This window comes from Nostoc sp. DedQUE05, from assembly GCF_034530955.1.
Classification (GTDB): Bacteria; Cyanobacteriota; Cyanobacteriia; order Cyanobacteriales; family Nostocaceae; genus Nostoc.
Window position 1 is genome coordinate 1 of sequence record NZ_JAVRCB010000029.1, and the last position, 112,512, is coordinate 112,512.

At 41.0% G+C, this 112,512-nt stretch carries 99 protein-coding genes; 42 read left to right on the top strand and 57 right to left on the bottom strand.

Annotated features, from left to right (window positions below):
- The first annotated feature begins 32 nt into the window (after positions 1-32).
- Positions 33-248, top strand: coding sequence for a DUF2839 domain-containing protein (locus RMZ42_RS21035; RefSeq protein WP_322673318.1), 216 nt, complete (start codon positions 33-35; stop codon positions 246-248).
- Between the two features lie 1,026 nt (positions 249-1,274).
- The gene (locus RMZ42_RS21040) at positions 1,275-1,619 is read left to right on the top strand and encodes a DUF1815 family protein (RefSeq protein WP_094350113.1); all 345 of its coding nucleotides are present in this window, start codon (positions 1,275-1,277) and stop codon (positions 1,617-1,619) included.
- 292 nt (positions 1,620-1,911) lie between these two features.
- Here RMZ42_RS21040 and RMZ42_RS21045 read toward each other — a convergent pair whose 3' ends face one another.
- Complete coding sequence (locus RMZ42_RS21045; protein WP_322673231.1) at positions 1,912-3,981, bottom strand: CHAT domain-containing protein; 2,070 nt, start codon at positions 3,979-3,981, stop codon at positions 1,912-1,914.
- A gap of 116 nt (positions 3,982-4,097) precedes the next feature.
- Between RMZ42_RS21045 and RMZ42_RS21050 the strand changes: the two genes are divergently transcribed.
- Entirely contained in the window at positions 4,098-4,598 is a 501-nt protein-coding gene (locus RMZ42_RS21050; RefSeq protein ID WP_322673232.1) for a thioesterase family protein, read from the top strand.
- 66 nt (positions 4,599-4,664) lie between these two features.
- Here RMZ42_RS21050 and RMZ42_RS21055 read toward each other — a convergent pair whose 3' ends face one another.
- The 3 genes from RMZ42_RS21055 to RMZ42_RS21065 all read right to left on the bottom strand — a co-directional run bounded on the left by RMZ42_RS21055 (position 4,665) and on the right by RMZ42_RS21065 (position 6,687).
- Positions 4,665-4,862 (bottom strand): hypothetical protein, encoded by a 198-nt coding sequence (locus RMZ42_RS21055; RefSeq protein WP_118162507.1) that lies wholly within the window; start codon positions 4,860-4,862, stop codon positions 4,665-4,667.
- Between the two features lie 455 nt (positions 4,863-5,317).
- Positions 5,318-6,514, bottom strand: a complete 1,197-nt coding sequence (locus tag RMZ42_RS21060) for a 1-deoxy-D-xylulose-5-phosphate reductoisomerase (protein ID WP_322673233.1) — start codon at positions 6,512-6,514, stop codon at positions 5,318-5,320.
- Positions 6,515-6,528: 14 nt separating this feature from the next.
- Positions 6,529-6,687 carry a hypothetical protein gene (locus RMZ42_RS21065; protein ID WP_322673234.1) on the bottom strand — a complete coding sequence of 53 codons (159 nt, stop codon included), beginning with the start codon at positions 6,685-6,687 and terminating at the stop codon, positions 6,529-6,531.
- A 294-nt stretch (positions 6,688-6,981) separates the two neighbouring features.
- Here RMZ42_RS21065 and RMZ42_RS21070 point away from each other — a divergent pair, with 294 nt between their 5' ends.
- Together RMZ42_RS21070 and RMZ42_RS21075 are read left to right on the top strand one after the other, a co-directional pair.
- Positions 6,982-8,289 carry a mannosyltransferase family protein gene (locus tag RMZ42_RS21070; RefSeq protein WP_322673235.1) on the top strand — a complete coding sequence of 436 codons (1,308 nt, stop codon included), beginning with the start codon at positions 6,982-6,984 and terminating at the stop codon, positions 8,287-8,289.
- Positions 8,290-8,334: 45 nt separating this feature from the next.
- Entirely contained in the window at positions 8,335-10,320 is a 1,986-nt protein-coding gene (locus tag RMZ42_RS21075) for a DMT family transporter (RefSeq protein ID WP_322673236.1), read from the top strand.
- 65 nt (positions 10,321-10,385) lie between these two features.
- Here RMZ42_RS21075 and RMZ42_RS21080 read toward each other — a convergent pair whose 3' ends face one another.
- The 12 genes from RMZ42_RS21080 to RMZ42_RS21140 form a co-directional block, all read right to left on the bottom strand.
- Complete coding sequence (locus tag RMZ42_RS21080; RefSeq protein ID WP_322673319.1) at positions 10,386-11,927, bottom strand: glycosyltransferase family 39 protein; 1,542 nt, start codon at positions 11,925-11,927, stop codon at positions 10,386-10,388.
- A 205-nt stretch (positions 11,928-12,132) separates the two neighbouring features.
- A complete protein-coding gene (locus tag RMZ42_RS21085; protein WP_322673237.1) occupies positions 12,133-12,783 on the bottom strand; it encodes a Uma2 family endonuclease in 651 nt (216 codons plus the stop codon).
- 147 nt (positions 12,784-12,930) lie between these two features.
- On the bottom strand, positions 12,931-13,230 hold the full coding sequence (locus tag RMZ42_RS21090) for a hypothetical protein (protein WP_322673238.1): 300 nt from the start codon (positions 13,228-13,230) through the stop codon (positions 12,931-12,933).
- A gap of 124 nt (positions 13,231-13,354) precedes the next feature.
- The gene (locus tag RMZ42_RS21095; protein WP_322673239.1) at positions 13,355-13,609 is read right to left on the bottom strand and encodes a hypothetical protein; all 255 of its coding nucleotides are present in this window, start codon (positions 13,607-13,609) and stop codon (positions 13,355-13,357) included.
- Between the two features lie 83 nt (positions 13,610-13,692).
- On the bottom strand, positions 13,693-17,739 hold the full coding sequence (locus RMZ42_RS21100) for a hypothetical protein (RefSeq protein ID WP_322673240.1): 4,047 nt from the start codon (positions 17,737-17,739) through the stop codon (positions 13,693-13,695).
- A 407-nt stretch (positions 17,740-18,146) separates the two neighbouring features.
- A complete protein-coding gene (locus RMZ42_RS21105; protein WP_322673241.1) occupies positions 18,147-18,620 on the bottom strand; it encodes a hypothetical protein in 474 nt (157 codons plus the stop codon).
- Positions 18,621-18,701: 81 nt separating this feature from the next.
- Entirely contained in the window at positions 18,702-20,987 is a 2,286-nt protein-coding gene (locus RMZ42_RS21110; RefSeq protein ID WP_322673242.1) for a PhoD-like phosphatase, read from the bottom strand.
- 315 nt (positions 20,988-21,302) lie between these two features.
- On the bottom strand, positions 21,303-22,694 hold the full coding sequence (locus RMZ42_RS21115) for a malic enzyme-like NAD(P)-binding protein (RefSeq protein ID WP_322673243.1): 1,392 nt from the start codon (positions 22,692-22,694) through the stop codon (positions 21,303-21,305).
- Positions 22,695-23,020: 326 nt separating this feature from the next.
- On the bottom strand, positions 23,021-24,124 hold the full coding sequence (gene psbA / locus RMZ42_RS21120) for a photosystem II q(b) protein (RefSeq protein ID WP_322673244.1): 1,104 nt from the start codon (positions 24,122-24,124) through the stop codon (positions 23,021-23,023).
- Positions 24,125-24,586: 462 nt separating this feature from the next.
- Positions 24,587-25,669: a photosystem II q(b) protein gene (gene psbA / locus RMZ42_RS21130; protein ID WP_322673245.1), complete on the bottom strand. Its 1,083-nt coding sequence runs from the start codon at positions 25,667-25,669 to the stop codon at positions 24,587-24,589.
- Between the two features lie 352 nt (positions 25,670-26,021).
- Positions 26,022-27,521 carry an MBOAT family protein gene (locus tag RMZ42_RS21135; RefSeq protein WP_322673246.1) on the bottom strand — a complete coding sequence of 500 codons (1,500 nt, stop codon included), beginning with the start codon at positions 27,519-27,521 and terminating at the stop codon, positions 26,022-26,024.
- 101 nt (positions 27,522-27,622) lie between these two features.
- Entirely contained in the window at positions 27,623-30,637 is a 3,015-nt protein-coding gene (locus tag RMZ42_RS21140; protein ID WP_322673247.1) for a DUF1574 family protein, read from the bottom strand.
- A gap of 466 nt (positions 30,638-31,103) precedes the next feature.
- Here RMZ42_RS21140 and RMZ42_RS21145 point away from each other — a divergent pair, with 466 nt between their 5' ends.
- The 6 genes from RMZ42_RS21145 to RMZ42_RS21170 all read left to right on the top strand — a co-directional run bounded on the left by RMZ42_RS21145 (position 31,104) and on the right by RMZ42_RS21170 (position 37,906).
- Positions 31,104-31,358, top strand: a complete 255-nt coding sequence (locus RMZ42_RS21145; protein WP_322673248.1) for a hypothetical protein — start codon at positions 31,104-31,106, stop codon at positions 31,356-31,358.
- 84 nt (positions 31,359-31,442) lie between these two features.
- Positions 31,443-34,556, top strand: coding sequence for a phosphoenolpyruvate carboxylase (locus RMZ42_RS21150; protein WP_322673249.1), 3,114 nt, complete (start codon positions 31,443-31,445; stop codon positions 34,554-34,556).
- A gap of 58 nt (positions 34,557-34,614) precedes the next feature.
- Positions 34,615-34,869 (top strand): hypothetical protein, encoded by a 255-nt coding sequence (locus RMZ42_RS21155; RefSeq protein ID WP_322673250.1) that lies wholly within the window; start codon positions 34,615-34,617, stop codon positions 34,867-34,869.
- Between the two features lie 154 nt (positions 34,870-35,023).
- Positions 35,024-35,329: a DUF4090 family protein gene (locus RMZ42_RS21160; RefSeq protein WP_322673251.1), complete on the top strand. Its 306-nt coding sequence runs from the start codon at positions 35,024-35,026 to the stop codon at positions 35,327-35,329.
- A gap of 245 nt (positions 35,330-35,574) precedes the next feature.
- Positions 35,575-36,546 (top strand): aldo/keto reductase, encoded by a 972-nt coding sequence (locus RMZ42_RS21165; RefSeq protein WP_322673252.1) that lies wholly within the window; start codon positions 35,575-35,577, stop codon positions 36,544-36,546.
- A gap of 565 nt (positions 36,547-37,111) precedes the next feature.
- Entirely contained in the window at positions 37,112-37,906 is a 795-nt protein-coding gene (locus RMZ42_RS21170) for a DUF2993 domain-containing protein (RefSeq protein ID WP_322673253.1), read from the top strand.
- Between the two features lie 141 nt (positions 37,907-38,047).
- On the opposite strand, the gene RMZ42_RS21175 is transcribed toward RMZ42_RS21170, so the two are convergent.
- The 8 genes from RMZ42_RS21175 to RMZ42_RS21210 all read right to left on the bottom strand — a co-directional run bounded on the left by RMZ42_RS21175 (position 38,048) and on the right by RMZ42_RS21210 (position 47,739).
- Positions 38,048-39,439, bottom strand: coding sequence for a UDP-glucose/GDP-mannose dehydrogenase family protein (locus RMZ42_RS21175; protein ID WP_322673254.1), 1,392 nt, complete (start codon positions 39,437-39,439; stop codon positions 38,048-38,050).
- A gap of 148 nt (positions 39,440-39,587) precedes the next feature.
- Complete coding sequence (locus tag RMZ42_RS21180; RefSeq protein WP_322673255.1) at positions 39,588-40,538, bottom strand: UDP-glucuronic acid decarboxylase family protein; 951 nt, start codon at positions 40,536-40,538, stop codon at positions 39,588-39,590.
- Between the two features lie 469 nt (positions 40,539-41,007).
- Positions 41,008-43,146 (bottom strand): cation:proton antiporter, encoded by a 2,139-nt coding sequence (locus tag RMZ42_RS21185; RefSeq protein ID WP_322673256.1) that lies wholly within the window; start codon positions 43,144-43,146, stop codon positions 41,008-41,010.
- A gap of 148 nt (positions 43,147-43,294) precedes the next feature.
- A complete protein-coding gene (locus RMZ42_RS21190; protein WP_094351696.1) occupies positions 43,295-43,951 on the bottom strand; it encodes an HAS-barrel domain-containing protein in 657 nt (218 codons plus the stop codon).
- A 79-nt stretch (positions 43,952-44,030) separates the two neighbouring features.
- The gene (locus RMZ42_RS21195; RefSeq protein ID WP_322673257.1) at positions 44,031-44,228 is read right to left on the bottom strand and encodes an NAD(P)H dehydrogenase subunit NdhS; all 198 of its coding nucleotides are present in this window, start codon (positions 44,226-44,228) and stop codon (positions 44,031-44,033) included.
- 95 nt (positions 44,229-44,323) lie between these two features.
- Positions 44,324-45,637 carry a rod shape-determining protein RodA gene (gene rodA / locus RMZ42_RS21200; RefSeq protein ID WP_322673258.1) on the bottom strand — a complete coding sequence of 438 codons (1,314 nt, stop codon included), beginning with the start codon at positions 45,635-45,637 and terminating at the stop codon, positions 44,324-44,326.
- A gap of 154 nt (positions 45,638-45,791) precedes the next feature.
- Positions 45,792-46,862, bottom strand: coding sequence for an Mrp/NBP35 family ATP-binding protein (locus RMZ42_RS21205; RefSeq protein ID WP_322673259.1), 1,071 nt, complete (start codon positions 46,860-46,862; stop codon positions 45,792-45,794).
- Positions 46,863-47,214: 352 nt separating this feature from the next.
- On the bottom strand, positions 47,215-47,739 hold the full coding sequence (locus tag RMZ42_RS21210; protein ID WP_322673260.1) for an SRPBCC family protein: 525 nt from the start codon (positions 47,737-47,739) through the stop codon (positions 47,215-47,217).
- Between the two features lie 447 nt (positions 47,740-48,186).
- On the opposite strand from RMZ42_RS21210, the gene hemF reads away from it, so the two are divergent.
- Both hemF and RMZ42_RS21220 read left to right on the top strand, forming a co-directional pair.
- A complete protein-coding gene (hemF, locus tag RMZ42_RS21215; protein WP_322673261.1) occupies positions 48,187-49,227 on the top strand; it encodes an oxygen-dependent coproporphyrinogen oxidase in 1,041 nt (346 codons plus the stop codon).
- Positions 49,228-49,488: 261 nt separating this feature from the next.
- Positions 49,489-49,857: an STAS domain-containing protein gene (locus tag RMZ42_RS21220; RefSeq protein WP_094351701.1), complete on the top strand. Its 369-nt coding sequence runs from the start codon at positions 49,489-49,491 to the stop codon at positions 49,855-49,857.
- 90 nt (positions 49,858-49,947) lie between these two features.
- Here RMZ42_RS21220 and RMZ42_RS21225 read toward each other — a convergent pair whose 3' ends face one another.
- Positions 49,948-50,553, bottom strand: coding sequence for a chromophore lyase CpcT/CpeT (locus RMZ42_RS21225; protein WP_322673262.1), 606 nt, complete (start codon positions 50,551-50,553; stop codon positions 49,948-49,950).
- Between the two features lie 209 nt (positions 50,554-50,762).
- Between RMZ42_RS21225 and psb29 the strand changes: the two genes are divergently transcribed.
- A complete protein-coding gene (gene psb29 / locus RMZ42_RS21230; protein ID WP_322673263.1) occupies positions 50,763-51,470 on the top strand; it encodes a photosystem II biogenesis protein Psp29 in 708 nt (235 codons plus the stop codon).
- Between the two features lie 75 nt (positions 51,471-51,545).
- On the opposite strand, the gene RMZ42_RS21235 is transcribed toward psb29, so the two are convergent.
- From RMZ42_RS21235 to RMZ42_RS21245, 3 genes are all read right to left on the bottom strand, one after another.
- Positions 51,546-51,908: a phage holin family protein gene (locus tag RMZ42_RS21235; RefSeq protein WP_289798955.1), complete on the bottom strand. Its 363-nt coding sequence runs from the start codon at positions 51,906-51,908 to the stop codon at positions 51,546-51,548.
- 446 nt (positions 51,909-52,354) lie between these two features.
- Complete coding sequence (locus RMZ42_RS21240; RefSeq protein WP_322673264.1) at positions 52,355-53,047, bottom strand: ExbD/TolR family protein; 693 nt, start codon at positions 53,045-53,047, stop codon at positions 52,355-52,357.
- Positions 53,048-53,089: 42 nt separating this feature from the next.
- Entirely contained in the window at positions 53,090-53,818 is a 729-nt protein-coding gene (locus RMZ42_RS21245) for a MotA/TolQ/ExbB proton channel family protein (protein WP_322673265.1), read from the bottom strand.
- Between the two features lie 397 nt (positions 53,819-54,215).
- Between RMZ42_RS21245 and trmB the strand changes: the two genes are divergently transcribed.
- The 3 genes from trmB to RMZ42_RS21260 all read left to right on the top strand — a co-directional run bounded on the left by trmB (position 54,216) and on the right by RMZ42_RS21260 (position 56,060).
- On the top strand, positions 54,216-54,863 hold the full coding sequence (gene trmB, locus RMZ42_RS21250) for a tRNA (guanosine(46)-N7)-methyltransferase TrmB (protein WP_322673266.1): 648 nt from the start codon (positions 54,216-54,218) through the stop codon (positions 54,861-54,863).
- A 397-nt stretch (positions 54,864-55,260) separates the two neighbouring features.
- On the top strand, positions 55,261-55,548 hold the full coding sequence (locus RMZ42_RS21255) for a hypothetical protein (protein ID WP_322673267.1): 288 nt from the start codon (positions 55,261-55,263) through the stop codon (positions 55,546-55,548).
- Between the two features lie 149 nt (positions 55,549-55,697).
- On the top strand, positions 55,698-56,060 hold the full coding sequence (locus tag RMZ42_RS21260) for a nitrogen fixation protein (protein ID WP_322673268.1): 363 nt from the start codon (positions 55,698-55,700) through the stop codon (positions 56,058-56,060).
- On the opposite strand, the gene RMZ42_RS21265 is transcribed toward RMZ42_RS21260, so the two are convergent.
- From RMZ42_RS21265 to ppsA, 11 genes are all read right to left on the bottom strand, one after another.
- Entirely contained in the window at positions 56,021-56,194 is a 174-nt protein-coding gene (locus RMZ42_RS21265) for a hypothetical protein (RefSeq protein ID WP_322673269.1), read from the bottom strand. The genes RMZ42_RS21260 and RMZ42_RS21265 overlap by 40 nt on opposite strands.
- Positions 56,195-56,210: 16 nt before the next feature.
- Positions 56,211-56,936, bottom strand: a complete 726-nt coding sequence (locus tag RMZ42_RS21270; protein ID WP_322673270.1) for a helix-turn-helix domain-containing protein — start codon at positions 56,934-56,936, stop codon at positions 56,211-56,213.
- 433 nt (positions 56,937-57,369) lie between these two features.
- Positions 57,370-58,533, bottom strand: a complete 1,164-nt coding sequence (locus RMZ42_RS21275; protein WP_322673271.1) for a hybrid sensor histidine kinase/response regulator — start codon at positions 58,531-58,533, stop codon at positions 57,370-57,372.
- A gap of 125 nt (positions 58,534-58,658) precedes the next feature.
- Positions 58,659-59,105, bottom strand: coding sequence for a response regulator (locus tag RMZ42_RS21280; protein WP_322673272.1), 447 nt, complete (start codon positions 59,103-59,105; stop codon positions 58,659-58,661).
- Positions 59,050-61,356, bottom strand: coding sequence for an ATP-binding protein (locus tag RMZ42_RS21285; RefSeq protein ID WP_322673273.1), 2,307 nt, complete (start codon positions 61,354-61,356; stop codon positions 59,050-59,052). Before RMZ42_RS21285 ends, RMZ42_RS21280 begins: the two co-directional genes overlap by 56 nt.
- Positions 61,357-61,741: 385 nt before the next feature.
- A complete protein-coding gene (locus RMZ42_RS21290; RefSeq protein WP_322673274.1) occupies positions 61,742-63,343 on the bottom strand; it encodes a dolichyl-phosphate-mannose--protein mannosyltransferase in 1,602 nt (533 codons plus the stop codon).
- Positions 63,344-63,622: 279 nt separating this feature from the next.
- On the bottom strand, positions 63,623-64,246 hold the full coding sequence (locus RMZ42_RS21295) for a GNAT family N-acetyltransferase (RefSeq protein ID WP_322673275.1): 624 nt from the start codon (positions 64,244-64,246) through the stop codon (positions 63,623-63,625).
- 146 nt (positions 64,247-64,392) lie between these two features.
- A complete protein-coding gene (locus RMZ42_RS21300) occupies positions 64,393-64,752 on the bottom strand; it encodes a XisI protein (protein ID WP_322673276.1) in 360 nt (119 codons plus the stop codon).
- Positions 64,722-65,048, bottom strand: coding sequence for an element excision factor XisH family protein (locus RMZ42_RS21305; RefSeq protein WP_322673277.1), 327 nt, complete (start codon positions 65,046-65,048; stop codon positions 64,722-64,724). The genes RMZ42_RS21300 and RMZ42_RS21305 overlap by 31 nt, the downstream gene beginning before the upstream one ends.
- Positions 65,018-65,164 carry an element excision factor XisH family protein gene (locus RMZ42_RS34780; RefSeq protein ID WP_416211829.1) on the bottom strand — a complete coding sequence of 49 codons (147 nt, stop codon included), beginning with the start codon at positions 65,162-65,164 and terminating at the stop codon, positions 65,018-65,020. The genes RMZ42_RS21305 and RMZ42_RS34780 overlap by 31 nt, the downstream gene beginning before the upstream one ends.
- A 76-nt stretch (positions 65,165-65,240) precedes the next feature.
- Positions 65,241-67,721: a phosphoenolpyruvate synthase gene (ppsA, locus tag RMZ42_RS21310; RefSeq protein ID WP_322673278.1), complete on the bottom strand. Its 2,481-nt coding sequence runs from the start codon at positions 67,719-67,721 to the stop codon at positions 65,241-65,243.
- A 196-nt stretch (positions 67,722-67,917) separates the two neighbouring features.
- Here ppsA and RMZ42_RS21315 point away from each other — a divergent pair, with 196 nt between their 5' ends.
- A complete protein-coding gene (locus RMZ42_RS21315; RefSeq protein ID WP_322673279.1) occupies positions 67,918-68,322 on the top strand; it encodes a hypothetical protein in 405 nt (134 codons plus the stop codon).
- A 530-nt stretch (positions 68,323-68,852) separates the two neighbouring features.
- Here the strand turns inward: RMZ42_RS21315 and RMZ42_RS21320 are convergent.
- The 5 genes from RMZ42_RS21320 to RMZ42_RS21340 all read right to left on the bottom strand — a co-directional run bounded on the left by RMZ42_RS21320 (position 68,853) and on the right by RMZ42_RS21340 (position 75,962).
- Complete coding sequence (locus RMZ42_RS21320) at positions 68,853-70,085, bottom strand: aspartate aminotransferase (protein ID WP_322673280.1); 1,233 nt, start codon at positions 70,083-70,085, stop codon at positions 68,853-68,855.
- Positions 70,082-71,272, bottom strand: coding sequence for an iron-containing alcohol dehydrogenase family protein (locus tag RMZ42_RS21325; protein WP_322673281.1), 1,191 nt, complete (start codon positions 71,270-71,272; stop codon positions 70,082-70,084). Before RMZ42_RS21325 ends, RMZ42_RS21320 begins: the two co-directional genes overlap by 4 nt.
- Before the next feature lie 733 nt (positions 71,273-72,005).
- A complete protein-coding gene (locus RMZ42_RS21330; protein WP_322673282.1) occupies positions 72,006-72,527 on the bottom strand; it encodes a Ycf51 family protein in 522 nt (173 codons plus the stop codon).
- Positions 72,528-73,749: 1,222 nt separating this feature from the next.
- Positions 73,750-75,138 carry an O-antigen ligase family protein gene (locus tag RMZ42_RS21335; RefSeq protein ID WP_322673283.1) on the bottom strand — a complete coding sequence of 463 codons (1,389 nt, stop codon included), beginning with the start codon at positions 75,136-75,138 and terminating at the stop codon, positions 73,750-73,752.
- Complete coding sequence (locus tag RMZ42_RS21340) at positions 75,120-75,962, bottom strand: YaaW family protein (protein ID WP_322673284.1); 843 nt, start codon at positions 75,960-75,962, stop codon at positions 75,120-75,122. The genes RMZ42_RS21335 and RMZ42_RS21340 overlap by 19 nt, the downstream gene beginning before the upstream one ends.
- A gap of 128 nt (positions 75,963-76,090) precedes the next feature.
- Between RMZ42_RS21340 and RMZ42_RS21345 the strand changes: the two genes are divergently transcribed.
- The 6 genes from RMZ42_RS21345 to RMZ42_RS21370 all read left to right on the top strand — a co-directional run bounded on the left by RMZ42_RS21345 (position 76,091) and on the right by RMZ42_RS21370 (position 83,521).
- A complete protein-coding gene (locus RMZ42_RS21345; protein WP_322673285.1) occupies positions 76,091-77,179 on the top strand; it encodes an NAD(P)/FAD-dependent oxidoreductase in 1,089 nt (362 codons plus the stop codon).
- 508 nt (positions 77,180-77,687) lie between these two features.
- Entirely contained in the window at positions 77,688-78,062 is a 375-nt protein-coding gene (locus tag RMZ42_RS21350) for a hypothetical protein (protein ID WP_322673286.1), read from the top strand.
- A gap of 178 nt (positions 78,063-78,240) precedes the next feature.
- Entirely contained in the window at positions 78,241-79,062 is an 822-nt protein-coding gene (locus tag RMZ42_RS21355) for an SIMPL domain-containing protein (protein ID WP_322673287.1), read from the top strand.
- 225 nt (positions 79,063-79,287) lie between these two features.
- Complete coding sequence (locus tag RMZ42_RS21360; protein WP_322673288.1) at positions 79,288-80,955, top strand: hypothetical protein; 1,668 nt, start codon at positions 79,288-79,290, stop codon at positions 80,953-80,955.
- Positions 80,956-81,744: 789 nt separating this feature from the next.
- On the top strand, positions 81,745-82,152 hold the full coding sequence (locus RMZ42_RS21365; protein WP_322673289.1) for a VOC family protein: 408 nt from the start codon (positions 81,745-81,747) through the stop codon (positions 82,150-82,152).
- A 454-nt stretch (positions 82,153-82,606) separates the two neighbouring features.
- Positions 82,607-83,521: a bestrophin family protein gene (locus tag RMZ42_RS21370; protein ID WP_322673290.1), complete on the top strand. Its 915-nt coding sequence runs from the start codon at positions 82,607-82,609 to the stop codon at positions 83,519-83,521.
- A gap of 86 nt (positions 83,522-83,607) precedes the next feature.
- On the opposite strand, the gene RMZ42_RS21375 is transcribed toward RMZ42_RS21370, so the two are convergent.
- Entirely contained in the window at positions 83,608-84,456 is an 849-nt protein-coding gene (locus tag RMZ42_RS21375) for a M28 family peptidase (protein WP_322673291.1), read from the bottom strand.
- A 318-nt stretch (positions 84,457-84,774) separates the two neighbouring features.
- Here RMZ42_RS21375 and dnaK point away from each other — a divergent pair, with 318 nt between their 5' ends.
- Together dnaK and RMZ42_RS21385 are read left to right on the top strand one after the other, a co-directional pair.
- Positions 84,775-86,844, top strand: a complete 2,070-nt coding sequence (dnaK, locus tag RMZ42_RS21380; RefSeq protein WP_322673292.1) for a molecular chaperone DnaK — start codon at positions 84,775-84,777, stop codon at positions 86,842-86,844.
- A 147-nt stretch (positions 86,845-86,991) separates the two neighbouring features.
- Positions 86,992-87,987: a J domain-containing protein gene (locus RMZ42_RS21385; RefSeq protein WP_322673293.1), complete on the top strand. Its 996-nt coding sequence runs from the start codon at positions 86,992-86,994 to the stop codon at positions 87,985-87,987.
- 41 nt (positions 87,988-88,028) lie between these two features.
- Here RMZ42_RS21385 and RMZ42_RS21390 read toward each other — a convergent pair whose 3' ends face one another.
- Positions 88,029-88,316, bottom strand: a complete 288-nt coding sequence (locus RMZ42_RS21390) for a type II toxin-antitoxin system Phd/YefM family antitoxin (protein ID WP_322673294.1) — start codon at positions 88,314-88,316, stop codon at positions 88,029-88,031.
- Between the two features lie 139 nt (positions 88,317-88,455).
- On the opposite strand from RMZ42_RS21390, the gene RMZ42_RS21395 reads away from it, so the two are divergent.
- Entirely contained in the window at positions 88,456-88,980 is a 525-nt protein-coding gene (locus RMZ42_RS21395; protein ID WP_322673320.1) for a J domain-containing protein, read from the top strand.
- 31 nt (positions 88,981-89,011) lie between these two features.
- Positions 89,012-89,284, top strand: coding sequence for a DUF3143 domain-containing protein (locus RMZ42_RS21400; protein ID WP_322668492.1), 273 nt, complete (start codon positions 89,012-89,014; stop codon positions 89,282-89,284).
- Between the two features lie 70 nt (positions 89,285-89,354).
- On the opposite strand, the gene RMZ42_RS21405 is transcribed toward RMZ42_RS21400, so the two are convergent.
- The 5 genes from RMZ42_RS21405 to RMZ42_RS21425 form a co-directional block, all read right to left on the bottom strand.
- Complete coding sequence (locus RMZ42_RS21405) at positions 89,355-90,473, bottom strand: glycosyltransferase (RefSeq protein WP_322673295.1); 1,119 nt, start codon at positions 90,471-90,473, stop codon at positions 89,355-89,357.
- Between the two features lie 306 nt (positions 90,474-90,779).
- On the bottom strand, positions 90,780-90,920 hold the full coding sequence (locus tag RMZ42_RS21410; RefSeq protein ID WP_322673296.1) for a hypothetical protein: 141 nt from the start codon (positions 90,918-90,920) through the stop codon (positions 90,780-90,782).
- Positions 90,921-91,109: 189 nt separating this feature from the next.
- Positions 91,110-91,667, bottom strand: coding sequence for a methylmalonic aciduria and homocystinuria type D protein (locus RMZ42_RS21415; RefSeq protein ID WP_322673297.1), 558 nt, complete (start codon positions 91,665-91,667; stop codon positions 91,110-91,112).
- Between the two features lie 382 nt (positions 91,668-92,049).
- On the bottom strand, positions 92,050-92,256 hold the full coding sequence (locus tag RMZ42_RS21420; protein ID WP_194046500.1) for a glycogen debranching protein: 207 nt from the start codon (positions 92,254-92,256) through the stop codon (positions 92,050-92,052).
- A 147-nt stretch (positions 92,257-92,403) separates the two neighbouring features.
- Positions 92,404-93,057, bottom strand: coding sequence for a MotA/TolQ/ExbB proton channel family protein (locus tag RMZ42_RS21425; RefSeq protein WP_322673298.1), 654 nt, complete (start codon positions 93,055-93,057; stop codon positions 92,404-92,406).
- Between the two features lie 299 nt (positions 93,058-93,356).
- On the opposite strand from RMZ42_RS21425, the gene RMZ42_RS21430 reads away from it, so the two are divergent.
- The 3 genes from RMZ42_RS21430 to RMZ42_RS21440 all read left to right on the top strand — a co-directional run bounded on the left by RMZ42_RS21430 (position 93,357) and on the right by RMZ42_RS21440 (position 94,504).
- Positions 93,357-93,710: a PadR family transcriptional regulator gene (locus RMZ42_RS21430; RefSeq protein WP_322673299.1), complete on the top strand. Its 354-nt coding sequence runs from the start codon at positions 93,357-93,359 to the stop codon at positions 93,708-93,710.
- Entirely contained in the window at positions 93,595-94,182 is a 588-nt protein-coding gene (locus RMZ42_RS21435) for a hypothetical protein (RefSeq protein ID WP_322673300.1), read from the top strand. Before RMZ42_RS21430 ends, RMZ42_RS21435 begins: the two co-directional genes overlap by 116 nt.
- A 97-nt stretch (positions 94,183-94,279) precedes the next feature.
- Positions 94,280-94,504 carry a DUF6887 family protein gene (locus RMZ42_RS21440; protein ID WP_322673301.1) on the top strand — a complete coding sequence of 75 codons (225 nt, stop codon included), beginning with the start codon at positions 94,280-94,282 and terminating at the stop codon, positions 94,502-94,504.
- A gap of 13 nt (positions 94,505-94,517) precedes the next feature.
- Here the strand turns inward: RMZ42_RS21440 and rsmH are convergent, their stop codons facing one another.
- Together rsmH and RMZ42_RS21450 are read right to left on the bottom strand one after the other, a co-directional pair.
- Complete coding sequence (gene rsmH / locus RMZ42_RS21445; RefSeq protein WP_322673302.1) at positions 94,518-95,402, bottom strand: 16S rRNA (cytosine(1402)-N(4))-methyltransferase RsmH; 885 nt, start codon at positions 95,400-95,402, stop codon at positions 94,518-94,520.
- 172 nt (positions 95,403-95,574) lie between these two features.
- Positions 95,575-97,491 (bottom strand): M48 family metallopeptidase, encoded by a 1,917-nt coding sequence (locus tag RMZ42_RS21450; protein ID WP_322673303.1) that lies wholly within the window; start codon positions 97,489-97,491, stop codon positions 95,575-95,577.
- 283 nt (positions 97,492-97,774) lie between these two features.
- Here RMZ42_RS21450 and RMZ42_RS21455 point away from each other — a divergent pair, with 283 nt between their 5' ends.
- Both RMZ42_RS21455 and mtnA read left to right on the top strand, forming a co-directional pair.
- Positions 97,775-98,959 (top strand): NAD(P)H-quinone oxidoreductase subunit H, encoded by a 1,185-nt coding sequence (locus RMZ42_RS21455; protein WP_194041009.1) that lies wholly within the window; start codon positions 97,775-97,777, stop codon positions 98,957-98,959.
- A gap of 386 nt (positions 98,960-99,345) precedes the next feature.
- Positions 99,346-100,425, top strand: a complete 1,080-nt coding sequence (mtnA, locus tag RMZ42_RS21460) for an S-methyl-5-thioribose-1-phosphate isomerase (RefSeq protein ID WP_322673304.1) — start codon at positions 99,346-99,348, stop codon at positions 100,423-100,425.
- Between the two features lie 863 nt (positions 100,426-101,288).
- Here the strand turns inward: mtnA and RMZ42_RS21465 are convergent.
- The gene (locus tag RMZ42_RS21465) at positions 101,289-102,710 is read right to left on the bottom strand and encodes an NADP-dependent isocitrate dehydrogenase (RefSeq protein ID WP_322673305.1); all 1,422 of its coding nucleotides are present in this window, start codon (positions 102,708-102,710) and stop codon (positions 101,289-101,291) included.
- Between the two features lie 274 nt (positions 102,711-102,984).
- Here RMZ42_RS21465 and RMZ42_RS21470 point away from each other — a divergent pair, with 274 nt between their 5' ends.
- Positions 102,985-103,704 carry a GUN4 domain-containing protein gene (locus RMZ42_RS21470; RefSeq protein WP_322673306.1) on the top strand — a complete coding sequence of 240 codons (720 nt, stop codon included), beginning with the start codon at positions 102,985-102,987 and terminating at the stop codon, positions 103,702-103,704.
- A gap of 121 nt (positions 103,705-103,825) precedes the next feature.
- Positions 103,826-104,929 (top strand): ABC transporter ATP-binding protein, encoded by a 1,104-nt coding sequence (locus tag RMZ42_RS21475; RefSeq protein WP_322673307.1) that lies wholly within the window; start codon positions 103,826-103,828, stop codon positions 104,927-104,929.
- On the opposite strand, the gene RMZ42_RS21480 is transcribed toward RMZ42_RS21475, so the two are convergent.
- A complete protein-coding gene (locus RMZ42_RS21480) occupies positions 104,884-105,081 on the bottom strand; it encodes a hypothetical protein (RefSeq protein ID WP_322673308.1) in 198 nt (65 codons plus the stop codon). The genes RMZ42_RS21475 and RMZ42_RS21480 overlap by 46 nt on opposite strands.
- Before the next feature lie 161 nt (positions 105,082-105,242).
- Here RMZ42_RS21480 and RMZ42_RS21485 point away from each other — a divergent pair, with 161 nt between their 5' ends.
- From RMZ42_RS21485 to RMZ42_RS21500, 4 genes are all read left to right on the top strand, one after another.
- Positions 105,243-105,866 carry a Uma2 family endonuclease gene (locus tag RMZ42_RS21485; protein WP_322673309.1) on the top strand — a complete coding sequence of 208 codons (624 nt, stop codon included), beginning with the start codon at positions 105,243-105,245 and terminating at the stop codon, positions 105,864-105,866.
- Positions 105,867-105,930: 64 nt separating this feature from the next.
- A complete protein-coding gene (locus tag RMZ42_RS21490) occupies positions 105,931-106,128 on the top strand; it encodes a hypothetical protein (protein ID WP_322673310.1) in 198 nt (65 codons plus the stop codon).
- A 465-nt stretch (positions 106,129-106,593) separates the two neighbouring features.
- Positions 106,594-107,373, top strand: a complete 780-nt coding sequence (locus tag RMZ42_RS21495) for a superoxide dismutase (protein ID WP_322673311.1) — start codon at positions 106,594-106,596, stop codon at positions 107,371-107,373.
- Positions 107,374-107,743: 370 nt separating this feature from the next.
- Positions 107,744-108,625, top strand: coding sequence for an FG-GAP-like repeat-containing protein (locus RMZ42_RS21500; protein ID WP_322673312.1), 882 nt, complete (start codon positions 107,744-107,746; stop codon positions 108,623-108,625).
- Positions 108,626-108,647: 22 nt separating this feature from the next.
- Here RMZ42_RS21500 and rsmG read toward each other — a convergent pair whose 3' ends face one another.
- Together rsmG and RMZ42_RS21510 are read right to left on the bottom strand one after the other, a co-directional pair.
- Positions 108,648-109,382, bottom strand: a complete 735-nt coding sequence (gene rsmG / locus RMZ42_RS21505; protein WP_322673313.1) for a 16S rRNA (guanine(527)-N(7))-methyltransferase RsmG — start codon at positions 109,380-109,382, stop codon at positions 108,648-108,650.
- Positions 109,383-109,494: 112 nt separating this feature from the next.
- Positions 109,495-110,169 carry an energy-coupling factor ABC transporter ATP-binding protein gene (locus RMZ42_RS21510; protein ID WP_322673314.1) on the bottom strand — a complete coding sequence of 225 codons (675 nt, stop codon included), beginning with the start codon at positions 110,167-110,169 and terminating at the stop codon, positions 109,495-109,497.
- A 308-nt stretch (positions 110,170-110,477) separates the two neighbouring features.
- On the opposite strand from RMZ42_RS21510, the gene RMZ42_RS21515 reads away from it, so the two are divergent.
- The 3 genes from RMZ42_RS21515 (at position 110,478) to RMZ42_RS21525 (ending at position 112,416) form a co-directional block, all read left to right on the top strand.
- Positions 110,478-111,410 (top strand): Sll0314/Alr1548 family TPR repeat-containing protein, encoded by a 933-nt coding sequence (locus RMZ42_RS21515; RefSeq protein WP_322673315.1) that lies wholly within the window; start codon positions 110,478-110,480, stop codon positions 111,408-111,410.
- Between the two features lie 113 nt (positions 111,411-111,523).
- Positions 111,524-111,976, top strand: coding sequence for a DUF3531 family protein (locus RMZ42_RS21520; protein ID WP_322673316.1), 453 nt, complete (start codon positions 111,524-111,526; stop codon positions 111,974-111,976).
- Positions 111,977-111,984: 8 nt separating this feature from the next.
- Positions 111,985-112,416 carry an NUDIX hydrolase gene (locus RMZ42_RS21525; protein ID WP_322673317.1) on the top strand — a complete coding sequence of 144 codons (432 nt, stop codon included), beginning with the start codon at positions 111,985-111,987 and terminating at the stop codon, positions 112,414-112,416.
- Positions 112,417-112,512 lie beyond the last annotated feature (96 nt).

Below are 112,512 nucleotides of genomic sequence, written 5' to 3' on the forward strand. Positions count from 1 at the left end.
CGCACGGATCTAACTGAGAGGTGCGGGGAATAATATCCCCCATCGACTCAACCAAAACCACACTAGGGGAAACATACGGTAAAGAGACTCGGATATTGTCTTGGATTCCGATCACAAAAACTCAAGGCGAACAATTTGTCACTTGGACTACTCGCGGTGCTTGGATAGGCATTGGTCTAATGGTTGTTGGATGGGTAACAATCCGTTTTATCGGCCCAGCTTTCGGTTGGTGGCAAGTAGTCTCTTAATTCATAATTGAATTAGTTGGAGTCTAGATATCCAACTAATTCAAGACTGCAAAAAAAGACAATAACTCGCAAGTGTCTTGCCAATAATTACAAATTACATTAGCGCAACGGTGGGCAGTTTGCGTACCCTATGGGAAAGCAAGCTAGGCGTAGCCTCTTGTAAAAAGCATGATGACGAATTACGAATTAGTTAACTGAGTTATTAATAAAAAATAATTACTCATTTTGGATAGATAATCGAAATATATTATATATGCATTAAATTTGGCAAAACCAAATTAAGATAAGAATCCTTCTAAATTCATCGTGCTTTGGTTTGTACAAGTTTTTGAAAATAATCTAAAAATACCTGAGAATATTGCCTAAATGGCAACATTGTTCTGCTGAGTTTAGGTATTGTCAGTGTTAAGTTTTCCCCTTGTGGATTCTACACTCACACTTAATCTACTAACATCACTAATTTGGTATAAATTGTTATTTCCCTGCTTTTGCAACTACTTAACCTATAATTCGCACTGTCATCTGCTTAACTTTATATATATAGGAGGAAGGAATTTGGTATAACTAATCATTTGTCTATACCAAAATCTACGTTAAAAACAGAACAGATTAAACATCTAAGCAAGAGACACTATAACGATGGAAAACTACATTATGGCGTTTAATAACAGTCTATTTGACTGCACATAGCCAATAAAAACTAAATATGTAGCTTTTCTGTAGTTGACTAGTGCTAAATTTAAGTTACTCTTAAAGCGGATCTCTTGCTCTAAGAATCTACCCTGACAGAAATGTATAAAGATATAGTTAAATTTAGCAATTCTGTCCGAGATTTTGAATTTACAAACTGAATAGTTTGATACGGCCTTCAAAATCCCGATCCACTACCCTAAACAAAGTAGTCAATTCACGACTCAATATCATCTGTCTGGTAATTGTAATGAATAGTTTACAATACCAATGGGTGAGAAAATCTAAAGAAAATATAAAAGAAACTCAAATTACTGTGGTGTCTGGAGGACAAAAGTGTTTCTGAGACTAGCACATCAACATCGACAATTCGTCCAAGACTTAGTAATGAACCTGCAAGCCTTGGCGATTGTATTAGAGCGGCGTGGGTATCCTGCATCTTGCTATACCTGTGGCGACCAAATGAATAGTGCATCATTTATGGTTAGCTTGGGTGATAATCATCTAATTCGATTTTTAGTGTCCGATTACGGCATTACTTGGACAGAAATGCGGGATGACCGCGAATTAATGAAGTTAGAGGGTGCAGAGGCAATAAGCCAATTAGATGAATTGGCCGATCTTGTCAAGCAATCTATGCAAAGTGATACAGGCTCTAAAACTCTTGCCAAGAAGTATTAAGATTTCAGAGGTCGAGAGCAAATTAGAAATTGATTATCGGTAACTGTTAATCGGTAACAGTGGCTTAGTTAAGCGATCGCTTACCTATTTCTCCATTATCATAAAGTGATTGGCTATGGCTGGCCCATCGCATATTTTTTGTATCAGCGAAAATCTGACGATCTTGATTTTCAGCCTCTAGCTAGAAGGTGTTAAAACACAGCAAAGTCAGAGGTTAGTTAGTTGAGCGCTCCTCTTTTGCGATAATTTCATCAAAACGCGATAACTTCTCTACGAGACACTGCGCGAATATCTAAAGTCCATTGCCAATTAAAATAAAGGGTGCCCAATAGTACGGGTGACTAAAGTCATTGACTGCTGCTACGGGTGCATTATGACTTATTTCCTTCCAGTTTCCAGTAATTAATGAGAGTTGAGCTTGGCGTAAAGCTTCAGTTTTAGTCAGCTTCTCAGTAGAAAGAATACCATAAAAAGCACTCATGAGTGCTTGTGTACCACCATCATCTACAGACCACAAAGAGGCGATCGCGGCTCTAGCGCCGGTTTGTTGCATCTGATAGCCAAAGCCCAAAATTTCTTCACCGTTACCTAACTTGCCTCCCAAGCCGGTTTCACAGGCGCTCAACACTACCAAATCTACATTCGGGAGTGACCAAGTGGCGACATTTCTAAAATTAACGCGATCGCCATTTCCAAATAAAATAAACGAATCTTCTGGTTTACCTACCACAAAGGCTGCATGAGTCGCTAAATGGACAATTGTATAATCATCCATTTGGGGTACAGCGACTTTAGGAGTAAAGGCATCGTCTAAAAGCTTCGTAGTTTCAGGAACCGCTGCTGCTAGACTTTCCACTTCCCGCACTGCAAAGGGTAAGCCAGCGAAAGCAACCTGTCGATTACCAACTTTGATTTGATAATTACCTTTAGTAAAAGCAGCCGCTAAAACCCGCAAAGTGGATTGTTTTGGGGTGTTTAAATTAGTCAGACTAGCAGATGTAATGTGATTCACGTTGAAACGCTGTACGAGCCATTGTTTGCCATCATACACAGCAGTTAAAGGAATGTAGCGTAATCGATCGTCTGGAGCGTAAATCAGAGTTTGCGTACCCGATAGCTTTAAGTCTTTCTCTATCGGTTTAATTAGCCAGTCATACAATTGGCGTGCAGGTGCTTTGATATTTCGACTGGGATTGATTAAAGCTTGACGGAAAGCATCAATTGTTTGATAAAGTTTTTCGCGCTTTACAGCAACGGTGCGATGGATTGGTGGGGATTCAGGAGTTACCAATACCAATTCCAAACTATCTTTTAAAATCAGTGGGTAGAGTAATGCCGATTTTTGCGGTAATCGCGCCAAATTATCTCGAAGTTCGTTGAGACTTTCCAAATCCAAATTTTGCCGCCTAGCTGTACGGCTAATTTGCTCTACCTGTGCTTTCACTGAAGGACTATTGATAAATTGGTTAAATCCATCTAGAAGTTGCTGTTGATTTAAGACTAATTGTTCGATGCGTTGTTTCTGTTCGAGCGATCGCTGTTCAGGGGAAATTTTCCGTAGTGTTGTTAATTCCTTACCCAGTACAACAGCATTATCCACACTTTGATCCAGCTTTTGTTTAATTGGTTTTTCTGTTGCCGCTATATTAATACCTTTGACAGTACGTTGATTACCTGGCACATTCTGGAGATATTCCTCTAGTTCTTCAACTTTGAGTAAATCCATTGTCCTTTGTGCTTCAGCAACACGTTCTTGTTTGAGCAATCGTTCACCCAAAATGCGATATGTCTGGCTAACAGTTATGTTGTAAGCATCTGGTTGTGGCGCACTCAATGCTGATGGATTCAAGCGAGCTTTCTCACGATTAATCAAACAATGCTTGTAGAAAAAAATTGCTAACTCTGGTTGGTTTTGGATATCGAATAAGTAACCTATGTTACTGTAGGTTTTGCCAAGTCGAACCAGATCCCCAAGTTCTTTGTTAATCAATAAGGCTTGCTGATAGGATTGAAGTGCTTCAGGATACTTTTTTTGACTTTGGTAAATTCTGCCAATATTGTTAAATGTTACCGCTTCCCAAGAGCGCTCTCCAAGGTCTCTAGTGATGGTTAATGCTTTCTGTAATTTCTGCAACGCTTCTTTTGATTGACCTTGACGAGATTCTTTGATAGCTTCTTGATTGAGCCTTGCAATTTCTGAGAGTTGATTATTCTTGGGTAAAGCTTGAGCTTTTTCTCCAGATTCGTACCTCAACCTTGCATTTGTATTTACCTGGTTATTGTCTGGATATACCATCCCAAAACCTAGTAAGCTAAGTAGAGATAAAGTAACAACACTCACATGCCGGAGATTAGGCTGCATAACAAAACACTCCCTATGCTCGGAAGGTAAATATTAAATCAAGAAGTCCGGCAACGCAATTAATTTTTATGCTATTCAATAATTTGGAAAATTTATAGGCGTTGAGAAATTTGAAGATGTCAGAAGAAAAACCCAGCCAACCAAAACTACCACCAACCAGCGCTCTTGACAATCCATCCAGTCACGAGTTTGGGAATTGGTTTGAATATCCTGTCAGAGTCCAACCCCACCACACTGACTATGCCGGTCTTGTCTGGCACGGTTCTTATATAGCTTGGATGGAAGAAGCGCGGATTGAATGCTTGCGATCTATAGGGATTGAATTTGCTGATTTAGTCGCTATAGGCTGCGATTTACCAGTTGTAGAATTGTCGGTGCGCTATCACCGTTCAATTCAATTGGGTATGGCAGTGCTGGTAAAAACCCGTATGGCTGAGGTGACTGGTGTCCGCATCAATTGGGATTACGCCATTATCTCAACTGATGGACAACAATTGTACGTTACTGCCAAGGTGACTTTAGTCGCTTTAGATCGCGAAAGAGGCAAGATTATGCGTCAGTTACCGCCGAGTTTTAAGGATGCATTAGCCAAGATTTCAGCATTAAATAACAATTGATCGGGCAAGGTTATCATTTCACCTTTTCTACTTCACCTTTTATTGGCAAAAGTGAAGTATAGATCGTTATTTTCCAGTTTGGATCTGCGACAAATTTTGAGCAAACTGCGTTACGTAATGCCAAATATCTTGGGGAGTAATGCCAAAACTAATATTTAATAAAACAAGGATTGCCGCAAGAGTTAATGCAGTGCTCACGGTTGCTTTCAGCAATTTCCATAATATTATGAAGACTATCCAAGCTATAATTAACGTAATAATCATATATATTCATTCCTTAATAATTGCCCTTGTCTGAAAGTGAGTTGACTCAGAAAGGATAAGCTTTTATTTTGGTACTAATTACTGGTATAAAAAATGCTAAACCCAGTTGTTAATATTTACTAAAATGGAGGTTTTTGTGATAATTAGCCTGGAGATATTTTACCTAAGAATCAGATAATTATTGATGTAATATACTGGGTTTATTTGCAAAGTTTTTGTAAAGCTTTATATTTTTTTGGAGATAAATTATAGATATACATAAAACTGACGACCGATCCGGAAGTCAAAAGTTATCTTCAATAAAGTTTTATTTGTTAACTTTTTTATAGTTCGGTGAGTACATCTTTGCGATCGAGTGAAATAATTTTCATATTAATTAAATTAGAGGCTGGGGATTAGAGATTGGGGACTAGGCATCAATTTCTAATCCTCAGTCCAAACTGAACTGAAGGTTTTTATCGCAGAGAGATTATCCGCGACTGAGTTTCTAACCTTTCACTTGCTATTAAAACTTCTTGTCTTGCCCATTGATCTGCTGCCAAAATGTCATCTAAAGAGGGATTAGTACGGTTATCATTTTGATGGCGATCGCACACCCATTCGATACACCGAGGAATATCTAAAAACCGAATTTTTTCTTCTAAAAATAAAGCTACAGCTTGTTCATTGGCAGCATTTAACACCGCTGGCATCGAACCGCCAGCTTTACCCACAGCATAAGCCAACTGCATACAAGGATATTTCTGGTGATCTGGTTCGCGGAAAGTTAAGTTTCCAGCTTTGACTAAATCTAGTCGTTCCCAGTCGGTGTAAATGCGATCGGGCCAAGATAAAGCATATAGCAAGGGTAAGCGCATATCTGGCCAGCCGAGTTGGGCTAAAACTGAAGTATCTTGTAGTTCAATCAGTGAGTGAATAATGCTCTGGGGATGAATGACAATTTCGATATTGTCATAATCCAAGCCAAACAGGAAGTGAGCCTCAATTACTTCCAGTCCTTTATTCATCAAAGTAGCAGAGTCTACCGTGATTTTCCGTCCCATCGACCAATTAGGATGCTTCAAGGCATCAGCAACGGTTACATCTGCTAACTTTTCTACATCCCAGTCGCGGAAAGCCCCACCAGATGCAGTCAGCAAAATTTTCCGTAAGCCATCTTTGGGAACACCTTGGAGGCATTGAAAGATTGCGGAATGTTCGGAATCGGCAGGGAGTAATTTTACACCATGTTTTTCCACTAGGGGTAGAACCACAGGGCCGCCAGCAATCAGAGTTTCTTTGTTTGCTAAGGCAATATCTTTACCAGCTTCAATCGCGGCGATCGTGGGTAGCAAACCAGCACAACCAACGATCCCAGTGACTACGGTTTGGGAATCGCCGTAACGGGCAACTTCTATCACTCCGGCCTCACCAGCCAGTAGAATCGGTTGGGGATTGAGGTCAATGATTGCTTCTTTGAGCGCTGGTAATTTATCTTCTGAGCAAATGGCTGCTATTTCCGGCTGAAACTGCCGAATTTGAGCAGCCAACATCTCTACATTGTTCCCAGCTGCCAATCCCACAATCCGAAACCGATCTGGGTACTGAGTAACAATATCTAAAGTCTGAGTACCAATAGAACCAGTAGAACCAACAAGAGTAATCGCTTTCACAATTGCTTAAGGATTTACAGACAACTCTCACTATAAATTGCTGGGGACTCTTTAATCACAGCGATCGCCATAATCGATACACTGACAAGGAGGAGAGACACAAAGAAAGAAAATATTCCCGTGTCTTCTTGTTCGCGTACCTGTTTGTGCCAGCCCCAATCCGTTAATTTCAACTCGATAGACTGCTAGCACGGCAAAAATTCTGCTACGATCTCAAACCAGACAAGGTTTAATTTTCATATAACTAGACAAAATTTGTATTTATAAATACTATATTTTAGAAGATAAATTCCGAGAGAATTGGCAAAAGTAACCAAATAGGAAATAATTTCAATTAATTATTCATCTGTCCAGTTTCTTAATTATGTTGGTGGAGGATTTAATATGCAAAATCTTACTCATAAATTGCTGGATTGCAGCCATAGGTAGAAAGATGCATAAAGGAGTTTGTTGAAGCACTCAACCCTATGGTCAAAGCTCAGATAGTTATAAAAAAAATTTTATGGAAAAATGATTTCCTGTTTCCAGCAGCAATGTGGCTTGCCAGTCGAATATTTATCTGGACAGCTATGTTGCTGGTTGCGCCAAAACTATCATTATCAGCAGAGGAATTTTTGCCCCGTTTTGGCTGGGGGGTTTTTGATGCTTGGGATAGTATCCATTACCGTGCGATCGCAACTTCTGGTTATGAATTTGTGAATGACGGCAAGCAACATAATCTGGCCTTCTTTCCCCTGTTTCCCTTAAGCATCTGGTTTTTGATGGAGTTGGGCTTACCGTTTGAATTGGCAGGCACGTTAGTCAACAACTTGGCATTTTTTGCAGCACTTTACTGTTTGTACTTTTGGGTCAAGGATTGTTATGGCATCAATGCAGCACACTGGGTAACTGCTGTGCTTTCTTTGTATCCAGCTTCGATGTTTACGGGAGTGATTTACACAGAGGGGCTGTATTTGTTTTTGAGTACGGCGACTTTGCAGGCGTTCGATCGAAAGCAATATGGCTGGACTGCTCTTTGGGGCGCGATGGCGACAGCAACACGTCCTACAGGTATGGCACTAATTCCAGCATTGGCGATCGCAGCCTGGAAAGAACGCCGACCACCTATTGCCTATATAGTCGCTTTGACTACTGCTATTGGCATACTTTTATTCAGTTTGTATTGTGCGATTTATTTTGGCAACCCCTTAGCTTTTATCGAAGCACAGCGAGGATGGCGACCAACTCTAGGATTTGATTGGCAAGGTTGGTTAAATATGTTCATGCAAATTGCCGTTGGCAGTAAAAATTGGCAATTTGGTTGGGTTCAAAACTCCTCTGGCGGGATTCAAGATCCCTGGTATCTGTTGTTATTTGGTGCGATTGTTATCAGTGGCTATCTTTTATGGCATTTCCGTCAACGTTTTAGTTCTGTAAAATTATTTTATAGCTTTTATGGTTTAGTCTTACTTTTGTTGATTCTGGCAAGCGAACAGTGGATCGATAACTTCCTCAACTTGTTCATGGTCTTGGGTGGTGGTTATGTGTTGTGGCGCTTCCACACGCAACTGACCCCAGTTACAGTTATTTATGGCTTTTGTGGTATTGGTTTACTGCTAGCCTCTGGAGGCACTATTTCCTTGAGCCGTCTCGCCTACGGTATTGTGCCTCTGAATATAGCCATTGGTGTGCTCCTATCTCGCCATCCTCGTCAAGGATATTTAATATTAGGCGCTTTTGTGACATTACTAGCCAAAATAGCTGTAGGATTTGCCCAAGAGCATTGGGTTGGTTAGAAGGTTCGATCCATTATTGCGAAGAAATTGAATTTAAATTTCCTAATGAATGTATTCAATCAAACGAAGATAGCGATCGCTTCATTATTTCTAGGTGTAGGTGCCATTTCTTTTGGCTCTATTTTTATGAAATTGAGCGAAATTGAACTTAGCCCCAGTGCAACTGTATTTAATCGCTTTTGGCTTGCTAGTGTAGTCTTCTTAATCTGGCATGGATACAAAGCAATACGGCAGCAATTTTCCGCAGACAAACCTGTAGAACAGCAGTCTTACACCAGTCAGGATATGTTGCTATTACTAGGTGCTGGTATTCTTTGGGCTGCCACTTTAGTTTTGTTGGCTTGGTCGCTGACTCAAACTAGTGTTGCGATTTCTAGTGTGTTGCATAATCTCGCTCCTATATTTACTAGTTTAGGGGTGTGGCTGCTATTTCGTAAGGGTTTTGAGAAGCAATTCCTGATTGGCATGGTCATCGCCCTTGGGGGAGCGATCGCCATTGAATTTGAGGAATTGCAAATTGCCACGGACGAGGTTCAAGGAGGCTTTGCTGCGATCGTTTCGGCGGTTTTATTGAGTGCATACCTGCTGATCGTAGAAAAATTACGAACTAAATTTTCTCCAGCTACAATTCAATTGTGGATCTGTGCGCTCGCCGCTCTAGCTATCTTCCCCATACTTTTGTTCACTCAAGATCGGCTTTTCCCCTCTACAGTCAGTGGGTGGGTGTGGGTAATTTGCTTGGCGCTGGTTTGCCAAGTTTTAGGTCATGGGCTTTTGACCTATAGCCTTGCTAAGTTTTCCTCTGTGGTTGTCTCCTTGGTGCATCTGTTAGAGCCAGTATTTAGCGGCATTTTCGCTCTGGTAATTTTTTCAGAAAAATTAACTTTCTCGAATTGGATAGGTTTCGCTGTAGTTTTAATGGGTTTATACTTAGCCATATCTAGCCAAGCTGCTATTAATTATCCGTTCCAGGCATCAGTCAACAATATAGTTAATACTTTCGTTAAAAGTATGACGATTAAACTGTCATTACTAAAGCAACAATTTTCAGAAACACCAGCTTTATTAGGAACTGTATCATTATTGTTTGCCTTAATTCCCATATCCTTAGCACCATCTTTAACTAAATTGTGTCAACAAGAAATTGGTGCAAATGCTGTAGTATTTCATCGCAGTTGGATTGCAACAGTTGTCTTTGGTTTGTGGAATGGACTTGAGGCTTTTCGCTACCAACAGTCTATTGAAGAAGGCAGGAGGCAGGGGGCAGAAGGCAATATTACTCCTGTCTTACTTGATAACCAATCTATAGAACAGAAGCCTTTTACAAGTCAAGAAGTGTGGCTATTGTTGGCAATGGGAACCTCTGCTGGAACCTATCTTCTATTATGGGCTTGGTCGCTGAGTCAAACTAGTGTTGCCAACGTGGCTTTACTGTCTAATTTGAACTCTTTATTTGTTGCTTTGGCTGGGTATTTATTATTCGGTCGGCGTTTTGATAATAGATTCGTGATTGGTCTGGTCGTCGCTTTGGGAGGAGCGATCGCCTTTGAACTCAATAAGGTACAATTTGCAACCGATCAAATATTAGGTGATGCATTAGCATTGCTAACTGCGGTTTTCATGGCTACGTGTATGCTGCTGATAGAAAGACTCCGAACCAGATTTAGCACTGCAACTATCATGCTGTGGCGATGTGGAGTAACGACAATGTTTCTATTACCAGTCCTCCCATTCCTCGAAGATAGACTATTGCCCTATTCCTGGATGGGTTGGTTTTTCATAATTTTTCAAGCTCTCTTCTGCCAAGTGTTGGGTCAGGGACTTTTAGCTTATAGCCTTAGCAGAATCTCTTCAGGCGTTGTTGCCGTCACGCTTCTTTTAGAACCAGTTCTAGCTTCCATTTTTGCTTGGTTTATTTTTGCAGAACAAGTAGCTTTGTTTGACTGGGCGACTTTTGCCGTAGTTTTAATGGGTATCTATCTAGCCCAATCTAGTCAATCCATTGTTCAAGTAACAAACGAAGGATTGTAGCAGCGCTATTTATCCAAAGTTCAATTTTAGAGAATATGTCTCTAAAGGATAAATTCATTCATAAATTATGGTGAAATCAGTGTAAATCCTTGAGCCGAACCGATAATTTTACTACCAGTTAAATTGATTTGCTGCAAAGCTTCATTGTCTAACAGCAAATAAGATTTATTAGATAACATTTGTTGTAAAGTTGGGACAGTTGCAGGAGTTACCTTACAATCGCAGTAAAAGTCTAAACTGGGACGCCCATAAGCAAAAGAAGTATAAATTTGTGTTCCTGTTGAAACATTTGCCCGAATTAATTCTGCTACTGGTTTAACCGGAAAAGCTTCCTTTAATTCCCAGATCCATGATTGCGAACTCATTAACAGTGCTAAAACTAAGTAGATCCCAGAAAATAGCACTGGAATAAAGTTGCGATCGCGTTGTTTAATTAGCCATGCTGCAATGCTCATACTGATTGCCAAAACAATGCTCATGACTATTAAACTAGGTTCTTTCTTTGCAAGAATAAAGTAAACAAAACCTCCTAAACCAGCAATAGCAATAATAGTCATAAATATTCTCAAACTTCGCACCTTAAAATGACCGTACTGCCAAATTTCGCTAAGTTTCGCACCAATTGCCAAAGCTAAAAATGGATATACAGGCATAACATACCAAGGCAGCTTAGTTTTCATTAAAGAAATAGTCCCTAAGTAAATAATTGTGCCAATAAGAATTAAGCGACCCCAGGTAGTATGACGTTTTTTCCAAGCTAGATAAAAACCTCCTGGTAAAAATAGTAGCCAAGGAAAACTATATTTAATTAACTCAATTAAATAATACCAAGGTGGCCCGCTATGACCTTCAACAGATTGTGTCAGACGATCAAAAGTTTGTGTTTGAAAGTTCACTTGGAAGAAAGTTTCGCCATAATGTTGCCATTGAGCGACAAACCAAGCGATCGCAGGTGCATTTCCTAAAAATATTCCTACTAATAAATAGGGACTTGTTAACAAAGCAAACTGCCGATCTGCAATCAGGAATAAAAAAGCGATCGCTCCTAGCGGTAAAACTATCATCCCTTTCGTGAGAGCAATTAACCCCAGACAAAATCCCACACCGAGAGCATATCGACGATTCTCTCGTGCTTTTAGCAAACAAAACAATAGCAGCAAGAAAAAGGTAATAGTTGTACCATCTAGCATTGCTAGCCTTCCGTGACGCACTACAGGCAACATCGTCAGGTAAACTAAAGCGCTAAACAGAGCTGGTAAACTTTGGTTAAAAAGCAAACATCCCACCAAGTAAAGCAAAGGCACGCCCAAGGCTGTTAATACTGCACCCGGTAGACGCGTTGTCCACTCATTCACACCTGCGATCGAGTAAGTCCAAGCAATTAATAAGTGCATCAGGGGTGGCTTATTATGATAGGGTTGCCCTCCCAATGTGGGATAAAGCCAATGCATTGAACCAAGCGGGGCACGCCAAATTTCACGGGCAACCTGTGCCACAGTACCTTCATCCCAATCTCTTAAAGCGGAGTTTCCCAAAAATATCAGCCATAGAAATAGAGATATTATCAGTAAGCTAAATAACCATTCTTTTTCTCGGAATAGACGCATATCTAAAATCGGGATAATCATCTCAAACCTCACTAATCGTTAGATGATTTCCATTAGAAATCATTGCTAAATTTTGTAAGTATCTTGGATGAAGATTTGAGATTTTCTTCTTCTAAAATAGATACTTAGGCTGATAATACTCGGAATCCAATCGTAAATCTGATGGAAGTTGTGAGTAATTAACAATGCTCCAAACTGCCAAAGTTCAACCCTCCTTTTGCTGAAACTGGCTCAATAACCAAGTTCCAACTTCAGATTGACTTATTTCACGACTTCGGCGTAAGGCTTCTTCTAAAATTGCAATTACCAATCCAGGCAATACCTGTGATTCTTGAATACGTTTACTGCCTCGATCTGCGATCGCATAAGCTATAATTTCGGCATTTTGGACATCTACTACCCGGTATTCAGCAATACCCAATTCTTCATAGAGCGCTCGCTTTGTACCCAAGTCATCCAGCAGAGATGTTTTCGCAATCTCAATAACTAAATCTGGTGCAGGATAGCGATCGAGACTCACAATTCCTGTTCCAGTTGGAATAGTTTGGGCGCGTTCTCTGAGGTAATATGCCACATCGGGCTGACAGTCCTGAATACCAGTTTTACGAAAAGTCGTGGTGTCTAAGCCTGTGGCTAAAATCTCTTTAATAGTCGCAAATAGAGTTACAGCAAAAATAATTATTACATGGTCTTTACCACGAGCAAAACTAACTGGTGGCATCTCCAGCCTCATGTGTCCTTTGTAGTAATAGCTTTTTCCCTTCTCGTTGAGCAAGTTAGCGACTATCTGCTCATACTCTTGCCAAGAAGCACAAATCCATATATCTGTCGGTAACTGGGTCTGAGTTTCACTCATTGTCTAACCCTTGTGCCAGTAATCTATATCTCTTGTAACTTAAATTCTAAACTCCTAGCTCGACTCTTTAACCTCTGAAGTGCAACCTTTGAGTTCTGAGGTTAGATGATGGGGGTTGAAAGGCGATCGCTTCGCTGCTAAACCATCTCATACTCGGCAATTTCGCATCAAAGCTGTATAACCTGCTTGCACAAAATGTCTGTCATAGGCAAGCGCTTCAGCAATAATTTGCTCCTCCATAATTTTGAATGACACGCAATCAGTTTGACTCCACTCCTTATCTGCCCTTTGCTCATAAAGCGTCAACGCCGCCTGAAACTGAATACTAGTTTGTGGAATGATGGTAGTGTTTGGATGGCGATAAAGACTCCTAATCAGATTGGCGGCTGCTTGTCGAAAGTACTCACCTCTAGATGAAAAATCATTCAGTACTTCAGTTAAGACCATTTCACTGGTGACAATATGAGCAGGCTGTAAAGCTCTTTTGAGAGGTTTACCGCTTTGTTATGTAAATCATCACGAGGATTAAGCAACGCCACCCAGTACCCTGTATCTGCAAACACAACCCGCATCAATCTTTTCCTTGTTTCTGTTTCTGGTAGTAATCAAATCTCCTAGCTAAGTCTGTGGGTAGTTTTTGCCATTCTTCATCAGGGACTTGGGCAGAGATTTCAGCTACTAATTCCCAAATAGGCACAGCGTTTAGGTCAAAGGAAAGTTCGCTTAATTTGGATATCTCGCTGAACTTGATGGTGGTTGACAGGTTTTCAGAACCATCTGACGGAGATATCGGCGTATGTTCCGGTTGAAAATTTTGTTTTACCATTCTATTATTTTTACCTGCTTCTTCCATATCTGAGTCTGGATGATGAGGCTTGGAAGGCGATCGCTTTATTTACTCAACTTAGTTTATTCTCCTTTCACCGCAGCCTCAATTGCTTTCACAAATGGAGCAACCCACCACTGATCTGAAGCTTTCTGAAGTGCTTCAAATATAAATGCTTTTCCTCCGACTTCCAAGCGCTTCCTCAAAGTTGGATTCTGCTTCACTTGCTCTACTGCTTCTGCCACAATAATTTGTTTCTCTACTTCAGTTGGAGCGGGATAATTTTGAGTGATCCGATTTACGATTTGCTGAATATCGTCAAAAGTCTCTATGAGATTTTGGTCTTGAGCATAATTATGCTGTGTTCCAATCTGATCTCCATTGACTGTGCTATTGAGATTGACTGCACCCACAGATCCACTAAAGTTTAGGTTTGGGTTGTTTGATCCTTGCATAATAAAGACTCCTGCTTGAATTTGTGTACTTTGATTTTTTGACTGATTGCTCACAATCTGGAGGATCTGCTCTGGTTGAGGTGGTTGCCAATTTTTTCGCCGTTTAACGCTGTGGGCTTTCAGCAGCGTTTTTTTAAGCCACGTTAATTCAGGAAACTCCTCAGCAATACGCTCAATCTCGATACACGCCTGAGATGTCCCAGTTTCCCTAAGTTGTGTTAAAACACTGTCTCTTAAGTTAGCAACACTTTCTCTAGCGCCCATATTGTGAGCAAGAACATCATTACTGTAATCAGGATCTTCAGCATGAGGATACTGACAAACTAGCCAGATGTATAAATCCGCTAACTGTTTTTCAGTCAGCTTTAAATACAAACCATGCGAGTAGCGGTAAGCGACTGCTTCAAATACTTCTCGCCCAAAGTCTGTATCTTGCTGAATAGCCGACCAAATAACCGCCCAGCTAGTAGGTTCTGCACATTCGACTAATACCCTACCTGCAACTACAGCTTTCTGGTGTGCTTCTTCTTCTAAAGGTAGAGGAATAGAAACAAGAGATTTAGCAAACTCTCTAGCTCCAATCGATTCACGCTTTAAAAGTTCTTCAAGTAACTGCCCCATACACTGAGGTTTAATTACTGTATCCCTAGCTTTTTCTAAAAGAACAGCTTTAAAACTTTCATCCCAGCATTTCTCAAATTTATTAAGAATAAAGATATAGCCATGTTCCTCATTCTCCTTATTAATAATACACAGCAGTGTATTTAGGGTTTCAGAGGGGGCATTTATGTATGCCCGCTTAACTAATTCGGTGTAGTAATATTCTTTTTGGGTGGTGCTGCTATGAGGAAAGGCAACAATAATAGATGCCCACCGTTGCCATATCTGAGATGATACAGTGTCTAAAAATTCTGGAGTTTCTTGTAAAAGCAATTGTAAAGCTTTACAGCCAGATAATGCTGGACGATCATACGTATTTGTCCCTATCCAGTCATAAGCTACCTGATTATATTCTTGAATATATTTTTTAGCGCCGTTGATAATTCTTTCACGAGTTTTTCTATCAGCTTCTCGCCATCCAGGAAGTTTTGTTAAATCTGATTCAAGCTCTTTTTCATAAGATTGACTATCTGGCTTAAGCAGCATCTCCATATTTATTTGCCACCAAGCTAATAAATTTCCTGACTCTAGCTGCTCTAAAAATAGAAGTACTCGTTCTTTAGGTGGTGGATCTAGAATAGGTTTTTGTCTACGAGCTATGCGTTCTTGCATCTCTTGATAGTCAGACCTCGACTTCTCAGCCTGCATTGAGTCCAAATCAATTATTGAAACATAATATGCAAATTCTTCACGCAAGATATTATTAGTCTGAGTAGCTGTAAGGATAGCATCTATCTGCTTCACATCTTGACGATTAAATTTCCACTGAATTAGCGCTGCCCAAATTCGCTCTTGCTGAGAATCAACATTTTGAAGTTTTCCGAGCATCCAAAAAACATCTTCTGTCGAAAGGATATTTTGTGTTAATGAATCCAATAAAAAATATATATTTTCTCCTGATTGGGAAACTGTTATGACTGCCTGCTCAACAAGCTTGCGCCGTCTTTCAAGATTATTAACAAGTGATAATTCAAATTGTGCTTGGATCTCGTTGTCGAAAGTTATGATTTTCTGATCTTCTCTCCACTGTATTAGAGCGATTTTAGTAAAACTTTCTGCTATATCAGGTAAATCGAGATGTTCCCAAGCTTTTAGCATTATCGCATCCGCAAGTCTTTCAAATGAGTGTCCAAAGCACCTAAGACCTTGCTTTTCAACCCACTTAAGAGCAACTAGCAAATCACATGGCTGTAGTTTTGGTACGAGTTCAAAGTCAAGAAATATTTGATACGCTCCTGTAAAGTTTCTCTTCTTAGGTGGAGTTAAGACATTAAACAATTCCTCTACTGTTAGATGATCTGACCAAATTGCTGCCAAAGCATATCCTTTAAGTCGGTCGTCCTCATCTTCTAGAAGCTGTTCACAAGTCAGTGGTTTAAATTGCAATCTTGCATTTACATTACCAATTGTACAGATTGCTTTTGCGGCATTAACTCTGAGGTAAATTGATTGAGATGAATCAAGTACTAGGTTTACCAACTCCTCCTGAAGTTCATCTACCTTACAAGCCTCAGCAATATCTATTGCTGCATCTCGTGCATCGATTGGCTTGCTTAAATCCTGAATATATGGAAGCAATTGTACAGCTAACCCGGAATGTTTAAACTTCTCGTATGTGGGATAATTATTTCTATGTGAATCAAATAGCTTTCCCTGCTCATACTGTTTTAATAAGTTATCAACTATTGCTGCTCGAAGATTTGCATCTGTAGGTATGTCGCTTCGCAACAATACATCAGGATCAGTTTTCATGATTTCCTGAAGTACGTCAGTCCTCATACTAGCTAGCCATGCTGCTGTCTCATGAAGTTGTGGGATTAACTTACGTTCAGGATCTTCAGGTGAAACAATCAGTTTCATTACCTGATTCAAAGGTGTTTCGTGCTGAACTAAGTACCATGCTGCAAGAAATTCAGCATAGGTTTGGTGTGCCCATCCCATACGGCTTAATTCACCACGAGATGAGAATAAACCAGTGTCTAAAACTTCTGCAACAGTTTTTTGAGTAATTTCAAACTCTCTACTGTCAAAGGTTTCTGTTCCTTGGCATATCTTCTCAATCAGCACGTCTTCATCTGGAACATCACCCCAATCTGTGCCACTCCAAATAGCAAATTTATTACCAAAAATTGTAATAGCTGCAATCCTAGCGGCAATAATTAAACGTTTTTGCCGCTCAATATTTCCTATTAATTTTGATGAAATGCGGCTTTGATTCCGTTCTTCACAAAGCCAGAGGCATCCTTCAGCATAAAGTTCATGTAGCCTTTGATTAGGAGGAAATTGACCACCGTGGCGATGATAAGTCTTGATAAGGAATTCTAATGTTATGGGCTTGATAGCCAAAGGTACAACATTTTTCTGGTTAATTTCTTCTAGAAATGCCTCAGCATCATTGATTCCTGCAATTCTTGCTGCCTGACTAACATCTATACGGCGAAGCGGAGCTAATTCATAAATTCCTACACTATCTTTACCCCAAATTTGCTTGAGTCCTTCTTCTAGGACTGGTTGCCAAACAGCTGTTCGGCAGGCAATACAAAGATGTAAACGCTGGATATGCTTCTGATAAATTTTGAACTCGTCAACTAAGAGCGTTGCTAATGTATCTATTCGTAGCAAGCATTCATCAAGACTATCCAGAAAAATATGTAACTGATGAGTTCCTTCTATCCATTGAGTAAATTCTGGGCTGTCAAATAATCTGCGAACTAATCTGTCTTCACTTCCATAGGAACGGATATCATCTAACGAATGTACCTCACCACCTTGCTGTTGAATTTTACTGATAATTTGTTTTTTCTCTGCTTTTAAAGCACAACTTTTACCAATTCCTGGCTCACCCAAGAGTGCTAAACATGAGAAGTGGGAGATAGCATCGAAGGTTACTAAATCTGGATTGTATATTTTGCCCCACTTTTCTTCTGGGTCGCATAGATAACCGCCATCAGCTAGATTAATGTGACCTGACCGAGGACACCAGAACCGCTTCCATTTGTAATCTGGACTTGGCATTTTCACCAACAAGAGGCTGAAAACATTTTTACTATGTTAACCTCACTAACCCTTAATGATGTCTTTTAAGAGACGAGTTTTCCAGATAAATATTTCCGCGATCGCTCTCAAAATCTCAACTTTCAACCTCTGAACTCGGAAGTTGCACCTTTTTACTCGAACATTGAGCCTCTGAACTCGGAAGTTGCACCTTTTTGCTCGAACGTTGCGCCTCTGAACTCGGAAGTTGCACCTTTTTACTCGAACGTTGCGCCTTTGAACTCGGAAGTTGCACCTTTTTGCTCGAACGTTGCGCCTTTGAACTCGAAAAATAAAGCTCAGAACTTGGAATGTCGTACTTTTAACTCCAACATCCAAATTCTGAGCTTTCATATTGCACGTTTTAAATGCAAGTACTGAGCTATTTTCTACAACGCTGCTTTTTGAGACTTGGATTTTGCAGGTTTACGAGCAAATCGTTGTCCCATTTCCACAACCACTGCATCTAAACCCGCCCCTTGTCCACTGGCTTTGGCGTAGTTATACACCTGTAAGGCGGCTGCATAAGCTTCACTACCGACTGCAAGAGATGTATCATCTACCAACTCTTGTAACTGCGTCAACGACAATAACACCGGATACAACGCTTCAAATAATTGCACATCCTTTCGCATTTCATCCAAGTCAAACGATCGCGGTAAAAACTCTGGATTCTGCGCCGCTACCTCTAATGCTTTGCTTACAAAGGCGCGACTCTTATCGCCCATCTTGGGTAAAGTCTTGCGATCGTCGGCACTCAAATCAACCAAAAATGGTAGCTTTTCTTTAATGGTGGTGATCGCTTGCAACACAGCATCTCTGTCTGTTTGTGCCAATGTTGCACTAATTGGGGTCGTAGACATAGAAATCACTCTCCAGTATGTTTCTTTCATCTAGAGTGCCCACATATACACCTAAACTTTCCATTCACATAGCAAAACCGCTCATCGTAATAAAGACTGATTTGGCGTTAACTGGCTCTCAAAACGGCTGTAAACAATTTGGGTTGGATACCAACAAGAAAACCAGTATAAATCTTGCATAACTTTACAATAATTACTCTCATCTGCTAACTCAAAGTGAACCAGAGCTAAATTATTCAATCCAACTACTTCTCGTCCCTCCTGAAACCAACGAGATTTCCAAAAAATCAGAGGTTGTAACCATTTCCATTTAGCATTTTCGGCTCGTTTCCAAGGAGCTATCAATGATAATATATCTGCTGTGTAAGTAGAAGTCTGAGCAGTGTTTCGAGGTATCCACTCCAGTACACAATGCCAGTCAGGGTCATTCAGCAGCTGAGGATTATGGTGTAATTGTTTCTCGGAAATTTCTACCATATTGGGTGGCTTTATCCAGCCGATCCAATGTCGTACCTGTTCTGGTAGCAGCCAATCTTTCAATCGTGTATGAATCAGCCGCGTCAACATCTCTTCATTCTTCAATGCACTAGCGGTTAGCTGTATCAAGACAGATTGTAATTTGGAATGGGTGCGTGCATAAGATAAGTGAGCAACAGAACTGTAGTGAATATCCCCAGATAAAATCACGACTTGTTGACGTTCCTCAAACAAAGTAGTTAGGAATTTCGCCAGTGCTTCAACATTGATATTCCAGGCATCTCCAACATCTGTTGAAAAAACTTTCTCCTGGTTTAAGTGCCAATGATGAATCCAATCAATCACTTGTAATCCAAAAACATTTGTGGGCGCAATCACAAATGTAGTTTTAATTTGAGTTTGTTCAGTTACTTGTTGTAAAGGCAAAAGTAGTTGTTGCTCAAAAGCCTTTGGACACAACAGCATCGGCGGCGCAATTGGTTTTTGATCGGCTGGATAACCCCGCCATGTACGTGTATCCAGCACAATTACTTCATGGCAATCGCTGCGGACTATATAATGCCAAGTCAGCGCTTCCGGATCTCGATCCAGAATAAATACTGCACCGTCTCGGACTAAAATAGGTAAGTCTGTGTGGGGGTCGTTGGCTGGCATACCTAGATAACGAGCGATCGCCTGATTAGCCTTTGCATCTCTTCCTTGAGAAGCTGACCAAGCTTGTGCAGCCGCCAACAGCTTTTCACCTGATTTTCCTTCTGCAAATTGCTCTGGTGTATTGCCCCAACCTTGAAATACTGTATAAGCTAACAATGCATTTTGGACTATTCTTCGCCCTAATGGTTGCCCCAGCACGCGCAAACACCAAGCTTGGTTTAAATTCCAGTCATCAGTAACATCATGGTCATCAAAGATGGTGTACATGGGGATATTGGCAAGGGCGCGGCGCACTTTCCAAAGGGTGTAGATGAATTGTCGCAAATGCTTGACTGCGCGATTCCAGTCTTTGATAGCATGGCGATCGCGCATTACTTGCTGTCCTTTGGGAAATGTTGTCGGCCAGCACACTGGCGACCAAGCGAGTAAATAAGTAGCGTAATATTCACCCAGACTGAAAAGATGACTGTTGACTTTCTCTGCTTTGTTATGTAGTCCTGCCGTCAAACCAGCTTGATTTGTCGCAGCATCAGCCCGTTCTCCAGGGGGTAGCTGCTGAGGAGTGCAGTACACTCCATTCACCGGAAGTCGTTCTTCCCAACCCAAGAGGGCATCACCAAGAGTAGTTGCAACCCACAGAGATGGTTCTGCTACATCATCTCCATAAATTTGATCTCCCGTGAGAAACAGCTGGTGAGGTCGGTGCTGGGGTTGATTTGCTGATGCCTGAATCATACTGTCGAGAATTGGCAGTGCATCAAACCCATGCCCATGAGGTTTACGGCAGGAAGCATGGACAATTTGCAAATCTTGAAAACGGTTTGGCGGTAAAGCAAAGGTTGGTTTTTGATGATCGAAGTAGCTGATGTTGACTGGAGGAGAGGAGTTTGAACATAATGCTTGTTGCATTTGCAGGGTTTGGTCAGCAACAGTAAACTGGAGGTCGTATGCATAGATGTGACCTCCAGTTAGGCAATGTCCAATTGTAGATCGAGCCGCGATCGCAACTACATGAAGATACTTACCCAGAGCAAAGGTAGAGCGTTCTCCCTCCAATAAGCAATTTCCTAGTGTTTCACCATCATTTGTTGTGTCATAAACCTTAAGTTTTACCTGACAAGACTGTTTCAGTGCCATCCATACTGTCACAGACTCTGGCTCAGTATGTTTGAGGATTGGCCCCGCTAAAATCAGTGGTAGTTCTTGTAAAAACTCGTCCCCAACTTGGTACTTCATTGCAAACAGTTGACATGATGGTGTTTTAGATGTGTTACTTTGCTCCTAAATTGGTAGCCCAACTCATCTAATCACCAATCATGCATCAATTCTTATCTGTTTAACATCAGTTGATAGCGCAAATAGATTGCAGCCTAAAAGTTCAGGGACAGGCGATACGCCCATCCCATAAAAGTGATTATTTTAGGGAACTCCAAGAAATAAACTATCCAATCTTGTGGGGTGGGCAACATGAGTGCCCAGTTTATATGGCGCTCATGTTGCCACCCTACAATCAATAATTGAATATTTTTTATTTGGAAGTCCCTTAGTTAATTAATTTCGCGCGATGCCTTCTTCCCGCGCGGCACGTTGCACAGCAGCAGCAACAGCAGTGACAACACGCTCATCAAAGACTGAAGGAATAATGTGTTCCCGATTTAAGTCTGAAGGCTTAACTAAAGAGGCAATCGCACTTGCGGCTTCTAGGTACATTTTGATGGTAATTGTCTGTGCCCGACAATCTAAAGCACCACGGAATACCCCAGGAAAAGCAAGGACGTTATTGATTTGATTTGGGTAATCGCTACGACCGGTCGCAATGACAGCCACATCTTTACTGATTAATTCTGGCTGAATCTCTGGAATCGGATTTGCCATTGCAAAGATAATTGGATCTTTCGCCATCGATTGCACCATTTCTGGTGTCAAAACTCCTGGTGCGCTGACACCAATAAACACATCTGCTCCTTGCATTGCACCCGCTAATGTACCTTGACCTTTCACAGCAAATTCGAGTTTTTCTTCTGTCAAATCGCTGCGACTGGTAGAGAGAATCCCTTTAGAGTCGCACATCCAGATTTTTTCTGCCCCAGCTTTGCGGAGTAACCGAGCGATCGCCACTCCCGCCGCCCCAGCACCGTTAATCACGATCTTGATTTCTGCTAAGGATTTATGTACGAGTTTCAAAGAATTAAATAACGCAGCCAAAGTGACAATTGCTGTACCGTGCTGATCGTCGTGAAAAACGGGGATATCTAATTCTTGGCGTAATCTCTTTTCAATTTCAAAGCAGCGAGGTGCAGCAATATCCTCTAAATTCACGCCCCCAAACACCGGCGCAATATTCTTAACTGCCTGGATAATTTCTTCTGTATCTTGGGTGGCGAGACAAATAGGAAAAGCATCCAGCCCCGCAAATTCCTTGAATAGCATTGCTTTGCCTTCCATAACTGGTAGGGCGGCAGCTGGGCCGAGATTTCCCAAACCCAAAACGGCACTACCATCGGTAACAATAGCAACGGTGTTCTGTTTGATGGTTAACTTATAAACTTCCTCTGGATCTTGAGCGATCGCTGTACAAATTCGACCGACTCCGGGGGTGTAAGCCATGGCCAAATCGGAAACACTCTTCAAGGGAATTCTACTGCTAATGCTGATTTTGCCACCGCGATGCAAATTAAAGGTGCGATCGTAAACACTGAGTAACTTGATATCTGGCAACACCTTGATTGCTTGCACAATGGTTTCAGCGTGTTCAGTACTAGCAGCATCTACAGTCAGATCGCGGGTGGACTCTTTGCGGGTTTGCTCGATTAAATCGATTTGACCGAGATTACCGCCACAGGTTGCGATCGCATGTGTTACTGACGCCAACATCCCTACACGATTGGGAATCTGCAAGCGCAGTGTCAAACTAAAACTAGAATTAGGAGTTAGGTCTGCCATGTTGATTTTGGATTTTAAGTTTTAGATTTTATATTGAATTGAGACAAAAACTAAAATTTAAGATTTGTAGTTTGTGAAAACACAATGTATGTAAACTTTTGGGATAATCATCAGTAGTTAGTTTATCCACTGCTTACAGTTTTGATAATTATTTTTATTTATACCAATGCATTTACTAATATAAATGAGTAACAATTTAGTAATTGTACCCAAATACACCAGATATTTTTTTTATATTTTATCTGTGTAAATATTTGTATAACTATAGCTTCATGCACGAAAAAAGCGCCCTCCATACAGAGAGCGCAGTGAATTTTAACTTACAATTAACCGTGAATTATAGGTGCTGCATCTACGCCCGTCGTAGACATCGTTGCCAGAGGTACTGCCTCACCACCCGCTAAATCCAGGGGGAAGTTGTGAGCATTGCGCTCGTGCATCACTTCTATACCCAAATTGGCGCGGTTTAGCACATCTGCCCATGTATTAACTACATGACCTTTGGAGTCAAGAATTGACTGGTTAAAGTTAAACCCGTTGAGGTTGAACGCCATCGTACTGATGCCCAATGCCGTTAACCAGATCCCAACTACAGGCCAAGCAGCCAAGAAAAAGTGTAAAGAACGCGAGTTGTTAAAGCTGGCATATTGCCAAATTAACCGCCCAAAGTAACCATGAGCCGCTACAATGCTATAGGTTTCTTGTTCTTGACCAAACTTGTAACCGTAGTTTATAGATTCAGCTTCTGTTGTCTCTCTAACTAAAGAGGAAGACACCAAAGAACCGTGCATCGCGCAGAACAGGGAACCACCGAACACCGCCGCTACACCTAGTTGATGAAATGGGTGCATGAGGATGTTATGCTCGGCTTGGAATACGAACATGAAGTTAAACGTGCCGCTAATGCCCAGAGGCATCCCGTCAGAAAAGCTACCTTGACCAATTGGATAAATTAAGAAAACCGAAGTCGCAGCAGCTACAGGCGCAGAGTAAGCAACGCAAATCCAGGGACGCATCCCCAAACGATAGCTTAACTCCCATTGCCGACCGAGCCAGCAAAAGATACCAATCAAGAAGTGCAAGACAATGAGTTGATAAGGGCCGCCGTTGTAGAGCCATTCATCCATTGAAGCAGCTTCCCAAATTGGGTAGAAGTGCAAACCAATTGCATTAGATGTAGGTACAACAGCACCAGTGATGATGTTATTGCCGTATAATAAAGAACCAGAAACTGGCTCCCGAATGCCGTCAATATCAACGGGTGGTGCAGCAATAAAGGCAATAATGAAACAGATGGTAGCGGTTAATAGGGTAGGAATCATTAAAACGCCGAACCAGCCAATATAAAGCCGATTGTCGGTGCTAGTAATCCATTGACAGAAACGATCCCACAGGTTGCCGCTTTCGCTTCTTCCTAAAGTTGTGGTCATAACTGTGTTATTGATAAATCGGTGACAACAAACTTTCCCAATTTTAAGAATTGAGAATTAAGCTGTTTTCAAAGACTTCGCCAAATACCTTCTCCCTAATAGCCGGGACTCTCTGGAATTACCTCACACCAAAAATGCTGTTAACTAATTTCCCAAGGGAGACTGTCTGAAAAAAGGGGAAAATTTCCCGGCTCCTAATATCACGTTTTACATTAGTAATTTTTATTTTTCAAGACATTATTTTTAAATTTTATTAAGCTAAACGCTCAACAAACTCAGCGTGTTTTTTTGAATTTAACCCTTGTTGCAGTACTGCTAAAACTTTTGTCATATCTCCTATGATTAGTGAGGTGACAGCTAACCACAAACCTGGAAAGACTTTACTTTTAATCTTTAAAATAATTACAACTAAAAAGCGCCCCCATTTGTGGAGGCGCTTTTTATTTAGCTAAATCTTCAGAATTAACCGTTGATAGTAGGAGCAGTCAGAGCGACAGGTGTAACTTCACCAGCAGCTAAGTCTAGGGGGAAGTTGTGAGCGTTACGCTCGTGCATTACTTCCATACCCAGGTTAGCGCGGTTGATTACATCCGCCCAAGTTGAAATCACACGACCTTCAGAATCAATGATTGATTGGTTGAAGTTGAAACCGTTCAAGTTGAACGCCATTGTGCTTACACCCAAGGCGGTGAACCAGATTCCGATTACAGGCCATGCTGCGAGGAAGAAGTGCAGCGAACGGCTGTTGTTGAAGGAAGCGTATTGGAAGATTAGACGACCGAAGTAGCCGTGGGCTGCAACGATGTTGTAGGTTTCTTCTTCTTGACCGAATTTGTAACCGTAGTTAAGGGACTCGGTTTCGGTGGTTTCACGAACCAAGGAAGAAGTTACTAGAGAACCGTGCATTGCTGAGAACAATGAACCGCCGAATACACCAGCCACACCTAACATGTGGAAGGGGTGCATCAAGATGTTGTGTTCTGCTTGGAACACAATCATGAAGTTGAAGGTTCCAGAGATACCCAAAGGCATACCATCAGAGAATGAACCTTGACCAATTGGGTAGATCAAGAATACTGCGGTAGCGGAAGCCAGAGGTGCGCTGTAAGCTACGCAGATCCAAGGACGCATACCTAAGCGGTAAGAAAGTTCCCACTGACGACCAAGGTAGGCAGCGCAACCGATCAAGAAGTGTAAAATTACTAACTGGTAAGGACCGCCGTTGTACAACCACTCATCAAGAGAAGCTGCTTCCCAGATTGGGTAGAAGTGCAAGCCGATTGCGTTTGAAGAAGGAACAACTGCACCAGAGATGATGTTGTTTCCGTAAATCAAAGAACCCGCAACTGGTTCGCGGATGCCGTCGATGTCCACAGGAGGAGCAGCGATGAATGCAATTACGAAGCAGGTTGTAGCAGCTAGCAGGGTTGGGATCATGAGTACACCAAACCAACCGATATATATACGGTTGTCAGTGCTGGTGATCCACTCGCAGAAGCGATCCCATACATTAGCGTCGGAGCGCCGTTGTAAGGTTGTGGTCATGGTTTTATAAGTGCTATGGGTTGTTAAATATGCAACAAACGGATTTATTTTCGCCTGTTGAAATACAGTCTACATGAATTTACTTTGACGGGATCTTTGGCTTAATATTCTGTAACGTAATTCTTTAACAAGCTCATCGATCTGTAAAGTTTTCCTTCTATGAAATAATCAAAATAAAAGTAATAGATTCAAGCTTTTTCAGCCATTTCAACAATAAACTAGCTACCACTTTCAATGAAGCGATCGCCTAGTTATTTACCTTTACACTTCTTTACAATTAGTCGATGAAAAACATTTTAAGTCTTGTTGATTTGTAACAAGATATTAAGTTCTATATTGTCTGATGATTCAGTTAAAAATCAAAGTAGATATAAGGCAAACTGCCTTCAGGAGCTAATAACCAAACAGCGTAAAAACATAGGGGGACGAAGACAAGCTTAAGGGGCCAGTTAAACTCTAACTTCAGCATTCGATTGAATGCATAGACTACAGCCATAAGCGCAGCTAAACCTAGAAGTACCCAAGCGAGTTGGGATTGGCTCATATTTAAGGCTTCGACATAGACCTTTTCAGCAAACTGGGCGTCAGCCGGATAACCCCAAAGATGCCGAATTACCAAAGAAGAGTCTTGGAGATTAGGTAGACGGAACCAAATCCAAGAGGTAAAAACCATCATTTGAGTTAAGAACCAAGCGACAAAGATACCCAGAGGATTTTGCCAGAATTGTTCTAAAGTTTCAAAGCGATCGCTTATAGAATCTGTAAGTCGATGAACCACCAAAGCTAATCCGTGGAGTATACCCCAAACGACATAACCCAAAGCAGCACCGTGCCAGATACCAGCAATTAGCATCACAATAAATAAATTCCAGCAGGTACGGACTAAACCGCGACGGGAACCACCCAACGGAAAGTAGACATAGTTACGTAACCAATCACCCAGAGTCATGTGCCAGCGCCGCCAAAATTCAGAAATATTGGTGCTGAAATAAGGAAAGTCGAAATTTTCAGGTAGAACTAAACCGAAAAGCATAGCACTACCACGGGCAATGTCTACGTAACCGTTGAAATCTAGATATAACTGCAACCCATAAGCAAATGTAGCTAACCAGAGATCCGTACTACCGGCCCGTTGCAAATTACCGAAACATAAATCTACAAAAATTCCCAAGTGGTCTGCAAAAATACCTTTTTTGACTGCGCCCCTAGCAATCAACCACAGCGCTTGGGCTACTCTATTAGTATTGGGTAATTCTAATGTATTGAATTGATTTGCTAAGTTGTGGTAGCGCGTAATCGGCCCTGAAATCAGTTTGGCGAAGAATAATTTGTACGTAGCAAATTTGAGAAAATTATCAGTAGCAGGGGCACCGCGATAGACATCTATTAAATAAGCAATACATTCAAAGGTGAAAAATGAAATTCCCAAGGGTGCAATTAATTTAAAAGAGCTATCTGGTGAGTTTGTTTGAACATGAAAAACAAACTTGAATAAAGGGGTAAAATACTTAAAAGCTAATAGCAGAAAAACATTTAGAATTATACCCACCCACAAAACCTTTAAACGGCGACGATTCCAATCAACTTGAGCAAATTGCCACTCTTCGTTAGAAATTTGCCAGTCAAGAGAATGTTTCCCTGGTGATGTGTTGTTACCAATTTTCAGTCCTATACGGAAATTGATAAACGTCAATGCTAATAGTAATGGTATATATTGGATGTGCAAAGAGGAGTAAAAAACCAAACTAGCAATTAGCAGCGTCCATAATCGCAATTTATGTTGTGCTAAAGACCAGTAAATTCCTAACACACTCAATAAGAACAGCCCAAAGAAAATTGAGATAAAGTTCATTTTTTAGTCATTTTTCATGTGTCATTTGTCATTGGTCATTAGTTATTCTCACCTGCTCCCTGCCCCCTGCTCCCTGCCCCCTGCTCCCTCATCCCCACTCCCTACTTCACTGGCCAAGGAATCATCGGATCGTTAGCTAGCTTTTTCGATACTTCGTATGCACCAAACCGATTGAGGTGGCTAGGATCGGAAAAGAAATCATTTACTTTTGGCCACTGTTGGCTCAAATCACGATAAATAAAGTTGGGATTAGTAGCCAAACGCAACATATATTGCTGAAATTGTTGCTCATATTGTTTACGCACTGGATCTAAATAATCTGCCGTCAAAGGCATATTGACAAATACTAAGGAGATTTTCTGAGACTGGGTAAACTGAAGCACTTCTTGAAAAGCAGTATCTTGCTGTCCTTCTACTTGGAAAGATTTATAGTCGTTGTCATAATTTCCGGGAACTCTGGAATGTTTTTGATAGTATCTCGCGGGATTAAAGCGAATCGACAAAGGTAGAAAGCCATCAAAGTCAACTGCTTGCTGGGAAATACTTTCATCTGAAGTACCGTCTGTCAACTGTTTTTGTGATGCAACTGTCTGATTTTTACCAAATACGAGCAGTTGTTTTTGTAGTAAACTTTTAATTTGATCGCGGTTTTGATAGCTAGCAGAAACAGAGGCTAGAGCCTGATTTAATGACTGATTGACGGCTTCATAAGTACTAATCTCCTGTTTTTCTTCGTTTGTTTTTTGTTCTTCCGAATTTACTATATTCTCTGGTAAATCATTGCTATTTGCAGTGGTTGCTGTTTTTTGGAATGCTTGCTTATAACCAACGGATGCCGCAAGTGATTTAAAGGTAATATCCTCGCGTCCACCATTGAAAGCACGCGCCCCATCTGCCCAGATAATTATTTTGGGTAGTTCTGATGGTTCTAAAACGTGACGAATCACAAAGTCTACAACTTGTGCCGTAGCACCGTTGATTCCGAAGTTAAACACGTCAAGATTTGGATAACCTTGAGTTGCTAAAGCTTTAGAAAGTGCTGCGGGATCTACTCCTCTGAGGGCGCGCGAGGAGCCAATAATCAACACATCTGGCGGACTACCAGTTCTAGCCAAACGCTGTTTATACAGTGCTAGTTGCTCGTCTAACTGCCTAACATTAAAACTTGGCATCTGCGATCGCGCTGCTAAAAGAATAGCTGTTGCGGTTGCTTTTTCCTTCAGTGGTGCGGCTGCCAAATTATTTTTTGGGGTATCATCAGTCTGGGTAAATTCCGAAGCATTAAATACAGAACTCTGATTTGGAGGAGATTTTGTCTTGGAAGTGCTGCTAAAAAATGTCGTTTTCTCACTCTGATTTTTTCCAGATGTCAAAGATGCCTTTTGCTCGGAAGATGGAGATGGGAGGGTGGCACTAGCTACTTTTGGCGTGGGCGTAGTACGTGCAATAATTCGACCCAATACCCAATCAGTTTGCAGGGTGAGCAATAATCCCAGTGTTCCCCAAACTAGAGCAATTTTAATTCCTTGAACATCATGGTTACGTTCTGCTGAATCGCTGCTTTCGGTAAATAACTGGCTTTTCAACAAGAATTTTCTCGCAGTTGAACTCGCCGTTGCTATCCAATCTCGCGCTACTTCGGTTACAAAATTTTGAACTTCTTCTGTCGTTAAGTCTGGGCGCAAAATTGGTTCACTAGTCTCAGATGTTACTAAATCGTCAATGTATATAGAAGTAGCAGCAAATTCTGGGGTTGCTTCTGGTACTAAACGTTGGCGATGTTCAAGATCGACGCCATAATGCCAAAAAGGTTCTTTATTCCCAGCACGGCGACCGTAGATACGTACTCCCATAATATCGGAAATTTTTAACTGGCGGATAAACTGCGTAATTTTACTTGCTACTTGTTGTCGCTGTGGACAAACAGGTGCATCACACATAATGTGCAATAAACCATTTTTGTTCAGTAGAAGTACGCGAATTCCACCTGTCAATAGTCGCCAATCCAAATCAGGGTTGAGTAAACGCTCTAGTAAAAATACCATCGCTGGTTCATCACCAGTATTTGCCAAATCAAGTGGTGATATGGCAAAAGCGGGATAGTTTGCTGCGGGTAAACTCAACCAATCAATCCAAGTGGGTTCTTTGTCGCCTGCTTTTTGTCCGTATACGGTGGCGGCGAGAATGGCTTGAGGAGCGATCGCTTCTAGCTGCGGTAAAATTGCCTTTAAGCACGCTACCTTGTCTGGGATCGGGGCTGTTCCTAAAGGATCGAAAGCTGGGATACAAAATATATGTAGCGTTGATTCTTTTAAAGAAACTTGGACACCAACTTTTAATCCTGATAGTACTTCAGCTAATAATCGAGCGATCGCTTGGACATCTCCCCAACGCGCCCACTCTTTCAGCATCACCTCTGGTGGCGTCAAATCCACCCGCAGCAGCCAATCAGGGACAGTTTCGCCGCTCACCTGAGAAACAATTACGGCATCTTGGTACCCGGAAAGCTTGAGATAACGTAACTTTTGTGCTATGGGTTCGGCAAGCAACGATGCATCAGGGCTATAGCTCGACTGGCAAAATATCCACAGGCGATTTTCTTCTGGCTGAGAATTCTTGGGCTTATATGGCTTAATCTTTACCTGTACTGATACACCTAACGTACTCAAAGTTTCGCTAAGATATCGAGCGATCGCTTCTGGATTCCCTTGGCGTGCCAAACTTTCGTTAGAGACAATTAGCGCCCCACCCGATTGTTTTAATTTTTCCGAGTCTGCTAGCAGCGCTTGTTGCACCTGATCGAGATGCTTATCTATTTGATTCAAGTGAACCCGATGGCACCACGAGGGACGCTGCTCCCCTTTTCTGCGGCCATAGACAAATACTTGATATATTGAGGTTTGTTCGCTGTTTGTGAGGATATCTAAGTTTGTTTGCTGTAGTGCTTGCAGCAAATCAGACAAAGTACGCCAACGCTGCGGACATTCTGTACCTTCACAAAGAATATGAAGGTCATTTCCCCGCAACCGGACTTTCACTCCGAAAGTGTTGATCCCTGTTGCTTGGCTTACCCATTGCACTAAGGATTGCTGGCGATCTGGTACTACTGTTTTCATGCTCAGTTAACTTTACAGTCAGCGATGGTTGGGGGATAGTGCCTGCACTTGTAAACTAGAACCATAGGTTTATCACACTCTGACGTTTTTTTTTAACAATTTTGTTACCTTCGTAGCTCACAAAATCGGACAAGATAGTCTTGTATAGGTTGCAAGTCTGACTAATGTTGAGTTTTGCGTTTATTTTACTAATAGGGAGTCAGAAATCAGAAGTTAGGAGTTAGGAGTTAAAAGTTAGGAGCCAGGAGCTAGGAGTCAGAATAATTCTATATGACTGGCTGATGACTTGTCCTTTAAAGCCGGATTTGTGTCCGACTACGCTAATGTCCCGGATCGGCTAAACAAATAATCAGCTTATCTCATTTCAACTCCATTCCTTTATCGTTGGAGTCATCCTAACTCCTAACTCTGAACTCCTAACTCCTAACTGCTTTTTACTCATAATTCCCATAACCAAAAATTAGCAATGCCTCCTACCAACCAAGAGTCTTCACCTAAACCCGCATCCAATCTGGATTTGTTTCCGATTCCTCAATCGTTCCTTTTACAAATAGGTACAGCGTCTATATTACTGCTGCTGATTACTGGAAAAACTACAGTAAGAGCACTAGAAGCCATAGGAGAAGCTAGTGAAGAATTATTTCGAGGCGATCGCCTACCCAATTTAGATTTCCCAGATGAACGCGAAATCAATCAAGATGAGAAGATATACACCAAATAATTATTTGCTCAGGAACAACCCAGCGAGCATTAAGTGCAAAACCTAGAACCGTAAACAGTAATTAGCTTTACAAGAATAGAGAATATGGGTTCCCTTTTATACTCTTCGTCTCAAACTGCTGATATATACCCGGTGTCGGAATTATTTTTGCGTCATCGTCTCCAGGTAGTGGAAGAATTGTGGGAGTCAGTTCTCCGGCAAGAATGCGGTCAAAATATGGTAGACTTGTTGCGTGAGTTGCGCGATCTATGTTCGCCAGAGGGACAAGCAACAAATGACCAAGCATCCTCAGCCGTAAAATTAATTGAACAACTAAATATCAACGAAGCAATTCGCGCGGCTCGTGCTTTCGCTCTGTATTTTCAGCTGATTAACATCATAGAGCAGGAATACGAACAACGGCAGCAATTGAGTCGTTATGAAGCAGAAACAGAGGCTATGGAGCCGGAAACACCGTCTAATGTTAACTATTCCTCCAATCAAAGAGAAGATGATGCGCCTGTTAGCAAGGGAATAGCAGCAGCCTTCCTGAAAAAGAATTATCTCGAAAAGGCGCAAGTCAAACCAAAAGGTACTTTTGCTGCCTTGTTTCCCTATTTATTCAAACTGAATGTACCACCCCAGCAAATTCAACGTCTAATTGCACATCTGGATGTGCGGTTAGTTTTTACAGCGCATCCGACGGAAATTGTTCGTCATACCATCCGGGATAAGCAGCGACAGGTGGTACAACTTTTGCAAAAACTGGATACCTTGGAAAATCACTCTGGGAGTACACCAGGAGCATATCCTTGGGAAGCAGTAGATGTCCGCGAACAATTGCTCGAAGAGATTCGCCTGTGGTGGCGTACAGATGAACTTCACCAGTTCAAACCCACAGTGCTAGATGAAGTAGATTATGCCCTGCACTACTTCCAAGAAGTTTTATTTGATGGCATTCCCCAACTGTATAAACGTTTCAAACACGCTCTATCCAATACCTTTCCTTGGCTTGAACCACCGAGTAAAAACTTTTGCTCTTTTGGCTCATGGGTAGGCTCAGACAGAGATGGAAACCCATCAGTCACACCTGAAATCACCTGGAAAACAGCTTGCTATCAGCGCAAAATGGTGATCGGGAGATATATTCAGTCAGTGAAAAATCTGATTGAATTGTTGAGTGTGTCGATGCACTGGAGTGATGTTTTACCAGACTTACTGGAATCTCTAGAATTGGATCAGTCCCAATTGAGTGAAGTCTACGATGCACTGGCACTGCGTTATCGACAAGAACCTTATCGGCTCAAACTGGCTTACGTACTGAAACGGCTGGAAAATACTCGCGATCGCAATCTCGCTTTGTACAATCGGGAAACGCCAACAAATCAAGACAGCCCCCTGTATCGTTCGGGAGCCGATTTTTTAGCAGAACTGCGAATGATTCAGCGCAACTTGACAGAAACAGGTTTAAGTTGTCGAGAATTAGAAAATCTGATTTGTCAGGTAGAAATTTTTGGTTTTAACTTGACACAGTTAGATATCCGCCAAGAATCATCCCGCCACGCCGATGCGCTCAATGAAATACTGGAATACCTGCAAATATTACCTCAACCTTACAACGAACTCTCCGAGGAGCAAAAAGTTGCTTGGCTTACAGGCGAACTGCAAACTCGCAGGCCATTAATTCCCGCAGAATTGCCATTTTCCGAAAAAACCAACGATGTAATTGAAACCTTTCGCGTCGTGCGATCGCTCCAACAAGAATTTGGTCTGAACATCTGCCAAACTTACATTATCAGTATGTGCCGCGACGTGAGCGACGTGTTGGAAGTATTGCTTTTAGCTAAAGAAGCCAGACTTTTTGACCCCGCCATTGCCGTCGGAACTATTCAAGTTATCCCCCTTTTTGAGACAGTAGAAGACTTACAACGCTCTAGAAGCGTCATGCGGAAACTGTTTGAACTGCCGTTATATCGCGCTTTATTAGCCGGTGGTTACGAACAGACAAAAACAGAAGGTGCAGATGAAAATTCACCCTCCCCTGCCCCCCCTGCCTCCCCTGCCTCCCATGCCCCCCTGCTCCCCTGCTCCCCTGCCTCCTCCATCACCCCCAACTTACAAGAAGTAATGCTGGGGTATTCTGACAGCAACAAAGACTCTGGTTTTTTAAGCAGTAATTGGGAAATTCATAAAGCTCAAAAATCACTGCAACAAATAGCAGAAAACTACGATCTAAATTTGCGAATTTTCCACGGACGCGGCGGTTCTGTGGGACGAGGTGGGGGCCCTGCTTACGAAGCGATTTTGGCTCAACCAGGTCATAGTATCAATGGGCGAATCAAGATTACCGAACAAGGAGAAGTTTTAGCTTCCAAATATTCCTTGTTGGACTTGGCTTTGTATCACATGGAAACCATCACCACGGCTGTGATTCAAGCCAGCCTGCTGCGGACAGGGTTTGATGATATTGAACCCTGGAATGAGATTATGGAAGAATTAGCAGCGCGATCGCGTCAACATTATCGTGCTTTAATTTACGAACAGCCTGATTTTGTCGATTTCTTCCACGAAGTAACTCCTATTGAAGAAATTAGCCAACTGCAAATTAGTTCCCGTCCCGCACGTCGTCCATCTGGTAAAAAAGATTTAAGCAGTCTGCGAGCTATTCCTTGGGTATTTAGCTGGACGCAAACCCGCTTTTTACTTCCTTCGTGGTATGGCGTTGGCACAGCATTACAAGAATTCCTGAACGTAGAACCAGAAGAACACTTGAAATTACTGCGCTACTTTTACGTTAAGTGGCCCTTTTTCAAGATGGTGATTTCTAAGGCCGAGATGACTTTGGCAAAAGTAGATATACAAATGGCACATCACTACGTCCAAGAACTCTCAAAACCAGAAGATCAACTTCGTTTTGCCAAGGTGTTTGACCAAATTGCTAGCGAGTTCTATCTGACAAAGGATTTGGTCTTAAAAATCACCGATCACAATCGACTGTTAGATGGCGATCCAATATTGCAACGATCTGTGCAGTTACGCAATGGCACAATTGTCCCCTTAGGATTTATCCAAGTTTCACTACTCAAGCGTCTACGGCAGTCCCAAAATACTACTGCTACTTCTGGAGTAATTCATTCTCGTTACAGCAAAGGCGAGTTACTGCGAGGAGCATTGTTAACTATTAATGGTATTGCAGCCGGGATGAGAAATACAGGTTGATTGGGAATGGGGCATTGGGCATAGGGCATAATGACCAATGACCAATGACAAATGACAAATGACAAAAAACAGAATTTTAATTTGCACTTTCTTGGCGCTGTCATCAGGTTTTTTTGGCGCTTACACCAGTGGGCAAATTACCATAATGCTGCATAGTCAAAAGTGTCAAAACCAACCTTGGGGTTTAAAGGAGATGTGCAACGCTTGGATTACACCAGGAGCAATATGGCAAGGTAGCACAACAGGGCTATGGACAGGCACTATCTTAGGGGCATTTGTTGGTGGTGTGGTGACGCGACAAGCTCGTGATTAATAAAGAGACCACGCAGTTGTAAGGACGCAAAGCCTTGCGCCCCTACAACAAATGTGGTTCAAATACATGAAAACTTCTGTAAACGTGAGTTCGGGCAACTTTGGTGTCAGTAACGCTGGTAAAATCTACCCATAGCGAAGAAGAGTAAATCACCATGCCTACCGAAACTAACCCAGGGAATCAAACTACTACAGGAGCTGATGCGATTGATGAAGCGATCGCACAGGGAATTGATTTTGATGGTTCTCCCATTCCACCTGCCAAGCTAGAACTTTATGGTAAAGTTATGGCGCTAGAAAGCAATAGACAGCGCAGTGGTGTATCTAATACTATGCGATCGCGTATTGTACGAATTGGCGCAAAACACATTCCCCAAGCAGAACTCGATCAATTACTTATAGATGCTGGTTTCGCACCCCTAAAAGAGAAAGAAATTGCTTTTTTTTATAGCGGCAAATAATTGTTAATGTTTTACAACAGTTTTCATTTATTTGAACCAAATATGTTGTAGGGGTACAGCAATGCTGTACCCTCAATTCTTTACCTCAAACATAGCAAATTGCCATCGATATTTTGGCTTCTTCAAGAATTTCCCGATCGGGTTGAAAAGTGTATCTTCAGCAAGATATTGTCAATTTCCTCTTGTGTTTGAATTGGCAGATGGCTATATGTACTTAAGTAATAGCTAAAAGACTTGGAGAACACATGTCAGGAACCACGTCAAATTCAGAAATGCAATACCGAGTTATTGGTAGTACAGGAGAGAAAGTTTCCGCCATCGGATTGGGTGGTTGGCACATCGCCTTGAAGCACGTTGATGAGGAACTAGGTATCCAAATTGTTAGAACCGCCATCGATCGCGGCATCAGCTTTATGGATAACAGTTGGGATTACAACGGTGGAGTCAGCGAGATTCGCATGGGAAAAGCGCTAGGCGATGGCTATCGAGACAAAGTGTTCCTAATGACGAAAATTGATGGTCGCTCTAAAAAAGCAGCAGCAAAACAGCTAGACGAATCACTGCAACGCTTGCAAGTTGATTGCATCGATCTGGTTCAGCACCACGAAATCCTGCGGCACGAAGACCCGCATCGAGTTTTTCACGAAGAAGGGGCGAATGCTGCCTTGATTGAAGCACGGAAAGCTGGCAAACTCCGATATATAGGTTTTACTGGGCATAAAGACCCCTATGTTCATCTGCATATGCTGGAAGTTGCAGCCACTAACGGGTTTAAATTTGATACAGTGCAGATGCCTCTGAGTGTGATGGATGCCCACTACCGAAGCTTTGAAAAGCTGGTTTTACCAGAGCTAGTTAAACAAAACATCGGCGTTTTGGGAATGAAAAGCTTGGCAAACGGTATTCTTTTACGGTCAAATACTGTAACGCCAATTGAGTGTTTACACTATGCTTTGAATCTGCCCACATCGGTTGTGATTACCGGAATTGACAGCATGGAGATTTTAGAGCAAGCTTTTGAAGCAGTGCGGACGTTCCAGCCAATGAACGACGAGCAAGTGCGATCGCTCTTAGCAAAAACGGCAGAAGCGTCATCACGCGGCGAGTTTGAGCCTTTCAAAACCTCATCAATCTTCGACAGCACTGCCCAAAATCAAGATTGGCTGGGAGAAGAACCACAGGGCATCCAGGAATTGATGTCAGCATCAAGAAAATAAACTCAATACCAATATATTTTGAATTCTAGAAACTTGATTAATGAATTTAAAATTATAAAAACTATGGAGCGATCGCCACGGAAACTATAACGAAAATTGCCAAAGAACGTGAATATCTTGATATTATTCTGGTTTTATACATTAAATAAATCCAGAATCATATCAAAATTAGCACGATTAATATTGCTAATGCAGTATTTGAGCGGATCGTAAGACCTCGCAATACGTGTGGAAACCATGAGGTTGAAGCTGATTCAGGAAGACTCAGCCTTACTTTATCTATGTAGTATCAAAGTAACCAAAATGTATTATAACAGTATAAATGATACATTTTAACCATCTATAAAATACTACGCCGCAATAATCTGATTCTCTTAGGATTACTATTGTCATGAATACTACGACTTTCTCTCAACTTAAGTCACATAGTAATATTTAATACATAATTCATCAATTATCAGCCATTCTATGCCTATCCATTAGCACAATTAATCACGGGATCGCTTGCTGTATTCTTCATGATTTGTTACAAAAGTACAAAGAACTTCTAGAGACCCAAAACCACATGTTCGGCGGACTTACTGGTTTACAAGATCCTAAAGGCACAGATTGGGGAGAGCGAATGCTCAACACAGTCGCCAGCCAAACGATTCGCCACCTGTTTAGCACGAGCGAGTCAGTAGAAGTCTTTGTGCGCTGCTATCCTTCCAGCAAGCTCTTGCAAGGCAGCATTGATAGCTTCAAAATGAGCGGCCGTGGCTTGGTGATTCGGAGAGATTTCGCGGTTGAGGAGATGTCGTTTGAAACTGATGCGGTGGCCATTGACTTCGGCTCGGTTTTAAAGGGCAAACTTAGCCTTAAGCAACCTACTCAAGCGATCGCTCAAGTAATCTTATCAGAAGCAGGCATAAACCAAGCTTTTAATGCAGAACTGGTGAAAAAGCGCTTGCTTAACCTCACCGTACCATCACTGACAGAATTATCTGGTGGAGAACCAGTCTCCTTTACAGATGTTCAGGTACAGCTATTGCCAGAAAATCGCTTACAGCTTGTAGCAAAAGCAGATTTAAATAATGGCGAACTCGTACCCCTGAACATGATTTTAACTGTAGGTATTGAAAGACGGCGGCGAGTTTCTTTCAAAGATCCGAAAATTCAACTTGACCAAGTGCCAGAAGGGCAACGGGAAATCTCGCAAACCTTGAGCGTAGCACTAGTAGAAATTTTAGATAATATGGTCGATTTGGATCGTTTTGATCTTGATGGAGTGAAAATGCGCCTCAACCGATTAGAAACTGAAGGTCAAAAAATTATTTTCAGTGGATATGCTGAAATTGAACGTATTCCAAATAGTCCTTAATCCAAAATTATAGGCAAAAAATTAAAGTATAGTGAAGCTTTAAACAAATTAAATACCGCCTAGATGATTCTAGACGGTAATTTAAATCTTTAGTTTTTGGAGAAAGTTAGGAGTTATTAATTACTCCTAACTTTTAACTTTTTATCTTCCCACACCTACATATTGGAATCCAGCGCGGATCATTGCTTCGGGGTCGAGGAAGTTACGACCGTCGATGATAACGGGGTGGGCCATCAGTTTCGCCATCTTCACATAGTCCAGAGTGCTGAATTGCTGCCATTCGGTGACAAGTACTAAGGCATCACAGCCGTCAGCGAGTCTTTCGGCATCGGTTTCTACTAGCACACCAGAAAGTCCATGACGTAGACCTGTTTGGGAAACAATGGGGTCATAGGCTTTAACTTTAGCTCCCAGTCGGTTTAGCTGCTCAATTAGGTTGAGTGCTGGGGCGTCGCGCAAGTCGTCGGTATCGGGCTTGAAGGTCAGTCCGAGTAGTCCGACTGTTTTGCCTTTGAGAATTTTCAGAACTTGTTGGAGTTTTTCCAAAGCAATCAACCGCTGACGTTCGTTGACACTGACAGCAGATTTCAGTAGCTGGGCTTCATAACCATAGTCATCAGCAGTGTGAATCAGAGCGGAGACATCTTTGGGAAAACAAGAACCACCCCAACCAATACCAGCTTGTAAAAACTTGTTACCAATGCGGGAATCTAGACCAATACCTCTAGCTACTTGGGTGACATCAGCACCAACGCGATCGCAAATATTAGCAACTTCGTTAATAAAACTAATCTTAGTGGCTAAAAAGGCATTAGCAGCGTATTTAATCATCTCCGCCGAACTCAGGTCTGTTGCCAGAATTGGCACTGGGGGTAAAGATTGATCGTCAGCGTACTTGCGTTCTACAATTGGGGCATACAGTTGTTGCATTAAAGCTACTGCTCTTTGGCTATTGCCTCCTAGTACGATGCGATCGGGGTTAAAGGTGTCGTGAACTGCCGAACCTTCACGCAAAAACTCTGGGTTGCTGACTACATCAAACTCGGCTACAAATTCAGGTAATTTCTCATCACTCGGCACTCCACCTGCGGGTATCAGTGTTTTCTGCCGCTCTGCAACACCATCTAGAACAAGCATCCGCACCCAGTCACCTGAGCCAATGGGTACTGTAGATTTATTCACTATGACTTTATAACCACCGTTGAGATTTTCACCAATCCCACGAGCTACAGCTTCGACGTAACGAGTATCACTTTCACCAGTGGGCAAAGGTGGCGTTCCCACAGCAATAAACAGAATTTCTCCGTGGGAAACTCCAGCAGCAAGATCGCTAGTAAAATGAATCTTCTCTGTTTGAATGGCAGACTGCATAATTTCTGAGAGTCCCGGCTCAAAAATTGGAGACTGCCCAGACTTCATTAACTTAACTTTTTCTTCGTTGTTGTCTACGCAAATTACATCATGCCCAATATGAGCCAAGCAAGCGCCTGTAACTAAACCAACGTAACCAGTACCAATAACGCAAACACGCATTTATTTAACTCCTCACTTATTTGGGTTTAATCTTCAAAAAGAAATTATCAATTTTACACTTAGACGCTTGGGAAAAATCAGCAACTAAATATACTAGCTACCGATGGGGTTAGCCTGCATGAAAATTTAGAGCGACGCTAGACGTAACTCAGGTGGTTGAATTATTGACATCGCTTTGAATGCGATCGCGAAAATCTTCTATTGTTAGTTTTAAACCCTCTTGTAGAGGAATGGTAGGTTCCCAATTTAACCAAGTTTTTGCCTTTGTGATATCAGGCTGGCGACGTCGGGGATCGTCCGAAGGTAGTGCCTCGAATTTAATCTGCGCGTCTGGATTGATCATATTTTGCACAGTTTGTGCCAATTGTAAAATCGTGTATTCACCAGGATTACCCAGATTGACTGGGCCAATGTAGTCGCTATTCATTAGGCGGATGAATCCTTCTACCAAATCGGAAACGTAGCAGAAACTACGAGTTTGCGAACCATCACCGTACACGGTTAAAGGATTACCCTGTAAGGCTTGAACTATAAAGTTGCTCACCACCCGACCATCATTTTCTAACATTCTCGGTCCGTAGGTGTTGAATATCCGCACAACTCGAATATCAACTTTATTTTGCCTGTAGTAATCAAATGCTAGAGTCTCAGCAATTCTTTTACCTTCGTCATAGCACGAACGTATTCCAATCGGATTGACGCTACCTCTATACTCTTCAGTTTGGGGATGAACTTCTGGATCTCCGTATACTTCACTAGTGGAAGCTAAGAAAAACCTCGCTTTCACACGTTTAGCTAGCCCCAACATATTCAGTGTTCCCATCACGTTGGTTTTAACGGTTTTAACTGGGTTGTACTGGTAATGTACTGGTGAAGCAGGACAAGCTAAATGATAAATTTGATCGACTTCTAACCGAATTGGTTCGGTAATATCGTGACGGATCAATTCAAAGTACGGATGGTCTAACCATTTTAAAATGTTGCGTTTATGACCAGTGTAAAAATTATCCAAGCATATTATTTCATGCCCAGCAGCCATTAGTCGGTCGATGAGATGGGAACCAATAAACCCAGCACCGCCCGTCACCAAAATTCTCATAGTTTCCCAGTTACTTACAAATATTTTCAGTAGCTATTGCACTTACTTTTAGATTACCCACCTTGGGCACAAAAATACAAAACAAAAAAAAATAACAAGGCTCAATCCAAAATTGTTGTTGAACTTACCTATTTTTTCACAGTTGTAGTTTTGTTATATTTTTACCTGTTTTCTTAAGAATTTAATTAGCAAAATAACAGAAATTGTTTAAAAGTTGTTTGTTGTTCAGCCGAACTTTATCAAATCTTCAAAAATATAAAGTATTTTTACGGTTATCAAGTTTTTAATTGGATACAAAAAATTAGTCGAGATGGCGTTGACACTCGCGCTACAAATATATCCAAATAATACAGATGTAAATCCCTACAGCTTATTCATTTATTAACAATATTTTCGGAAATTTGATGCCTCCGGCGGACTATTCTAATGCAGCCCAGGTTTACTTACTTGAACTGTATTCTGCTTTACATCATACAGCAGATGTAATGCTGCTAGCCGTGGTAGACATAATTAAATTTGTGCTTTGAGTGCGTTGCGGTTCTCCAAGCATAATAATTGAGCAGGTGAGTTGTCTGGCTAACTGGGTTGTGACATCGCTAATGGCTAACCCTCCAGGACTGGTACGATTACGTATAAAAGGTAAAACTACTAAATCATATAATCTTGCTGCCTGTAAAATCGCTTGGGCAACATTTTCGTGAGCGATGATTTGAATTTCTGGGGCATTGGCTAAAGCCAATTTAGATACCAATAAGGAGAGATGCGATCGCCTCCAAGCAATTTTACTAGAACTAGTACGGCGATCGCACACATTCAGCACAGTAATGTGGCTCTGATTTGCCTGTGCTAGCAGCTGGGCAAATTGTACGGGTTGTAATGTTGGTGCTGTTAAGTTTTCTATTGGTACTAAGATCCGCTGAATTTTTTTCGGTGATTCTACTAGACGTGTCACTGCTACTGGACAATGAGATGCCCAAAGCACACCATCAATCACATTCCCAAATAAACGCGCTCGTAACCCAGTCCGTTTACCCCAACCCATAACAATTAAATTAGCCTTTTGTTCGCGAGCCGCTCTGCTAATTCCTTGAGCAAAAGCATCATCGATTCGCAGCATTGGTTCTGCGGCTACGCCCAAGGTTCGACTTTGTGTCGTGGCTTTATTCAATAACCACTCACTCCGTTGTAGAGACGCTTCTAACTGGGGTGCATCCATGTGAGCAGCAGCAGTAGCGATCGCCAGGGGTATAATTTTGCCATGAGACTGACGTGCTAATAACGCTGCCATTTCAATCAAATACTGCTGGGTCTGAGGATTATATATAGGTACGACTATAGTAAAAGCATTGTCTGTTTTTGATGCATTCTCCTCAGCTAGGGGTGGTGCTGGATCTTCATCTGGTGGGGAATTCAAACTCACAGCTATTCGACTAGTTATCAACGGCCCCAAGGTTGATGTGACCACCATTAAAACAATCACACTATGTAATACTTCTACTGGCAGCAACCCAGACTGATATCCCACTAAAGTTGCTGCTAACGTTGTACCAACCTGGGGTAGTGACAGCGACCACATCGTTAGCATTTCTTGCCATTTATAGCGGTAAACCAGTTTTGTCAACAAAGCTGCGATCAATTTACTGATAATCAAACCAACTACGACCGACAGCGTTAATTTGAGCGTGTTCAGATTATTCACAAAGGCGGGTAAATCGATCAGTAAGCCAAGGTCAACAAAGAAAATAGGAATGAACAGCACACTGCCAATAAATACCACCTTTTCTTTGACTGGACCTTCACCCACAGCTTCATTCACTGCCAAACCCGCTAAAAAAGCACCAACAATTTTTTCTACCCCAATCAATTGAGCGCCCACAGCTGCCAGAAACACAGAAAGCAACACAAATAAAAACTTGTTTCCTTCATCGTCTCCAGACCGTTTGAAAAATTCTTTGCCTGCCCAATCAAAGCCTGTCACAACAGCCACAGAGTAAATAATTAACCAACCAGACAAAGTTAGTAGTTTCGCAAAGCTGAATGCTTCAGTATGAGAGACAGCTACACAAATGGCTAATATTAATACTGCACCAATGTTTGTAAAAATCGTAGCTCCAATGGTGACAGTAACAGCTTCGTTGTTTATTACTCCCAAACGACTGATTATGGGGTATGCCAAAAGGGTATAGGAAGCAAATAAAGAGCCAATTAAGATTGAAGTATTCCAGCCATAGCCGAAAATCAGCCCTACTAAGGTTCCCATGAGTAGGGGTACACTGAAAGTAAAACTAGCAAACCCAAAAGCACGACTTTTTTTCCGACGAAACTGTTCTAAATCAATTTCTAGCCCAGCGACAAATAGCAAATAAATTAACCCAATGTCTGATAGTAGGTTAATCATGGGTGAGTCAGACTGAAAAAGATTCCAACCTGAGGGCCCAAGTACTAGCCCTGAGAAAACCAAACCCACTAATCCTGGTAATCTTAGCCGCTCAAACATGATGGGTATAACTAAGATGACCACCAGCAAAATAGCAAAGGGAACAATTGGTTCTTTGCCAAGAACTTGGGAAGTTGGTTCCAGAACAAGAACTTGTGATATTAGTTCCATATATAGGAATTGAAGGGGCTATGGTAAAACAGCGATTACCTTGGAGGCGATCGCCCGATCAATATGAATAGATAGGGAAGCCACCTGACAAAAAATCAAAAATCTTCTTAATTTACACTAACTAGGCAATTATTTAAGAATTAACTACCTACGGGTGGATTTGACTCAAAATGAATCGTAAGCGATCGTAGTCGTCTTTAAGTAGCACACTTAAACTACGTCCAGCTTTAATTAGCCATTGTCGGTCAGCTTTGCGTAACTGGTATACATCTCGAATGGCAGCTGCGGCTAAAGACTCGATTGGCGCACCATTTATACACAGCAGTGTCCGTAAAAAATCTAGTTCTTCAGTAAATTTAATGATAGCTTCTGGTTCACATCGATAAACAGCTTGATGAATTTGCGGGGGACGGGGTGGAAGATACTGATATACTCTTTGGTTATAACTTTGATTTTGCGAAGATAGTTCAAATCCCACGATCGCAGCCCTAAATTCTGTGCGGAGCATGGCAAATATTTGGGGTTGTTCTTCCCGTAAGTCTTGCAAGGACAACCCTAATGCTCTTGCTCTGTGTACGGAATCTATGGGCATAGTTGTGGCATAATACACTACAGCATAAATTTGATTGCCAGATTCCTCATCTACAGAACAGACCCAACTACCAAAGGGTGGCATGGAGGGAAAGCTTAAATCTTCTGGCTCTAAACACTGAGCTAAAAATTCAGTACTAGTAGTTTCAATCACCTCCGCAATGTGGTTCGGATGGCGATCGCCAGTGGCAAACTGTGGTAGGGGGAGGCGCATAGTGATTTAGTCATTAGTCATTCGTCATTAGTCATTAGTTTTTGCCAAATGACAAAGAACAAATGACTAATGACTAATTTTATTTGGCTTTTTTACGTCCGGCGGTAGTTTCTACGAGTTCCAATTCGCTCAAACGAAAGGTAACTAATTTATCCCAGTTACCACCTTCAAATAATACGGCTACTTTGCCATCACTCACCCGTTGCACGAGTCCTTCGTAGCGATAATAGGTATCTGCGGGATTCTTAATACGAACAGTTGCTCCAGGCAGAATCATTTTTTTAGCCTCGTTTGTTTCCTTTTAATAGCTTAATACTTGTTAATAGTCATTTGTCATTAGCGAAGGACAAAGGACAAATGACTAATGACGAATCAATAATACTTCTGTTTTTGTCGAAAATTTGCTACCGATTCTACTATTCCCAAGGAAATGAAGTTGGTCAGCATCGCAGAACGCCCATAACTCATCCAAGGTAAGGGAATTCCTGCCACAGGTGCTAAACCAACAGTCATGCCAATGTTGACAATCAGCTGAAACACAATCATGGACAAAACACCAATAGCCAACAAAGAACCAAAGTTATCTTTGGCGGTTTGGGCAATATGCAGTAGACGGAAGCAAATTAAGCAGAAGACAAACAGTACTAACAAACAACCGACAAAACCAAATTCTTCCCCTACTGCGGAGAAAATAAAGTCTGTATGCTGTTCTGGTACAAAATTCAGTTGTGTCATGGGCCCCTTGAACAGACCCCATCCCCAGATTTCACCAGCACCAATAGCAATGCGAGATTGGATTAAGTGATATCCAGCACCGAGTGGATCGTGATCGGGATTCATGAATACAGTTAGTCGGTCTTTTTGATACTCTTTCAAAACATGGTTCCAGGCGAAGACTCCTAATTCGCCACCCAGTATATTGAGAGTCCACGCACCGATAGCACCCAAACCAAATCGACGCCAGGGAAGAGTTTGCCAGCCCACAATAGCCATTGCAACTGACCAAATTAATCCTAATGGGCCAAAAGATAGTTCTTTGAATAAAACTATCGGCGCTGTTAAAGGCCAAGAGATACTAAACAAAATGGCGGCAACCACCGGAGAAATCATCAGAATTAACCAGCCTGGGTTAGCATTTGCCCAGTAAAGCATTCCTAAGACGATCGCACCAAATACCAGTGATGTTGCTAAATCTGGCTGCAAAAATACTAATCCCCAAGGTATAGCGGTGATTGCCAGAACGCGGAAAACACCTTCGAGGCTAGAAGCAGTCCGTCTGTGTAGCAAAGCTGCTAATGTGATAATCATGCCTACTTTGGCAAATTCTGAGGGTTGCACGTTAAAACCGGCGATACTAATCCACCGTTGTGCCCCTTTGGCGCTAGTACCAGCAATCATCACGGCAATTAAACTGAAGTTCGTCAGTGTGTATGTTACCCAGTGCCACTGCATCAAGAGTTCGTAACGAATGCGAGATAAAAATAGGGCTATAAGCACGCCGATACCCGCTACCATCCAGTGCCACCACCAGTCAGTTACTGGCTGCTTCAGTTCCGTACTGAGAATCATCAGGCCGCCAAAAATACTAACAGCAATCGGCAAACAAAAAAGTAGCCAATCTACATGCTGCCAGGGCTTAACCCAAGACTTCCAGCGAATTTTGGGGAGCGATCGTTTTAACAACATTGTGCCAGTTTAGACTTTAGCTTTAATTGTTGGGGTTTGGGAATTGGTCAATAATCAATATTTATTCTTCCCCAACTTCTCTAATCCCTAACACCCAATTTCTAGTATTCCCAAGCTATAGCCCAGGAAGTAGATAGAAATATAAAATTTATAATTATGTCAGGGCAGCAACTGATACTTTACCAGCAATGGTAAGAGCGATCGCTGTTAATGCTTTGGCTGAAGCTGAATCTGGGTCGCCAACAACTATCGGTACACCGCTATCACCACCAACTCGCGTAGAAATCTCTAGCGGCACGCACCCCAACAGTGGTACTCCCAATTCAGCAGCTGTTTTGGAGCCACCACCGGAACCAAAGATGTCATATTGCTTATCTGGTCGATCGGGGGGGATAAAATAGCTCATATTTTCCACGATCCCCAATACCGGAACATTCATCTGTTGGAACATCCGCAATCCCTTGCGAGAATCTAACAGAGCTACGTTTTGCGGTGTGGTGACAATTACCGCCCCTGCCATTGGCACTGCTTGCGTTAAAGTTAACTGAGCATCTCCTGTTCCCGGTGGCATATCTACAATCAAATAGTCCAGTTCACCCCATTGCACTTGATAGAGAAACTGGCGAATTACACCATTGAGCATAGGCCCCCGCCAAATTACTGGTTGATCTCGGTCAATTAAAAAGCCCATTGAAACTAATTTGACGCCGTGATTAAAAGCAGGTTCCAGGATTTCACCTGTTTCAGTAGAACGCACAGTAATTTGAGCATCAGACAAACCCAGCATGGTTGGGTCATTGGGCCCGTAAATATCAGCATCTAGCAAGCCGACTTTCGCCCCAGTTTGGGCTAGAGCCACTGCAACATTTACCGCCACGGTACTTTTACCAACGCCACCTTTACCGCTGGATACAGCAATGATATTTTTGACTCCAGAAATGCCAGTGCGATCGGGTAAACTTTTTTGTTGTGGTGTTTCTGCCGTCACTTCTATGCTGACATCTGTCACGCCTGGAAGTTTTTTGACAGCTTTCTGACAGTCTTCGACAATAAATTCACGTAAAGGACAGGCAGGGGTGGTTAACACTAAAGTGAAACTAACCTTACCACCGTCAATTTTTACGTTGCGAATCATATTCAGTTCTACCAGACTTTTGCGGAGTTCTGGGTCTTCCACTGGTCGCAAAATTTCTAAGACAGAGCGGGAATCGAGGACATCGTACATAAAAATTCAAAATTCAAAATGAATAAATACACTTGTGGGGAACATCTTAGCTATTAACTGGATGCCTTCTTAAGTAAAGTCAGCTAAGTTTTATCACTGTTACTGCCGTGATAAAACTTAGCAAATTGCATTATTACCTAATAGAATCTTAACTTTCTTTGGGCATTAGGCATTGGGAGTACTGAGTGCTGTTAGCGGAAAGCTAAGGTTTAGCCCGTGCTGAGTTAGGAGTTAAAAGTTAGGAGTTAAGAGTTAAGAGTTAGGAGTTTTGTTTATCTCCTTGTCCTCTTGTCCCCTCATCTCCCTGCCCCCTGCTCCTCTGCTCCCTTACTTCTTCCCCAATCCTCACTACCTAAAAATCAAAACAACTGTCATTAAGGGATTTTTTATTACCAGATACCGCTGGTAATGCCGTCTTTTCTACTGCCTCGACTAAAGAACGTGCAACTCTGTCTGCATAAGGACGGGATAAAGACCAAATCAGAGGTGATAACCAACCCCGTAACGTTACAGAATAAGATAAACAAGTACCACAAACCGTTGACTCTACTTGGTAAGTTACTCGTTCCTCTATTCCAGGAATCGCCATTACTCGGATACTCAGCATCTCTCTGGGATTGACGCGTTCCACAAAAATTCTGATGGGAATCGGCGAAAAGCGTGTTACAGCTTGAAAAATTAATCCTGGTTTGGGTACTAATCCGTGGGGAACATTAGTACTCTTAAGTTGTGGATGCCAAGAAACATCTGTTAAGTCAACCACTTTTTGCCACAGTTCATCTACAGAAGCAGAACTAATCTCTCGATATGTCCACACCAGAGAAGCGCAAAACCGACGACGTTTGCGGTGGATGAATTTGGATAACCAACCTTGCATTTTCCTAATCCTCCTCCCTAGATACTTTCTGGTAACTCTGGTATGGTGTACAACTACGAGCAATTGCTAAATTAAAACTTTCTCAAAAATGTCCTAAACATAGCAAGCCTCGATTTGGTAAAGACCCTAACAGCCGACATCAGCAATATGGCAAAGTTCTGAGTAGACCAGTCAAATCCTTGATACCTCAAGCTTAAGACTAAAATTTAGTCTTTATACCAGAATATTCCAATTCAGAATTTCAAAAAAAATTAATTCAATATACAAGCCTATACGCATTTGAGGGAAAATAACTCTAGTGATGCCCATCAATCGGATAAATGCCTAACCCAGGAAGAAAAAAGCGGGTTGGGCAAATAAAGCTAGATTGTTGGCGCTTGTTTCCCTCAAATTTTAAAATGAAAAATTTGTGGCTTTCTGGAAATTGTAATTTAGGTTCGGGAATCTATGTTGACCAACTCGCAAACACCAACTGTAGAAGCAGAATCATCAAAGTCTTTGCCAGCACCTGATGCCCAGACTAGGGTCAGTCAGTTTATGAAACAACTGCAAGACGAAATTACCGAATCATTAGCGAAACTAGATGGTGTGGCTAAATTTAATGAAGATAGTTGGGAACGCCCAGAAGGAGGGGGAGGGCGATCGCGCGTACTGCGAGAAGGTGCAATATTTGAACAAGCCGGTGTAAACTTTTCTGAAGTTCAGGGTTCCCATTTGCCACCTTCAATTTTAACCCAACGCCCAGAAGCCGCAGGGCATGGCTTTTATGCCACAGGGACTTCAATGGTATTACATCCTCGCAATCCTTATGTGCCCACAGTTCATCTCAATTATCGCTACTTTGAAGCGGGGCCAGTGTGGTGGTTTGGTGGCGGTCTAGACTTGACACCTTATTACCCCTTTGCTGAAGATGCGGCACATTTACACAAAACATTAAAGCAAGCTTGCGACCAACACCACCCAGAGTATTACCCGGTGTTTAAGCGCTGGTGTGATGAATATTTCTATCTCAAGCATCGTGATGAGACACGGGGTGTCGGTGGTCTATTTTTTGATTACCAAGATGGCCAAGGTGCTTTATACCGCGGCCCAAATCCCAGTGGGGAAGCTGCCATTTATAGCAACCAGGTAGGAACACCAGCAACCCGCAATTGGGAAGATTTGTTTGGCTTTGTACAAGGCTGTGGCAGAGCATTTTTACCAGCTTACGTACCAATTGTAGAACGGCGACATGGGATAGAGTATGGCGATCGCCAACGGAATTTTCAACTCTACCGCCGAGGACGGTATGTAGAATTTAACTTGGTTTATGACAGAGGTACTATTTTTGGTCTGCAAACCAATGGACGCACCGAATCAATTCTCATGTCCCTACCTCCTTTAGTGCGCTGGGAATACGGCTATCAACCGGAACCCAATTCCCCCGAAGCCGAGTTGTATGAAACCTTCCTTAAACCTCAAGATTGGATCAACTGGACACCACATTAATTGGGCATTGGGCATTGGTTATTAATTCTTTATCCCTCACTTCCTCATCTCCCCCACCTTTCTCATCTCCCTATGTCCCATGCCCCATGCCCTATTCCCAATGCCCTATTCTCCACTATTTTGGTGAGTTATAACTACTAAAGTTAAGCACTTAGCCGAAAAAGGTGACAAATTTAGCTATAGCTTGTTAATCTCAAGTGACAGCATTAGAAAATTCTGTCACCAGTTAATCTTAAAAGGAATGCCACGGGGAGGGCTTTAGTGATTCATATAGATCAAAAAACTTATACAACCCAAGACGGAAACACCGTTATCGTCTTGACACCATCAGGCCGTCTGGATATCACCACTGCTTGGCAATTTCGCCTGAAGTTACAAGAGTGTATTTCCAAACTCAGTCGCCATGTGGTTGTAAATCTGGCTCAAGTAAATTTTATTGATAGTTCTGGTCTTACATCTTTGGTAGCTGGAATGCGTGATGCTGATAAAGTCAAGGGCAGTTTCCGCATCTGTAATGTACATCCAGAAGCCAAACTCGTGTTTGAAGTGACGATGATGGATACTGTTTTTGAAATCTTTGAAACAGAAGAGGAAGCTTTAGAAGGTGTACCTCGCAGCATTGCTAGCTAAAAAACAGTTAGAAGTTAGGAGTGAGGAGTGAGGAGTGAGGAGTGAGGAGTTAATTCAAAATTCATAACTCATAACTCATAATTCATAACTTTATCTTATTGAATACTGATTTCGCTTGGTGTAGCGATAAGGCCCCATAATCGCTCCCCAGGTTGCTTTTCCAGTTGCGGGATCGATTCCTTTGTCGTAGCTGTGAAATTCTGTCGCTGTAGCTGCAAAACCTAAAGAAACATGGATGCTATTGCCAAGATAAGTAAAGCTACAACGAGTCTCTGGAAGTGGGGTAGCGGTAAACTTATAGCGATCGCCAGCTAGTTTCTCCTGAGTAACTGTTAGGATACAACCTGGTAGTAAATCTAATTGTTCGGATGTCAGTGTGTTTAATAGAGCAGGATTATCACCTGCGCCTTTTAATCCACCTGGATCTTGAGGCATATAATATTGAACTTCCACCGTTGCGTCAGAGTCGCTGCTTTGACGCAACCGGATAATTCGTTGGCGATAAGGTTGATCTAAGGTATTAACGTTAGCCTGTTCAGCAAATAAGGTGATGCTATCTTCTAGGAACAGATTAACTGGTCTTTGCCACAGACGGAGGTGGACATACCAAACTGGTTCTGCTATGGCTTGTTCCCGATTATCAAATTCACCAGCTAGGTACTCACCTAAAGCAATTAACTGTGGCGAGAAGTTCATAAGTACAATAAATAAATCATTAAGGATAATAATTTTCGGCTAATTTTTTAGGAGAAAAGGTCTGATCTCCTGTAGCTATCAGCTTATAAAATACTTCTAATGTGTATATATTGTAAATGAAACCGTTACCCGCTAAAAGCTCAACTTGGCAAAGTAGCCTTTAAGCGAGAAAATAAAGATACGTCGCCCTTAACATTTCTTTTTTCTTTGTGAATAACGTCCGTACAGTCTCTGATACAAAGCGAACTTTCTACAATCTTCACACCCGTCCGATCAACACTATTTATCGTCGGGTAGTAGAAGAATTGATGGTGGAAATGCATCTGCTGTCAGTAAATATCGATTTTAGCTACAATCCAATTTATGCCTTGGGTGTCGTCACTACTTTTGATCGCTTCATGGAAGGCTATCAACCAGAACGGGATCAAGAATCAATTTTTAACGCCTTATGTCAGGCTATAGAAACAGATCCGCAACAATATCGACAGGATGCCCAGAGATTGCAAGCTGTAGCTAAAGGTTTACCAGTTAAAGATTTAATTGGGTGGCTGGGTCAAACTACTTACTTAGATAGAGATGCTGACTTGCAAGCAACCCTACAAGCGATCGCCAATAATCCTAACTTTAAATACAACCGTTTGTTCGCAATTGGTGTATTTTCGTTATTAGAACAGTCAGATCCCGAATTAGTCAAAGACGAAAAGCAACTCACTGAGGCGCTAAAAGCGATCGCTGCTGGCTTGCATCTTTCTGATGACAAACTCAACAAGGATTTGGAGTTATACCGTTCTAACCTAGACAAAATGGCGCAAGCGCTAGTGGTGATGGCAGATATCCTCTCAGCCGATCGCAAAAAACGCGAGCAACGTAAACAACAATCAACTACTCCAGTTGCTCCTCCAAGTTCCAACGAATAGTTAGAATTTGGCAGTGATGAGTTAGGAGTTATGAGTGAGGAATTGTTAATAACTCCTAACTCCTAACTCTTTGCTTTATACGCCCAATATTTTGTAGATTAAGCTGTTAATTATAGTCAGCGTAAATGCCCCAATAACAGCACTCCAAATCCCATAACGCAAGCGAAAGCCCTCGACTAACCAAGCAGCAATACTAAAACAAACCACGGCAATCATAAATGTGAAAATGCCAGATAATAAGTCTAATGTGAGTAGATTTGGTACTGCAAAAATGAGGCTTAAAATTGGTCTGACTATTGCTGTCACGATACCAAGCACTGCGGCAGAAAGAAACGCTTTACCAGGAGTATCAATTTCAACTCCCAAAGGCAACTTACTAATTATCAACAAGCTGATAGCTGTTACGACCCAAACAATTAAAAGCGTTACGATGTTCATGCCACAACCCCTGATACTAATTAGTAGTTTGTAATTCGTAATTCAGACACACTGAAATACGCTTAATATAAGCGCTTTTCAATCTGTTAACCTATTTAGACATCCTTCTCCAATTTGGTATGAAATGTGGATGGTAATTGGTGATAAATTGCTCAATCTATAGGTGGAAAAATCTTTAAAGCTCAACCAATTATTTGTAAATTAGCAGTTTTTTTTTATCTAGCCGAAATTTATTCTAGATATCTTTAGGTTTGGGAAAAGACTTGCAGGGGAGGTGATGAATGGGGGACAAGGGGACAAGGGAGAAGAAGGAGTGGGGAGCAGGGGGAGAAATCAATTCAAAATTCAAAATTCAAAATTCAAACATTGTAGAACTTCTGCCTCCAGTCTCCTCTTTCCCAATGCCCAATGCCCCATGCCCCATGCCCAATTCCCCTTTCCCTATCTCATCTTTTAAGAGGAGGTTGGGTTTGTTTGGGTGCTACAGGCGCTTGAGGCGCTGGTGAGTTAGGAACTACGGGAGAAATGCCAGGATTGATAGGACTGATGCCTTGTCCAGCTGGAGGCTGAGTGATGCTAGGAAAGGGCACAGAATTAGGTGCTAAGGGGAATTTTGGGGTAATATTCCCTTCGGGATTGATTCCTGGTACTGCACCAGTTCCAGGATTGATTGGGAAAGAGGGGACAGTAGGCTGGTTAGGCGAGTTTATGGATGGTTGAGATGGGCCAGGAATAATTCCCAAAGAAACGCGATCGCCCCCTACTTGTCGTAGCAAATCTAATGTCTCAATCACATCATTGTAAGTTGCTGTGCGCGAAGCATTCAGCACAACAACAGCATTAGGGTTTGCTTGGAGATACTGTTTTAAACTCTGTCTCAAATCTTCCTGTTTTACAGGCTGTTTTTCTATGTAAGTATTGCCCACAGCATCGATGGTAACAATCACACTTCCACTTTGTGACGTTATTCCAGAGACTGTACTGGGGCTGGCTTTAGGCAAATCAACATTTATTGCCTGTTGCCGTGTAAATTGTAAAGCCGCTAATAAAAAAAATGTCAGGATACAAAAAACGACATCAATTAAAGGGATGATTTGAATTTGGACTTCTTCAATTGGAGTATGTAGATTAACTTTCATGTCTCATTCACAAACCTGGTTTGGGGGTTGAATTATTGACTATTAATTAGGTGTATTCGGGGGTTCAGGAGGTTCAGAAACTCTAGTCTTTCCTGGCTTGCGGGGTGGAGTGAAATTTTCTGGCACAATTGCTGATGTCCTATTGCTAAAGTCAGGAGGAGACTGGCGATAGAGCAATTCCATCTCATTCCCTGCCTTCCGAAAAACTTTGACTTGGTTGACTACAAAACTTTGAAATAGACGGTAAAATACCAAACTAATGATGGCAACTATTAGCCCACTTGCCGTACTAATTAAGGATTCACCAATACCAGTAGTCACCCCAGCGGTAGATTCAGTTCCCAAATCGCCAATCCGAATTGAGCGCAGAGAGTGGATTAAACCCAAAACTGTACCCAACAATCCTAGCAACGGCGCTAGAGCAATCACCGCTTCTAAAAGTTTTTCGCCCCTACGCATCCCAGCTAATTCGTCTTCTGCTGTAGCCTCCAGTGCTAGTCGAAAAGTTTCCGCATCAGTTTTGGCAAAACGTAGAGGGGCGTAGAGAAAACGCCCGACAGGCTGATGGCTTGCAAGTCTAGCCATGTCCGCAGCTACTTCCCAATTATCCTGGGCAGCATCTAAGACGCGATCGACTATTTGCTTTTCCTGAGTCAAAATTCGCAACCAGAACCACATACGCTCGAAAATGACGCTCAAAGCCAGAATCGACAAAATGAGTAAAGGCCACATAGCTGGCCCACCCTTGTAAAACAAATCTAAAATATCCACTGTTTAAATTTCCTCCCTCCAGGACTAAAGCAAATGTATTAAGGCATTTTAATTCTAGAGATTAATGCAAAATGAGGGACTTCCAAAATATAAATTTCTCGAAAACCTAAAAAAACAGTGCAAGGATCATGTATTTGACTGAGACTGCTGTACTAATTTGCTGCTGGGTAGGCAATCGAATCATAGACCGGTAATTTTTGGCATACTTTTGCTAGACTTCCTTGTAATACCAATTTGAAAAAAGAATGCAATACATAGATAAGACCTTACCCAACCCTCTATAAGGCTTTGGGGAGGGTGTGCGTCAGTAAGCGTGGGCATCTGGTCGCAAACATTTTTTAAATTGATATAACCTGAAATTTGATTACAGGATATTTTCACGTAAAGGAGAAAAATTTTGGCAGCAGTCCGAGTCCGCCAGCATGTTAATCCACTTGGTAAAAAGTATCAAACACCAGCAAGTCCCCAAGACTTGGAAGAAATTTATGCAAAGCCAAATCAACCACTACATTTAGATATTGGCTGCGCTAAGGGACTGTTTTTGTTGAATATGGCCAAGATAGAATCTAACTGGAATTTTCTCGGCTTGGAAATTCGAGAACCGCTGGTGGTGGAGGCGAATAAGTTACGTTCTGAATTAGGTTTAACAAACCTGCACTATTTATTTTGCAACGTGAATAACTCATTGCACTCACTTTTATCTTCCCTGCCTCCAGAAAGTTTACAACGCGTCACTATTCAATTTCCCGATCCTTGGTTTAAAACCCGCCACGCTAAACGTCGTGTAGTCCAACCAGAACTAGTGGCAGACTTAGCTAAGTATCTTGCGGTTGGAGGGTTGGTATTTTTGCAATCAGATATGGAATTTGTGGCTGTGGAAATGCGCGATCGCTTTGCAGCTAATTCAGCTTTTCAGAAAGTTGGTACAGAAGAATGGTTGGCTGAAAACCCCTTACCAGTCTCCACAGAAAGGGAAATAGGTACGCAAAAAAAAGGTGAACCTATTTATCGGGCTTTGTTTGAAAGAGTGAAAACTACAGAATAGAGATGTTTATAATACCAACTCTATTTCCCAATTTTGAATTTGAAGTTTTATTGAGCAGCCTTATAAATATTTGTTAATATTACTTAAGTATTGCTTATTATCTTTTTATTAAACATTGCCCAAGATTAGAAAATTTTTTGGGACATAAATGTTTTATTAATGGCCACAACTCTGCAGTTGAAGTGATTGATAGAGATATAAACTTTATCAATAAATAGTTATAAGTAAAACTTTCAAGTTATTGTTTAGTGACATAAAAGGTTTATTTATATCTACTTATAAATTTTCAAAACATAATTAAATCATTATTACTATGCTTAAAATGTATACAGATTAGGTAATTGCAGTCCTTAGTGATTCCGCCTATATCTAGTTATATATTCAGAGGAAAATCACAATGAAAAGGAATAAAAAGAATTCAGATTTTCAATTGGACATTAGCAATCTGATTGATAATGCTGTTAGCAATGCACTAGTACGACGAAACCCAAATCAGGATTCAGAAGATGCTTTGCTAACTCTGTCTGATGAAGAAATGGCAAACGTTGCAGGTGGTTTTACAACGGTTACAACATTGAATCCAACCATTGCAGGTGGTATTAGTGTAAAACCGACTAATGATATTCTTGTGATAAAACCGATTATTTGTGGACTAATTGCACAAGACCAGAACTTGATCTCTTGATCTGAAAGCACAAGTCTTTGAAATGACCAATCAGTATTAAACTCTTGGACATTTAATTTGCTTATTTAGGTTGATGGAGAAGAGTCCGACCCAAAATTAGCTGTCAATCTCCATCAGCTTAAAAATACAATTCACTATAGGTTCAATTTATGGAAGACATCGCTACTGAAAAGACTACACTTTGCCCTAGTGCAAGACCAGAATGGCAAGACAGTGTTGTTTTCGGCGTCGTTGGTGGCACAGTCACAGAACCCCGCGTAGCTTATCTTAAGCACCCCCAACCTGTCACAGATGAACTAATAGCAAAGGCTAGTCCAGTAACACCCACTGAAATTTTTCGGACGGCTGCACCCTGTGCAACTAAGGGTTGTCAACATTTTGATGGTAAAGATTGTCGTCTGGCAATGCGAGTTGTAGAAAACTTGCCAAAGGTAGTAGAGGATTTACCACCTTGTTCCATACGCCGAGATTGTCAGCGGACTTGCCCTTCTCTTGTGTGGAGAAACAGTTGAGTGCCGGGACGCATATGGCGCTTGAGAGTAATCATTAGGTCGATGGAGCGCAGGATTGTTTCTTTGGTATTAGGAGCTGCGATCGCAATATAGATTCCTGGTTGAACAGCAGTTCCTTGCCAGAATTTGCCCACTTTCGGGTTGATAAATTTAACTTGTTGAAGATAGTGTTGAAATTCCTCTGTCGAAAGAGAATGCCCCAGAATTTTGTTGAACTGTTGTAGAGTCACTAACTGAGCTAATATATCTTGCGCCATGAATGTCTACATCTTTTGCTAATTTTGCAAAGTTAATAGATAAAAATTCGGGATTATCAGGAATAACTGCCGATTTCAGGTCATTAATCAAAATTTTGGAACCTTGAGTCTGTTCAGTGCTGTTTTGTTCAAAATTGCTGGGTTTTGGTAGTGTGGATAATCCCATCTGTTTGAGCAGTCGTTTGATATGGCGATCGCTTACCTCAATCCCAAATTCTTTCGCTAGATGTTTCCCCAGCCAGTTTGTTGTCCATCGCCTAAAAGAATACCCATGATCGCGGGGACTACTTTTAATCAGTTCTTTCAAACGTTCTAAATACTCGTCATTTATTGCCTTCGGGCGACCAATAGGGCAATCTTGCCATTGGTGCGCCATCCCTGTTCGGGCTATGTGCATCCAATGCCTTGCTGTTGCTGGACAACACCCCAAAATTTGACAAATTTCAGTTTGGGTTTTTCCATCATCTGCCAACAACATGATTTCAATACGTTGTTGGTAAGATTCGGGTAAAGTTTTTTCCAAACTTGCTAACAGTAATTTCCGTTGAAATGATGTTAAATACTTACTGTTAGTTACATTTATGTATTTTGTTTCAATTTTACTTTGGCAGTCCGACATATACGTATAATTAACTAGATTGGTGGACACACAAATATTTTTTAAACGATGCAAAATTTGGCAATATCCTAATTCTAGAGATATTGCAAAAACTAATTTTTTTTGCAGATGTAATACTTATTACTATTTGTTTTTTATTTTATGCAATCAATAATTGAGTTAAGTAATATATTTGACAACAGTTTTTAAACATTCCTTTTGTCAGTCTATATTAGGCTACAAATCCAATTTGTAAATTCCGAAAATAGTCGTTAAATTTTAGTAAATTTTTTGTAAATATAAATTTATTTTGAGCAGAGAAAAAAGTGATAACGGAGTCGCCATTACCACGGATAAAAATTCGTTTTAGAGATCGCATACGTAAAGGCACAATATATTTATTGTGCCTCAATAATGAACTGTATTCCCTATATATGAAAATTGCTGTAACCGCTTAAACTTCTAGCAAAGGAAGGGTGACGGTAAAAGTTGTACCTACTCCAACTTGGCTATTAACTACAATTTCGCCCCCATGTGCATCGACACATTTTTTGGCGATCGCTAGCCCCAAGCCAGTACCAGGTATGTTTCCCACATTGTCCGCCCGTCGGAAAGGCTGAAACAATCGTTTTTGGTTTTCTTGAGGAATACCAATTCCCCAATCTTGAACTTTGAAAATTACCGCTTTTTCCTGACCAATTAATTCAAAGCGTACTATGCCGCCCGGTAGTGAATACTTAATAGCATTACTAAGTAAATTGCCCAAAATGTGCCGCAGTAAGCTTTCATCCCATAAAGCGTCATCTAATTGCCCAAAACTGGCAAATACCAAAGTCAGATGCTTATCATTTGCAATCAATCGAACTTCATCGACCATTTGGCGGCAAAAAGCTTCTAAATCTAAGCAGATGACTTCAAAACCCATGTTACCAGAATCAGCTTTGCCGATGAATGTAACTTCATCCAATAGCTTTGCCATGTTTTTAATTGCTGACCGAATCATTTTCAAATGATTCTGTTTTTTCTCTTTGGTTAATCTTTCATCCTGATTTTGTAGCAATCCAGCAGCCAAGAGAATAGTATTTAGCGGATTGCGGATGTCATGGGAGAGCATTGAGACAAATTCAGATTTGAACTGGTTGAGTTCATTGGCTTTTACGAGTTCCGCAGTTCGTTCTTCAACCCTAGTTTGTAACGTTTCATTGACAGTGCGTAATGATTCTAAAACCTGCTTGCGCTCGATCGCATAACGCAAAGAGCGAACCAACACATCTACATTTACCTGTCGCTTGACTAGATAATCTTGCGCTCCTTGCCGCACTGCTTCAATTGCTAGTTCTTCGTCATTAGTATTTGTTAAAACAACAATCGGTATACTTGGCGCTCGATCAATCAGAGGAGGTAGAGATGACAATCCTTGGCTATCAGGTAGAGTTAAATCTAATAAAATAACATCATAATTACATTGATTTAATTCCTGAAGTGCTTCACCCAATCGCGTCACATGAACCAGAGTAAACTCTTGGGATTGGGCTTGCGTCAGAAACTCTTGTAACAACCTAGCAGAAGCTAGGTTGTCTTCAATTAACAAGATTTTTACTGAGTAGCTTACAACCATAACTTTGGGTTTCACCCCCTATTGCTCCTCTATCTTGTCATTAGTCATTAGTCATTAGTCATTTGTCATTAGTTCTTCTTCCCCTGCCTCCCCTTCCCCCTGCTCCCTGCTCCCTGCCCCCTGCCTTACTCCGATGGTAGCGTCACAGTAGAGAGCCAAAAATCTTCAATACTCTTGACGATTTGGAATAGCTGGCTAAGGTTGCGAGATTTAGTGATGTAGCAATTCACATGTAAATCGTAGCTGTGAAAAATATCATCCTCGTTTTTTGAGGTTGTTAGCACAACAACTGGAATACGCTTTAGTAGTGGGTCGGCTTTTATTTCCGCCAGCACTTCTCGACCATCTTTTTTAGGCAAGTTTAAATCCAGCAGAATAAGGTCAGGGCGTGCTGCATCAGCATATTCACCTTCTTGGCGTAAATAAGCCATAGCATCTATGCCATCCCTGACCGTTACCACTTGGTAGGGCACTGAACTATTTTTCAACGCTTCTTGGATTAAGCGAATGTCAGCTTTATTGTCCTCGACCAAAAAGATGGTTTTGTGTCTTTCTCCCGTTTCTACGCTCAAGTTCGCGTCCTCCAACTGGAATCGTAAAGTAGAAGGTTGCGCCTTCACCTAGTTCTGACTCTACCCAGATCCGCCCCCGGTGACATTCGACAATCTTCTTACAGATGGCTAAACCCATACCTGTACCAGTATATTCATCCCGCGTGTGTAAGCGCTGAAAAATTACGAAAATGCGATCGCTAAATTTCGGATCAATGCCAATACCATTATCCCGAACTGAGAAGAGCCATGCATCTTCTATCCTTTCTGCTCCCAGATGAATTTGTGGGGGCTGGTCACTGTGGAATTTAATCGCGTTACCGATGAGGTTTTGGAATAGCTGCATCAGTTGGGTGCTGTCAGCCATAACTACGGGTAAGGGATCGTGGGTGATAATAGCGCCAGTTTCATTAATGCGTTGACGCAAATTGCCCAACGCCCGACTTAAGGCTTTCTCTACCTCGGTCATTTGAAATGCGATCGCCTGCATATCCACTTTCGAGTATGCTAGTACGTCATCAATCAACGTCTGCATCAGGCTAACTCCCTGCACAGCGTAGCTAATAAACTCCTGAGCATCTTCGTCAAGTTCTTCGCTATAGCGCATCTCTAACAGTTGCACGTAATTCACAACTTGATTGAGCGGTTCTTGCAAGTCATGGGAGGCAACGTAGGCAAACTTTTTCAGTTCGGCGTTAGAACGTTCTAAATCTTGCGCTAACTGGGCTAGTTCATCGGCTTGACGCAGCACAATATTAACAATTGCTTTCCGCAGTTCCAATGCTGCTTTAACTTCTACATCTTTCCAAGGTAAAGATGTTAAGCGAACTGTTTCTTTCCACAGTTCAAATGATTTCCGTGGACACAAGCGGACATTTCCTTCTGATTGGTTAACTTCAAACGCCTTATTAGGATCTCCACCCCAATTTACAGTTTGAATTACTTCTGGTCGGAACCACAGAACATAATTGCGCTTGGCGATGGGAATAGCTAATAAACCACTGGCGACATTTTTAAAACTTTCGGCATCTGGATAAATCTGTGGCAAAGAATCTGTATAGAAAACTTCTTCTTCAACATTATTTTTTAGCCATTGGACTAAAAAATTCAGGTCTTCTTCTCTAGGGGTTTCACCAACTACCGTACAATTTCCCCCAAAACAAACGGCTGCACCTTGAGCGCTGGCCAAATCTAAAAGATGTTGAGGGTTTTTAACTAAACCATCAATGAAGTTTTCTTCTTGAGACATGTATTCAATCAAGATTGATTGAAGGTGTGTCAGATTTATCCGGTGATAGTAGTCTTCTGTCTCTTCTCTAGCTGAAATTTCTGCGAATATGACTCGTCCCAAAAATTCGCAAGCTTTACGCAATTCGTAGGAAACATGTTTAGGGGATTGATGATGACAAGCAATTAGTCCCCAGAGTTTTTGGTCTTTAATTAAAGAGATCGTAAGCGAAGCACCAACACCCATATTATGCAAGTACTCTGTATGACAGGAAGCAGCACTTCTGAGAATAGAGTTGGTTAAATTAATCGGGCGATCGCTAATTGGATTATTGACAGGAAACAGCTTGACTGGCTGGGAATAAGCATCCGGGATAATTCTGATCGAATTAGCAGCAAATAACTTTCTCGCTGGTTTGGGAATATCTGACTCTGGATAATGCAGCCCTAAATATGGTTCTAAGCTTTCTAGCTTTTCTTCAGCGACAACGGAACCATGCCCATCATCATCGAATTTATATAACATTACCCTGTCAAATTCCGTTATTTTCCGAACTTCTTGAACGATAACTTGACAAAAGTCCCGGAGATTTGCTGTTTTTTCTAGTTGGTTTATAGATGCTCTAGCTAGATGATAAAAGCTTAAAAATGGGATATTTTCTTGAGTAAGAGCAGGTTCTAACTCCAAGATTAAAAATCCTTCTGTATTGCGATGAAATACTGCATCAAATACTACGTATTCATCACCTTTTTTTCGCACCCAAACTTTGGTGGGATTAATAAAATCAAGATTTTCCCCGGATAGCCCTGTTTTAATTCTCTCTATTTGAAAGGGATCTAGTAAATCTTCTAGTTTTTTATGTAACATATTTTCGGGAGCAATTCCGAAAATCTTTAGCGTATTAGTGCTAACTTGTAATATTTTTAGCTCAGGCTCCTCCAAGACTAACAGGACACCATGAGGCTGAATTTGGCTAGAAATATGAATTGGTGCCTCTTTCAAGCTAATTAAATTAATACCTGGCAATTGTAAGTTCATTTCCATGACGATCCTCCTGTGTTGTCCGGGAGCATCAAAACTAGAGTATCTATAATAATGCAGAATGATGAATGTAAAAATTTTATAATTTTCCATTCATTATTTTTACTTAGTATCTAATTTCCCATGCCCTTGTGTTGCGTTTTGCAGCCTTAGTTTAATCTGCTTGCGCTTTGAAAAGTCTAACAGTGACTAAAGTTACATAGCGATAAGAAATGTGAAAACCATGTGATTGAACAATTCTATATATATGTAGCAATGTTAACGAACAGAATTCAGCAGCCAAAAGCCAGAATATTTTTTCAGGGAAGCAAGCTACAGAATTTAATTCTGCTTAAATGACGGATAGTGCAGCGATCGCCCCAGAGCAGCTTGATTCTGACTCTTGAATTCAAATCCAAGAGTTAAACCACATTCGCAGCTTGTAACCGTTAGGAGAAAGGGGTAAACCCAAATAAATGGGCATCCAGAAAATAAAAGCAGCCAGAATGATAAAAGTAATGGTGACACCTAGCGCTCGGAGTTGTTGATAATAACTGCAAAGACACCGATCGACAAACCAAGCGATCGCTAAAAATACAAACACCACTGCACACATATAGTGGTAGATAAAAACACACCTTGTCACTTTCACCCAAGGTAATAAGTTAGCAGCATAATTTATAACTAAATACAAAGCAATCCAAGTATCAACACTCAGGGTTGCAGGCATAGAAAAACGCTTTTCTTTCACCCAAGGAATTACCGCTTGTGACACCAGCATCCCTACTAAAAACAACATAGCAGCAACACCAAACCACCACAAAAATGGATTCCCCATTGCATGGACATCATAAATAACTTGTCCAGCACCAGCAGGTAAAGGCGGCCCCATCACAGGTAAGGGTTCGCTGATACTTTCAGCCGTTTGATAATAATATGCCATTGGTCGAGTCATCAAAGGCCATTTATACCAAGCAGCACAGTAAGGATGTACGTTAGGACTATTACCACCTAGATGTAAATGAAACTTCAAAATTTGCTGATGTACTGCAATAAATCCATAAGTTTTATCTAGTTGAAGGTGAGGAATCCAGATGATGCTATAGATAAAAGCTGGGATAATTCCTAGATAAAACAGCATTTGAAAAATATTTAGCTGAATTAAATTTTGTAGTGGTGATTGAGATGAGGAAGATGAAAGCAATGAGGGAGAATAAGTAGAAACTCCTGCCTCCAGACTCCTGCTTCCTGCCGACGCTCGCGGACTCGCTAACGCGGCGCTATCCTGCCTCCTGTCTTCTGACTCCTGACTTTCGCCTCCTGCCTCCTGTTCTAATGAAAGGGATTTAAAAAAGAATTTGGAGTTAGAGAAAGAATGTATCAAATAAATTATCCAAGCTGCTATCCAAATGAGATAAGCACCTGATAGGAACCATAAACCATTCCACTTAGTACCAACTGAGGCACCAAAACCAATGCCAGCAAAAACTAACCAAAAAGAACGTCGACGATTTTGATTATCTAATGCCAATAATAAAAACCAGTGCCCTAACAAACCAAAAATGACGATATAAACATTACTTAAAGCATACCGAGACTCAACTAGAAAAATACCATCACAAGCTGTGAATAATCCTGCAAGTATTGCAAAGGTACGACGATAACTTAACTGATAAGCGATCGCAGCCACAACTACAGGAATAAATGAGCCTGTGAGGGCATTGAACCAACGATAAGTCCAAGGCGATCGCAATGATCCTGTTAATCCATTAACCGTATCGTGCCAAAAAGGAATGTGACTGCCAATCCAAATGCCGATGCCGATCATATATTGACTTAGCGGCGGATGAGCATTAAAAAATGGCGTATGCGTAAGATAATTATTACCAAATTTGGCAAAGTAAACTTCATCAAATACCAGAGTGTTGAATCGCTCTAGCCCCCAAAACCTTAAGGCGAGTGAGAAAAGAAATACACTCACCATCCCAATTCGGAACCACTTTTTAGTCATTTGTCATTTGTCATTTGTCATTGGGCATGGGGAATAGGGAATGAGTCTTTGATACTCGCCGATGAGTCTTTGATACTCGTGAATGAGTCTTTTATATTCGCCGACGAGTCTTTGATACTCGCCGACGAGTCTTTGATACTCGCCGATGAGTCTTTTATATTCGCTGACGAGTCTTTGATACTCGCCGACGAGTCTTTGATACTCGTGAATGAGTCTTTGATACTCGCCGATGAGTCTTTGATACTCGTGAATGAGTCTTTAATACTCGCCGACGAGTCTTTAATACTCGTGAATGAGTCTTTCAACTCCACTCCTTTGCCCCCCTGCCCTCTGCTCAAGAACTGCTCCTCTATTCCCCTTCCACTCTTCAGGTGCATCTAGTTGAAACAGGAGTAGTTCAATACCGTAATACTTGTTTGTCCGCCCTATTGGTTTCATACCCAATCGTTTTGTTACACGGATTGAACCATGATTTTCTGGCTTCACTACGGCATAAATCACTGGCAAGTTCAAAACACTAAATCCGTAATTGAGCATAACTCGTCCGGCTTCTGTTGCATACCCTTTACCCCAAGAAGCTCGCCGCAATTCCCAGCCTACTTCATAATCTTGAGTGGGTAAACCATCTTTGTCGGGCAATTGTTTAAGAAGGATAGTTCCCACAATTGTTGTACTTTCCTTTTCAACAATTGCCCAGGCTCCAGTACCATTGTTGCGTTGGTGCATTCGCTCGATACCTTCAATCAAGCGCTGACGCTGTGACTCAATGCTTGTGACGCGAGAAGATTTACCAAGAAAGTGCGTAACTTCAGGATCGCTGTAAATTGCAAACGCTTGTTCAGCATCGCTTTCGGGTATCCAACTGCGAAAGATCAAGCGTTCGGTTTCCAAAAGATTTGTCATCTTGCTTTTGGCTAAAATAAATTGCCATTCTGCAAAATACTAAGATACTTATGGTTGAGCAGTCAAAAGTTTTGTAGACAATTAACAAACAAAATATAGCGATCGCTATGCTATGGGCAATTATCCAGAAGTTTAACTACCGTTGGCTATGCGATCGCAAATTCTGAATCTTTCCGCAGTTCTTCAGACCGAAATCCCAATACAATCCGATCTTTCGACACACCAGCCCTAACCAGTTCCGTTGCTACCCCCTCTTCAGTGCCATCACGTTGAATCCAAATTTTGCCATCAATAATATCAATGTGGATCAAGCAGCCGTGAACGCGACGAGTTGCAGTTGGAGATAGTTCTGGCACTGGTTCTCGACCAAGAATCATCACCAAATATCGATCCTGTTCTCGATCAAAGATAGTTTCATGCTGAATATTGCCATAAGAGTAAGGAATTTTTGTATGTTCAGTAAGAATGCTGCAAATTAGCTGTCTGTATTGCTCCAGATTACCCATCGAACTATAACCTCCCGCTTTGGATTAAAAACGATGAGAGGAATTTTGTAATCTTCCAATATAAGTTTACCAAGCGGTTCTTCCTCAAAAATGTCAGTAAAAATATCCTCATGAACAGCAATATACAAAACCCTATCTGGATAATTGCGAGACATTACAGCAAGGTAAGTAAAGTACTGACCAATTGCCTGTTCGAGGTCTGCCACTTCCGATTCACCACTGAAGGTCTTGATTTCAACAGCAATTTTCTGCGTTCCTTTTTCTGCTATGAGTAACTTTTCGGCTGCCAAATCCACGTAAAGATCAGATCCTTTTTTCCCCACTTTAGATGAAAAGGATCGTCGGTAATCGTCCAGGCATCTTTGATCAGCGCATTCTTCAAGTTCTCGTGGTAGCGATCTCTAGCTGGCATACATTACTCAAATTACGAACTTGTACTGAGCTTGTCCTGAGCGTAGTCGAAGGGCGCAGCCTCTCGTAGAGAAGTATTACGAATTACTACCCTCGACTTTTGCCACTTCTAGCATTGTCTTTAAAACTGAATCTGGATTCAGACTAATCGAGTCAATTCCCTGTTCCACCAAAAACTGGGCAAATTCTGGATAGTCGCTGGGTGCTTGCCCACAAATGCCGATTTTGCGATCGCATTTTTTCGCTGTTTCTATGACCATTTTTACCATTCGCTTAACAGCTGGACTGCGTTCATCAAACAATCGCGCTACTAACGCCGAATCCCTATCTATCCCTAATGTCAATTGAGTTAGATCGTTAGAACCAATTGAGAAGCCATCAAATACCTCAGCAAATTCCTCAGCCAGAATCACATTACTGGGCAACTCACACATCACATAAACCTGCAAGCCGTTAACACCTTGCTTTAAACCATTTTTTGCCATCTCTGATAAAACCAAACGCCCCTCGTCAGGAGTGCGGCAAAAGGGAATCATTGGGATGACATTTGTCAAACCCATTTCTTCCCGTACCCTTTTGAGGGCATGGCATTCTAAGGCAAAAGCTTCTCTGTAGCCTTCATCGTAGTAACGCGCCGCCCCCCGCCAACCCAGCATTGGATTTTCTTCATGGGGTTCAAACTGTCGCCCACCTAATAAATTGGCATATTCATTACTTTTGAAATCTGAGGTTCGGACTATCACTGATTTCGGATAAAAAGCTGCGGCAATTCTACCAATGCCCTGAGCTAATTTATCTACAAAATATTGGGGTTTATCCTCGTACAGTGAGGTAATATCAGCAATTTTAGCTTTGGCAAATTCATCTTTTAACGAATCATAGTGAATCAAGGCCATTGGATGAATTTGAATTTGGTTAGCAATGATAAATTCTGTCCGCGCTAAACCTACGCCATCGTTGGGAATTGCCGATAAACTCAATGCTTCTTGGGGATTACCCACATTCATTAAAATTTTAGTGCGAGTGCGGGGTAAGTTCTCTAAAGGAACTTCTTTAACTTCAAAAGGTAATAAGCCTGGATAAACTTTTCCTTCTTCCCCTTCAGCACAAGAAATTGTTACCTCTTGACCAGGTTTCAAGATGTCTGTAGCATTGCCGCATCCCACGATCGCAGGTACACCCAATTCTCGCGCAATAATTGCTGCATGACACGTGCGACCTCCAGAATTGGTGACAATTGCACTAGCACGTTTCATAATTGGTTCCCAATCGGGATCGGTTCTCTCTGTCACCAAAACTTCCCCGACTTGGAACTGTTCTAGTTTCTGAACATCCAAAATTAGGCGTGCTTTTCCCTGACTAATTGCTTCCCCAATTGCACTTCCCGTAACCAGGGGAATTAAGGATTGGAAAGATTTTTCCCCATTCCCGATTCCCGATTCTTTATTCCCCAATACCAACCGATAACTCCGCAACACATTTCCCGTCTTCTGTGACTGGACGGTTTCGGGGCGCGCTTGCACAATAAAAAGTTGGTTCGTAATCCCATCTTTTGCCCACTCGATATCCATTGGGGTGAAAATGCCGTGGACTTGAGAATAATGGTCTTCAATTAAACATGCCCAACTTGCTAGTTGTAAAATCTCTTCATCACTCAGAGCGAATTTACCTCTTTCGCTGGGTGAAACCGAAACATTTTTCGTAAATTTGGAGCCGTCATCATAAATCATTTTCAGTTCTTTGCTGCCCAATTTTTTATCGATAATTGGGCGGAAACCAGCTTTTAAAGTTGGTTTAAAAACATAATATTCATCGGGATTGACAGACCCCTGGACAACATTTTCACCTAAACCGTAGGCGGCTGTAATTAGTGCCGCATCCTTAAAACCTGTTTCTGTATCAATAGAGAACATTACCCCAGAGGTTGCTAAGTCAGAGCGCACCATTTTTTGCACGCCCACAGCCAGAGCAATGCTAAAGTGGTCAAATCCCTTGGTGTGGCGATAAGAAATAGCGCGATCGGTAAATAGAGAAGCAAAGCATTTGTGACAAGCTGCTAAAACTCCTTCGACACCGACAACGTTAAGGTAAGTTTCCTGCTGTCCAGCAAAACTAGCATCGGGAAGGTCTTCAGCAGTGGCGCTGGAACGGACTGCCACATCTGTATCTGCATGGTATCGTTCGCAGAGACTATGGTATGCTGTGGCGATCGCCTCGCGCAATTCTACAGGAAATGGTGTGTGGATTAATAGCGATCGCGCTTTTTTGCCGCGTTCTCGTAAATTTTTGACATCTTCAACATTCAAGTCAGCAAAAAGTTTGCGTAGCTTTGCTTCTAACCCCGCTGATTGAATGAAATGACGATAAGCGTAAGCAGTAGTGGCGAATCCTGTGGGAACGTTAATGCCTTTGGGTGTTAACTGTTGAATCATTTCCCCCAGTGAGGCATTTTTACCACCAACTACTGGAATATCAGCAATCCCAATTTCATCAAACCAGAGAATGAGCGATCGCTCTTGGGCAGATAGAGACAAAGTGCTTTTAGATACTGTAGTCATAAATATTACCTTTTCAGTTTATACTCAATTTGTAAGTGCATAACTGCTACTATATTTATTTTTCCCATATTCAACTTGAGATTTTTGGTTCTGTCGCGGAGTTTGATATTTGGCGATAAAATACCAAATTATAAGCAATAAAAATTAACAATTATTCAGTTTAATAACTCGATCGAAATACCGGATGTAATAAATTATGGCGCAGCTAGAACGACTCCTGAAAATGGCAGAAGATGAACTAACTGAATACAGTACTGATGCCCGTAAAATAGAAAAACTACGCCGTAAAATAGGTTTAACAGTATCCGTAACAGAACAGCAGCAAGTGAAAGAGGCATTACTTGCTACGATGAAATCTAATCTAATTACCCAAGTTGTAGAAGAACAAAGACAAGCAGTAGCCTTACCATTTTGGGGAATTGCTGGATTGGGTTTGTTACTAGGAATTTCTTTAAATCAACTCATAGGCTTGTTAGCGTGTGTAGTTGGAAGTGTATTAGCTTATAGAGTTCAGAAATGGGGTTGGAAATTGCAGGCAAATCGTTTATTGTTACAAACATTAGAAGATATTGAAACGCATATTGTCCAACCCAATAAGTAATAAGAAAGATGTATTTTATAGGTAAATTATTTATTTTTTTGTATCAAGTAATACTTAATTATTGATTAGTCATTTAATTTACATCTCGTAAGCACTTAACAATTCCTTTGGGATCACCATAGCAAAAAAATTAGATATTGGATTTAAGATTAGGTATTTATTAAGAAAGACAGCAAGCAGAAGGCAGTCTTCCGTAAACTCGAACTGCCCTCCGTCTTCATTCAATATCCTAGTTTGCGGGTAATAAATGCTACATTAACTTTTGGCAGCAGATATTACACATCTTGCAAAGTTATTTTTGCAAGATGTTGGGAAAGGTTAAAGGGGAAGGGAAAGTTCCATACCTTTGCCCCTTCCCCCACTACTGCAAGAAGTCTATTGAATATAGCTACGGGTTGTCTCAACCTGAAAGTCTAGGTTAGAGAGTTCACTTGCAATAGCTGTCGCTTCGTATAATCGTATTTGTTACACAATCTCAAAGATCGTCAGCAAAAATTTTAGTCATGTAATATTGGTTTTCTTTTTTCTAATCAACTAACCAGATCGGCGATCGCTTCTGAAGCAGGGACTACAGCTTCAGGCTGATAACGGATGCCAGCTTGCTTAAAGCGGTTTAAAGCTTCACCCAAGCGATCGCAGTCTGCAATCAAACTGATCCTGACATAACCCTCACCTGCAACGCCAAAGGCATTACCGGGAGTAACCACAACGCCTGTTTGCTGCAACACGTTTAGGGCAAAATCTGTGGAACCAACGCCAACGGGACACTTCACCCAAAGATACATCGTCGCCTTGGTTTTGGGGATATCCCAACCCAACTCTCCTAACCCGTGAATCAGGAAATCGCGGCGGGTACGGTAGCGTTGTTGTACCTCGTGCAAATACACATCTGGCAGTTGCAAAGCTGTTTCGGCTGCTGTTTGTAATGCGGCAAAAATACCGTAATCCAAGTTAGTTTTCAGCGTCCGCAAACCTTGAATTACATGGCGGTTGCCCACCACAAAGCCGACGCGCCAACCAGCCATATTGTAGGTTTTAGATAAGGTGTGAAATTCCACACCAATATCTTTCGCACCGGGAATTTCTAACAAGCTAGTGGGTTGATAACCATCAAAAGCTAACTCGGCATAACACAAATCATGCACCAGCAAAATTTCATATTTGCGGGCGAAGGCAACGATTTCTTCAAAAAATTCGCGGGGGGCGGTAGCGGCGGTGGGATTGCTGGGATAGTTGAAATAGAGAATTTTAGCTTGTCTTGCAACTTCTTCAGGAATGGCAGCTAAATCAATTAACCAGTCATTTTCAGGTTTAAGAATCAAACTATGGATTTTCCCACCAGCGATCGCCGGGCCGCGAAAATGTGCCGGATAAGCTGGGGAAGGAACCAGAACTAAATCACCAGGGTTAATGTAGGCGATCGCTAAATGAGTTAATCCTTCTTTAGAACCCAGCAATGGCAAGGCTTCGCTATCAGGATCGAGAACCACATCATAACGGCGACGATACCAATTAGTAATGGCACGGCGGAAACTAGCTGTGCCCTCAAAAGGTGGATAACCGTGATTGCTAGAATCTTTTAAAGCAGCGATCGCCGCTTCTACTACTGGTGCTGGCGTTGCACCATCGGGGTTTCCCATACCCAAATCAATTAAATCTAACCCTTGTTCCCGTGCTTTAGCTTTCAGTTCATCTAAACGGGCAAATACATAAGGTGGTAGTTTTTGTATGCGTTCTGCTGGGACAATCCAATTTAAACTCATAAAACCTCGTCACTCATTCCCTTGGGCGAAACTCGATTTGCAGTATCTCTACTATCTATAGGTGCAGTGGTAGAAACCATTGCCGCCATTAACTGTTCTGGCGCGACTTTAAACGGTAGTCGATGGATGTCAGAATTAGGAACTAGAGCCATTTCGGCGGCTGTTTGCAATTCACCTAATGTAATATTGCCCAATCCCAAATCACTTAACTTCTGGGGTAGTCCAATTTCTGTGTAGAACTTTAACAACTGTTGTCGTGCCGATGCTGCTAGTTGATTGCCTTGTAGCATCTCTTCTAAACGCAGTTGCACCAAAATTCCAAAAGCAACTTTTTCGCCATGAATACTGCCATGTCCTGAAATATGAGTTAAACCGTTATGCACGGCATGGGCGGCAACTGTGCGACACTGCGCTCCTCCAAGTCCCCCAACTACTCCAGCTAGTAACACAGTAGCATCTACCACTTCTCGCCAAACCTCACTACCTGGTTCTTCCAGGGCGGCGACTGACTTTTGTAACAAGATATCTCGCAAAACTCGTGCTTGTTGCACCGCAGCAATAATTAAAGTGTCTTGCAGGTGTCCACTGCTAACCGAGGCTTCATACCATTTAGCGATCGCATCACCAATTCCAGCTACTAAGGTACGTTGTGGCGCAGTTTTAATTAAGTCATAATCGAGTATCAATAAATCGGGACAACGAGATAGCCCCACATCGTAGAGAAAAGCTCCATCTTCCGAATAAACATTCGATAAGGCACTCCAAGCTGCACAAGTAGCCCCGGATGTCGGAATTGTCACCACTGGTAGATGTAACTGCTGTGCAACTAATTTCGCTGTATCTAGGGCTTTGCCGCCACCAACACCGATAATGACATCAGCTTTATGTTCTTTTGCCTTTTTCTGTAAAGATTTTAGGCTAGCTTCGCAGCAATCTGCACCATAAGAAGCTTGGACAGTATTTAACTGCTGCGCTTCTAAAACTGGTAGTAAATTTTGTTGGCTGATAGCGAGAGTAGACTTACCTGCCACAATTAAGGGACGACTTCCCAAACAGGCAATTTCTGCTGCGGCTGTTTGCAATACCCCAGAACCACGGATTACTTTTGCGGGGGAAACTGTGAGCGTAAATAATGAACTAGAGGTTTGAGTAGACAAAGAAGGTTGAGTAGAAAAATTATTGGGCATATAATCTCGTTTACCAAAACCTTGATACTTCTTAATATAAATAGACTAGCGATCGAAGATACTTGTTGCCAAACTGGTTTTTGGCTGGCTCCAACCTGACACCCAGCCGATCTGGATTTGAGCCAAGCAATTAAATAGATAAGTCCTGTTGCCGACTGATTGAGTAGTTTGACGACATTGCTTGAATCTATATATACCCATTGACCTGAAATTCCGAACTATCAAAGTTATGAATAACCGTATAATTAATTAACATTACCATTGTCAGATTCTCAAGAAAAGCAATCGAGAATTGATAATGTGTAGGCGGTTGTATTATTTGATGCAATTTTTAGCTACAGATATATATGTAAAGGTATGCAAATATATTTCCCTACAATCCCTTGATTTGCTGCAAAGAATTTTGAAAATGGCAACAGGGGCAATTAGGACAACAACTGACAAATTACAACTGTCAGTACCCATTACCCCACGCTGATTAACTTTTTCCCACAGTATAACCACTAAAGTGTGAATATCTTAATCTAAAAATAACCATTAATGTATCAGTAAATACAAAATAATTTTTGTCATCCTGATAACAGGTAATTTACTTTTGTTCTTTGGGCATTGGGCATGGGGCATTGGGCATTGGGCATTGGGCATTGGGCACTGATTATTAATTCTTCTCCCCCTGTTCCTGCCCCTCTGCTCCCCTGCTCCCCTGCTCCTCTGCTCCCCTGCTCCCTGCCTCTTAAGCAGTAGGTTTTGGCAATTTGGCGAAATTGTCTGTGTAAATTTTGACTGTTACCGGAGAATTTTGATGAGAAACGAGCGATCGCTTGACCTCACCCAAGTAAACTGGGACAGAAATCCCTGTTTCCGGGTGGATAATGGTACGGGCGCGAACTGTCAAGTTTCCGTCTTCCTGTGTACCTGAACGGCCATAAGAAAAAAGATTGCTAGCTGCTTGACGTAAAGTTGCTTCTAATTGTGTGGGTGTAATTTGGGGTGATGTGGCAATCACCGCTTGTGTTGAACCATTGTCATAAACTAGAGTGTACCGGGCTGCTCCAGGAATCACAGTCCGACTCAAGGGGACTATTGAGAGTCCAAATAAACCAGCAGTCACCACCAGCATAAAGCCAGTCGTACCCACCAACCGAAAGCGGATGCCCCATTTGAGAATAAAAGCCAAAAATGTCAAGGCAGCAAATACCAATGTAGCTATACCTGACCATTGGGTGTACTGAAAAAAGTTAGCTGTTGTGAGCATAAGGTTGGTTATGGAGGCGTCTTTTTTTCGTTACCGACACACCCATTTTACCGAGAGCTTACACCGATTACCTGTGAGGTTGCATAGATACAACAACTTGCTCAAGCCGCTTATAGCAATTTCTAGTTACGTGAGGTACAGAAATAATGTTTTTAAACGCAGAGGAGCGCAGAGTCAAACGCAAAGGTACGCAAAGGCTTACCTAATTTTATTAGTGATTTACTCAGTACCTCAGCAGGTTGGGAAACGCTATATATCACCAAGCCTAATTTTGTGCAGTTTCACAAAGAATTGCTACCAGATCATAAAGGTTATCGAGTTTCGCCTAAGTTTAGCGGTGAATGGAGCCAACGTCAGAATAATTGAAACAGTTATACAGAGTCTTGACTTGGTTAACGCGAATGTATCTCTTGGTTTACCTAGTTTTCCTAAAACAGTATTGGTTCACTAGAGACGATATGGGAATTTTTAGATGTCTGCAACCTAGTTTGAATACTATCAATTATTGCTAGCCAATCAGCATCTCTATTCCATTCAGAGTGAATCCTGGTTTTAGTTGCTGCGTCGTAGAGGTTACAAAAAACTACATTTTCTTTTCCAGCAGTTGCAGCAATAATTAGTGGCTTGGAAAAATCCTGGATACATGATGCAGCTAAAAGGAAACTTTTAGCAAAGTTCGTTTCTCTCCCAGTCCTAATAACATAAATTTCATCTGCTCTAACAAAGATATCTAACTTATTGTTGTCCCTTTCTCTATATTCTCTCGTCGTTAATTTAAGTTCCGATATATACCCAGTTAGCCCTGTTTTGTAAACATGAATAGTTTGATCTTTATCGTAGTTCTACCACAAGTAGGATTCACCATTTAATTCTCCGCTTTTCACATATAAATAAATAGGTTTTGGTGGGTTACAAAGACCTAGTTTAATTTCAGCAATCATATTTTATGTTTCTTTATCAAAGATAAAAATTTTCAGATATTGCGTTAGATTCAATCTTTTTAAAATAGTGTTTAACTGAATAAAAATAATAAATATACAAAAGGGCATCTACAAGAGATGCCCGTCATGCAGGAAAACCCCAAAGGGATGTCCCTACACCTTCCCAACAATCAGCAACAGTGACTAATTAGGTATTAGTCACACTCACAGACGTGAATATAACAATCTTATTAACTTAAAACTCTCAATGTCCCCAGTGCATACACTGAAAAAACTAATAGTTAATTTTGACGAGATGCAAGCTTGTCTTTATCGCGATCGCGATGTACCACTCCAACAATAGCAGCCAAAATTAGCCATGAAAGCGCATTCAAACGAAAATCAAAGAGAGTTACATCTACTGTATTCAATAAAATCCACCCAACAAAGGACAGAAGATAACTGAAAAATATTAATTTGTCTCCTGCATCTATATATTTTGAATTTTGCAGTAATTGGACACTTGTAATCACAATCCAAGCTAGTAAGCCACAAAATAAACAAGTACTGGGAAAACCTGTTTCAGCAGATAACATCAAAAACAAGTTATGGGGATGACCCAAGGGAATCTGCATCTTTGCTTTGTAAAGTGTACTAAAACTGCGTAACCCCCAACCAGTCCAAGGATGTTGTTGAGCTAAAGACCAGGCAAACTCCCACTGAGTTTTTCGCATTAAAGCGACTGGTCTATCTGGATACATATCGTCATTTAACCTTGCCCAAAAGAAGGCAGGAACTACGAAGCGAAAAATGTGAGCGACTGATGAGGGAGCAAAAGCTGCCAAAAGAATACTAGAGACGATCGCAGCAACGCTACCTACAAGAATGCGCCAACCTTGGTAGAGTGCATAAGCTAAACAGGCAAAAATAGCGATCGCCCACCCATTACGCGAGTTGGTGAAAATTAAGGCAATGAAATTTGTAATTACCGCCAGCGTTAGAAAGAGAAAGGGAACTGGAGAGTGGGGCGCAGTAAGTCTTTCCCCTCTGCCCCTCTGCCCCTCTGCCCCTCTGCCTCTTATGCTTAATCCCCAATACCTCATCCCTAATCGCCATTGCTCGATCCACAACCCTAGACTAAGAATGAAAACTATTACTAGATAAGCTGCGAAGGTGTTAGCGTGCAAGAAAAGTGAAGCGATACGACCTGGTGGGTTTCCGCCTGGTGTGATTGTCCAACTAAACACAACCCAGATAAACTGGAACTTGAAACTCCAGCCGAAAAATAATTGTCCCAAGCCCATAATTGCTACAGGCATGGAACCAATTACCAAAGCCCAAGCCATTTGCCGCAATTGGACAAATGTTTGAATCAGAGCGCTATGGGCAGCGAAAAGTAAAAAGAATGGTAATAAATTAAATAAGCCGAGGAAAGCTGCTGTTTTGTCTTGGGCAAACCCAGCACTCACGATCAGTAATACACTCAACAGGGCAAATCCCCAGTTGAGGGGGCGGCGATTAATTTTGCGGGATTGTTTCAGCCAAGTTATTAATGAGACAAAACCTACAGTTACAGCCCCCACAAAAGGACTCAATGGGAAGATTAACAGTGCCCATAGAGAGTAGTTCCAAGAAGATTGCCAACGAGACTTGAAATATTCAAAAACCTTGTTCAAGCTGGCTCCCAACATTCCTCACGAGTGAGGCGAATTTGAGCTAAGGCGAAGATAGTGGGGATGATTCGACCATAGTTAGTAGCGATCGCTCTCCAGCCCAAATCTGCAATAAACCAAGTCCACATCATTGGCCCAATCACGGCAAACATCGTGCGGGCTGCCCCATAACGAGCTGCACTCACTGTCATACCCCGTTGCGCCATTTGCATTGCTACATAGCTTTGAAATTGCGTTGCAGCTGCTTCTGAGCCTGTAATTGCCGCTTGTTTGGCTACTTCATAAGTAGCAAAGTGGATGGCAAATTGACGGGCAATTTGCTTAAGTACAAGCGGCTGGAGAAGAGAAGTAATCGCGATCGCACTACCGCCTTTGAAAAGTAACCCCAAGGGGTCGCGTTGTAATAAAAGTGGTAAAGGTTGTTTTAATTCTGATTTGAGCAGCTGGCGCTGCACTTGTACAGTCAATTTTTGTTTTTCTTGTTCCGGCAATTTTTTCCACACCTGTCCTAGTAGATGCAAAAAGACTTCTGCTTCTAAATCAATAGTTGCCAGCTGATGAGAATAGGGAATTTTTAGATACTTACATACTTGAACTAACGCTTGTCGGTAAGTTACCTGTCCTGTGCGTCCTCGTAATACTGTCATCCCATCTGCCGCCAAAAAACGAAAGCGGCCCTCTAGTGCATCTAACCAAGCTTTGCGGTCTTGGCTTTGCACTTCGATGGGTTCGGGTGTGTGTACATAGTCTAAGGGATTGAACTTACGACTAAATAGAATTGCCGTTAAGTCTTGCAATTCTTCTTCGGTCGCTAACTCTAGCGCCGCCCTCATTTCATCCAATTTCCCTTCCTCCCTTCCGTGCAGCTTTCTGTACCTTATTCTACTATTAGCTATTTTGTCCTTTGTTATTCGTCCTTGGTCATTTGATAAATAATGACTAAGGACGAATAACAAAGGACTATTGACTCATGACTGATATTGCAGTGATTGGTGCCGGAATTGCCGGTTTAGTCTGTGCCCAGCAGTTAAGTCAAGCTGGATATTCGGTGGTAGTGGTGGAAAAGTCGCGTGGTTTGGGAGGAAGACTGGCTACACGCCGCTTGCATGGAACTTTGGCGGATCATGGGGCTTGTTACCTGAAGCCAAAGGGTGAATTGTTGAAACGTTTTGTGGAGATATTGCAATCCCACCATATCCTAGAAGTTTGGACAGATGAGGTTTACGAACTTACAACAGGCGCTCCTTTATCTGAACCGAAAAACCGCAGTCCGCGTTATGTTGCGCCTGCGGGAATGAGTGCGATCGCTAAATCCCTCGCTCCAGGTTTAGAAATATTACTGAATCAGCGTGTCATCGCTATTACTCCAACTTCCGAAGATAGCTGGCGTCTGACTCTGGAATCTAGTAATGAAGAATTAACTGCAAAAGCTATAGTTGTCGCTATTCCTGCACCCCAAGCAGTGATGTTATTGGAATCTTTGGGTGAGAGTGTATTGGATGCAGCCTTTCTTAATAACTTGCGTTCTGTAGAATTTTATCCTTCGATTAGTGCGATCGCTGGATATCCTTCTACATCTCAACCTCTCCCTCAGTGGAAAGCTTTAACTTTTGTAGATGATGCTGATTTAGCATGGATTGGTTTGGACAGTAGCAAGCGTCCTAACCCTCAACAACCACATTTTGTGGTGCAAAGTAGCGCTGATTTTGCCAAAAGTCATCTAGAATCACAGGATTTACAACCTGCCGGACAATATATGTTGCAACGAGCAGCTGAATCTCTGTCCCTTCCTTGGCTAAATACTCCCGAATGGATGCAAGTACATCGTTGGCGTTATGCCTTTCCTAGCCGTCCTTGGCACGAAGCTTTTTTGTCTGCCAAAACTCCCTTACCTTTAGTTTGCTGTGGTGATTGGTGTGGCGGCAATCTTGTCGAAGGTGCGATGCTTTCTGGATTAGCTGCGGCTGATGAAATTAACAATCAGTTGCATCATCTATCTTTTGATAATGTGAACTTTTTAAACGTTTTTGCCCAATCATTTCATCTGTCGCTAGACTGATCCTGCACTATCGTGAGTCGCTATTTTTATGACTGACTAAATCAAAGTGCAAAAAATAAGTTTTTTAGATGAAATAGCAAATTTTGCTGCGAACCTAAAAAGTGATGCCAATTAGCCAAAAAGCTTAACTTAATGAAAAACTTGTTCCTAATTCAGGTTATTTTACTGCTGTTAACCTTGATCCCCTAGTCTTTGTACTGCGTTTTATGTAGATTTCTGTCAAAAAGGCACAAATTTGAAATAATTAGGATTATAAATATAAAATGTCGGTGACTTACCAGCTTATGGGACGCTGTTTTAATAAGTAATGCTGTAAAACAGTATAAACTTTAACTAAAATAAGCAAAGCCAAATGTCTGAGATTGTACCAACATAAGAGGCTAGTTTTGGGGTTGATTGCATCTGTAAGTTTAATTAATTTTAACTGATTGTCATCACGACTTTGCCATCTAAAAAAGTTATTCTCTCCACCAAGCATTGACTTGATTAAAAAAGGAGTTTAAAAACCATGAAAACGGTAGTCAATTTAACACAACAATCAATAGTGGGAGAAATTGAAAGTATTTTGAATACATATCCATCCCATCCATATCAACAAGCCTTTGCGATTCCTGATTTACGCCAAGAGCTAATTACTTTCGTCCTCAACCGCATTCCCTCCTTTTACAGCGTCATGTCTAATGAACAGATTCCAGCGGAGGCTGAACAAGGAAGCTTGGCTTATTACAAATTGCCTCGTAAACCTTTAGAGCAGCAACTACATTTACAGAATTTGATTCACCAAGGCATTTGTCTAATCGTTCAAGAAAAGTCAGATTGGATTAGCCATCGTGTTTGTGAAACAGTTCAACCAGCTTGTGAACCCTCTCATTGGTTTGGTTAATAGTTCTAACCAGATTTGGCTCTTTGCTGAGATATCAATAACGTCCGCAGTGAATTTTGAATATTTGAGTTAATCCCACGACTAAAGGTTGTGAGATTAGCTCAATATTTTTTTAAGTATATTCCTATTGAGGTGTAAACTTTGACAATCACATAAGTTCAAAGGATATTCCCAGGATATGAGAAAAATAACTGCTCTAATGCTAAGTATTTCCGTGACTGTTGGGGTAGGGGCATTAACACCTAAAGTCACTAATGCCCAATTGTTTTACCCACCAGCAAGCGATCGCCATTCATTAATGGTAATCGGTCAAGGGGTAGTGAGAGTGCCAGCAGATACAGCGGATATTGAGTTGGTATTCAGTAGTGGAGGTAGCAATGATGAGTTACAAACGCAACCATCATCCTTCCCAGAAACCCGCCGCATATCCTCACCAACTCTACTTTTTAATTACAAAACAGCAGCAGAACCTTTACCAAACAAAAAATCCCTAACTAAAGCAACTCTTCAGCCTGTAGTGGATAGCTTAGTTGCTAAAGGCATTAAGGCTGATAAAATTCAAGTGCAAATTAATCCTAATTCCAGTGAAAATAACGCCAAGATATTGGTGAGACTAGAAAAACCAACGCGCGATCGCGTCCAGGAAATTGTTGCTACAGCGAACAATTCCACAAGCCAAATTGAAAACCTTTCTGTCAAGAGTGTGGATGTTGAGTACGCAGTTAATGATTGCCAGAGTTTGCAGAGTTCAGTTTATCAATCAGCGATGAAAGATGCTCAAAGCCGCGCCCAGGCTTTAGCATCTGCGATGGAAGTTAAACTTGGTACTCCTTCTGTCGCCGAGCCATTTTACACATTATTTTATCCCTCATGTAGTTCTAAAACTGGAGTTCCTTTGCCGTCGTTTGCTAGTTTTTTGTTATCACCAGCTTACGATCCAGAAGCACCGGCAGAAGTTGAAATGAAAAAGGATATTTTTGTAACATATACAACGAAATAAACATTTATATTTACTGCGATCGCACTTTTATATAGTCAAAATTGAAAGTGCGATCGCTTAACTCTTTTCTTCTGAGTCTAATCAATAAGGGTAGATGCAGACTCACTTCTAATTTACTTCATATTGCTATTACTCATTTTTTCACGTAATCAAATAAAAATCCATATAATAAAAATGGTAATAGTAAAATTTTGTTATAAATGTATCAGTAAACATTGCATACACTTGGAATCTGTAGCTAATGCAAAAAAAAATTATTTAGTATTGTGGTTTATTAAGCAGTTGCTTAGTGTTTTCTTAATAATTATTTTTACAGTATTTCCACTTAATCAGCTAATTGCCCAATCTCATAATGCTAATTCTAAAAATATGGTGTCTATATCAGACATAGCACGTAACTTTCGTAACTTAAACTTAATGTCGGAAGAAACGTACCAGCAGATACAGTTTTCAATGACAGAAGGTGAAATACCTAGCCGTTCGATGTTGCTCGATGAACTTGCACAGGAGGCAAGAAAGCGCCGACTTAGCCCTGATTTTCCTAAGTTATTTAGAGTTGCTATTGTATTTGAACCCCTCACTGAGTTGGCTGAGGAAATGCGCTTAGAACTACTGCAACTGTTGCATGATCTCAAACAGTCGGGAGTTATTACCGAACGTGTTTATCAACGACTAGAAACAGAGGTTAAAGCTAGTTATATCAAAATGGATATCGATTTATTTCAGCAAGCTGAAAATCAAATGAGGGTTTATGAGAATTTACAACTGAAGGATTTAGAACCTCACCTTAAAACCTTGCGTTCTAATAGTATATTGTCTGCTGATGGTTATACCAAACTAATACAAGATATCCAAGCAGAAAATATTACTAGTAATATTCAGTTATTTAAGTACTTTAATAATGCAGTAATTTTTGACCTCAAAGATTACTCTAAAAAATTATATGAGTACTTACCAACAATTTATCAATGCATTGTTAGTATGCTGCATCAATCAGGCATAGCAAACATTAAAATTGATAGTTTTTCGATTGATGCTCCAATGATATTTTCAATATATACCAATGGGAGAAAATATCAATATAATTTATATCCAGTTATCAAAAACGAATTTTCTATACCTATCGCTGATAGAAGAGAATTTTTTTTCTTATTTAATAAAATACTGCGGGATATGGGTTCGTCGTATCGACTTTATGATATAGGAGTTGTTAGTGACGAACTAATAGGTTTATCAGTGCTAGAAAATAGTAACACTTTTGGATTTATCACACTTACAAACAAGCAATTTAAATTATTTTTAGAGAAATCATATATTTTTAATCTAAATAGTCTTAACGAACAAGAGAAAGAATTAACAACAGACCGGATAGAAGAAGTTATTGTACTTTTAGGTAAAATTGGATTATTAAATCACTTAACACCTCAACAAATAAATGTAAGTAAAGATAATATTAGACAAAGTTATATTACTAACTACTATCAATTATTGCAAGTTTTTGATACTTTTGTTCCTACTATTGATTTGGAAGCAACTTCTAGAGAAGATAGTTATAAGCGGCTTATCCATAAATTTGCAAAATTTTCACGAGGGAATTTTGCTCCAACTGATATTTTATTTGAATGGCAAAATAACCAAGCTGCTGAAGTTTCTTTTAAAGTTAATGGCAAAATATATAGTACAAAGCTTGAGTTTAAAGATGATTTTGTCGATGATCGCAGGCTATTTAGTTTAATTCTACAAATAGTTGATAAAACTGTGCCTAATGGCAGCAGATTTTACCCACTTTATAATGGACAGAATTATATCACTGGGTACATTTTTCTAACCAACGAACAGCGACAATTGCTCGAATTTGAAAGATTGGTTGTACTTTCTCCACCAACTAACTGAAAAAATAGAAATTGAGGTTACTCATTTGAAGTTCTGGTATATGTAAACTAAGGGTCATTGCGCTGACTTCGACCACGCAATCACCTTTCACGGTCGTACCTACTTTAAACCTTTACTGGTAAAGCTTTTGAGTGATTAGATAAATTTGATTTCTTAATTTTTTTCTTAATTACATCCAACTTCATACATATATAATTAATACCTAAATAGTATTAATTCCACAAGACTTAAGCAACTGGCACAGTTTAATCGTTAATTAGTAGTACATACGTGTTCATAATCAAAATAAAATATTCATTAGAGTTTAGATTAGATTGCTGATTTCAAACTTCAGTAATGGAAAAACTCCAGAAATGTTTGTGACAAATCTGGAGCCAGGAAAGATACGCATTTACCTATACCAAATTTTCACCTTGAGATAAACCTACGTCATCAGGGTATACACTCAAATACAGATAAAAGTGTTTGAGGATTCTCATTACACTCCTTCTCTATTGGAAGTAACGCAAAACAGCCTCAGCTTATCTGGGGCTGTTTTGCGAGAGTTGTTTGATAGAAGGGGTACATCAATAAGTGATGCCCATGTTAAATATAGATAATTCAGTATGCATCCTTATTCAGCTATGTTTTGCCATATCAGGATGATTGGGAAAATTTTTATGGCTTTTTTCAAAAAAAAACTCCAGATGCACTTAAGGCATTCTGGAGCAGTAACAGGTTTCTAACATCAATCAATTTTTACATCTGCGATCGCCCGATGTCGTTAGGGTATATACTCAAATGTGTTTTATGTCTACTCATCCGCAAATCGACCAACAAGTTACCTTCTTTTCTACCCATAACCTCAATGTATCTACAGAATTCTACGAACAAAAGCTAGGTTTGGAGTTATGGCTTGACCAAGGAACCTGCCGAATTTATACTGTTAGTGGTTCTGGATACTTAGGATTGTGTCAAGCAAGCGAAACGTTAGCTCCTCCAACCGAAAAGCAATCAAGTGTTATTTTTACCCTAGTAACACAGCAGGTGGATGAATGGTTTGAATATCTTAAAGAACGTGGCGTTGAATTTGAAAAGCCACCGACACTAAATGAAAAGTACAACATTTACCATTGCTTTTTCCGCGATCCTGATGGTTATTTGATTGAAATTCAACGTTTTGAGACTAACGACAACAAAAAAGACATAACCCAATAAGTTATGTCTAGATGTTTAATCTACAGGGCAGGATTTTTACAGGCTAGAACTTTTTGATTTACTAAGGTACATAATACCGACTAATGTTGTATGAACATTAACGATAGGAGTATACCTTTTCTTCCATAGATTTATCGGGATGAAATGTGGAGTTTATGCAGCCACAGAAAAATCTTTACATTTATTTACAATTGCTGCTTATGTATCGCTTTTGACTTTTATATAATGTCTATCTAATTGACGATCAAAAAACTCTCTGTGTAAATCCTGATTTTAACCAGGGTTAATATTGCATCACAAAAGCTAAAATACATTGTTGCCAGTCGATTATGTTCTTAGCAAAAATATTTTTTGAAGGATTTATTTATTAATTATGCTACTTTTATAATAATTATTTTTAAGCTAATAAATATTAAGTGTATCGGGTCAATAAATATTTTATTAGGGTGACTACATGATAGCCGAAAAAATCAAATTGTTACGCACAGCACTACAACCTAAAGGTTCAGTCACGAAAGCAATTTTCAAACATATTTTATGGTGTGGAGCTTTCGGATTTTTAATTTCTCTGCTTCACCATTTTGAAAAACCTGTATCCCAGCCAATCTTAGCAAATGTGATTCCTAGTATTGTTTTAGGTTTGTTACTTGTCTTTCGGACAAATACTGCTTATGAGCGATTTTGGGAAGGAAGAAAATGCTGGGGATCTATAGTAAATAACACCCGAAATTTAGCAAGGCAAATTTGGGTATCAGTTGATGAAATTTTACCAGAAGATAAAGACAAGAAAATTACGGCATTAAACTTATTGGCGGCTTTTGCAGTAACAACTAAATTACATTTGCGAGGAGAAACTGTCAATAGCGAGTTAGAAGATTTAATGCCATCTACTAAGTATATAAAACTGAAGATTATGAATAATCCCCCTATAGAGGTTGCCTTTTGGATAGGAGATTATTTACAGGAACAGTATAATCGTAATTGCCTTAATAGCTACCAGCTAACATCAATGCAAGAATTATTGAATAATCTTGTGGATAATTTAGGTGCTTGCGAACGTATTTTGAAAACACCTATGCCGCTTGCTTATGCCCTTCATTTGAAGCAATTGCTAATATTATATTGTTTTCTGCTACCATTTCAAATAGTTGAGAAGCTCGGTTGGTGGACAGGTTTAATTTCTGCTTTGGTTGGGTTCACTGTGTTTGGTATCGAAGCCATTGGCTTAGAGATAGAAAATCCCTTTGGTTATGACGCTAATGATTTACCATTAGATGCAATTTGTGAAACAATGAAGCGTAATATAGACGATTTAATTACTTTGACTCCTAATGCGCGATCGCATCAACAAGATAGTATAACTAATTGAAAAAAGTTGAAGATAGTGATTAATAAAAAAGAATATATAGCAGTTTGTAACAAGTAAGTGAGGTGAAAAATGCAAGACTCACGCTTTCACAACCGCCGAATCGCAATTTCTAAACCTTCACATACACGAGTCAGAAAATCTAAATCCAAAGTAGCGATCGCATCACTAACTTTGTGATAATGTGGATTTCGCAAGAATGCCGTATCTGTCACCATCATTGCCGGATAACCCAAATCCCAAAAAGGTGCATGATCGCTAAGTCTGGTTTGGGGAACTATTAAACCTCGATTCGGCACGGGTAGCCATTGACTAGATACGCCAGCTTTGCGAATATTACGGCTCATCCCAATTAAGTCAGGCAATGTCCGCAAGTTGCCAATTAAAGCAATAAAATCACCTGTATCTGGGTAGAAGCGTTCCAGAGGAGGGGGGTAACTTTGGGAACCAGGTGTAGAATCTTTATAGCCCAGCATTTCTAGGGAGATCATTAAGCGTAGCTGTTGCTTTTCTTGATGCAACAGGGCTGCATAGTCAGCACTACCCAGTAAGCCGTATTCTTCCATATCGAAAGCAACCAGTCTTAAGGGATATCTTACAGGTTCGGCAGCAAATTTTCTCGCTAATTCCAGCAACACCGCGACACCTGTAGCATTATCATCAGCCGCAACTGTTCCCGGAACGCCATCATAATGAGCGCCAATTAAAATTGGTAGTAAATCCTTTTTTTGCCCTTTAGCTTGGGATGGTAAATTTAATATCAAGTTATTACAAGTTTTACCTCTGACTTCAAAGGTGTGGATTTCCACACTCCCCCATTGAGAAAATTGCTGGCGGATATATTCTTGGACAAAAAAATGTCCAGCCGTTGCCATGTAAGGATCGCGTTCTCGCGCTATCTCACTCAGGGAAGTCTGTAATCGCTGTGTTAAATTCAAATCTTTTAAGTAGTAGCAATAATATGAGAATTTTTAGGCACTCAAAAAAGCAGAGCAAGCGTTGTTAAGTTTAACTTACCAATTTGCAGATAACTTAAACAGAAGTAGGGGGATATCAAGAATTGAGGCTGCTTGGGCACACCAACCATCTCAATGCTATCCTAGTCTTGCAACTATCTCCTCTAGCTGCACTTCTTAGCTTACTGCCTTAATGATCGGTATTATACATTGAGGTGTTTTTATCTTGTAGCACAAAGCTAGAGGTAGTTCCGCCCAATCATAATAAATATATAAGACACTTTAGGAGAAGAGTAACGCATGGGCAAGGTAGTCGGCATCGACTTGGGTACAACCAACTCAGTAGTCGCCGTTATGGAGGGTGGCAAGCCGGTGGTGATTGCCAATGCAGAAGGAATGCGAACAACCCCCTCCGTAGTTGGCTTCAGCAAAGAAGGTGAAAGGGTGGTTGGGCAAATGGCACGGCGACAAACCGTCCTCAATCCTCAAAATACCTTTTTTGCAGTTAAACGTTTCATTGGGCGGAAGTATGGCGAACTTAATGCAGATTCCAAGCGTGTACCCTACACCATCCGCAAAGACGAAGTAGGTAATATTAAAATTGCTTGTCCTCGTCTGAATAAAGATTTCGCCCCAGAAGAAATTTCGGCAATGGTGCTGAAGAAATTGGCAGACGATGCTAGCCGCTATTTGGGTGAACCAGTCACAGGGGCAGTGATTACAGTACCCGCCTATTTTAATGATTCTCAACGGCAGGCAACCCGCGATGCTGGCAGAATTGCTGGTTTAGAAGTGTTGCGGATTCTCAATGAACCGACTGCGGCATCTTTGGCTTATGGATTAGATCGGGGTGACACGGAAACTATCTTAGTATTTGACTTGGGTGGTGGCACCTTTGACGTGTCGATTTTAGAAGTAGGTGATGGGATATTTGAAGTCAAAGCTACCAGTGGCGATACGCAACTTGGTGGGAACGACTTTGACAAAATAATCGTAGATTGGTTAGCAGAGCAATTTCTGGAAACAGAAGAGGTAGACTTAAGACGCGATCGCCAAGCTTTACAACGTCTGATGGAAGCGGCGGAAAAAGCCAAAATTGAGCTTTCTGCTGTCAGTGTCACCGAGATTAATTTACCCTTCATCACTGCCACGGCAGATGGCCCTAAACATCTCGAAACTCGTTTAACTCGTTCCCAGTTTGAAGGTTTGTGTGGTGATTTGGTGGGAAGATTGCGAACACCAGTAAAACGCGCTCTCAAAGATGCCGGACTTTCACCTAGAGACATTGAAGAAGTTGTGTTAGTTGGCGGTTCTACACGAATGCCAATGGTAAAGCAGCTTGTACGGGACTTGATTGGTACAGAACCGAACGAAAACGTTAACCCTGATGAAGTCGTGGGAGTGGGTGCAGCAATTCAAGCAGGTATTCTTGCAGGCGAACTCAAAGATGTGCTGCTTTTGGATGTCACACCCCTCTCTTTGGGATTGGAAACCATCGGCGGCGTGATGAAAAAACTTATCCCCCGCAACACCACTATCCCAGTACGTCGTTCTGATATTTTTTCCACGTCTGAAAATAACCAAAATACTGTGGAAATTCACGTAGTCCAGGGCGAACGTGACATGGCAGCAAGCAACAAGTCTTTAGGACGGTTCAAGCTCTATGGCATCCCACCAGCACCACGAGGAATTCCTCAAGTTCAGGTGTCATTTGATATTGATGCTAATGGTATTTTACAGGTAACAGCCTTAGATAGAACCACAGGGCGAGAGCAGAGTATCACCATTCAAGGCGCTTCCACCTTGAACGAGTCGGAAGTGAATCGGATGATTCAAGACGCTCAAAAATATGCCGATGTCGATCGCGAACGTAAAGAAAGAATAGAAAAGCGGACTCGTTCTGAGGCATTGATTTTCCAAGCAGAACGACAACTGAGAGAAGTAGCGCTGGAATTTGGTATGCAGTTTGCCCGCAACCGCCGCCAAAGAATTGATAATATTTGCCGACAACTGAAAGAGAGTCTTCAGGAAAATAGCGATCGCGGTATCGATCAAGCCTACGCCGACTTACAAGATGCTCTCTACGAGCTAAATCGGGAAGTCCGCCAGACTTATGCTGAAGATGAAGACGATGACTTGTTTGGGACTATCCGTGACATCTTTACCGGCGGTGATAAAGAACGAGAACGCGAATTTCCCAGAGATACATATCGAGAACGCGACTCATACAGTAAAGATTATGGCAGAGACTATGACAGAGATTATAGCCGCGATAATCGTTCTTCCGCTTATGAAAGCCGTCCTCCACGCAAATCCCGCCCCAGCTACCAAGATAACTGGGATGATGAAGAAGACAATGATTGGTTATAAGAATAGTTAGGAGTAGAGACGCGATTAATCGCGTCTGTACAGGAGTTAAAAATAAATATTTCAACTCATAACTCCTAACTCCTAACTCCTAACTCCTAACTTCTCACTTTTAATTCATCTAAAATCTAAAATTTAAATAACTGAACTATGCAAAATTTGCCGAACTTTCGCGATTACTATGAGATTTTAGGAGTATCTAAAGATGCCTCCGGTGAGGAAATTAAAAAGGTTTATCGGCGGTTAGCAAGGCAATATCACCCCGATCTGAATCCGGGTAACAAAGAATCTGAGGAAAAATTTAAGGATATTGGCGAGGCTTATGAAGTTCTTTCCGATCCAGCCAAGCGATCGCAGTACGATCAGTTTAGCCGCTACTGGAAGCAAAAAGGCTTTGCAGGCAACAAACAAACACCCAAGGCTAAAACTTGGCAGAGTGGCGCTAGCGATCGCAACGGCAATCAAGACGTAGATCCCAGCCAATTCTCCGACTTTGAAAGCTTTATTAATCAAGTTATTGGTGTCAAAAATAAGAGTGCAGCAAATAACTCCAGTAATGGCAATAATAGCGATCCATTCCGTTCCCCCAGAACAAAAGTTGCCTACACAGTTAATCCCCCACCTCGCACCACCCGCCGAGATATAGAAGCCAGATTAACGCTTCCACTAGAAAAAGCTTATCAAGGTGGTAATGAACGCATTCGTTTGGAAGATGGGCGATCGCTAGAAGTTAATATGCCTCCAGGTATGGTAACAGGTCAAACCATCCGTTTGCGGAACCAAGGCGTTGGTGGTGGCGATCTATACTTAAAAATTACCGTTGAACCTCATCCATTATTTAAGCTAGAAGGTTTAAATATTGTCTGCCAAGTACCCGTTACTCCCAGCGAGGCAGTTTTAGGAGGACAGGTAGAAGCACCTACTCTTGATGGCCCTGTGAAAATGACTACCCCTCCTGGAGTTAGGTCTGGTCAAAAATTTCGACTAGGTAATAAAGGTTATCCTAATGATGACGGAAAACGTGGCGATCAATTAGTAGAAATTCAAATAGTTACACCGAAAAATATTAGTCAAGAAGAACGGGAGCTTTACGAAAAGTTACGGCAAATTGAAACCTTTAAACCCCGTGCTGATTTAATCCGTTAGCTCAATATCTTGCACTTATTGAGTATAAATACGAAATCGACTCACACAGAATCGCTGTTAGCCAAATTTTGCTGTCCTCGTGCTTTAATATTCGCAAATTGGCTGCGTAATGCTTCTAACTTGAGTTTTTGCAGTTCTTCTTCAAGGCGTTGAAGTTCATCTATCATCTGTTGAAATGCTTGCGCTTCATGCACCACAACCTCAGCTTTCCCATTCACCGTTAGTACAAGTGGGGACTTTGTGGCCTTGATTCTATCTACGTAATCTTTGGCATTGCGCTTAAAGTCGGTAAGAGTTTGAATATTTTCGAGATTAATTTTGATTTGCATCGCATCTAATTAAATGCTTTATTAAGCAATCTTATCAAATGCTAGACCTGCTGTGTCTTCTGAAATTCACAAAGGATTTAAAATATAAAAAATATCTTTGAGCAAAGTGACTCAAACAGATGTGAATCAAAACGGGGCAATGCCACAAAGCAGCGAACCAACTTATTACTCTCTGCTAGGACTGCATCCCTGGGCATCGGTAATTGACATTCGTCGTGCTTATCGGCAACTGAGCAAACGCTATCATCCTGATACTACAGACTTGCCGACTGCGATCGCCACTCCCAAATTTCAGCAAATCAACGAAGCTTACGCGACCCTGAGCCATCCAGAACGCCGATTAAGCTACGATTTGAAAATTGGCTATTCCCGCTTTGGAGTGATTCAACCACCCCCTGATTTGAATCATCCCGTCTCGCATTCTCATGACTGGTCAAAATCAGCTTACCTCGATGCGAGCGATCGCCCCTTATCATCTGGCGAAATATTTGCTTTATTTATGCTGGTGTTAACATTTGTAGGTTGTCTGTTATTAGCAGTTGCCATTGGCTTAACTCGTGGCGAGGCTGCGATCCATTCCCATTTGCTGCAACCAAATACATCTGTACAACAGCAAATTAGCTATATATCGCAACTAATTGCCCATCCGATAATTAAAAATTAAACAATTCCCTAATCCAAAATCAAAAATTCCTATGGCTCTTCTTCCCTCTGATACTCCTTTATATAATCATCCCCTACCACAAATTGAGCAGTGGCTAAAAGACCAAGGCTGTCAACAAGATGAAACACAAAGGCATTGCTGGCGTGTACAGCGACCTAATTGGCAAGCTGAATTATGGCTCGATGTCGAGCAGATTGTAGTGCGATATCTTCAATCTGGGGAAAATGGACAAGATATCCAACGCTCATTCAAGTATTCTCTTAGTCGGGATGATGTAGAACAAGCTGTGTTTTCTGGCCCATAAGGAAGGGCTTATGTACTATTGGTAGAGCTTCCAATCAGCCTGTTGCAGGACAGCAACCCTGTAATGGCAATTATGTATCAGATTTTGTTACCAATGCTTTAGGAGTAAGTTGGCTACAAATTTCCAGTAGTCTATTAACAGCACGCGCTGCTGAAAACTTTTGTGCAACGTATTGGCTGGACTGAAAACCCCGATTAATTGCTTCATCTGGATTATCTAGGCAATATCGCATACATTTGGCTAATTCTTCTGCATCTTCATTTTCAAAAAATAGGCTGTGCGGCCCTCCTACTTCTGACAATCCTCCCATTTTTGAGACAATCGAGCAGGTTTGAACGCTAGAGGCTTCTTGCACTACGTAAGGTGCCGGATCTTGCCAACGAGATGGAGCAATTAAAGCCAAAGCATCTTGAACTTTTATAAGCACTTCTTTTTGAGGAACTTTACCTAAAAAATTAACTTTGTTAGCAATCCCTAAATCAGACGTTAGCTGTTTTAATTGCTGAGATTGTTCGCCATCGCCAATAATAGTAATTTTAAATTCTTTATTTTCATCTTGTAAAATCCGCACTGCTTTTAATAAAATATCTACACCTTTGTCTGTAGCTAATCTACCGACAAAAATAAAATTATATGGTTGAGATAAATTTTCTAAAGTTTTAAGCTGGGTTTCCGACTTGATTTCAATCGGATTATATAAAGTATCAACTGACCAAGGAAAAGCAGAAGATTCTCCTAAAAAGTTACTACAAGCTGTATGATAATCGGCTAAGAAAGCAGTAGAAAGCCGGGTGCTTAGGCGTGCCCATTTGATAAAAGTGTGTAATTTCCACTTTAATGGATAATTAGCTTTTGGCAATGTGTGTTTAAATTCAGCTTTTAAACGTTGTGTCAAGTTCATCTGCTCATAACTAGTATGAGTAGATTGATAAAGAGAATAATGGTATTTAATAATTATCTTTTTTTGCAAAGCTTTACATAACAAAATAAATAATAAATCGTTAGAATTCATGTGTACTATATCTGCCCAAGCAATATAACTAAACCATTTAGTGATATTATCTTGTCTAGTAGAAATAGTTTTAACCTCAATTAATCTAGCTTCCAACTCAGGAATAATAGAATAAATATAAGTTAAAACTCCACTAATTTCATTGTCGTAATGACGGTGTTGAATTAATATTTTCATACATTAGGTATGGGAAATTTTGTATTTATGGAAATTGTGGTTGAGCATAACTATGAAACAAGTATTTCAGTTTGCTCAGAATCAACTTGGTTTCTAAGGTAGGTAAGCACAAATAAATCTAACTATCTAACGAGAGATAAAAAGGTTGAAACCACTGCGATTGCATCTCTACAAGACGCTACGCAAACACTTCGCGCAATCCTAACGAGAGACGCTTTGCGATCGCAACAGTCATACTTATAAATTTCCTCATCCATGTACTTATATGCAGAAAGTTGGGAACAGGATTTTTCCCGATAGTTATAGTTATATAATTCCCGTAGATGCTGCTAAAGTACCATTTTCTTCGCTACAGGCTAAAAGTTTATTCTGACAGTAGTGGGTAAAATTATCATCAATTTGAAATACCTGCCGATCAACCTGAGATGTTACCCAAACAGGAACCAAAAACCATTCTTCCCGGTTTGACTTCGTAGCATCTACTTATGAGAGAGAAGTAAAAAGCCGCACTATCGCTTTGACTATCCTAGCTTCTTAGAAAAACTTCTTTTGAGACACAAGTGCTGATATACGCCTTTACATACCCAATGACCAATGACCAATACTTCGACTACGCTCAGTACAAGTGACTAATGACTAATAATTAATTTCTTTCCACCCATGCATGGATGCTACGCCTTTTGTAACCCATTCGATCAAAATTGGGGGAGCTTCTGAGATCAAAATGCTAGGATAAACTGCTGCACCCCAATCGGGATGAACTAACACACGGCATTGATTTTTAATCACTGGATAGTTGAGCAAAGCTTTGACAACTGCTGTGTCATCGTGAGGAATTGCTCCGGGATGGGAAAGTAAAGGATAGCCTGTACGAGGGTCAATCAGATCGGTTAAATAGCCGCGATCGCGCAGATTAAATGCTAAATCACAGCCAAATCTCATAAACTTTTCTCGTAAGCGTTCTTTCTCTGACTCTACTTCTAGTGTCTTTTCGACTAATTGATAACGCGATTGTTGTAATACAATCACTACTCGTAAAAATGGCTGCCGTTTCCAATCTGGTAATATCCGTTCGCAGTTGGCACAGATATATTGGCTGGGAGCATGAATTGAAATTTGAACCGCTTGTCCTGTTTCGCCAACTAAATTAATGGGACAGACTTGCTCCGGAGTGTAAACTTTGGGATAGTTCACTAAATTGATTGGGCTTATACAAATTTTTTAATTTAATCTACGGTATAGATGATACCTCTTAAAAGTTAAGAAATATCATTATTTTTCTATAATATGTTACTTTTTTTGGAAGCAGTTAATAATAATGTGAGAAATTTAATCCGAACTTTATCCTTTATTAACCTGTTTTCATAGAAGTTGCTGCGATCGCTGTAGGTATTGGCAGAGATGCAGCGTGTGTTAGACAAGCGATGCCGATGGTGGGCTACGCCTACGTGGATGAAATATGTTCGATCAAAATCCTAAAAAAGCAAAGCAGGTTGAAGTAAGCAGAAAATAACAAAAGTAATTATGTCTGCCAGAAAATACTTCAGCTATGCAGCCTAATTTCTTTAAAACTCAATTAATTGAGTTTTAAAGAATTCACCGGCACTTCATCCCAAGAATCGACTGTCCGCAATCGTGCCACCCAACCTGCTGCCTTTTGCCTCTCAGTCAAATTATTCTGAAATGAATCATGGCAATCTTTGGCTTGAGATTCATTACGAGTGGCAATACAGGCATGAATCATCCCAGACGGATCGATTTGCTCATTTACCCAAATAGTCATGGAATATTTCCTCAATAACTGTAGCGAACAAAGCTATTCGTCATTTTAGAATACTATTAGAGTCAAAACTTTTAGAGCAAAATTCAGTAACAAATAGTGAATTAATCCCAATTACTGATTACTAATTTACAATTACCCAGTTTTGCTTCATTTATTTGGCGGATATGATTTATCTCCTCTTTCGTAGCGACGGCGGTAGAGTAATTCTAACTGTCCGCCATATTCTTGAATCCAAGCAATCTGGCGCTGGTAGAGTCCGCGGAAGGTATTGGCAAATAATAGTGTAAAGATTGCCACTACCAACCCTGATGCTGTAGATACTAAAGCTTCACTAATTCCAGCTGTCACACCTGTTGTTTTACTACCTCCCACATCTCCGATATTCAGAGAAGCAAAAGAGTTAATTAATCCCAATACAGTGCCGAGAAGTCCTAACAAAGGCGCAAGACCAATAATTGTCTCAAAAATATTTTGGGAGCGCTTGAGTAAAGGGATTTCGGCTTGTGCTTCACTTTCTAATGCCAAACGAAATTCGTCTGGTGTCGGCTCCTCCAATTCTAAAGCTGCTAAAAAAATTCGAGCCAGGGGTAAATCAGTATTTTTGTGCAATTTATCTAAAGCACTAACGACATTATCAAGGCGATAAAGGTGTAGCACCTCTCGCACCACCTTGTTTTGCCGATTATTTATCTTTACCCAAAAGATGATCCGTTCGATAATCAGCGCCACCCCTAACAAAGAAAATGCCAGCAGAGGCCACATGACCACGCCACCTGCTGCAAACAGATTATTAATTTCCATATATTATTTTTTAACTCTTCAACAACGCTACATTAGCAGATCGTTGTTTGAGCAAAATTGATACCATTTCCCCGAAGAAATTGCTCTGCAAGTTTTAAAGTGTTAGCAGCAAGTACGGCTTGTCCAAGCTGCATAGATGTTTTACAACAATTATCAAATTTATAAGATATACTGAATTTAAGATAAAAGTCTCGCTGCTCCTTTACAGAGTCGTAACAGCGAGTAGGCTCGTTGCCCAATAACAAGGGTCGTAACAACGAGAAATATCTAACTATGCTTACTGATAGGAAGTGTTAATAGTGACTACAAATCAAAGCGAAATACTTAACAAAGGTTCAACCAATGCCCAAGTTTCACCGCGAGAAGAAATCGTTTTGCTCGCACTCTACAACAAAGAACTCTATGGTCTCCAAATTCCGCAAGCTATGGAAGAGGCTAGCGGCGGTAACACTAAAATGGGGATTGGCACCCTTTACCCTGTTCTCCATTCTCTGGAAAAGAAAGGACTTGTCGAATCCCGTTGGGGAGATGAAGGGCGTGAAGAACGAGGTGGAGCAAGACGGCGCTATTACAAACTTACAGGTAGCGGCGTTGCGACTCTCGAAGCCGTCCAGTCTTTCCGCTCTAACCTACTTACTTGGCAGCCCAGTTAGTGGAACAGCAGGTACAGAAATTGAAGATAACGATTGGGAATTTACTATTAAAGAAATTCAACTCAAGACACAACACCTGGAGAGTATAACATCTTTAAAATCAGAAGAAGTTATCAAAGTTGTGGAAGAGTTGATAGTTCAGAAAGTGGTGAACGATTTAGAAGACTCAGTAGAAAATCTAGAGAAGCTCTTTAAATTAAAAAAGAGATTACGCAAGTATAAAAAATCTGATCCTGCTGAAACTTGGGCTAGTAGGTGGATAGCTTGCCCAATTGCTTACCTCTTCCCCTCCGAACGACGTGAAGAATGGCTAGGGGATTTGTACGAAGTGAATTGGGAGATGCTGCACAAAGACTATCCTCGTTGGGTGGTTAATCTTAATAATGTTTGGAAAACTGTCATCCTGGTAATTTCTGCTTTAAAAATCAGGCTATCAGATTTCTTCTCACTAGGTAAGGTCAAAAGCGAGTAAAGAAAAATGCATTCTAAAGGATGGCGTAGAGTAATTTAGCAATACGCCATTTCTTTTTGATAGAAATATACCCTAACGGTAAATGGAGATACATAGGATGAGCAAGCCTAATTTTCATACAATGAGCCAGAAAGAGTTACATGATTACGTTCTTGCTCATCGGGAAGATCGAGAAGCCTTCTATGCTTATGTGGATAAGCTGCATATCGAAGGTAATTGGATTGAAATGCCACCGTTAGAGTCAGAACAAGATTTAGAAAATTATTCTCAGTTCATTGAGCGTATTCGCAGCAGTTCTGAGCCACGAGATGGAACAGTTTAACCCTGCATTGCAGTTACAGCACCTTTTCAGCTATTCTCAACTTAGCCGATCGCGATCGCGGATTCTGACTAATTTCCTCTTCTTGTGCAATAATCGGCTTTTTTGTCAAGACTTTTAATAAAGGTGAATTTCTCAAACCATGCTTTACCGGACGGTCTTCTAAACTGTGGAAACTGATAATCGCAATTCTACCGCCAGGGACAAGGGCATTTGGGGCTTTATCTAAAAAGGTTTCTAGGGATTTTAACTCATCGTTGACGACAATTCGCAGAGCTTGAAAAACACGGGTAGCAGGGTGAATTCTTCCATAACGGTATTTGGGGGGAACTGAAGAAGCGATCGCATCAGCTAATTCTGTAGTCGTGTGCAACGGTCGGCGTTCTACAATGCGTCTCGCAATGCGCCGTGATAATCTCTCTTCACCGTACTTAAAGAAAATATCAGCTAATTCTGCCTCATCCCAATTATTAATCACATCAGCAGCAGTTAGCGATCGCCCTCGATCCATTCGCATATCTAAATTTGCAGCTTGGCGGAAGCTGAAACCCCTTTCTGCTTGGTCTAAATGGTAAGAACTTACCCCCAAATCAGCTAAAATACCATCGAAAGTGTTGGGGGGAAATTCGTAGTCGGCAAAATTGCGATGAATAAATTGTATGCGATCGCTAAACTCGGCTAATTCTTTCCTTGCTGCGGCTAAAGCATCCTCATCTTGGTCAATTGCCGTTAATTTTACATCTGGCGCAGCTGCTAAAATCAAACGGCTGTGACCTCCACCGCCTACCGTCGTATCAAGATAATGACCTCCTGGAGATACCGCTAGACCTGCAATAACTTCCTGCGGTAAAACTGGTAGATGGGAAAATGTCGGTTCTTCAATAGCTAGCTGACGATTCATGAGACTTAGGCAAAAAACCACAGATGAACTTTAATTATGTATTCTTTTCTTTGTGTCTTTGCGGGTTCATAGCTAAAAAATAGTTTTTAAACCACAAATACACAAAAGGAAAATATCATAAATTCCACACCCAGCGTCAGCCTTGGATATTGAGCCTCAAAAATTTGTGGTGCTATTTTTTACCTTTTTTCTGGTAAATCATCGAATTTGATATGCGTTTTAATTTTTTCTCCATACTTAAATTGCTATTTAAAATAAAAATGAATACATTATCGGGCAATTCATTTTCTTTTAATAAGCTCTGAACAATTTTAGAGTTATCGGCTTCATAAATACGACTACCTTCCCAAAAACTAAATCCACGCTTTACAGCTAGAACATAAAGTGGTTTTTCAGGAAAATATTGCAGATTCTTTTGAACTAAATAAGCAGTTATTATCTGCGGGTAATGAGATAACTGCTGACAAAGCTTATTTACCTCTACATCCGAAATATTCTGAGAGTAAAATTTATCATTTCTTTTCAATTCAGAGCGCTCTTTCCGTCCTTTCAAAATTAACTTATGATAATTTTCGGCACGTTCTTGATAAGACTTAGCCTCATTGTTTTTACCTTGGTTTTTAAGAAAATAGCAAATTATCTCACAACCTCCTATGACTATACTTGAGTCTTGCTCTATTGCCTTCTCAATGTATTCTATTCCAGTCGCGTCTTGTTTTTTTAATAATATTTGACCTAGTAAATAATTAGCTGATGCATGGTAAGCATCACGATGAATAATTTCTTGTAATAGAGGTATAACAGCTTCTTCGCCTTCAAGTTCCAACGTCAAAAATGCTTGCTGACTAGCTTCTTCTAAAGTTAGCTGTTGTTTTTGTGATTTGTGATTGAAATCTTTTAATGTAGCTATCGATTTTTGAAATTCAGCATATTTTTGTCGCCAAGGTGTTGCTATCTTTTCTCGCCAATTTTGGCTAAAATAATCAATAAAGCTTTCTAATTTATCTCCTAAAACTTCTTGGGCAGCACTAATTTCAATTTGTGCAAAGATAGCTAATTCTGTCTGAGTATCGGCGATATATCCCAAGGCTTTTAATCTATCTTTTAGGCAAGGGTGAGTATCAGCATTGTTGGTTTTTCCCGTTAAAGCTTCACTTAAATAAGTACTTGTGATTTCCTGATGAAGTCTCTGGCTTAAAGCTTGCTTCATATCCATATAAGTCATTTTTGGTGGTTCAATCTCTGTCTGAATTTGTTTATAAATTCTAGACCAAAAATATCTTTCTAAAAATCTAGATTTGACCTCCAAACTTATCAAAGCTTTAGCAGTATTTTGTTCTCCAGTTAAATCAACAGCACATCTATCTGCTTCATATTCATCCATTCGTGCCAATACAAAAGAATAGGCATTAAAAAACGGGATGTACCATATCAAAAACAGTTGAAAAATTAACAATGATAGATCGTGTCCACTTTGTTGGAGTCCCTTAAGAATGCGATACCAAGTTTCGCGTTGGCGATAAATCCAACCACTAAAGCGGCTGTGATTTCCTGATAAATGTCCCAGTTCATGGGCTAAGACGGCACGAAATTGTTCGGGCGGCAGTGCTAGCATGAGTGGTAGACCGACAATTAAGTAATTTTGCTGCCATCCCAGCAAACCTAAGGGCGGTCTTTGAACAACTGCTGCATTAAAATCGTTGGTCAGCAGGATGTGGTGAAACCGTGGAGCTTTTAGCTTCGATGAGATTTCGTTAATTAAAGAATAGAGATTGGGTACATCCTTGGGTTGTAGTGGTAAACCTGTAGGTGGAGGAAAAGAAACCCAAAGCGATCGCACTAATACGAACGCTAACGTCAGCAAAAACAGAAGACCTGTGAAAGATAATTTAGAAATTGACTGAGCATTAAGTATCCCAAAGATAATACTTACTAACAAAGTCAACGTTACACCTAAAACCAAAAATATATATGCGTAGCCTAAAGTAGCCAAAAAAGCAACGTGCAATTTATAAAGACGCGGTTGTTTATTAGCAAAAACTTCTAACTTCTGAATTAGCTTATCAAAACGCTCTTGATTGAAAGTCATAGATGAGTATCAGGGTCATAAAACTGTAATATAACTGACACAATATCTCTATGACTTACGTAAAAACTCAGAATTCATTGGGCATTATGCATTGGGCATTGTCCCCTTGTCCCAGCACAATGAGGTGAAAAAAATCCGATGCCTCAATTAAGTGGATATCGAGCTTCCATATAATAGTTGAAGAAGTGCAACAAACTAAAACATTCTGGTTGGCATCTTAGCGGTTCAATTTAAAATTTGCCTTCAGCACGCTACACGAACACAACGGGAGAACACGAAATCTATGACCAGACTAGAAACCCGCACTGAACCAATGGTGCTAAACATGGGGCCACACCACCCCTCGATGCACGGGGTTCTGCGGTTAATCATGACTCTGGATGGCGAGGATGTTGTTGACTGTGAACCAGTCATCGGCTACTTGCATCGGGGAATGGAAAAAATTGCTGAGAACCGCACTAATGTAATGTACGTTCCTTACGTTAGTCGGTGGGACTACGCGGCGGGAATGTTCAACGAAGCCGTCACTGTTAACGCCCCAGAAAAACTTGCAGGTGTCGCTGTTCCCAAACGCGCTAGCTACATCCGCGTCATTATGCTGGAGTTGAACCGTATCGCTAACCACTTGCTATGGTTTGGCCCCTTCCTCGCTGACGTAGGCGCTCAAACTCCCTTCTTTTACCAGTTCCGCGAACGGGAGATGATTTATGATTTGTGGGAAGCAGCCACAGGTTATCGGATGGTAAATAACAACTACTTCCGCGTTGGTGGAGTAGCGGCTGATTTACCTTACGGTTGGGTAGATAAATGTCTGGAATTCTGCGACTACTTATTACCCAAAGTTGATGAGTACGAACGTTTAGTAACCGATAACCCCATCTTCCGGCGACGTGTTGAGGGTATCGGGACTATCACGCGAGAAGAAGCAATTAACTGGGGACTTTCTGGCCCAATGTTACGCGCTTCTGGCGTGCAATGGGATTTACGAAAAGTTGACCATTACGAATGTTACGACGATTTCGACTGGGATGTGCAGTGGGAAACCGCCGGTGATTGCTTTGCCCGTTATGTAGTGCGGATGCGGGAAATGCGCGAATCTGTGAAGATTATTCGCCAAGCAATTAAAGGACTTCCTGGCGGCCCTTACGAAAATCTGGAAGCCAAGCGTTTAGCCGCAGGGAAAAAATCTGAGTGGGACGCTTTTGATTACCAATTCATCGGTAAAAAAGTTTCCCCCACTTTCAAGATGCCCAAGGGTGAAATCTACGCCCGTGTAGAAAGTGGCAAAGGTGAATTGGGAATTTATTTGGTTGGCGATGATAATGTCTTCCCTGCACGATGGAAGATTCGCGCCGCAGATTTTAACAATCTCCAGATTGTGCCACATTTACTACGTGGGATGAAGGTTGCAGATATTGTGGTGATTCTCGGTAGTGTTGACGTAATTATGGGGTCTGTAGATAGGTAGAGTAAATATCTATCTCAGTAATTTTTAGAGCAGTTGTATTACAGTGCAACTGCTCTATTTTTTTGATTCTTCAGGATTTGACTATCGCAATTCCTAGTTACGTGAGGTACAGAAATAATGTTTTTAAACGCAGAGGAGCGCAGAGTCAAACGCAAAGGTACGCAGAGGCTTACCTAATTTTATTAGTGATTTACTCAGTACCTCAGCAGGTCGGGAAACGCTATATACCAAACTAATAAATAAAATACCAATTTCATCAGACCATCTGACTCTAAAATTTTCAAAGCTTTTAAATGCATACTCAGAACGTTTAATCAGTTTAAGAATGAAATCATCAGGGTGCATTAAAGTAAAAAATATTGACCCTTTACTAACGACCTTTTTCTATGACACCTTCGACAAACCAGGTTTATCCCGTAATTTGGCACAACGACTCAGTGTCACTAATTGACCAAACTCGCTTACCCAATGAATATACATTTGTAGAAATTCACCGCAGTGAAGATATGGCGCGGGCGATTAAGACTATGATTGTGCGAGGTGCGCCTGCAATTGGTGTAGCTGCGGCTTATGGAATGTATCTTGGTGCAAGGGAAATTAAAACAAGCGATCGCACCGAATTTTTGCAACACTTAGATAAAGTAGCCCAGTTGTTGCGTTCTACTCGTCCGACGGCGGTAAATTTATTTTGGGCAATTAGCCGGATGCTGAAAGCCGCCTACGAAACGCTGGGAACAGTAGAAGAGATTAAGCAAACCCTTTTCCAAACAGCCCAAGCAATCAACGTTGAAGATTTGCAAACCTGTCAAGCGATTGGTGACAATGGTTTAGCAGTCTTGCCCACTACCCCAGAAAAACTGACACTGCTTACCCACTGTAACGCTGGAGCATTAGCTACTGCTGGTTATGGCACAGCTTTGGGTGTGGTGCGTTCTGCTTGGAGAGAAGGACGTTTAGAGCGTTTATTTGCCGACGAAACCCGTCCTCGTTTGCAAGGCGCAAAACTCACCACTTGGGAATGCGTGCAAGAAGGAATTCCAGTTACATTAATTACTGATAATATGGCAGCCCATTGCATGAAACAAGGTTTAATTCATGCTGTAGTTGTGGGTGCCGATCGCATTGCTGCTAATGGTGACACTGCTAATAAAATTGGTACATACAGTGTAGCGATCGCAGCTAAAGCACATAATATCCCCTTCTTTGTCGCTGCACCCCTTTCCACCGTTGATTTTGAATTAGCTGATGGCAGCCAAATTCCCATTGAAGAACGCGAACCAACAGAAATCTATCAAGTTGGCGATACCATTCTCACACCTGCGGGTGTAGATTTTTACAACCCAGCTTTTGATGTCACTCCAGCTGAGTTGATTACAGCCATCATTACAGAGAATGGAGCGATCGCACCTGATAAATTAGCAAAATCACAGGTAAAGCAAGTACCGATTGGGTTAAATCCGAATTAATGGAGAACTTACGCCGAGTTCTCGATAACTCTAAATCCGAATAAGGAAAACTTTATAAGGGATTGCCCCAAAAAAATCTCCGACTTTTTAGAAAAGCCGGGGACTTTGTTTTTGCCTACTTTAAAATCTGACGAATCAAAATTTATCAGCAATTTTTTCAATAATTTTATCTAAACTTCATATTTGGACTAAATTCAATAAGTAAAATCCGCAATTACTTTCTCAAAATAAGCTTTGACTTACTCAAACCCCAGTTTGCTTACTCATTTTGGTGTTTTCCGCAAGTAAAAGAAGCTTTTGCTTTCTCAAAACAAGCTTTTACTTACTCATTTTGGTGTTTTCTGCAAGTAAAAGAAGCTTTGACTTTCTCAAAAGAAGCTTTTGCTTACTCATTTTGGTGTTTTCCGCAAGTAAAAGAAGCTTTGACTTTCTCAAAAGAAGCTTTTGCTTACTCATTTTGGTGTTTTCCGCAAGCAAACGAAGCTTTGACTTTCTCAAAATGCCATTTGACTTACTCAAACCCCAGTTTGCTTTTTGATTTTGGTGTTTTTTGCAAATAAAATGCCATTTCGCTTTTTTAAAATGGTTGATTTATTAGAGGATGTCTGAGGAGTATTAAATATTTGTCGATCTCCCCTAACCACCCTTAAAAAAGCTAGGGTTGTATGCACAAGTTAAATTACCCCCCTTAATCCCCCCTTGCAAAGGGGGGAAACAAGAGATCCAGTTCTCTCCGTTTTAGAAGGCGGGAAACAAGAGATCCAGTTCTCTCCGTTTTAGAAGGCGGGAAACAAGAGATCCAGTTCCCTCCCCTTTACAAGGGGAGGGTTAGGGTGGGGTAATTCGACTTAGCCCTAATAGAATTAACCAAAATGTTGAATAATTGCCTCGGCAAATTCAGAACATTTTAAGGGTTCAACAGGTGGTTCTAGCAACCGGGCTAAATCGTAGGTTACTTGACTACTGGCGATCGCATCGCTTAAACCTTTCTTAATTAGGTCTGCGGCTTCTTGCCAACCCAAAAATTCCAGCATCATCACACCAGACAAAATCACTGAACCAGGATTAATCCGATCTAAGCCGGCGTGTTTGGGTGCAGTACCGTGGGTAGCTTCAAATATGGCACTAGAATCACCAATATTTGCCCCTGGCCCCATTCCTAATCCCCCAACAATGGCGGCGGCGGCATCAGACAAGTAATCGCCGTTTAAGTTCATCGTCGCCAAAATCGAATACTCATCCGGTCTGGTTTGGATTTGTTGAAAAATACTGTCAGCAATCCGGTCATTCACCAAAACTTTCTCTTTCCATTTGCCATCGCCGTGAGTTGCCCAAATTGAGTTAAGAACAGTTTCAACTTCCTTGACAATTTGCGCTTTCTTCTCTTCGGTGAGACTATCAAACCCAGGATCGATCTCGCGGGCGTTTGCTTCCAAGGAAATATTCGGATTTTTTTCCTTGTTACTCAAAATCCAAGATTCTCGTTCGGTGACAGTTTCTTGGCGAAATTCGCTGGTTGCTAGTTCATAACCCCAATCGCGGAAAGCGCCTTCGGTGTACTTCATAATGTTGCCCTTATGCACCAAAGTCACTTGTTGTTTGTTTTTGGGCAATAGCAAAGCGTGTTTGATGGCACGTCTGACTAGACGCTGAGAACCAGTTTTGCTGATGGGTTTGATGCCAATACCAGAATCCAGAGGAATACGTTTTTTCCCGTGTTCTGGGGTGGCGGGGATCAGTTCTTCATTGAGAATTTTAATTAAGCGATCGCCGATTTCGCTACCTTGTCGCCACTCAATGCCTAAATAAATATCTTCCGTATTCTCCCGATAAACAATTACATCCAGCTTTTCAGGGTTTTTGTGGGGTGAGGGTGTACCTGCATAGTAACGACAAGGACGCACGCAGGCATATAAGTCAAAAATTTGCCGCAGCGCTACATTTAAAGAACGAATTCCCCCCCCAACGGGAGTAGTCAAAGGCCCTTTAATAGCTACACCATATTCTTCAATTGCCGTCAAAGTGTCTTGAGGCAAATACTGATAAGTCCCGTATAAATCGCAAGCTTCGTCGCCAGCGTAAACTTTGAACCAGCTAATTTGACGTTGACCCTTATATGCTTTGGCTACCGCCGCATCTAACACTTTTTGGGTAGCAGGCCAGATGTCTATACCTGTGCCGTCGCCACGAATAAAGGGGATAATTGGATTGTCCGGTACAATTGGTTCACCATTTTTGAAGGTGATTTTTGCTCCGGTTGCGGGGGGGGTAATCTTTTCGTACATCGTTCACACACTCCTAATCGATACGCTGCTATTCAAAAAACCTTATGTGGCAGGCTTGTATATTTTGCTATGTCTTTTGTTCGCCAAGCCATAAGGCACAGATTTTCCCCCTATTCCCCTTGTACATTATTTGGGGATTAAGTGTGGGATTCAGTGAAGCGATCGCAATTTTGTACGATCAAAAATAGTAAACTACTTTTCGCTATCAGTACTTCACTTTAAAGAATGCCCGATAGCTTACCGCTCTTTCACTGACCGTTAACACAAGAATGGCATGACAGACCCAATGATTTTATCAGGCCCTGCAAATGACATCGACTCCCTCCGACAACCGTTAATCGCTGGGTCTGAAAAAGTCCAACAGCAGATAATCCCACAATTAGCTGAGTTGGGTAATGAGGGATTAGACGTGTTGATGGAATTTTTACTGAAACGACGTGAGAACCCAGCGACTTGGATTGATGGCAAAGCTTACCAAGTCCTTTACAGTTCTGATGCACCTCAAGCCAAAGAATTTTTGCGCTCCTGTTTTCCTGAAGGAATTGTACCTCTAAAATCAGAGTGCGGGATTAACTACAATTCTTTGCAACAGCTACTAGCTGCTCAAGATTTCCAAGCAGCCGATCGCGTCACCATCGAAAAAATGTGCGAACTATCAGGGCCAACGGCTGTACAACGAAAATGGTTGTACTTTACTGAGGTAGAAAATATCTCGGCTGTTGACTTGCAAACCATTAACAACCTCTGGTTAGTCCACTCGGAAGGTAAATTTGGTTTTTCAGTGCAGCGAGAAATTTGGTTAAGTTTGGGTAAAAATTGGGAGAATTTCTGGCCAAAAATTGGCTGGAAAGCAGGTAATAACTGGACGCGATACCCTAACGAGTTTACCTGGGATTTGAGTGCGCCTAAAGGTCACTTACCCCTCTCTAATCAACTCCGAGGAGTACGAGTATTTGCTTCTTTACTCTCTCACCCAGCTTGGATGCAGTTATGAGTTAAAAATTATTAGTTATGAGTTAAAGAGGTTTTTAATTTAAAACTCAAAACTCTAAACTCAAAACTTAAAATTCCTAACTCCTAACTCCTAACTCCTAACTATTAACTTTCATCAGATAATGGCAAACGTTCGTCTAGAAGATATTAAACGTAGATTCAATAACGTCACCGCGATCGAGGACATTACCTTTGAAATTCCTGATGGCGAGTTTTGGGTTTTAGTTGGACCATCGGGTTGTGGTAAGTCTACAATTTTACGAACGATCGCAGGTTTAGAAACCGCTACATCTGGCAAACTCTATATTGGCGATCGCTTGGTAAATAATATTCCAGCCAGACAACGGGATGTGGCGATGGTGTTCCAAAACTACGCTCTCTATCCTCACATGAGTGTGGCCCAAAACATCGCCTTTGGCTTGCAAATGCGGAAAGTTGACCGAAAAATTATTCAAGAACGAGTGATGAATGTGGCGCGATCGCTTTCTCTGGATCATTTGCTAGATCGTAAACCCAAACAACTTTCTGGGGGACAACAACAAAGGGTAGCATTAGGGAGAGCGATCGCTCGCGAACCCCAAGTGTTTTTACTTGATGAACCTTTATCTAATTTAGATGCCCAATTGCGCGATGATACCAGGGCAGAATTAAAACAACTACATCAAGAATTAGGGATTACAACTATTTACGTCACTCACGATCAAGTTGAAGCCATGACTTTGGCTGATAAAATTGTCGTGCTAAATCGCGGACGAATTCAACAAATTGGCGATCCCCAAACGATTTATGCAAATCCTGCTAATCAGATGGTGGCAAATTTTTTAGGCAGTCCGCCAATGAATATTTTGCCTGCAATCTATCAAAATAATGGTTTTGATGTGAGCGGACAGTTATTAGCAATCCCAGCAGTTGTGAAAGGAAAATTACAGTCGCGTCAAGGACACAGTTTTGATTTGGGAATTCGTCCAGAGCATATAAAAATAAACACTGATACTGACTCAGAACACAGTACTCAAAACTTAGGATTATTATCGGTTGAAGTTAAAGTTGTGGAACCTTTGGGAAGAGAAACTTTGATTCGTGCTGGTTTACCCGGTTCGGCGGTGATGCTGAATATTCAAGTAGGCTCTGATGTGCGTCTTCGTCCAGGCGATCGCCTTTCTCTACAACTTGATTTAAATCACTTGTTTGTATTTGATCCCAAAACTGGGGACAGAATACTATAAGCGCTTCGGAGTGTAAAATATAATTGTTTTGTGCGCGATCGCTGTGACGGAGTGTGGGGGCAATCGCTGTAATTCGTGGCGAGGGATAGGTTAGCGATCGCATCCAGAATCATCATCACACCGCCGTTACTGCGTCGTGCGATCGCGGTCATTTGTTAACCCGATAGCGAAAATTTGCTGTATCTCTTGCTGAGTAAGAACCTTGGCTGGCCCATGCCGATTTACTTTCACCTTTGGTCACTACACCCCGTTAACTCTTAATTTTCAGGTTACAGCAGTGTGAAGTGTTTATATCCATAATCAAGATGAAATAATGATTCAATCACTACAAAAACTATTTACATTTGATGAATATTTAGAGTTTTTAGAAACACAACCGGAAAATATTCGTTATGAATTACACGATGGAGATATTATTCAAATGCCGCCACCATCAGGCAAACACGAGCAAATAGTAGCATTTTTAACAATGATATTAGGGTATGAGTGTCTTCGTCTTAAACTTAATTACGGTATACCTAAAACTGCAACAGTGAAGCCAGAAAATAAAATATCAGGGTACTATCCTGATGTTTTATTAATGAATTTTTCTAACTTGGGTAATGAACCATTATGGGAGAAACAATCTATCCTTAGTAAACCAGCTTCAATTCCATTAGTGATTGAAGTGGTCAGTACTAACTGGAGAGATGATTATCATAAAAAGTTTGCTGACTATGAAGAAATGGGTATTCAAGAATATTGGATTGTGGATTATGCTGCTTTGGGTAGCAAGGAATTGATAGGCGACCCCAAACAACCAACAATCACAATTTACTCTTTAAGTGATGAGGGTGAATATCGTGGTAAACAGTTTAGAGGAGACGACCGTATAAAGTCTCCAACATTTCCAGATTTAAATCTAACTGTTGAACAAATTTTTTCAGTACGTTATTGATAAACAGGTGTTTCTCGACATTTCACCAAAAATACAAAACACCAAACAACTAAGAATTAATAAAATGACAACTAAAAATGTTGATAAATACGCCGATGTTGCTCCTAAATCTAAGGAGGAAATTAAACCTATTGCTAAAGAAAATAGTCAAATACATATAATTGTCACCCTGCTCACGAAAGGAGCAACGCTCAATGAATTTGATAATAGAGAAAAGGAATATCGGAACCGGACGGGAAGGATCGCGAGCATTCTTCGGTAAATACATAAAACGTGTATGGGGATACGGGACTAAGCGTACTGTTGACCCGTCCGATCCTACTAACATAGATAAGTATGTGTTTCATTTACACTTACCCCCAGGACTTGATTAGCCTATATTTGATTTTAAGCGAGGAAAAAAATAAGAAGAAAGTATAATGTGGGTGAAATGCCTGACGACCTCGATTAACTACCCAATACCCCACAATTGCCTTAACACCCCGTAGCGTCTCTTGTGACGATAGAGTTTGTTTTTTGGTGGTTGGGTGCTAACCTATGATTAGTTGCAAAAAGATAGTTTAAGTAAAAATACATAACGTTTTGAATGTTAGTACTTAATATTACAAGTCTTGTAAATAGTTTCTTAAACTGCCATAAATAATCACAATTAACAATTTTTTGTAGCCAGAATCTAAGAGAATAAAAACTGCAATAGAGACTTTATGGATTAGCTGCAAAAACTTATATGACTATTAATCGACGCCATTTCTTGTTTTTACTGACATCAGGTGCCGGTGCTTTTGCATTAGATGCTTGTGCATTGGCAGAGAAATTTCCTGAGAGAAACACTGCAATTCCTGAAACAACACCAAACACAATAGCAAATACAACACCAAATAAACCAGGTACTATCCAACTACCACCTTTACCTTACGCCTACGACGCACTGGAACCGCACATCGATGCCAAAACGATGCAATTTCACCACGATAAACATCACGCAACTTATGTGAAAAACCTGAATGCAGCCTTAGAAAAACATCCAGAACTCAAAGGTAAAACTGTTGAAGAACTGTTGCAAAAACTTGACAGTGTACCACAAGATATTCGCAAAACAGTACGTAATAATGGCGGCGGTCATGTGAACCACTCAATGTTCTGGCAAATTATGAAGCCAAAAGGTGGGGGAGAACCAACAGGAAATATCGCCTCCGCAATTAATCAAAATTTTGGCTCTTTTGCAGCTTTCAAAAAACAGTTTAATGAAGCTGGCGCTGGTCGTTTTGGTAGTGGTTGGGTTTGGCTAGTACGTAACAAGGGTGGCAAGTTGGAAGTAACAACTACAGCTAACCAAGATACTCCCTTAAGTGCAGGTAAATATCCCATCCTGGGTAACGATGTATGGGAACATGCATATTATCTCAATTACCAGAATCGCCGCGCTGATTATTTAGATGCTTGGTGGAACGTGGTTAATTGGGATGAGATTAACAAGCGGTTTGCGGCAGCAAGTAAATTTGCCTGAAACCAGACAACAATTTAGAGTCACAGGCACTTAAAAATTGGCGACAGAATGTTCTTTCTGTTGCCAGTTTTTTGATGCGATCATCTAATCATTATTTATCTTTTGAAAATGATTTTATTTAATAATTAGTTTTCTTCAATTATTGCAGGTATTTTTTTATTTTTTGAGATTTAATATAGCTTGATTTTACGTTAAAAATAAGAATATATCTCAACAAATCTTGTAATTAATCTTACCTGTATAGTGCTATATTTATGTTGAAAAAAATTATATAAGAATTGCAATTTCGGATTTAATCATCACAATACATGAAATTTAGAACCTTTCTTTAAATGTCGAATTTAAATTTGATTATAAGGAGGATGTTCTCATGAAGATTGGTTGCAAATTATTAACGGTTGCTTTAACTGTTCCATTGCTTCTTGGAATTGTAAATTTTAAAGCACAAGCTGAAGTTACTAGACAATGGGGTGTAGGTGGCGATATTCCCGTTCCTGGCGATTATGATAATGATGGTAGAACTGATTATGCAGTCTGGCGACCGAGTAATGGCACTTGGTATGTCATTAATAGTTCTACAGGTGTAGCAGTTACTAGACAATGGGGCGTTGGTGGCGATATTCCTGTTCCCGGCGATTATGACAGCGATAGTAAAACTGATTATGCAGTCTGGCGACCGAGTAATGGCACTTGGTATGTGATTAACAGTTCTACAGGTGTAGCAGTTACTAGACAATGGGGCGTTGGTGGTGATGTTCCTGCACCTGGGAGATACGATAATGATGGTAAAACTGATTTTGCAGTCTGGCGACCGAGTAATGGAACTTGGTATGTGATTAACAGTTCTACAGGTGTAGCAGTTACTAGACAATGGGGCGTTGGTGGCGATATTCCTGTTCCCGGCGATTATGACAGCGATAGTAAAACTGATTATGCAGTCTGGCGACCGAGTAATGGCACTTGGTATGTGATTAACAGTTCTACAGGTGTAGCAGTTACTAGACAATGGGGCGTTGGTGGTGATGTTCCTGCACCTGGGAGATACGATAATGATGGTAAAACTGATTTTGCAGTCTGGCGACCGAGTAATGGAACTTGGTATGTGATTAACAGTTCTACAGGTGTAGCAGTTACTAGACAATGGGGCGTTGGTGGTGATATTCCTGCCCCTGGCAATTATGATTTCTCTATTAGGAATGACTTCGCAGTTTGGCGACCGAGTAATGGCACTTGGTATATTTTTGGGAATTAGGCTCTTTTTCTCGCACTCTTACTCAAAGAGGTTTTTGAGTAGGTACACCTACAGCACGAGGAAAATTAGCTGGAGTGGTAGCTACCTTACGCAAATACACACAGTGGCGGATGCTGTGGCTTAACGGTGTTGTAAATTGTTCGATTGATTCAATTACACCACCCAAGTGCTTCACAGCATTCTTTAAAGCAGCTGTTTCATCCTCTATCCAATTACCGCGATAAATTATAGCTAAACCTCCCTGTTTGAGTAGTGGTAGGGTATATTCTGCACAGACAGAGGCTGCCCCTACAGCACGGATCAATGCAATATCATAAGCTAGTCGATGTTGGCGGTGCTGACCGATTTCTTCAGCCCTACCAACAAGAGTTTTGGCATTGGTAAGGGCAAGTTCAGTTAATATATTGTCGAGAAAAGTAATTTTTTTCCGAGTGGAATCGAGAAGAGTAATTGGGCAATTAGGTACAGTAATTGCTACGGGAACACCTGGAAAACCTGCACCTGTACCAATATCGACGATCGTAGGGGAAGCAGGAGAGAAATTTGCTGATAAAAGAGGTGCAATTCCTCGCAGAGAATCCCAGAGATGTTTTTCCCAAAACTCTTGGGGTTCAACGATCCGAGTTAAATTTTGTTGGCGATTACCTTTTAGGATTAACTCATAAAGCTTTTGAAATTGCGCTTGTTGTTGAAGAGTTGGTTGCCAATTGAGAGTTTTCTGCCAGATTTCTGCCATCTCAGGCAATAGGTTTGTCATTTGTCATTTGTCATTTGTCATTTGGTATGAGACATGGGACATAGTTTTTCTCTTTGTCCCCTTGTCCCCTTGTCCCCTTGTCCCGTTGTCCCGTTGTCCCCCTACTCTTTTCTCAAACAGTTGGTAGAGGTTCTTTAACTTTGGATTCTAGTGACTTTGGGTCTACTGATTCTAGTTCGCCGTGATTGAGTGTCCAGCAACGGTCTGCGATCGCTAACAGATCCCCAGCATCGTGTGTCACAATTAACAACGTCCAATCTTGTTTCAGTTTCGCTAATAAATTTATCAATTGCCGCCGCATTGACCAATCTAAACCAGCTGTAGGTTCATCTAATAACAGTAAATTTGGCTGGCGAATTAATTGGACTGCCAAAGCTAAACGTCGTTGCTGACCACCACTCAAAGCATAAGGGGCAGCAGAAAGCGATAAATGCTCTAATCCCACTTCACTCAGCGCCTGTCTGACTCTTTCTGACCCTAACTCAGGATGTCCTAAACGCAATTCTTCTAAAATCGAACCACCGCAAAAGTGCCGCTCTGGAAACTGAAATACTAACCCGGCTAATTGTTGTAACTGTTCGGCTATAAGTTCTTGTTCCCGCCAGAAGAGAGCGCCAGTAGTGGGTTCGGCTAGTCCAGACAAAATTTCTAGTAAGGTACTTTTACCGGAACCACTCGGGCCAATAATCAAACCTAGCTGCTGGGGTGCTAATTCTAAATTGATCGATTTGAGAATCGCTGTTGGGCACGCTGTGGGATGATAATTTACATTTCGGAGATAAAGCATTTGTTAAGATTACCAAAAAGTCAGCAAATTACTGATTAGCTACACTGAGAGTGTCTGGAAAATTCTAGAAAAAAATTTACAGCGTATTACCTGGATTAACACCTTAATTTAGCAGCAAGAATTATCCACTTTTTCTCCATTGTGGCAGACTAAGCCTGAAATAATGGCTAGAGCAAGCCTGCAAACATGGAAAGATTACCAATATATAAGAAAATTTTGGTTGAAGCAAAGGCAAGTTGAAATTAACCATTTTTGCATTCTAAGTAACACATACAACTATTTCAACCGCAATTATTCTGAGGGTTAAAATGACTAAAAGGTTTTCTTTGCCTCAATTAGTAGTGTCTGCTCAACTCATTACCTTTGCTCAGACTGCTTTTGCAGCTGCTTTCGCACTTAATGTCTGGGTAAATCCCTCTCTGGCTGGCGATCCCTTTCGCAATAGCGAACCTCATCAAATTGGCGACCAAACAGAAGCCGCTTTTAAAGCGATTTTCCAACAGGGCAATTATCCAGCAGCACAGCGTTATCTAGAACAAGCACTATCCAAAGAGCCAAATGAACCTCTAGCTTATGCCATGAGCGCATCTTTAGCATACGGAAATAAGGATTGGGCTAAACTTGACACCTATAGTCAGAAAACTCTAGAAACTGGAAAAAAACTGATTGCTAGCGATCCATTGCGTGGTAATTTATACACTGCTGTTGGTCATTTTTTAGAAGGTGCAGTAGTTATCACCCGTGAAGGTACTGTCAATGGTGTACCCCAAGCTTTTAGTCGGCTGCGGCAAGTTTATGAATATTTAGACAAAGCCGAAGCAATTTCTGCCAACGATCCAGAACTGAATTTAATCAAGGGTTATATGGATTTATTATTGGCGGTTAATTTGCCTTTTGCTAGCCCAGATCAGGCAATTGGACGCTTAGAAAAAAATGCTGCTCCTGAGTATTTAGTGGATCGGGGTATTGCTCTTGCTTACCGGGATTTAAAACGGTATCCACAGGCGCTAGAGTATGTCAACCGGGCGATCAAAACGACATCTGATAATCCAGAAATTTATTATCTTAAAGCCCAAATACTGAAGCGACTGGGGCAAAGAGAAAAAAGTCAGCAGATGATCCAGGAAGCGATCGCTAATTTTGACAAAGCATTGACTAAAAAATCCCAACTCCCAGGCGATTTAGTCAAACAAATTGAGCGCGAACGCAATAGTGCTGTTAGCCTTAAGAATCCTGGATAATTGGGCATTGGGCATTGGCGATTAAGTTTTATTCTCTATTCCCTATGTCCCATGCCCCATTCCCTACTTTGATATGCTTATTTGCAGACAAGTAATTGAGATATTAAACCAAAATGGAGATTCAGTTCCGCGAAATTAATCCTTTTGATGTGTGGATTTGGCTAAAATTCAGCACAAATCCTTCTGCGCGTGAAAAGCAGTATGTAGAAGAAGTTTTCAATTCCTGGTTTTATCTGGGTAAATTGGGTGCATTTAATGCAGAGAATCTTCAGGTGCAGGACACTGGACTCGATATCAGCTACATGAATTATGATGAACAAGGGTATGATAAAAGCCTACTAGCACTGATGCACAACATCGGTGAGTTTGAATATGAGGGTCAGTGGGGGCGTTGTTGGTTTGACTTAGGAACCAGTGATGCGATCGCATTGGATATTTTAATCAACGCTCTCACCCAGCTAAGTCAGGAATATGTCACCATTGAAGAATTGTACATCGGTGGTGAAAATCCAGATTGGCCTATTGAGGATAGCGAAAGTCGTCCTCAGTCTATTTATGATAATTAGTTACAAAAATGAATAAAGCAGGTGAAATTCGGGTAATAGCCTTGGGGTTAATTCGGAATGGCGATCGCATTTTTGTTTCTGAAGGCTACGATCCCGTAAAACAAGAAACATTTTATCGTGCTTTAGGCGGTGGTGTTGATTTTGGTGAAACCAGCCACACCGCCTTAAAACGGGAATTTCAAGAGGAAATTCAGGCAGACTTAACAAATATTAAATATCTTGGTTGTATAGAGAACCTGTTTACATTTAATGGTAGGCAAGGTCATGAAATTATTCAGCTTTATCAATGTGACTTTGTTGATTCCAAATTTTATCAACTGGAAAGTTTAATTTTTTCAGAATCGCCACATCATAAACATAGAGCATTATGGATAGATATCTCTCGCTTGAAATCTGGAGAATTCAGATTAGTACCCGAAGTATTTTTTGACTATTTATAAAGAATATGGAACTTTACTAAGATTACTTAGCTGTTAATTACCCCTCTTCTGTCACTTTCCGACATAAGCAAGTAGTAAATAACTGAAATTATCCAG

Excerpts from the sequence above, each read along its gene's own strand:
- RMZ42_RS21515 (WP_322673315.1), top strand. The coding sequence starts at position 110,478 with ATGACTAAAAGGTTTTCTTTGCCTCAATTAGTAGTGTCTGCTCAACTC.
- RMZ42_RS21450 (WP_322673303.1), bottom strand. The coding sequence starts at position 97,491 with ATGACTTTCAATCAAGAGCGTTTTGATAAGCTAATTCAGAAGTTAGAA.
- RMZ42_RS21255 (WP_322673267.1), top strand. The coding sequence starts at position 55,261 with ATGAAAAGGAATAAAAAGAATTCAGATTTTCAATTGGACATTAGCAAT.
- RMZ42_RS21180 (WP_322673255.1), bottom strand. The coding sequence starts at position 40,538 with ATGAGAATTTTGGTGACGGGCGGTGCTGGGTTTATTGGTTCCCATCTC.
- RMZ42_RS21300 (WP_322673276.1), bottom strand. The coding sequence starts at position 64,752 with ATGGGTAATCTGGAGCAATACAGACAGCTAATTTGCAGCATTCTTACT.
- RMZ42_RS21320 (WP_322673280.1), bottom strand. The coding sequence starts at position 70,085 with ATGAGTTTAAATTGGATTGTCCCAGCAGAACGCATACAAAAACTACCA.
- RMZ42_RS21235 (WP_289798955.1), bottom strand. The coding sequence starts at position 51,908 with ATGAACATCGTAACGCTTTTAATTGTTTGGGTCGTAACAGCTATCAGC.
- RMZ42_RS21500 (WP_322673312.1), top strand. The coding sequence starts at position 107,744 with ATGAAGATTGGTTGCAAATTATTAACGGTTGCTTTAACTGTTCCATTG.
- RMZ42_RS21480 (WP_322673308.1), bottom strand. The coding sequence starts at position 105,081 with ATGACCGCGATCGCACGACGCAGTAACGGCGGTGTGATGATGATTCTG.
- mtnA (WP_322673304.1), top strand. The coding sequence starts at position 99,346 with ATGACACCTTCGACAAACCAGGTTTATCCCGTAATTTGGCACAACGAC.
- RMZ42_RS21325 (WP_322673281.1), bottom strand. The coding sequence starts at position 71,272 with ATGCCCAATAATTTTTCTACTCAACCTTCTTTGTCTACTCAAACCTCT.
- RMZ42_RS21100 (WP_322673240.1), bottom strand. The coding sequence starts at position 17,739 with ATGCCAAGTCCAGATTACAAATGGAAGCGGTTCTGGTGTCCTCGGTCA.
- RMZ42_RS21495 (WP_322673311.1), top strand. The coding sequence starts at position 106,594 with ATGACTATTAATCGACGCCATTTCTTGTTTTTACTGACATCAGGTGCC.
- dnaK (WP_322673292.1), top strand. The coding sequence starts at position 84,775 with ATGGGCAAGGTAGTCGGCATCGACTTGGGTACAACCAACTCAGTAGTC.
- RMZ42_RS21055 (WP_118162507.1), bottom strand. The coding sequence starts at position 4,862 with ATGATTATTACGTTAATTATAGCTTGGATAGTCTTCATAATATTATGG.
- RMZ42_RS21185 (WP_322673256.1), bottom strand. The coding sequence starts at position 43,146 with ATGGAACTAATATCACAAGTTCTTGTTCTGGAACCAACTTCCCAAGTT.
- RMZ42_RS21105 (WP_322673241.1), bottom strand. The coding sequence starts at position 18,620 with ATGTCTACGACCCCAATTAGTGCAACATTGGCACAAACAGACAGAGAT.
- RMZ42_RS21465 (WP_322673305.1), bottom strand. The coding sequence starts at position 102,710 with ATGTACGAAAAGATTACCCCCCCCGCAACCGGAGCAAAAATCACCTTC.
- RMZ42_RS21050 (WP_322673232.1), top strand. The coding sequence starts at position 4,098 with ATGTCAGAAGAAAAACCCAGCCAACCAAAACTACCACCAACCAGCGCT.
- RMZ42_RS21160 (WP_322673251.1), top strand. The coding sequence starts at position 35,024 with ATGCCTACCGAAACTAACCCAGGGAATCAAACTACTACAGGAGCTGAT.
- RMZ42_RS21095 (WP_322673239.1), bottom strand. The coding sequence starts at position 13,609 with ATGGTAAAACAAAATTTTCAACCGGAACATACGCCGATATCTCCGTCA.
- RMZ42_RS21365 (WP_322673289.1), top strand. The coding sequence starts at position 81,745 with ATGTCTACTCATCCGCAAATCGACCAACAAGTTACCTTCTTTTCTACC.
- RMZ42_RS21090 (WP_322673238.1), bottom strand. The coding sequence starts at position 13,230 with ATGGTCTTAACTGAAGTACTGAATGATTTTTCATCTAGAGGTGAGTAC.
- RMZ42_RS21510 (WP_322673314.1), bottom strand. The coding sequence starts at position 110,169 with ATGCTTTATCTCCGAAATGTAAATTATCATCCCACAGCGTGCCCAACA.
- RMZ42_RS21190 (WP_094351696.1), bottom strand. The coding sequence starts at position 43,951 with ATGCGCCTCCCCCTACCACAGTTTGCCACTGGCGATCGCCATCCGAAC.
- RMZ42_RS21285 (WP_322673273.1), bottom strand. The coding sequence starts at position 61,356 with ATGGAAATGAACTTACAATTGCCAGGTATTAATTTAATTAGCTTGAAA.
- RMZ42_RS21485 (WP_322673309.1), top strand. The coding sequence starts at position 105,243 with ATGATTCAATCACTACAAAAACTATTTACATTTGATGAATATTTAGAG.
- RMZ42_RS21290 (WP_322673274.1), bottom strand. The coding sequence starts at position 63,343 with ATGACTAAAAAGTGGTTCCGAATTGGGATGGTGAGTGTATTTCTTTTC.
- RMZ42_RS21225 (WP_322673262.1), bottom strand. The coding sequence starts at position 50,553 with ATGAACTTCTCGCCACAGTTAATTGCTTTAGGTGAGTACCTAGCTGGT.
- RMZ42_RS21070 (WP_322673235.1), top strand. The coding sequence starts at position 6,982 with ATGGTCAAAGCTCAGATAGTTATAAAAAAAATTTTATGGAAAAATGAT.
- RMZ42_RS21520 (WP_322673316.1), top strand. The coding sequence starts at position 111,524 with ATGGAGATTCAGTTCCGCGAAATTAATCCTTTTGATGTGTGGATTTGG.
- RMZ42_RS21395 (WP_322673320.1), top strand. The coding sequence starts at position 88,456 with ATGCCACAAAGCAGCGAACCAACTTATTACTCTCTGCTAGGACTGCAT.
- RMZ42_RS21275 (WP_322673271.1), bottom strand. The coding sequence starts at position 58,533 with ATGGTTGTAAGCTACTCAGTAAAAATCTTGTTAATTGAAGACAACCTA.
- RMZ42_RS21490 (WP_322673310.1), top strand. The coding sequence starts at position 105,931 with ATGACAACTAAAAATGTTGATAAATACGCCGATGTTGCTCCTAAATCT.
- RMZ42_RS21470 (WP_322673306.1), top strand. The coding sequence starts at position 102,985 with ATGACAGACCCAATGATTTTATCAGGCCCTGCAAATGACATCGACTCC.
- RMZ42_RS21440 (WP_322673301.1), top strand. The coding sequence starts at position 94,280 with ATGAGCAAGCCTAATTTTCATACAATGAGCCAGAAAGAGTTACATGAT.
- RMZ42_RS21155 (WP_322673250.1), top strand. The coding sequence starts at position 34,615 with ATGACAAAAAACAGAATTTTAATTTGCACTTTCTTGGCGCTGTCATCA.
- hemF (WP_322673261.1), top strand. The coding sequence starts at position 48,187 with ATGTTGACCAACTCGCAAACACCAACTGTAGAAGCAGAATCATCAAAG.
- RMZ42_RS21525 (WP_322673317.1), top strand. The coding sequence starts at position 111,985 with ATGAATAAAGCAGGTGAAATTCGGGTAATAGCCTTGGGGTTAATTCGG.
- RMZ42_RS21370 (WP_322673290.1), top strand. The coding sequence starts at position 82,607 with ATGATAGCCGAAAAAATCAAATTGTTACGCACAGCACTACAACCTAAA.
- RMZ42_RS34780 (WP_416211829.1), bottom strand. The coding sequence starts at position 65,164 with ATGCCAGCTAGAGATCGCTACCACGAGAACTTGAAGAATGCGCTGATC.
- RMZ42_RS21135 (WP_322673246.1), bottom strand. The coding sequence starts at position 27,521 with ATGAACTTTATCTCAATTTTCTTTGGGCTGTTCTTATTGAGTGTGTTA.
- RMZ42_RS21400 (WP_322668492.1), top strand. The coding sequence starts at position 89,012 with ATGGCTCTTCTTCCCTCTGATACTCCTTTATATAATCATCCCCTACCA.
- RMZ42_RS21270 (WP_322673270.1), bottom strand. The coding sequence starts at position 56,936 with ATGTCGGACTGCCAAAGTAAAATTGAAACAAAATACATAAATGTAACT.
- RMZ42_RS21150 (WP_322673249.1), top strand. The coding sequence starts at position 31,443 with ATGGGTTCCCTTTTATACTCTTCGTCTCAAACTGCTGATATATACCCG.
- RMZ42_RS21175 (WP_322673254.1), bottom strand. The coding sequence starts at position 39,439 with ATGCGTGTTTGCGTTATTGGTACTGGTTACGTTGGTTTAGTTACAGGC.
- RMZ42_RS21195 (WP_322673257.1), bottom strand. The coding sequence starts at position 44,228 with ATGATTCTGCCTGGAGCAACTGTTCGTATTAAGAATCCCGCAGATACC.
- RMZ42_RS21145 (WP_322673248.1), top strand. The coding sequence starts at position 31,104 with ATGCCTCCTACCAACCAAGAGTCTTCACCTAAACCCGCATCCAATCTG.
- RMZ42_RS21355 (WP_322673287.1), top strand. The coding sequence starts at position 78,241 with ATGAGAAAAATAACTGCTCTAATGCTAAGTATTTCCGTGACTGTTGGG.
- RMZ42_RS21110 (WP_322673242.1), bottom strand. The coding sequence starts at position 20,987 with ATGAAGTACCAAGTTGGGGACGAGTTTTTACAAGAACTACCACTGATT.
- RMZ42_RS21425 (WP_322673298.1), bottom strand. The coding sequence starts at position 93,057 with ATGGAAATTAATAATCTGTTTGCAGCAGGTGGCGTGGTCATGTGGCCT.
- RMZ42_RS21240 (WP_322673264.1), bottom strand. The coding sequence starts at position 53,047 with ATGAAAGTTAATCTACATACTCCAATTGAAGAAGTCCAAATTCAAATC.
- RMZ42_RS21085 (WP_322673237.1), bottom strand. The coding sequence starts at position 12,783 with ATGAGTGAAACTCAGACCCAGTTACCGACAGATATATGGATTTGTGCT.
- RMZ42_RS21295 (WP_322673275.1), bottom strand. The coding sequence starts at position 64,246 with ATGACAAATCTTTTGGAAACCGAACGCTTGATCTTTCGCAGTTGGATA.
- RMZ42_RS21405 (WP_322673295.1), bottom strand. The coding sequence starts at position 90,473 with ATGAAAATATTAATTCAACACCGTCATTACGACAATGAAATTAGTGGA.
- RMZ42_RS21455 (WP_194041009.1), top strand. The coding sequence starts at position 97,775 with ATGACCAGACTAGAAACCCGCACTGAACCAATGGTGCTAAACATGGGG.
- rsmH (WP_322673302.1), bottom strand. The coding sequence starts at position 95,402 with ATGAATCGTCAGCTAGCTATTGAAGAACCGACATTTTCCCATCTACCA.
- RMZ42_RS21330 (WP_322673282.1), bottom strand. The coding sequence starts at position 72,527 with ATGCTCACAACAGCTAACTTTTTTCAGTACACCCAATGGTCAGGTATA.
- RMZ42_RS21475 (WP_322673307.1), top strand. The coding sequence starts at position 103,826 with ATGGCAAACGTTCGTCTAGAAGATATTAAACGTAGATTCAATAACGTC.
- RMZ42_RS21260 (WP_322673268.1), top strand. The coding sequence starts at position 55,698 with ATGGAAGACATCGCTACTGAAAAGACTACACTTTGCCCTAGTGCAAGA.
- RMZ42_RS21205 (WP_322673259.1), bottom strand. The coding sequence starts at position 46,862 with ATGTACGATGTCCTCGATTCCCGCTCTGTCTTAGAAATTTTGCGACCA.
- rodA (WP_322673258.1), bottom strand. The coding sequence starts at position 45,637 with ATGTTGTTAAAACGATCGCTCCCCAAAATTCGCTGGAAGTCTTGGGTT.
- RMZ42_RS21115 (WP_322673243.1), bottom strand. The coding sequence starts at position 22,694 with ATGGCAGACCTAACTCCTAATTCTAGTTTTAGTTTGACACTGCGCTTG.
- RMZ42_RS21420 (WP_194046500.1), bottom strand. The coding sequence starts at position 92,256 with ATGACTATTTGGGTAAATGAGCAAATCGATCCGTCTGGGATGATTCAT.
- RMZ42_RS21045 (WP_322673231.1), bottom strand. The coding sequence starts at position 3,981 with ATGCAGCCTAATCTCCGGCATGTGAGTGTTGTTACTTTATCTCTACTT.
- RMZ42_RS21350 (WP_322673286.1), top strand. The coding sequence starts at position 77,688 with ATGAAAACGGTAGTCAATTTAACACAACAATCAATAGTGGGAGAAATT.
- RMZ42_RS21335 (WP_322673283.1), bottom strand. The coding sequence starts at position 75,138 with ATGTTGGGAGCCAGCTTGAACAAGGTTTTTGAATATTTCAAGTCTCGT.
- RMZ42_RS21170 (WP_322673253.1), top strand. The coding sequence starts at position 37,112 with ATGTTCGGCGGACTTACTGGTTTACAAGATCCTAAAGGCACAGATTGG.
- RMZ42_RS21140 (WP_322673247.1), bottom strand. The coding sequence starts at position 30,637 with ATGAAAACAGTAGTACCAGATCGCCAGCAATCCTTAGTGCAATGGGTA.
- RMZ42_RS21165 (WP_322673252.1), top strand. The coding sequence starts at position 35,575 with ATGTCAGGAACCACGTCAAATTCAGAAATGCAATACCGAGTTATTGGT.
- RMZ42_RS21385 (WP_322673293.1), top strand. The coding sequence starts at position 86,992 with ATGCAAAATTTGCCGAACTTTCGCGATTACTATGAGATTTTAGGAGTA.
- RMZ42_RS21080 (WP_322673319.1), bottom strand. The coding sequence starts at position 11,927 with ATGCGTCTATTCCGAGAAAAAGAATGGTTATTTAGCTTACTGATAATA.
- psbA (WP_322673245.1), bottom strand. The coding sequence starts at position 25,669 with ATGACCACAACCTTACAACGGCGCTCCGACGCTAATGTATGGGATCGC.
- RMZ42_RS21345 (WP_322673285.1), top strand. The coding sequence starts at position 76,091 with ATGACTGATATTGCAGTGATTGGTGCCGGAATTGCCGGTTTAGTCTGT.
- RMZ42_RS21210 (WP_322673260.1), bottom strand. The coding sequence starts at position 47,739 with ATGCAAGGTTGGTTATCCAAATTCATCCACCGCAAACGTCGTCGGTTT.
- ppsA (WP_322673278.1), bottom strand. The coding sequence starts at position 67,721 with ATGACTACAGTATCTAAAAGCACTTTGTCTCTATCTGCCCAAGAGCGA.
- RMZ42_RS21390 (WP_322673294.1), bottom strand. The coding sequence starts at position 88,316 with ATGCAAATCAAAATTAATCTCGAAAATATTCAAACTCTTACCGACTTT.
- psbA (WP_322673244.1), bottom strand. The coding sequence starts at position 24,124 with ATGACCACAACTTTAGGAAGAAGCGAAAGCGGCAACCTGTGGGATCGT.
- rsmG (WP_322673313.1), bottom strand. The coding sequence starts at position 109,382 with ATGACAAACCTATTGCCTGAGATGGCAGAAATCTGGCAGAAAACTCTC.
- RMZ42_RS21315 (WP_322673279.1), top strand. The coding sequence starts at position 67,918 with ATGGCGCAGCTAGAACGACTCCTGAAAATGGCAGAAGATGAACTAACT.
- RMZ42_RS21075 (WP_322673236.1), top strand. The coding sequence starts at position 8,335 with ATGAATGTATTCAATCAAACGAAGATAGCGATCGCTTCATTATTTCTA.